Origin of the sequence: Lacihabitans sp. CCS-44, from assembly GCF_024343735.1 — a bacterium.
In the GTDB taxonomy this organism is placed as follows: Bacteria; Bacteroidota; Bacteroidia; order Cytophagales; family Spirosomataceae; genus Leadbetterella.
Genome location: NZ_RJUE01000058.1, coordinates 57,672 through 173,014, shown reverse-complemented (window position 1 = coordinate 173,014; position 115,343 = coordinate 57,672). Strand labels below are relative to the sequence as shown.

Annotated in this window: 101 protein-coding genes (2 of these 101 cut by a window edge); 52 read left to right on the top strand and 49 right to left on the bottom strand. The window is 37.8% G+C overall.

The annotated features are described in order from the left end of the window. The 5 genes from EGI26_RS13255 to EGI26_RS13235 all read right to left on the bottom strand — a co-directional run. Positions 1-2,314, bottom strand: partial view of a sensor histidine kinase gene (locus tag EGI26_RS13255; RefSeq protein WP_255078975.1) — the 5' portion only. Its footprint begins 371 nt before the window's first position; 2,314 of the gene's 2,685 nt are visible here — the first part of the coding sequence; the start codon lies at positions 2,312-2,314; its stop codon lies off the left edge, out of view. A gap of 384 nt (positions 2,315-2,698) precedes the next feature. Continuing rightward, positions 2,699-2,920, bottom strand: a complete 222-nt coding sequence (locus EGI26_RS13250) for a DUF6814 family protein (protein WP_255078973.1) — start codon at positions 2,918-2,920, stop codon at positions 2,699-2,701. Positions 2,921-2,950: 30 nt separating this feature from the next. After that, a complete protein-coding gene (locus tag EGI26_RS13245; RefSeq protein WP_255078972.1) occupies positions 2,951-4,537 on the bottom strand; it encodes an MFS transporter in 1,587 nt (528 codons plus the stop codon). A gap of 41 nt (positions 4,538-4,578) precedes the next feature. Next, on the bottom strand, positions 4,579-5,967 hold the full coding sequence (locus EGI26_RS13240; protein WP_255078970.1) for a porin: 1,389 nt from the start codon (positions 5,965-5,967) through the stop codon (positions 4,579-4,581). Between the two features lie 268 nt (positions 5,968-6,235). Continuing rightward, positions 6,236-6,664 (bottom strand): IS1 family transposase, encoded by a 429-nt coding sequence (locus EGI26_RS13235; RefSeq protein WP_255078969.1) that lies wholly within the window; start codon positions 6,662-6,664, stop codon positions 6,236-6,238. Positions 6,665-6,858: 194 nt separating this feature from the next. On the opposite strand from EGI26_RS13235, the gene EGI26_RS13230 reads away from it, so the two are divergent. The 3 genes from EGI26_RS13230 (at position 6,859) to tnpA (EGI26_RS13220) (ending at position 10,304) form a co-directional block, all read left to right on the top strand. After that, a complete protein-coding gene (locus tag EGI26_RS13230; RefSeq protein WP_255078967.1) occupies positions 6,859-8,628 on the top strand; it encodes an ABC transporter ATP-binding protein in 1,770 nt (589 codons plus the stop codon). After that, positions 8,625-9,572: a GTP-binding protein gene (locus EGI26_RS13225; RefSeq protein ID WP_255078965.1), complete on the top strand. Its 948-nt coding sequence runs from the start codon at positions 8,625-8,627 to the stop codon at positions 9,570-9,572. The genes EGI26_RS13230 and EGI26_RS13225 overlap by 4 nt, the downstream gene beginning before the upstream one ends. 261 nt (positions 9,573-9,833) lie before the next feature. Beyond that, the gene (gene tnpA / locus EGI26_RS13220; protein WP_255078963.1) at positions 9,834-10,304 is read left to right on the top strand and encodes an IS200/IS605 family transposase; all 471 of its coding nucleotides are present in this window, start codon (positions 9,834-9,836) and stop codon (positions 10,302-10,304) included. Positions 10,305-10,308: 4 nt separating this feature from the next. Here tnpA (EGI26_RS13220) and EGI26_RS13215 read toward each other — a convergent pair whose 3' ends face one another. Together EGI26_RS13215 and EGI26_RS13210 are read right to left on the bottom strand one after the other, a co-directional pair. Then, a complete protein-coding gene (locus EGI26_RS13215) occupies positions 10,309-10,890 on the bottom strand; it encodes a DUF1572 domain-containing protein (protein ID WP_255078961.1) in 582 nt (193 codons plus the stop codon). Between the two features lie 82 nt (positions 10,891-10,972). Continuing rightward, positions 10,973-11,428, bottom strand: coding sequence for a GNAT family N-acetyltransferase (locus EGI26_RS13210; protein WP_255078960.1), 456 nt, complete (start codon positions 11,426-11,428; stop codon positions 10,973-10,975). A 121-nt stretch (positions 11,429-11,549) separates the two neighbouring features. Here EGI26_RS13210 and EGI26_RS13205 point away from each other — a divergent pair, with 121 nt between their 5' ends. Together EGI26_RS13205 and EGI26_RS13200 are read left to right on the top strand one after the other, a co-directional pair. Further along, positions 11,550-12,809, top strand: a complete 1,260-nt coding sequence (locus EGI26_RS13205; protein ID WP_255078959.1) for a peptidase U32 family protein — start codon at positions 11,550-11,552, stop codon at positions 12,807-12,809. Further along, positions 12,802-13,026, top strand: coding sequence for a ferredoxin (locus EGI26_RS13200; RefSeq protein ID WP_255038678.1), 225 nt, complete (start codon positions 12,802-12,804; stop codon positions 13,024-13,026). Before EGI26_RS13205 ends, EGI26_RS13200 begins: the two co-directional genes overlap by 8 nt. 228 nt (positions 13,027-13,254) lie before the next feature. Here EGI26_RS13200 and EGI26_RS13195 read toward each other — a convergent pair whose 3' ends face one another. Further along, complete coding sequence (locus EGI26_RS13195; protein WP_255078958.1) at positions 13,255-13,713, bottom strand: DUF1569 domain-containing protein; 459 nt, start codon at positions 13,711-13,713, stop codon at positions 13,255-13,257. Between the two features lie 40 nt (positions 13,714-13,753). Then, positions 13,754-14,239, bottom strand: coding sequence for a peptide deformylase (locus EGI26_RS13190; protein WP_255078957.1), 486 nt, complete (start codon positions 14,237-14,239; stop codon positions 13,754-13,756). A 126-nt stretch (positions 14,240-14,365) separates the two neighbouring features. Between EGI26_RS13190 and EGI26_RS13185 the strand changes: the two genes are divergently transcribed. The 3 genes from EGI26_RS13185 (at position 14,366) to EGI26_RS13175 (ending at position 17,801) form a co-directional block, all read left to right on the top strand. Further along, on the top strand, positions 14,366-15,724 hold the full coding sequence (locus EGI26_RS13185; RefSeq protein WP_255078956.1) for an amidohydrolase family protein: 1,359 nt from the start codon (positions 14,366-14,368) through the stop codon (positions 15,722-15,724). Between the two features lie 9 nt (positions 15,725-15,733). Then, complete coding sequence (locus EGI26_RS13180) at positions 15,734-16,333, top strand: YigZ family protein (RefSeq protein ID WP_255078955.1); 600 nt, start codon at positions 15,734-15,736, stop codon at positions 16,331-16,333. 181 nt (positions 16,334-16,514) lie between these two features. Next, positions 16,515-17,801, top strand: coding sequence for an ATP-binding protein (locus tag EGI26_RS13175; RefSeq protein ID WP_255078954.1), 1,287 nt, complete (start codon positions 16,515-16,517; stop codon positions 17,799-17,801). Positions 17,802-17,834: 33 nt separating this feature from the next. On the opposite strand, the gene EGI26_RS13170 is transcribed toward EGI26_RS13175, so the two are convergent. The 8 genes from EGI26_RS13170 to EGI26_RS13135 form a co-directional block, all read right to left on the bottom strand. After that, positions 17,835-18,905 carry a 4-oxalomesaconate tautomerase gene (locus tag EGI26_RS13170; protein ID WP_255078953.1) on the bottom strand — a complete coding sequence of 357 codons (1,071 nt, stop codon included), beginning with the start codon at positions 18,903-18,905 and terminating at the stop codon, positions 17,835-17,837. 14 nt (positions 18,906-18,919) lie between these two features. Continuing rightward, entirely contained in the window at positions 18,920-19,537 is a 618-nt protein-coding gene (locus EGI26_RS13165; protein ID WP_255078951.1) for a 4-carboxy-4-hydroxy-2-oxoadipate aldolase/oxaloacetate decarboxylase, read from the bottom strand. A 59-nt stretch (positions 19,538-19,596) separates the two neighbouring features. Next, on the bottom strand, positions 19,597-21,255 hold the full coding sequence (locus EGI26_RS13160) for a carboxylesterase/lipase family protein (RefSeq protein WP_255078950.1): 1,659 nt from the start codon (positions 21,253-21,255) through the stop codon (positions 19,597-19,599). Between the two features lie 133 nt (positions 21,256-21,388). Continuing rightward, complete coding sequence (locus EGI26_RS13155; RefSeq protein WP_255078949.1) at positions 21,389-22,105, bottom strand: PIG-L deacetylase family protein; 717 nt, start codon at positions 22,103-22,105, stop codon at positions 21,389-21,391. Between the two features lie 89 nt (positions 22,106-22,194). Next, positions 22,195-23,370, bottom strand: a complete 1,176-nt coding sequence (locus tag EGI26_RS13150; protein WP_255078948.1) for a dipeptidase — start codon at positions 23,368-23,370, stop codon at positions 22,195-22,197. Positions 23,371-23,512: 142 nt separating this feature from the next. Next, positions 23,513-24,463: a VOC family protein gene (locus EGI26_RS13145; RefSeq protein ID WP_255078946.1), complete on the bottom strand. Its 951-nt coding sequence runs from the start codon at positions 24,461-24,463 to the stop codon at positions 23,513-23,515. A 50-nt stretch (positions 24,464-24,513) separates the two neighbouring features. Then, on the bottom strand, positions 24,514-24,855 hold the full coding sequence (locus EGI26_RS13140) for a DHCW motif cupin fold protein (protein WP_255078945.1): 342 nt from the start codon (positions 24,853-24,855) through the stop codon (positions 24,514-24,516). A 39-nt stretch (positions 24,856-24,894) separates the two neighbouring features. Then, positions 24,895-26,334, bottom strand: coding sequence for a subtype B tannase (locus EGI26_RS13135; RefSeq protein WP_255078943.1), 1,440 nt, complete (start codon positions 26,332-26,334; stop codon positions 24,895-24,897). A gap of 182 nt (positions 26,335-26,516) precedes the next feature. Between EGI26_RS13135 and EGI26_RS13130 the strand changes: the two genes are divergently transcribed. Continuing rightward, complete coding sequence (locus EGI26_RS13130; RefSeq protein ID WP_255078942.1) at positions 26,517-27,392, top strand: helix-turn-helix domain-containing protein; 876 nt, start codon at positions 26,517-26,519, stop codon at positions 27,390-27,392. Positions 27,393-27,426: 34 nt separating this feature from the next. On the opposite strand, the gene EGI26_RS13125 is transcribed toward EGI26_RS13130, so the two are convergent. From EGI26_RS13125 to EGI26_RS13085, 9 genes are all read right to left on the bottom strand, one after another. Continuing rightward, entirely contained in the window at positions 27,427-28,296 is an 870-nt protein-coding gene (locus tag EGI26_RS13125; protein ID WP_255078941.1) for a DUF1080 domain-containing protein, read from the bottom strand. Between the two features lie 129 nt (positions 28,297-28,425). Further along, on the bottom strand, positions 28,426-29,784 hold the full coding sequence (locus EGI26_RS13120; protein WP_255078940.1) for a vanadium-dependent haloperoxidase: 1,359 nt from the start codon (positions 29,782-29,784) through the stop codon (positions 28,426-28,428). Between the two features lie 51 nt (positions 29,785-29,835). Then, on the bottom strand, positions 29,836-31,131 hold the full coding sequence (locus EGI26_RS13115) for a hypothetical protein (protein WP_255078938.1): 1,296 nt from the start codon (positions 31,129-31,131) through the stop codon (positions 29,836-29,838). Position 31,132: 1 nt separating this feature from the next. After that, on the bottom strand, positions 31,133-32,596 hold the full coding sequence (locus EGI26_RS13110; RefSeq protein WP_255078937.1) for a RagB/SusD family nutrient uptake outer membrane protein: 1,464 nt from the start codon (positions 32,594-32,596) through the stop codon (positions 31,133-31,135). A 23-nt stretch (positions 32,597-32,619) separates the two neighbouring features. Beyond that, positions 32,620-35,793, bottom strand: a complete 3,174-nt coding sequence (locus EGI26_RS13105) for a SusC/RagA family TonB-linked outer membrane protein (RefSeq protein WP_255078936.1) — start codon at positions 35,791-35,793, stop codon at positions 32,620-32,622. Positions 35,794-35,894: 101 nt separating this feature from the next. After that, positions 35,895-36,962 (bottom strand): hypothetical protein, encoded by a 1,068-nt coding sequence (locus EGI26_RS13100; RefSeq protein ID WP_255078933.1) that lies wholly within the window; start codon positions 36,960-36,962, stop codon positions 35,895-35,897. 49 nt (positions 36,963-37,011) lie between these two features. Beyond that, a complete protein-coding gene (locus EGI26_RS13095) occupies positions 37,012-38,556 on the bottom strand; it encodes a phosphatase PAP2 family protein (RefSeq protein WP_255078932.1) in 1,545 nt (514 codons plus the stop codon). 56 nt (positions 38,557-38,612) lie between these two features. Next, on the bottom strand, positions 38,613-39,518 hold the full coding sequence (locus EGI26_RS13090) for a hypothetical protein (protein WP_255078930.1): 906 nt from the start codon (positions 39,516-39,518) through the stop codon (positions 38,613-38,615). 157 nt (positions 39,519-39,675) lie between these two features. Beyond that, positions 39,676-40,815 carry a DUF3179 domain-containing (seleno)protein gene (locus EGI26_RS13085; RefSeq protein WP_255078929.1) on the bottom strand — a complete coding sequence of 380 codons (1,140 nt, stop codon included), beginning with the start codon at positions 40,813-40,815 and terminating at the stop codon, positions 39,676-39,678. Between the two features lie 232 nt (positions 40,816-41,047). On the opposite strand from EGI26_RS13085, the gene EGI26_RS13080 reads away from it, so the two are divergent. After that, positions 41,048-41,524 (top strand): helix-turn-helix transcriptional regulator, encoded by a 477-nt coding sequence (locus EGI26_RS13080; protein WP_255078928.1) that lies wholly within the window; start codon positions 41,048-41,050, stop codon positions 41,522-41,524. A gap of 4 nt (positions 41,525-41,528) precedes the next feature. Here EGI26_RS13080 and EGI26_RS13075 read toward each other — a convergent pair whose 3' ends face one another. Beyond that, on the bottom strand, positions 41,529-41,936 hold the full coding sequence (locus tag EGI26_RS13075) for a hypothetical protein (RefSeq protein WP_255078927.1): 408 nt from the start codon (positions 41,934-41,936) through the stop codon (positions 41,529-41,531). A gap of 276 nt (positions 41,937-42,212) precedes the next feature. On the opposite strand from EGI26_RS13075, the gene EGI26_RS13070 reads away from it, so the two are divergent. Then, on the top strand, positions 42,213-43,052 hold the full coding sequence (locus tag EGI26_RS13070; RefSeq protein WP_255078926.1) for a sulfite exporter TauE/SafE family protein: 840 nt from the start codon (positions 42,213-42,215) through the stop codon (positions 43,050-43,052). Here the strand turns inward: EGI26_RS13070 and yidD are convergent, their stop codons facing one another. The 7 genes from yidD to EGI26_RS13035 all read right to left on the bottom strand — a co-directional run bounded on the left by yidD (position 43,053) and on the right by EGI26_RS13035 (position 50,627). Beyond that, positions 43,053-43,298 carry a membrane protein insertion efficiency factor YidD gene (gene yidD, locus EGI26_RS13065; RefSeq protein WP_255078925.1) on the bottom strand — a complete coding sequence of 82 codons (246 nt, stop codon included), beginning with the start codon at positions 43,296-43,298 and terminating at the stop codon, positions 43,053-43,055. It lies immediately after the preceding gene. Positions 43,299-43,351: 53 nt separating this feature from the next. Beyond that, positions 43,352-45,034: an AMP-binding protein gene (locus EGI26_RS13060; RefSeq protein WP_255078924.1), complete on the bottom strand. Its 1,683-nt coding sequence runs from the start codon at positions 45,032-45,034 to the stop codon at positions 43,352-43,354. A gap of 241 nt (positions 45,035-45,275) precedes the next feature. Next, complete coding sequence (gene gyrB, locus EGI26_RS13055) at positions 45,276-47,234, bottom strand: DNA topoisomerase (ATP-hydrolyzing) subunit B (RefSeq protein ID WP_255078923.1); 1,959 nt, start codon at positions 47,232-47,234, stop codon at positions 45,276-45,278. 636 nt (positions 47,235-47,870) lie between these two features. Next, positions 47,871-48,071: a hypothetical protein gene (locus EGI26_RS13050; RefSeq protein ID WP_255078922.1), complete on the bottom strand. Its 201-nt coding sequence runs from the start codon at positions 48,069-48,071 to the stop codon at positions 47,871-47,873. 312 nt (positions 48,072-48,383) lie between these two features. After that, positions 48,384-49,247, bottom strand: a complete 864-nt coding sequence (locus EGI26_RS13045; RefSeq protein ID WP_255078921.1) for a ParB/RepB/Spo0J family partition protein — start codon at positions 49,245-49,247, stop codon at positions 48,384-48,386. After that, complete coding sequence (locus EGI26_RS13040) at positions 49,234-50,067, bottom strand: ParA family protein (protein ID WP_255078920.1); 834 nt, start codon at positions 50,065-50,067, stop codon at positions 49,234-49,236. Before EGI26_RS13040 ends, EGI26_RS13045 begins: the two co-directional genes overlap by 14 nt. A 143-nt stretch (positions 50,068-50,210) precedes the next feature. Continuing rightward, positions 50,211-50,627 carry a hypothetical protein gene (locus tag EGI26_RS13035; RefSeq protein WP_255078919.1) on the bottom strand — a complete coding sequence of 139 codons (417 nt, stop codon included), beginning with the start codon at positions 50,625-50,627 and terminating at the stop codon, positions 50,211-50,213. Positions 50,628-50,860: 233 nt separating this feature from the next. Between EGI26_RS13035 and dnaG the strand changes: the two genes are divergently transcribed. Beyond that, positions 50,861-52,786, top strand: a complete 1,926-nt coding sequence (gene dnaG / locus EGI26_RS13030) for a DNA primase (protein WP_255078918.1) — start codon at positions 50,861-50,863, stop codon at positions 52,784-52,786. Positions 52,787-52,879: 93 nt separating this feature from the next. Next, on the top strand, positions 52,880-53,941 hold the full coding sequence (locus EGI26_RS13025; protein WP_255078917.1) for a TerC/Alx family metal homeostasis membrane protein: 1,062 nt from the start codon (positions 52,880-52,882) through the stop codon (positions 53,939-53,941). A gap of 80 nt (positions 53,942-54,021) precedes the next feature. Here EGI26_RS13025 and EGI26_RS13020 read toward each other — a convergent pair whose 3' ends face one another. Next, positions 54,022-54,459, bottom strand: coding sequence for a CBS domain-containing protein (locus EGI26_RS13020; RefSeq protein ID WP_255078915.1), 438 nt, complete (start codon positions 54,457-54,459; stop codon positions 54,022-54,024). A 185-nt stretch (positions 54,460-54,644) separates the two neighbouring features. On the opposite strand from EGI26_RS13020, the gene EGI26_RS13015 reads away from it, so the two are divergent. Beyond that, complete coding sequence (locus tag EGI26_RS13015; protein WP_255078914.1) at positions 54,645-55,973, top strand: vanadium-dependent haloperoxidase; 1,329 nt, start codon at positions 54,645-54,647, stop codon at positions 55,971-55,973. Positions 55,974-56,019: 46 nt separating this feature from the next. After that, a complete protein-coding gene (locus EGI26_RS13010) occupies positions 56,020-57,330 on the top strand; it encodes a vanadium-dependent haloperoxidase (RefSeq protein WP_255078913.1) in 1,311 nt (436 codons plus the stop codon). A gap of 46 nt (positions 57,331-57,376) precedes the next feature. On the opposite strand, the gene EGI26_RS13005 is transcribed toward EGI26_RS13010, so the two are convergent. Further along, complete coding sequence (locus tag EGI26_RS13005; protein ID WP_255078911.1) at positions 57,377-58,087, bottom strand: hemerythrin; 711 nt, start codon at positions 58,085-58,087, stop codon at positions 57,377-57,379. Between the two features lie 227 nt (positions 58,088-58,314). On the opposite strand from EGI26_RS13005, the gene EGI26_RS13000 reads away from it, so the two are divergent. Next, entirely contained in the window at positions 58,315-59,211 is an 897-nt protein-coding gene (locus tag EGI26_RS13000; RefSeq protein ID WP_255078910.1) for a hydroxypyruvate isomerase family protein, read from the top strand. Positions 59,212-59,250: 39 nt separating this feature from the next. Here the strand turns inward: EGI26_RS13000 and EGI26_RS12995 are convergent, their stop codons facing one another. From EGI26_RS12995 to tsaD, 3 genes are all read right to left on the bottom strand, one after another. Then, a complete protein-coding gene (locus EGI26_RS12995) occupies positions 59,251-60,243 on the bottom strand; it encodes an FAD:protein FMN transferase (protein WP_255078909.1) in 993 nt (330 codons plus the stop codon). A gap of 112 nt (positions 60,244-60,355) precedes the next feature. Then, complete coding sequence (locus EGI26_RS12990; protein WP_255078907.1) at positions 60,356-62,554, bottom strand: transglycosylase domain-containing protein; 2,199 nt, start codon at positions 62,552-62,554, stop codon at positions 60,356-60,358. A 249-nt stretch (positions 62,555-62,803) separates the two neighbouring features. Beyond that, on the bottom strand, positions 62,804-63,814 hold the full coding sequence (gene tsaD, locus EGI26_RS12985; RefSeq protein ID WP_255078902.1) for a tRNA (adenosine(37)-N6)-threonylcarbamoyltransferase complex transferase subunit TsaD: 1,011 nt from the start codon (positions 63,812-63,814) through the stop codon (positions 62,804-62,806). 212 nt (positions 63,815-64,026) lie between these two features. On the opposite strand from tsaD, the gene EGI26_RS12980 reads away from it, so the two are divergent. The 7 genes from EGI26_RS12980 to EGI26_RS12950 all read left to right on the top strand — a co-directional run bounded on the left by EGI26_RS12980 (position 64,027) and on the right by EGI26_RS12950 (position 77,080). Continuing rightward, positions 64,027-68,679: a translocation/assembly module TamB domain-containing protein gene (locus EGI26_RS12980; RefSeq protein ID WP_255078901.1), complete on the top strand. Its 4,653-nt coding sequence runs from the start codon at positions 64,027-64,029 to the stop codon at positions 68,677-68,679. After that, on the top strand, positions 68,676-70,142 hold the full coding sequence (gene dnaB / locus EGI26_RS12975; protein WP_255078900.1) for a replicative DNA helicase: 1,467 nt from the start codon (positions 68,676-68,678) through the stop codon (positions 70,140-70,142). Before EGI26_RS12980 ends, dnaB begins: the two co-directional genes overlap by 4 nt. A 175-nt stretch (positions 70,143-70,317) precedes the next feature. After that, positions 70,318-71,211, top strand: a complete 894-nt coding sequence (locus tag EGI26_RS12970; protein ID WP_255078899.1) for a cyclase family protein — start codon at positions 70,318-70,320, stop codon at positions 71,209-71,211. 115 nt (positions 71,212-71,326) lie between these two features. Beyond that, positions 71,327-72,448: an MBL fold metallo-hydrolase gene (locus EGI26_RS12965; protein ID WP_255078898.1), complete on the top strand. Its 1,122-nt coding sequence runs from the start codon at positions 71,327-71,329 to the stop codon at positions 72,446-72,448. Beyond that, positions 72,441-73,007: a TetR/AcrR family transcriptional regulator gene (locus tag EGI26_RS12960; protein WP_255078897.1), complete on the top strand. Its 567-nt coding sequence runs from the start codon at positions 72,441-72,443 to the stop codon at positions 73,005-73,007. The genes EGI26_RS12965 and EGI26_RS12960 overlap by 8 nt, the downstream gene beginning before the upstream one ends. Positions 73,008-73,169: 162 nt before the next feature. After that, a complete protein-coding gene (locus tag EGI26_RS12955) occupies positions 73,170-73,919 on the top strand; it encodes an outer membrane lipoprotein-sorting protein (protein WP_255078896.1) in 750 nt (249 codons plus the stop codon). Between the two features lie 62 nt (positions 73,920-73,981). Further along, complete coding sequence (locus tag EGI26_RS12950) at positions 73,982-77,080, top strand: VPS10 domain-containing protein (protein ID WP_255078894.1); 3,099 nt, start codon at positions 73,982-73,984, stop codon at positions 77,078-77,080. Positions 77,081-77,254: 174 nt separating this feature from the next. On the opposite strand, the gene EGI26_RS12945 is transcribed toward EGI26_RS12950, so the two are convergent. The 4 genes from EGI26_RS12945 to EGI26_RS12930 all read right to left on the bottom strand — a co-directional run bounded on the left by EGI26_RS12945 (position 77,255) and on the right by EGI26_RS12930 (position 79,602). Beyond that, complete coding sequence (locus EGI26_RS12945; protein WP_255078892.1) at positions 77,255-78,193, bottom strand: hydrogen peroxide-inducible genes activator; 939 nt, start codon at positions 78,191-78,193, stop codon at positions 77,255-77,257. A gap of 144 nt (positions 78,194-78,337) precedes the next feature. Next, positions 78,338-78,751: a DUF6157 family protein gene (locus tag EGI26_RS12940; RefSeq protein ID WP_255078891.1), complete on the bottom strand. Its 414-nt coding sequence runs from the start codon at positions 78,749-78,751 to the stop codon at positions 78,338-78,340. A gap of 24 nt (positions 78,752-78,775) precedes the next feature. Next, positions 78,776-79,246: a GyrI-like domain-containing protein gene (locus EGI26_RS12935; RefSeq protein ID WP_409035369.1), complete on the bottom strand. Its 471-nt coding sequence runs from the start codon at positions 79,244-79,246 to the stop codon at positions 78,776-78,778. A gap of 35 nt (positions 79,247-79,281) precedes the next feature. Continuing rightward, positions 79,282-79,602: a DUF2185 domain-containing protein gene (locus tag EGI26_RS12930; protein WP_255078888.1), complete on the bottom strand. Its 321-nt coding sequence runs from the start codon at positions 79,600-79,602 to the stop codon at positions 79,282-79,284. A 233-nt stretch (positions 79,603-79,835) separates the two neighbouring features. On the opposite strand from EGI26_RS12930, the gene EGI26_RS12925 reads away from it, so the two are divergent. From EGI26_RS12925 to EGI26_RS12915, 3 genes are all read left to right on the top strand, one after another. Next, positions 79,836-82,001: a TonB-dependent siderophore receptor gene (locus tag EGI26_RS12925; protein WP_255078886.1), complete on the top strand. Its 2,166-nt coding sequence runs from the start codon at positions 79,836-79,838 to the stop codon at positions 81,999-82,001. 28 nt (positions 82,002-82,029) lie between these two features. Continuing rightward, positions 82,030-82,752: an SDR family NAD(P)-dependent oxidoreductase gene (locus EGI26_RS12920; protein WP_255078880.1), complete on the top strand. Its 723-nt coding sequence runs from the start codon at positions 82,030-82,032 to the stop codon at positions 82,750-82,752. Positions 82,753-82,896: 144 nt separating this feature from the next. Then, a complete protein-coding gene (locus EGI26_RS12915; protein WP_255078875.1) occupies positions 82,897-83,700 on the top strand; it encodes a tetratricopeptide repeat protein in 804 nt (267 codons plus the stop codon). Between the two features lie 62 nt (positions 83,701-83,762). Here EGI26_RS12915 and EGI26_RS12910 read toward each other — a convergent pair whose 3' ends face one another. Next, positions 83,763-86,408 (bottom strand): c-type cytochrome, encoded by a 2,646-nt coding sequence (locus EGI26_RS12910; RefSeq protein ID WP_255078874.1) that lies wholly within the window; start codon positions 86,406-86,408, stop codon positions 83,763-83,765. 199 nt (positions 86,409-86,607) lie between these two features. On the opposite strand from EGI26_RS12910, the gene EGI26_RS12905 reads away from it, so the two are divergent. The 11 genes from EGI26_RS12905 to EGI26_RS12855 all read left to right on the top strand — a co-directional run bounded on the left by EGI26_RS12905 (position 86,608) and on the right by EGI26_RS12855 (position 94,267). Next, complete coding sequence (locus tag EGI26_RS12905) at positions 86,608-87,420, top strand: hypothetical protein (protein ID WP_255078873.1); 813 nt, start codon at positions 86,608-86,610, stop codon at positions 87,418-87,420. Positions 87,421-87,731: 311 nt separating this feature from the next. Next, a complete protein-coding gene (locus EGI26_RS12900; protein ID WP_255078872.1) occupies positions 87,732-88,694 on the top strand; it encodes a S9 family peptidase in 963 nt (320 codons plus the stop codon). Between the two features lie 213 nt (positions 88,695-88,907). Beyond that, positions 88,908-89,651 carry an ankyrin repeat domain-containing protein gene (locus EGI26_RS12895; protein ID WP_255078871.1) on the top strand — a complete coding sequence of 248 codons (744 nt, stop codon included), beginning with the start codon at positions 88,908-88,910 and terminating at the stop codon, positions 89,649-89,651. Between the two features lie 212 nt (positions 89,652-89,863). Continuing rightward, positions 89,864-90,403, top strand: coding sequence for a cupin domain-containing protein (locus tag EGI26_RS12890; protein WP_255078870.1), 540 nt, complete (start codon positions 89,864-89,866; stop codon positions 90,401-90,403). Between the two features lie 168 nt (positions 90,404-90,571). Beyond that, positions 90,572-90,790: a DUF4287 domain-containing protein gene (locus EGI26_RS12885; RefSeq protein ID WP_255078868.1), complete on the top strand. Its 219-nt coding sequence runs from the start codon at positions 90,572-90,574 to the stop codon at positions 90,788-90,790. Between the two features lie 22 nt (positions 90,791-90,812). Beyond that, positions 90,813-91,169, top strand: coding sequence for a VOC family protein (locus tag EGI26_RS12880; protein WP_255078867.1), 357 nt, complete (start codon positions 90,813-90,815; stop codon positions 91,167-91,169). Positions 91,170-91,345: 176 nt separating this feature from the next. Beyond that, positions 91,346-91,882 carry a DUF2975 domain-containing protein gene (locus tag EGI26_RS12875; protein WP_255078866.1) on the top strand — a complete coding sequence of 179 codons (537 nt, stop codon included), beginning with the start codon at positions 91,346-91,348 and terminating at the stop codon, positions 91,880-91,882. Positions 91,883-91,885: 3 nt separating this feature from the next. Beyond that, positions 91,886-92,089: a helix-turn-helix transcriptional regulator gene (locus EGI26_RS12870; protein ID WP_255078865.1), complete on the top strand. Its 204-nt coding sequence runs from the start codon at positions 91,886-91,888 to the stop codon at positions 92,087-92,089. A 60-nt stretch (positions 92,090-92,149) separates the two neighbouring features. After that, on the top strand, positions 92,150-92,644 hold the full coding sequence (locus EGI26_RS12865) for a hypothetical protein (protein WP_255078863.1): 495 nt from the start codon (positions 92,150-92,152) through the stop codon (positions 92,642-92,644). Between the two features lie 53 nt (positions 92,645-92,697). Beyond that, on the top strand, positions 92,698-93,087 hold the full coding sequence (locus tag EGI26_RS12860; RefSeq protein ID WP_255078862.1) for a DUF1398 domain-containing protein: 390 nt from the start codon (positions 92,698-92,700) through the stop codon (positions 93,085-93,087). A gap of 112 nt (positions 93,088-93,199) precedes the next feature. Beyond that, positions 93,200-94,267, top strand: coding sequence for a porin (locus EGI26_RS12855; RefSeq protein WP_255078860.1), 1,068 nt, complete (start codon positions 93,200-93,202; stop codon positions 94,265-94,267). 12 nt (positions 94,268-94,279) lie between these two features. Here the strand turns inward: EGI26_RS12855 and EGI26_RS12850 are convergent, their stop codons facing one another. Both EGI26_RS12850 and EGI26_RS12845 read right to left on the bottom strand, forming a co-directional pair. Then, the gene (locus EGI26_RS12850) at positions 94,280-94,807 is read right to left on the bottom strand and encodes an alpha/beta hydrolase (RefSeq protein WP_255078858.1); all 528 of its coding nucleotides are present in this window, start codon (positions 94,805-94,807) and stop codon (positions 94,280-94,282) included. Positions 94,808-94,909: 102 nt separating this feature from the next. Beyond that, positions 94,910-95,302 carry a DoxX family protein gene (locus tag EGI26_RS12845; protein WP_255078857.1) on the bottom strand — a complete coding sequence of 131 codons (393 nt, stop codon included), beginning with the start codon at positions 95,300-95,302 and terminating at the stop codon, positions 94,910-94,912. 202 nt (positions 95,303-95,504) lie between these two features. On the opposite strand from EGI26_RS12845, the gene EGI26_RS12840 reads away from it, so the two are divergent. Next, positions 95,505-95,846 (top strand): helix-turn-helix domain-containing protein, encoded by a 342-nt coding sequence (locus tag EGI26_RS12840; protein WP_255078856.1) that lies wholly within the window; start codon positions 95,505-95,507, stop codon positions 95,844-95,846. A 252-nt stretch (positions 95,847-96,098) separates the two neighbouring features. Here the strand turns inward: EGI26_RS12840 and EGI26_RS12835 are convergent, their stop codons facing one another. Beyond that, positions 96,099-96,854, bottom strand: coding sequence for an SDR family oxidoreductase (locus tag EGI26_RS12835; protein WP_255078855.1), 756 nt, complete (start codon positions 96,852-96,854; stop codon positions 96,099-96,101). A gap of 95 nt (positions 96,855-96,949) precedes the next feature. Further along, entirely contained in the window at positions 96,950-97,930 is a 981-nt protein-coding gene (locus EGI26_RS12830; RefSeq protein WP_310587959.1) for a helix-turn-helix transcriptional regulator, read from the bottom strand. 199 nt (positions 97,931-98,129) lie between these two features. Between EGI26_RS12830 and EGI26_RS12825 the strand changes: the two genes are divergently transcribed. The 7 genes from EGI26_RS12825 (at position 98,130) to EGI26_RS12795 (ending at position 106,354) form a co-directional block, all read left to right on the top strand. Continuing rightward, positions 98,130-98,969, top strand: a complete 840-nt coding sequence (locus EGI26_RS12825; protein ID WP_255078851.1) for a methylated-DNA--[protein]-cysteine S-methyltransferase — start codon at positions 98,130-98,132, stop codon at positions 98,967-98,969. 84 nt (positions 98,970-99,053) lie between these two features. Then, on the top strand, positions 99,054-99,773 hold the full coding sequence (locus EGI26_RS12820; RefSeq protein WP_255078850.1) for a 2OG-Fe(II) oxygenase: 720 nt from the start codon (positions 99,054-99,056) through the stop codon (positions 99,771-99,773). Between the two features lie 4 nt (positions 99,774-99,777). Beyond that, a complete protein-coding gene (locus EGI26_RS12815; RefSeq protein WP_255078848.1) occupies positions 99,778-100,029 on the top strand; it encodes an Ada metal-binding domain-containing protein in 252 nt (83 codons plus the stop codon). Beyond that, positions 100,010-100,618: an alpha-ketoglutarate-dependent dioxygenase AlkB gene (locus tag EGI26_RS12810; RefSeq protein WP_255078847.1), complete on the top strand. Its 609-nt coding sequence runs from the start codon at positions 100,010-100,012 to the stop codon at positions 100,616-100,618. The genes EGI26_RS12815 and EGI26_RS12810 overlap by 20 nt, the downstream gene beginning before the upstream one ends. Before the next feature lie 160 nt (positions 100,619-100,778). Then, entirely contained in the window at positions 100,779-101,636 is an 858-nt protein-coding gene (locus EGI26_RS12805; RefSeq protein ID WP_255078994.1) for a YitT family protein, read from the top strand. Between the two features lie 55 nt (positions 101,637-101,691). Further along, positions 101,692-102,987, top strand: a complete 1,296-nt coding sequence (locus tag EGI26_RS12800) for a M20/M25/M40 family metallo-hydrolase (RefSeq protein WP_255078845.1) — start codon at positions 101,692-101,694, stop codon at positions 102,985-102,987. A gap of 130 nt (positions 102,988-103,117) precedes the next feature. Further along, the gene (locus EGI26_RS12795) at positions 103,118-106,354 is read left to right on the top strand and encodes a VPS10 domain-containing protein (RefSeq protein WP_255078844.1); all 3,237 of its coding nucleotides are present in this window, start codon (positions 103,118-103,120) and stop codon (positions 106,352-106,354) included. Between the two features lie 464 nt (positions 106,355-106,818). Here the strand turns inward: EGI26_RS12795 and tnpA (EGI26_RS12790) are convergent, their stop codons facing one another. Further along, on the bottom strand, positions 106,819-107,256 hold the full coding sequence (gene tnpA / locus EGI26_RS12790; RefSeq protein ID WP_255078843.1) for an IS200/IS605 family transposase: 438 nt from the start codon (positions 107,254-107,256) through the stop codon (positions 106,819-106,821). 214 nt (positions 107,257-107,470) lie between these two features. Between tnpA (EGI26_RS12790) and EGI26_RS12785 the strand changes: the two genes are divergently transcribed. The 7 genes from EGI26_RS12785 to EGI26_RS12755 form a co-directional block, all read left to right on the top strand. Continuing rightward, positions 107,471-110,740, top strand: a complete 3,270-nt coding sequence (locus EGI26_RS12785; RefSeq protein WP_255078840.1) for a glycosyl hydrolase — start codon at positions 107,471-107,473, stop codon at positions 110,738-110,740. 101 nt (positions 110,741-110,841) lie between these two features. Continuing rightward, positions 110,842-111,396, top strand: a complete 555-nt coding sequence (locus EGI26_RS12780; RefSeq protein WP_255078838.1) for a PepSY domain-containing protein — start codon at positions 110,842-110,844, stop codon at positions 111,394-111,396. Between the two features lie 274 nt (positions 111,397-111,670). After that, on the top strand, positions 111,671-112,114 hold the full coding sequence (locus EGI26_RS12775) for a hypothetical protein (RefSeq protein WP_255078837.1): 444 nt from the start codon (positions 111,671-111,673) through the stop codon (positions 112,112-112,114). 66 nt (positions 112,115-112,180) lie between these two features. Continuing rightward, positions 112,181-112,534 (top strand): YciI family protein, encoded by a 354-nt coding sequence (locus EGI26_RS12770; protein WP_255036283.1) that lies wholly within the window; start codon positions 112,181-112,183, stop codon positions 112,532-112,534. A gap of 30 nt (positions 112,535-112,564) precedes the next feature. Then, positions 112,565-113,794 (top strand): RNA polymerase sigma factor, encoded by a 1,230-nt coding sequence (locus tag EGI26_RS12765; RefSeq protein WP_255078836.1) that lies wholly within the window; start codon positions 112,565-112,567, stop codon positions 113,792-113,794. A gap of 81 nt (positions 113,795-113,875) precedes the next feature. Continuing rightward, positions 113,876-114,409 (top strand): heme-binding beta-barrel domain-containing protein, encoded by a 534-nt coding sequence (locus EGI26_RS12760; RefSeq protein ID WP_255078835.1) that lies wholly within the window; start codon positions 113,876-113,878, stop codon positions 114,407-114,409. A 194-nt stretch (positions 114,410-114,603) separates the two neighbouring features. Further along, a protein-coding gene (locus EGI26_RS12755) for a DUF4173 domain-containing protein (RefSeq protein ID WP_255078834.1) crosses the window boundary here: on the top strand, positions 114,604-115,343 show its 5' portion. Its footprint extends 658 nt past the window's final position; the window shows 740 of its 1,398 coding nt (coding positions 1-740); its start codon is at positions 114,604-114,606; its stop codon lies off the right edge, out of view.

Genomic DNA, 115,343 nt, shown 5'->3' with positions numbered 1-115,343 from the left:
TTTTGAGTTTTACATTTCGCTCCTTGGCCAACTCCTCCATCCTCAAAAAAACATTGTCTATTAGGTTCGGAATGTCTATATTTTTCTTAATCAATTTGTGTTTTCCGGACTCGTATTTTTCTAAATCCAAAACCTGATTTACCAAACGACTCAGCCTATCTGTTTCGTCGATGATGGTGTTTAGAAAAATCTTTTTTTGGTCAAATTCTAAATCTTCGTTGTCGTAAATTATCTCTGAAAGTGCTTTTATAGAAGTTAGGGGTGTTCTTATTTCATGTGTTACTGTGGTCAGAAATTCATTTTTGATGATATCCGATTTTTGTAATTTCTCATTGGTACTTTTAAGTTCTTTTGAGAGTTTCTCAAGCTGTTGTGTCTTATTTTTAAGTTCATGGTTGTCCTCCACAATTTTTTGTGAGCGTTTTAACACCTCCAAAATCTCATCGATGCTTACCACTTCTTCTTTGGTAATGGAAGCCACCAACATGCGTGCGGTGGACGTTCCGATAATGCTGCTGATGGTATTTTCCACATAACTCACCAACTTAGGATCGGCAGTGACGTCTTTCAAATCTATATTGTTTTTTCGAGCGAAATCCTCCAGTTCTTCTTTGGCCTGCATACTGCCTATAAAACTCACCAAAAGCTCAATCAAATGCTCATTTCTGGCCTTACCTTTCCACAAAACCGATTGACCTTCTTTGGTGGAATATTTAAAAACATCGACAAAAAGCAGTGCTTGTTTGGCCTCTGATGGCGTAACTTCAGTACACATAGAAACCACAAAATACATCAAAGAATTGACCGATAAACTCCAAAAAGTGGTGTTCGAAATATCATCGAATCCTTGGATTTTGAAATGGGCAAAAAACTCAAAGAAACCTGCCACAATTGTATTGACATATTGACCGGTCGAATCGGTTAGCAAGGATGGTAATATGAGCGAAAACAACCAAATAGCGAAACCCGATATTAGTCCTACCAATGCTCCAGTTTTTGTTGCTCCTTTCCAGAAAATTCCCCCCAAGATAATAGGCCCAAACTGTCCAATAGCCACAAAGGCAATCAAACCAATGGATACCAATGAGAAATAACTGGCTACGGTTTTGTAATAAAAAAAGCCAAGAAGAACTGTCAAAATAATAGCTCCCCTACGAATCCAAACCGCAAAATTGATGATACGGAAAGTGTATTTTTCTTTAAATCTTTTGTTTTCCAAGAGACTTGGCAACACCAAACTGTTGGTCAGCATGGTACTAATGGCAATAGTTTCTACGATAATCATGCCTGTTGCAGCAGAAAAACCACCGATATAGGCAATGAGTGCAATGATATTGGCCGACACACTCAGAGGCAGCTCAATCACGTAATTGTCAGCTAAAATACTGGGATTACCTGCAAAAACTGAACTACCTGTTAGTGCAATTGGTATTACAAAAATATCGATCAAAAACATATAAAGCGGCAGTAACCAAATGGCCTGCTTGAGGTTGTTCTCGTTTTGATTTTCGACCACTGCCACCTGAAATTGTCTTGGCAAAAACATAAATGAAAAAGCCGAAACCAGAATATGCATGAACCAGTTGCCATAACCCGGTTGTTTCTCAAAATCGAAAGCTTTTTGGATTTCTTTTTGATAATAATGTTTCTCAAAAACATCTGCAAAGCCATCATTCATCCAAAAGGTCACAAAAATACCTACTGCCAAAAATGCTAAAAGCTTGAAAATACTCTCAGCAGCTATGGCGAATATCATACCTTCGTGGGTTTCGTTGGCTTGGACTTTCCTAGTACCAAAGAGTATGGTAAAAACCACCAAAAGCATAGAAATATAGAATGCCGGCTCTTGATAGAAATAATGACCTGCAGTTACACCAGAGAGGGTCTCGAAACTTTTAGAAATGGCCTTGATTTGTAATCCAATGTATGGAACACCCGCCAAGAGCGAAATAATAGTAACCCAAACTCCTAAAGAACGATATTTGCCATATCTGGCAGAAATGAAGTCAGCTACACTTGTAATGCTGTGTACGTGAGATATTCTGATGATTTTTCTGAGAATACTCCAACCTAGCAACATGACCAAGGTAGGACCTATATAAACCGAAAGAAATTCGAGCCCCGTTTGCTTAACTCTACCAACACTTCCATAAAATGTCCACGCCGTGCAATAGACCGAAAGTGATAGTGCATAGACATAGGGATTGTCAATTAGGCTCTTTTTTTTACTTTTGAAACGTTCGGCCACAAAAGCCAAGTAAAATAAGAAACCTAAGTAGAGAATAGAAACTACAGAGATTAAAAATCCATTCATTTTTTTCGGTTCACGAAAAACGCCGCTAACATTATTATTACAAACCAAATAATAAAAACTATTACTATTTTCAAAGGAAAACCGACAATATATTGGTCATTTTGAATAATCGAAATGATCGGAAAATTCAATAAAACTAATAACAGTATAAAAAGTAAAAATAGCTTTTGTTCCTTCGTCTTGTTTCCCATTTGGTATTATATTTTCATGGTTTTTTTAAGAATATATGCCAATGGATTTCACTCTCAATTGGCATATATTGCTATATTTAACCCTAACACGTTCTGAAATTTTCAATTTTAATTTCAAAATCAAACTTTCAAAAAGAATTATATTTTTTAAGAGAAAAAGGATGCCTAAAACACCCCATTCTCTTTTTTATTCTTAGTCTTTTTTATTGTATTCACCTTGCAAACAATAGATGCCAAAATAACCCAAAGCTCCGGCTATCATCGGGCAAAGTACAACCGTATAAATCACGGCTGGTATCACGTTTTCTCCGCCTTTGTTCCAGAGTGTTACTGCCTGATTTACAATCAGATAATACACTGCAAATGCTCCCAAAGCTATCCAAACTATACCTAAAATTTTCTTTAAAATATCCATGTTTTTAATGTTTTTTGATTCAAAAAAATATTAATCGTTTACTTTATTATCGTTTCCATCGAGATATATGGTTCCTATCACAAAACACACCCCGGCGATGATTATCGGATACCAAAGGCCTTCCAAATAGGGCTTATCAACCGGCATGATTTCTAGGCCTGCCTCTTTGGCTTTGTCGTTGATAGACCTGGCGTTAGTTACCAAGAAAGTAGCAATGGCTGGTAATAATCCTCCGAATATACCATTTCCGATATGATAAGGCAATGACATCGACGTATATCTGATTTTTACAGGGAACATTTCTACCAAAAATGCCGCCACAGGACCATAAACCATGGTTACAAAAAGCATCTGCACAAAGACCATCAATACCAAAAACCATTTATCAGAATCGTTGATAGTTACGGTCTTCTTAACATCTACCAATGCTTTTCCGTCTTTCATATCTACCGCACCGTTGTTTAAAGTCACAGTTTTCACTTCCTTATAGGCCGTTCCGTCTTCAAAAGCCTTGGTTACGGTGTAAACTGAGTCCATGCCGCCATTTTTGTTTTTAGCATTTTCTTTTATTTCAGCTACCGATGTGGCTTTATCCACAATTTCAGTTTTCAGTTTGATGTCTACTCTATCATACATGTTAGAATAGATGGTCCGATACGATAAAATAGCCACCAGCATACCAGCCATCATGATCCATTTGCGACCGATTTTGTCAGATAACCAACCAAACAACACAAAGAAAGGCGTACCAAGACAAAGACCCCAGATCAAAACGCTATCTACTTGCTCCTTAGGCACATTCATTACTTTTTCAATGAACGACATGGCATAAAACTGACCGGTATACCAAACCACACCTTGGCCCATTGTTACGCCTAAAAGTGCCAAAAGAACAAACTTGAAATTCAACTTATTTCCAAAAGATTCTTTCAAAGGATTGGTAGATGTTTTACCTTCTGATTTTACTTTGACAAACAGTGGAGACTCGTGCATATTTCTACGAATCAAATAAGAAACTCCAACCATCAACACTGAGGCAAGGAAAGGAATTCTCCAGCCATAATCATCAAATGCTTCTTTAGAAAGTGATGCTTTGGTGATAGCGATAACAATCAAAGATATTATCAAACCCGCCGTTGCAGTTATCTGAATCCATGAGGTCATGTAGCCTCTTTCGTTGTCTGGCGAGTGCTCCGCCACATAAGTAGCAGCACCACCATATTCACCGCCAAGTGCAAGACCTTGTAATAATCTAAGCAACAAAACCAACAATGGAGCGGCCATGCCAATGGTTTCGTAAGACGGAATCAGACCGATAAGGAATGTGGCTCCACCCATTAAAAGCAGTGTAACCATAAAAGTGTATTTTCTACCGATGAGGTCACCCAAACGGCCAAAAAACAAGGCTCCGAACGGTCTAACTATAAATCCTGCTGCGAATGTTGCTAATGTTGAAAGAAAAGAAAGGGTTTCGTTTCCTGGCCCTGAAGGGAAAAATTTTGTGGAAATAATAGTGGCGAGACTTCCAAAAATGTAGAAATCGTACCATTCTATCATTGTTCCTACAGATGATGCCCCGATAATTGAGAACATCGAACTTTTCTTAGTAGATGACATAATGTTAAGTTTTAGAGTTTAAAATATTTAAAGGTTGATAATTATAAATACACTTGTAATTGCATGATGAATTCGCCCATGGACTTTTTGTTGCCCGTAGATGCCTCTATGCCAGGCCTCAAAGAATACTGCGTAGTGATTTTGGCATGGTGACCATCAATAAGCCAGTTGGCTCCAAGGTCCACATTTGAAACAGACGTTGGCAATGCTTCAAAGTTTTTCATGGTGTATGCCGCAAAAGGTTGAACCCTCATTTTAGGTTTTTCTTTGGTTTTAGGCAGAAGCAATCCCGCTTGGGTATAGAAAATTGTTCCAGTTCCAATCATCGGTTGGGCATTTCCAGCTCCAGCCATCAGTTTGTCCGTACCTTTGAAATTTGCATCAGCTACACCTACATTCATTATTCCGAGATTTCTAAGGTAATTAGGCCCGAAATTATAGTTAAATAATCCTGAATACGCAGTGATGGCCATATTTTTCTCCTTTTTGCCTATGGTCATATCCAAAAATGCATCCACCGCCATCAAATTGATGTTGTGCGTGCTCACAGTTCCATTTACTTGACTCTTGGTGCCTTTTGGTTGGCTGTAGAATCCTGCACCAATGTTAAATACTCTTTTTGTTCCCAAGTAAGTTCCGACTTTGAAAGGGAGAAAATTAGATTCTGAATCCAGAAATTGATATTCCACGTATCCTGTTTTTGCAAAAGCACTCTTGCCATTATTATCCACAGCTACGGCTTTGTCGGCTGCGGAAGCATTGCCAGGAGCTAAGTTAGTAGCATAAGGTTTATTCAGGGCAAATCTATACTCCAACTTATTTAGTTTTCCTTTTGCAAAAAAGCCCATCTGACGAGCAAACTGATCGGAGTTTTCGATGGTAGCCCAAGAAAAAATAGGCGAGTCCACAGTTAGGAAATTCAAAGTAGAGGCATAAGTCATTCTCGAAATTCCTAGGAAATAATTCAACCCGGCACCTACTGTTAGACTTGAGTTTTTATTTTCCTTAGTTGGTTGAATAACAGCGTATTCGTTCCAGAAATCATGAAAAAACAATTGTGGTTTTTTGCCGGCTCCATATCCGCCAGTTCCTGTAGAACCAGACGCACCACCATTGAGAAAAGTTTGATTATTTATGCCAAAATGAGCCAAAACCATGTATCTTTTACTTACCTGTGCATAAGCGAGCATTCTGAGTCTTCGCATACCTACATCATAGTTTTTGGTAGCGGCTTCACCACCTACGGTAGTGCCAGGATTCATCTGCGAAGCCCTAAACCATGTCTGATTCCAGGTAATAAACCGCACATACTTGGTTCCTTCCTGATTTACATTAAGTTTAATGCCTCCACCGTAGTCCGAAGACCCTTGCCCAGAGGAGGAAATAACCGTGGTGACCAGCACCGAAAATAAAAGAATTAATTTTTTCATAGATTTTAAATTTATTGGGGTTTTGTTGTACTTTTCGATGACAAAGATTAGCGTTCTATTTCTCAAATCGAAATTTCTATATAGTTAAGCTAAATTGATATAGAAAACAACAAAAGTGGACTTACAGCAGCATTTGAGTGAGAAAGCAAGATTTTAGATTATAATTAAAGAAAAATTCAGAATTATATTTGGCTATTTTAAAAATATACCAAACTTGTAGAGTATTAGGTCAGAAAAGAAATATACCAATTTGGTAGGATACTATAGATTAGTTAAACGTGATTCTGTTCCACTGAATGACCATAAACTTATCCCCAAGCTCAGTTATGAGCATTCCTTTTCCCTCTACATTCTGGGGTCTAGAAATAAACTCTGCTAACTCCTTCTGGTTCAATATTTTGTATGTCGGGGTAGCAAGATTTTGCTTGGGCACCTTTATTTGGTACTTTTTCACCCAATTCATAACCGATACGTGGCTAATACCCAATAGACGCTCAATTTCTCTGTAGCTTACCCCTTCAATGTAGAGCTGAAGGGCCTTCACCACATAGTAGCTATCGATGCTTTTACCCATTTTTTCAACGGTAAAATTGTACAAACAACTTCTGCATTTGTAGCGTTGCTTACCTTTGATCACACCGTTTTTGGAGATGTCATCAGAGTCGCATTTGGGGCAAGGAGGGAAAATACTGGCCATCTATACTTTTTTAGCAAATATATATCTTTTTAGCAAAACTTAAATTATTTGAGGATAAAATATGAAATTTCAACGGAAACTTACTGGGGAGCAATTAGTAAAATGTCATAAATTATCCATTTTAACATGTTCGGAATTTTAATATTTCAAAATGTGTTAGTTATTCTTAATCCGAAAATTTTCTCCAAGCTCTTATGAAACTACTTTTTCAGTACCTATCAAAATATAAATTAGGTGTATTTCTGGCATTTTTACTAGCCGCAATAAATCAAAGTTTTTCGTTAATGGATCCGTTTTTCTTCGGAAAACTCATTGATAAATTCGCTAAAAATCCAGATCAATATACCCAAAATGAATTCCTAAAGGGTGCTGGGTTTATAATTTTGGCTATTATCGGTGTGGCCATGGTGAGTAGAATTGCCAAGACATTGCAAGACTATGTAATGAACAGCGTGATTCAAAAATTCGGAGCCGACGTCTTCATCGATGGCTTGAGACATACACTCAAATTGCCCTTTCAGCAGTTTGAGGATCAACGAAGTGGCGAAACACTTTCGGTTTTACAAAAAGTGAGGTCTGATTCAGAGAAATTCATTACGGTTTTCATCAACGTGGCCTTCACATCGATAGTAGGTATAGTTTTCGTGATTATCTATGCCATCAATCTTAATCCAGCTTTGGTGGCGGTCTATTTCATTGGAGCATTTGCATTGGGCACTTTGACCAATATTTTGAGCAAAAAAATCAAAGAAATTCAGAAGACCATTGTAAAAGAAACCACAGCTCTGGCTGGGACAACTACAGAATCGCTAAGAAATATAGAATTGGTAAAAAGCCTCGGTTTGGCAGACCAAGAAATTAATCGTTTGAAACTAAACACACTCAAGATTCTTAAACTAGAACTCAAGAAGGTGCGTGGTGTACGCTCGATAAACTTTGTACAAGGGACGTTCGTAAACCTCCTCAGACAAGTGATTCTTTTTATATTATTGTTCTTGATATTCAAAAACGAACTTACTGTTGGACAGTTACTTACACTTCAATTTTATTCATTCTTTATTTTCGGGCCTTTACAAGAACTAGGTAACGTAATATTAGCTTATAGAGAAGCCGAAGCCTCTTTAAACAACTTCCAAAAGCTATTGAACACACCCATTGAGAAAAATCCTGAGAATCCGAAACCACTTGGAATTGTAAACAAATTGACTTTCTCTGATGTAAGTTTCAAACATTCTAGTGCCGAAAATCATGCCCTGGAAAATGTAAACTTTGAGGTAAAAAAGGGCGAAACTATTGCATTTGTTGGGCCGTCGGGGTCCGGAAAAACTACCCTGGTAAAACTATTGGTGGGACTGTATAAACCTAATGAAGGCAAGGTTTTTTACAACAATATAGATTCTGACCACCTCAATATTGACGAACTCAGAAATCAAATTGGCTTTGTAACCCAAGACACGCAGTTGTTTTCCGGCACCATTCGCGAAAATTTGCTCTTTGTAAATCCAACTGCCACCGACGAACTGATGCTCGATAAAATGCGTAAAGCAGCTTGTCATAACCTGTTGAAAAGAGCCGAAAATGGGCTTGACACCGTAATAGGCGAAGGTGGAATGAAAATCTCGGGAGGAGAGAAACAACGTCTTTCCATCGCAAGAGCTTTGCTACGTGACCCAAAAATATTTGTTTTCGACGAAGCCACCTCTGCTCTCGATTCGCTAACAGAACAGGAAATAACCACCACAGTAAGAGAAGTAACTGAAAACGGTGATTACATAACGGTGATGATTGCCCACCGATTGAGCACCATTATGCATGCCGACAGAATCTATGTTTTGGAAAAAGGCGAAATTATTGAAGTCGGAAAACACACAGAATTACTGGAAGAAAAAGGCCTATACTATGCCATGTGGCGTCAGCAAATAGGTGAAAGACAAGACATTAGAAAACAACCTGCAATGGCATGAGCAAACCTGTAACCATTCTCACCGGCTTTTTGGGTTCAGGAAAAACGACTTTTTTGAATCAAGTTTTAGAACAAAAACCTGATACCAGATTTGCTATCATTGAAAATGAATTTGGTCAAGCAGGTATTGACGGCGAACTAATCATTAAACCCGACAATGAGATTTTTGAATTGAGCAATGGCTGTCTTTGCTGCTCTCTAAACGAAGGCATTTATGATATTCTGAACGAACTCAGTCAAAAAACCGAACAATTTGACGAGCTCATTATAGAAACCACTGGCATTGCCGATCCTGCAAATGTAGCTAGTCCTTTTTTCTCAAATTCTGAAATCAAGAAGGATTTTCCAGTAAAAAGAATAGTCTGTTTGGTGGATGTAGAACTTATCGAAGACCAGCTCATTGAAACTGAAGAAGCCATAAAACAATTGGCATTTAGCGACATTATTTTATTAAATAAAACCGCCAACGTTTCAGAAATTTATTTGAAAGAACTAAAACACAAACTACTGTCTATCAATCCATTCATAAAGTTTTTCGAAGAAAAAGAGATGCTCTTTCCTGTGAAAGAAATTTTCGAAACAGTCAGGGATGCAGATTTGAAAATAGAAGAAATCGAAAACAAACCTCATTCGCACGAACACAAACATGGTAAAATAAAGTCTTTCACCTTTAGATTTCCCGAGCCTTTCAACGACAAAGAGCTTCAAATGAGACTTTTTGGGTATTTGGTGTTCGAAGCCAAAGGCTTATATAGAATTAAAGGAATTATCAATGCCAAAGACGTAAATCATAGATTGATTCTGCAATCTGTGGGTCAAAGTCTAAATATTTCTGGAGGAAAAGCATGGCAAGAAGACGAAATTAGAGAAAGCAAAATTGTGTTTATAGGGAAGGACTTGGATAAGGCTTTTTTTGACGAATTGTTGCAGGGGTGTTTAGCCTAAAAATGCTGAATGAATTAAAATCCAATATACAACCCAATTCGACTTAAAACATAATTTGACCCCGCTGGGGTCATTTACATTTATTCATCTTCTAACTAACATAATTTGACCCCGCTGGGGTCATTTACATTTATTCATCTTCTAACTAACATAATAAGATAGAAGCATTTTGACCCCAGCGGGGTCAGATTATTAAAAAACCATTTTTTTATAATTTCACAGGATTTTTTATAAATTTGGTCAACTATTAATATAATTCACATGGCAGATACCTATCGAAAAGTCTACCTACACGTCGTTTTCGCTGTCAAAAATAGAAAAGCACTTTTAGACAAATCATGGAGAAATGAGCTTTTTGCATATATGGCAGCAACACTAAATAAGAGAGGTCATTTTTCCTTAGCCGTAAATGGCTACCATGACCACGTTCATCTATTCTTTGACTACAATTGCAAAGAACTCATTTCTGACTTGGTTAGAGAAATCAAGAAATCCTCAAATGAGTTTGTCACTGCAGGCCGCTTTTGTTCGACAAAATTTGAATGGCAAAATGGCTATGGCGTTTTCTCCAATGGCCATAGAGAAAAAGATACAATTATCAAATATATTGTTAATCAGGAGAAACATCATTCTAAAAGAAGCTTCAAAGAAGAATATCTTTCCTTATTGGCATCCTACAATGTAGAGTATAAAAATGAATACGTGTTTGAGTTTTTTGATGAAGCTAAATAAAAATCTAAGGACTTTGTTTAATCCTCTTCCCCAAATACTCATCGGTAAAATGCCCTTTGTTCTTTTCTTTGGAAAATTTTTCGGCATTGTAGGCTGAGCTTGCCCTTTTGGCTATAGACAATGTCTGCCAATTTTCGTCCAAAAGCATTTTACCTATAAAAACTATCTGGCCAACATGGTAGGGATAATGTGCCAACTGTCGGTTGATGGCTTCCATCACGGTATGACCTTGATTTCGAATATATATAACTTTATCTAAATCCTCGTTTGAAATGCTATCCAATGCTTCAAAAAGGCCGCTCCATCCTTTGTTCCAAGCTTCAAATAATTCTATTTTGGTTTTTATTTCACCTTCAAACTCTGCATCTCGATTTCGCCATTCTTTTTCGCCATCTGTAGTCAGGAAATCGGTCCACCGTGAAAGCATATTTCCAGATAAATGCTTGACAATGATGGCAATAGAATTTGACTCCGCATTATACTGCCAATTGATTTGGTCGTCGGCAATCTGGTCAAAAGTCTTTTCTCCAAGCAACTTATAATACTCGAACTGTTTCTTTACAGAATCTAAAAAATCAATCTTCATGCTTTTTATAGTTTATTATGACACCGTAAACATGTTAAACCATTTCTAGGAAAGCTTCCCTTAAACACCTCATTGGATTGGCCTACAAAACTTTCTTCATCCTAAAATTCTTCAAGTGAATACCCTTTCTAATGTTTCTATTGGTCTTAACTACATGATAACCACTTTTCTCGAAAAAACCTCTACCTGACACACTCACGTCTGCGTATAATTCAGATAAATCATTCAATTTTGCTTCATTTTCTAAGTTTTCTAACAACTGCTTCGCAATGCCTTTCCCAAATTCATCTTTTTGAACAAACATCAAATCCACATAATCCATGGGCCCTAAAGAACTAAAACCCACCAATTTGGTATCCTGATGAGCCAATAAAAAATACTCGCCTTTTATCTTGTTCAACCACATCGACTTATTTTCAGTAGATGAAGCCCAAACTTCCTTTTGTTCGTCATTATAGTCTTCATTTGCCAAAACATTCGCCCTAAACAAACTCAAAATATTCTCTAAATCCCCTTCCTCAGCCCTTCTAAATTTCATATATCATGATTTTGTATACATCGCACTTTAAAATAAGTGATAAAACACAAAAATGATTCATTAATTTTGCATTATCGTTTAGATTGGAAATTAATCGCTTATAAATTCTGTTTCAAAACAGATGAATAAAGAAATGCAGAAGAATACGAAGTTTGAGGTGATGGCTCCGGCCGGTTCTTGGGAAGCCATGATGGCCGCCATAAAAGCAGGTGCTGACTCGGTTTATTTTGGTGTGGAGCAGTTGAACATGCGTGCTCGACAAACCAACAATTTTTTGGTGGACGACCTGCCCGAAGTAGCTAGAGTATGTGGTGAAGCTGGGGTAAAAAGTTATATTACGATGAACACCATCATCTACGATCACGACATTTCTTTGATGCGGAGAATCATCGATAAAGCCAAAGAAGCGGGCATAACGGCCGTAATTGCCTCTGACCTTGCGGTGATGAACTATTGTCGCAAAAAAGGCATGGAAGTGCACATTTCTACGCAATCCAACGTAACCAATTTAGAGACTGTTGAACTCTTCTCTGACTATGCCGACGTAATCGTGATGGCTCGTGAACTTACACTCAAACAAGTTGGCGACATGGTGAAAGCCATCAAAAAGAATAATATAACTGGTCCTTCTGGAAATTTGGTACAAATAGAAATTTTTGCCCATGGAGCACTTTGCATGGCGGTTTCGGGCAAATGTTATTTGAGTTTGCACTCGCACAATGCCTCGGCCAATCGTGGAGCGTGTATTCAAAACTGTCGCAGGGAATATACGGTAACCGACGAAGAAGGCATAGAACTAAAGATTGACAATGAATACATTATGTCAGCAAAAGACCTTTGTACGATAGATTTCTTGGACAAAATACTCGAAGCTGGCGTGCAAGTATTGAAAATAGAAGGACGCGGACGTGCGGCTGACTATGTTTATACCACGACACAATGTTACAGAGAAGCTGTAGATGCTTTTGAAGAAGGTACTTATACACAAGAGAAAATAGCGGTTTGGAGAGAGAAACTCAGTTCAGTTTATAACCGTGGATTCTGGGATGGCTACTATTTGGGCCGTAAAATGGGCGAATGGAGCAATGTGCATGGCTCAGTGGCCACTACCAAGAAAATATACATTGGCAAAGGCGTAAAATACTTTGAAAAAATTGGTGTAGGAGAGTTTTTGATGGAAAGCCACGACATCAACATTGGCGATAAATTGATTGTAACAGGTCCGACGACTGGCTTGATAGAAACTACAGTAGAAGAAATCAGATTGGGTTCTGGTGATTCGGTTCAACAAGCTGTAAAAGGAAATACGATTTCGCTACAAATTGGCGAGAAAATTCGTGCTTCTGACAAACTATACAAGATAGTTGCTGCCGATGCCTAAGATGTTTCATTACCGCCAACGCTGCATAGGTTGCAATGCATGCGTAGAAATAGCCTACAACCGTTGGCGGATGTCAAAAAAAGACGGAAAAGCGGTTCTCCTTGGTGGAAAAGACAAAAAAGGCATCTACCAAGTGGAGCTAGATTATGACGAAGTTGACGAAAATAAACGAGCTGCTGAGGCTTGTCCTGTGAAGGTTATTCAGGTTCTGGAGTAGAAGTGTCTGCAAATTATTACACAAGTGTAAGCAGCCAACAACGTCAATCAAATTTACTCAATGGAAATATTTGGCTAAAGCCTAATACTGTATCTTCAAATGAAAAATGGGCTAAAGCCCATTCCAATTGAAATTCCCCCTGAAATCTATTCTTAATTGCATCGGGCTTTAGCCCGATGAGAGAAAATGCATGCATTGATTGCCTTTAGCCAAATTTTTCATCAGAAATCAAACCCCAAACTGCCCCAAATGGTGATCTAAATGCTTGTAAAACATAACGTTCCATTCCTCTTTGCTCAGTTTTCCGAACGAACGAGACTCGCGGCCTTCAAAATACTCAGCACCCAATGCTTGTGTTTGATTCAAATAGTCAATCAGTCTTTTCTTTTCAGTCTCAAACTCTTTTTCTCCCACAATGACAAACTCTGGAGCAGTTCTAAGATTTTGCTTGTAGGGCACATCACCTACAACAGTTGGTTTTACCACAAACTTGAGAAGGAGCCTCATCATAAAATTTGGTTTAGGGAAACGCTCTGGCTCAAATAACATCTCGTAGGTGACACAGCAATGAGCCAACATTTGACTTACCGACATTTTGCCCCAAAGTGCTTGTGTTGATGGGTTTAGGTTGTTTATTCTTGTTACAATTTCGTCTGTGACGTTTTTTTCGAAGATATTCTTTATCATTGAATTATATTTTTTTTCATAAAGTTAAACAAAAAAACTATTATGTTCTCCAACGAAATGACTTGTTATCAATAACCCTCATCGTACATAAAACGCCCTCCAGATGGTCAAATTCGTGTTGAAAAAGCTCTGAAAGGTCATTCTCGAAAACTGTTTTTTGGGTTTCCCAGTTTTGGTCCAAATATTCTACCTCAATGCTTTTATGCCGCAAAACCTTGACAAAAAGATTTGGAAAACACATACAATCATCCCAAACTTCAAACATTTCGTTGCTTTTACTCAAAATCTTTGGATTAATGAACACCATCGGTTTGTCGATATTCATATAAATGAGGCGTTTCATATTACCCAATTGTGGTGCGGCTATTGCCCTTCCAAAATTGTATTTGGCTCTGATATCTTGCATAACCTCATGCAAATCCTGCACCCAAACTTTCACCAGCGGCAACTCTTCAATGTAGATTTCCTCTGACCTTTCATAGAGTATTGGATTTCCTAAAACCAACAAATCACTGACAGTTTTCATTTTTTATTGCTAATTTTAAACTTTCGCAATCTATAAATAAGCGGCAATATGTTTCATCAAAAATTAAAATTTCTATTCGTAATTCTTACCCTATTTGTTTTTCGGGAAGCGATTTCTCAAAATCAAATGAAACTAATTTATAATGCAAAAATAATAGATGTAAAAACTGGAAAAATCAGTAAACACAATTCTATATTGATTGAAAACCAAACGATTAGAAACATAGGCATTTACAAAAAATTAAAAAATCAGGCTACAGAAAGAATAGATGCAAAAGGTAAATATGTGATACCAGGGCTCTGGGATATGCACATACACATAGAGGGGCAAGATTTGGTCGAAGACAACAAGGCACTGTTTCCTGTTTTTATCGCCCACGGAATTACTACTGTTAGAGATGCCGCTAGCGATTTAGGCCTACAAGTTTTGAAATGGCGTGATGAAATAAACGAAGGCAAACTTTTGGGCCCAACTATTTATACTGCAGGACGAAAACTGGAAGGCTTAAATTCGATCTGGAAAGGTGATTTGGAAATAGAAAACGAAACACAATTGGCCCAAATGCTTGATTATCTGGACAGCCTGAAAGTGGATTTTGTAAAAATTACAGAGAATACTTTGAAGGGCGATTTGTTCCTAAAAAGTGTAATCGAAGCAAAAAAAAGAGGTTATTTGGTAACAGGACATGTGCCTTATGACCTAACTATTAACGATTTGGCAAATGAAGGTTTCTCAGCCATAGAACATGCCAGCTATTTATTGAGATTGGGAAATGATGAAATTACCACGAAAAAAGGAATTCTGGATGGAACACTCACCAAAGCTCAAGCGGAAAAAGACTTTTTGCTCAATTTTGACCAAGAAAAAGCCACCAAAGCCTACACAGAATTGGCAAAGAGAAATGTGGCCATTTGCCCAACACTTATTGGAGGAAAACAGTTGGCATACTTAGACGAAAACAACCATAAAAACGATGATTTCCAGAAATATCTGACGAAGCGATTTATGTCAAATTACCAATGGCGGATAGATCGCATGGCCAATGAAACACCCGAACAAAAACAACAAAGAAAGGAGCGTTATCAATTGATAGCTAAACAGTTGCCACATGTCCAAAAAGCAGGAATGTTGATTATTGCTGGCAGTGATTGTGCCGCCCTAAATACCTTCGTTTATCCCGCCGCAAGTTTATTAGAAGAATTAGAATTGTTCCAAAAAAGTGGCATGAAACCTTTGGAAATACTTCAATCCGCAACAATGAATGGAGCAAAGTTTATGGGAAAATTTGACAAAACTGGAAGTATCGATATTGGAAAAGTGGCAGATTTAGTGATTTTAGACGAAAATCCCTTGGAAGACATCAGGGCTGTTACCAAAACCTTTGGAGTTTTTACAAAAGGCCAATTTTTCGACAAGAATGCCTTAAATGAAATGCTGGATTTGGCTGCCAAAAAGAAAATAGAACTAGATAAAAGTAGAGAATAATTTTAAAAAATGACCGACGAATTCAAAACCTTAAAATCTAGTTCAGAAGGGCTTTTCAAAGACAAAGGAAGCAAGTTTTTTGCTTATGCATTTCCAATTCAAACCGAAGATGATGTCCGTTTCTATTTAGAAAGCGTAAAAGCCGAACACCCAAAAGCACGGCACGCATGCTATGCTTACAAAATTGGCATTGACGAAACCAATTTCAGAGCCAACGACGACGGAGAGCCCTCAGGATCAGCAGGGAAACCGATTTTGAATACCATCACCTCATTCGAACTTACAGATACTTTCGTGGTGGTCATTAGATATTTTGGCGGAACACTTCTGGGCGTACCTGGCTTGATAAATGCTTACAAAGAAGCAACAAAGGAGGCTCTTTCGATAGCAGAAATAGAAACCAAAACCATCAATAGCCTAGTAAAAATCAGTTATGATTTTGATCAAACCAATGCCATTATGCAGATGGTCAGGAAACTTGAACTCACTGTAAAAGAACAAACCTACGAAAACCGTTGTGGAATAATCTTAGATGTCCGGAATTCCTATATCGAAAAAATCAGAGAAGAACTCAAGGAATATTGGAGCTTGGAAATAGAAATTTTGTGAGGTAATTTCTTAAGATTCTTATCACCACACTTTCTAATTATACACTTTTTCGTACGAATAAATGTAAACTATGACACTTTTTCATACGAATAAATGTAAATAATTACACTTTTTCGTACGAATAAATGTATTTATTAAAAATAATCTCTAAATTTACAGCATTAAAACACTGTAAATCAACATGAAAAGAGATTTAAACCAAAAACTTATTGAATGGAAAAATTCTCAAGTAAGAAAACCATTGATAATTCAAGGTGCAAGACAAGTAGGAAAGACGTGGCTGATGAAGAATTTTGGAGAACAAAACTTCGAAAAATTTGTGTATCTAAACTTTGAAAGCAGCACAAGACTGAAAGATTTGTTCATTGCAGATTATAATATTGAAAGAATAATAGCTACGATTGAAATAGAAACCAATCAAAAAATTGACTCTAAAAATACGCTTTTGATTTTTGACGAAATACAAGAAGCCGACAAAGGATTAACCGCACTCAAATATTTCTGCGAAAACGCTCCTGAATACTATATAGTGGCCGCAGGCTCGTTATTGGGCGTTTCAATGCAAAAAAAACATTCTTTTCCAGTAGGGAAAGTTGACTTCTTGAGTTTATATCCTATGTCATTTACTGAGTTCCTTGAATCAAATAATGAAAGTAGGCTTGCAGCAGAAATTAAAAATGCGAATTGGGACTTATTGAATAGTTTTCATGATAGACTTGTAGAGCAATTACGCTTATATTATTACATTGGTGGTATGCCAGAGGCCATTTATGCATATATACAAAATAAAAACTTAGAAGTAGTAAGAGAAATTCAAGACAAAATTCTGTTAGGATATGCCAATGATTTTGCGAAATATGCACCAAACAAGATCGTACCAAAAATCAAATTGGTTTGGAATTCAATAATAAGTCAGCTTTCTAAAGAAAATAAAAAATTCATTTATGGACAAATAAAAAAAGGCGGTAGAGCCAAAGAATTTGAATTAGCAATTGCTTGGCTTGTGGATGCGGGTTTAATTTTGAAAATAAACAACCTCAGCAAACCAGAATTACCTCTGAATGCCTACGCCGAATTTGATAATTTCAAACTTTACTTTTTAGACATAGGGCTTTTGAATGCTATGGGAGGATTAGAAAAGCAAATTTTGCTAGAGAAAAATGCTATTCTGACCGAATTTAAGGGAGCATTGACCGAGCAATATGTTTGTCAACAATTGTTCCCAAAAAGTAAACTCTTCTATTGGTCAGCACCGGCTGGAAACGCCGAAATAGATTTTGTGTTCCAAAAAGAAAATCAAGTTATACCACTAGAAGTAAAAGCAGAAGAAAACCTCAAAGCCAAAAGTCTGAAGGTTTTTGTAGATAAATTTGAGAATAAAAATGCCTTGAGAACTTCCATGAGTAAGTTTAGAAAGGAAGATTGGCTTACGAATATTCCACTCTTTGCGGCGGAAAGTATCGCCTGAGTTTCTAAACAAATTGGAGAAAAAAGGCTCGTTTCAATAATACGCTTCTCCTTTGCTTAAAAGCCTGGCCGTGCGAATAAGACCAGATTTTTTGATATTTATTTCCTGCCGTTCTATATCATACTCCAAATTGACAGTAAACTCTCCCGATGGGTGTTCGATAGAAAATTGGTTCTCGTTCCTTTCAAAAACAACGACTCCACTGCATATTGAGTTGGGTACAATACAAGCCGAAGCCAATGTTACGGCCGCCAAAACTCCGATAGCCTCGTGTACTACATGCGGAATAAACATTCTCGAATTCACCACGCCGCCTGCTTTAGGCGGAGAAATCAAACACATTTTAGGTATGGTTTGATTCTTTACATCACCCAGATTCATTTTAAGTCCAGCCTGCAGACGGATAATTTCTATCTTTGACTTTAAAGCTTCGTTGCTTTCCAAAACTTCTTTGCTCTCATCACCAACCAAATCAAAATCAGATGCACGCATGATAACGAGTGGCATTCCGTTGTCAATACATGTTAATGGAATATTGTCGATTACATCTATGGCATTTCCAGTTGGCAACAAAGCACCGCAGGTAGAACCCTCAGAATCCAAATAATTACAAAGTATGGGAGCTGCGGTGCCCATAACTCCGTCCATTTTGGTACTCCCTTCATAAGTTATTATTCTGTTTGGTGTTTGAACTTCGACTTCACAGATTCCACCGGTATTCACAATATTTATCTTAGCTTTTGTAAGGCCATTTTGAGCTGGAAACATTCCCGACTCCAAAGCAAAAGGTAACACTCCTGCCAATATATTCCCGCAAGTTTGATTGGCGGATACCAGCCCTTTTCCTACTACCACTTGAATAAAAAAATAATCCAAATCCGCTTCTGGGAGGATTGATGGGCTGACAATCGCTACCTTGCTGGTGAGAGAATTTGCTCCACCCAAGCCATCAATTTGCCGAGAGTCGCCCAACAATGAGCCCTCCATAATTCTGATTATTATTTCATTTCTTTCAATTTCGTTGGTTGGAAGATCCTTGGCTTGAAAAAACAATCCTTTCGAGCTTCCTCCCCTGATCTGCATGTATGGAACCGACTTTTGCACTTCTTTCTTATATTTTAGTAGCCAAATTTTTCATCCCATCCATAAACCTCAATCGATGGCCGTCCCTTGCGGAGTTCGGCTCTAGTACGCTCCTCTTTTTCTTCACGGGCTATTGCTTTTTCTATGGTTTCTTCTATTCTATAAAACGGAACAACCACCACGCCATCTCTGTCACCCACAATAATATCACCTGGATTTATCAAAACATCGCCTATAATGACAGGTTCGTTCAGTGTACCATCACCATGGTTAGACGTGCCACGAATACACAAACCTCTCGAAAAAACTGGAAAATTCATAGCTTCTATGTCGTCTGCATCCCTTACACAGCCATCAATCACAAGTCCATTGATACCCTTAGTTTTTGCTCCAATACTCATCAAATCACCCCAATAGCCAGCCTCATAAAAACCTGAGCAATTAACCACCAAAACATCACCAGGTTTTGCGTAAGCATATGCACGATGCAATAAAACGTTATCACGTGGCATGGTTTTAACCGTATAGGCTGGGCCACAGACCTTCATAGCTTGGGTGATGGGCTTTATTTCGGAAGGCAAATAACCCGTATTGCCCAGTGCTTCACAAATAGTAGCTGCCGAAAATTGGGATAGTTTTTTAATTAAATCCATTTATAAAAAATCTAATAATAGCCACGAATTCAAAATTAGAATTCGTGGCAATAAAATAATTAAGCCAAAGATTTTCTAGCTTCGCCGTCCGGATTATTGGCCAACACCGAGTTATCATCCAAAATCATGGTTTCACAATTCTGGGTTGTATATGGTTTCCAAGTTGGTAGCCCGCCACCATTAGGATTTGAAGTTTTTATAAAATTCAGAAGCGATTTCGACATCTTCTCTGATAAAGCTCTTGGGCGTTTTCCACCACCAGTGTGGGTAAGCATTAAGTCCGTGTTATAAAACCAAAAACAGATGTCGTCGCAATGGAACGCCCGCATGCGGCCATCAAAAAGTGGCGGCTGCCAGCCGAACCAAGCCAAATAAACCGGAGATTTCTTTTGCGAGATCTTGGCATCTGCTGCAGCCACAGCATTTTTTCTATTAGACAAAATCATCGACCAAATCTCGATTGGGCGGGCCTTAGAAAAATTCTTGGCATAAGCGTCAACAATTTCGGCCGACTTATCGCCAAAACGAGGCTTAATTTTCTCAACAACCTCGGCCAAGGTTATGCTCTCCAGTTTGGAATCTGTTCTGCTTGGACTTTGTTCGTTGAAAGTGGAGCAAATAATCATGGGTATATCTGCCGAAAAATGATTGGAATCTGCAAAAAAGGCCCCACCATTCATATAATCTCCATCCGCAACAGGAGAAAAACCTCCTCTGGCAATATTTAAACGTTTGGCTTCATCCGCCATTTTCACTACTGCCCTATCAGCTATATCTATGTATTCTCTCCAAGGAATCTGCTGCAACTTTTCTATTTCGCCGTTTTTAAGACCAGCCTCTTCCATTACCTTTTGACCAAGCTTTTCGGCATATTCTTTATTGACTCCTGCCAAGGAACTGCCGCTTAAACATACCGCTTTATGAAACAATCCCTTCGCCGAGGGCATATTCATTAAGGTTGTAACTTTGGCTCCACCACCAGACTGGCCCATAATGGTTACATTATTTGGATCCCCACCAAAATTAGCGATATTGTTTTTTACCCATTCCAAAGCCAAAACCATATCCAGATTTCCAACATTCCCCGATGCAGGATGCCCACCCGCGGCTTTCAAATGACTGTAACCCAGAGCACCCAATCGGTGATTTAGAGAACAAAAAACTATATTCCCTAGCCTAGAGATGTTTTCGCCATGGTAGCCATCTTGCTCGATTGCGTTGCCATTTACAAAACCTCCACCATGCAACCAAACCAAAACAGGTCTTTTTTGACTATCCAGAGCGGGTGTCCAGACATTGATTTTGAGACAATCCTCAGAAACATCGTCGTAGTTCCAATGATCTACAAAAGAGGCATAAGTATTGGCGTAACGTTTCTCCATAATCTGCGGGGCGGAGTTTCCCCACCAAAGTGCTGGCCGAATCTCAGACCATGCCACTGGTTTTTGAGGTGGCATAAATCGATTTTTGCCAGAGGTATCGGCACCGTAGGGAACTCCCAAGAATTGATGAACGCCACGGAGTATAAATCCTCTGATTTTTCCATGCTCGGTATTTGCAATGGCTATGTTGTCACCAACGAATAATTGTTGGTCGTCGCCATTTGGCTTTTGTGCTTTTGGAAGTTCGGAAGAATGAGCAAAACTTTCGGTTGAGATTCCGATTCCTGCCCCAACCACTCCTAATGATTGGATAAAATTCCGTCTTGATGATTTCATAGTTTTTATTTTATAAAAGGCTGAACATTAATTAATAATCTAAAGTACAGTTTTTTTTTAAACCTTTATACCACCCAATCCATTGAATTAGTTCATTCAAAATCAAAAACTATACTTTTTCGACCAATAAATATCAAAATATTGAACCAACCACCTTTGGCAAATGACTTTGAAATACTTCTGCAAATTTTACATCTTTATTTCCTGAAATGCGGCGGGCGTGATTGGCTCTTCTTCCGCCGAGTTCGGTATAATATTCCACCAAATATTTTTGAGCTCCCATGCAGTTCATGGCTGCTATTTTCTTGTTGAAAACAGTTGAAATATCTACGAAAGTGTCGGGTTTGAAATCGCAAAGTTCGGGTTGGTGTGGTTCAAATGAATACCACATTGGTGGGTCAATATTTTTGAAAGCACTTGCTACGCCAGCCCCACAACTCAACAATCTTGCTCTTTCGGTGGCTTGATATGCCAACGGATGGTCGGGATTAAAAGGGTCTTTGGCGGTGTGTGTCAGAATAACTGTCGGCTCAAAATCGCCAATGATTTTGGTTAATTGTGCTATTCTTTCGTCAGAAATGAGCATTGGGTAATCGCCCCAATCTAAAAACTGAATAGTTGTTCCGAAAATATTTGCTGCTTGTTGGGCTTGTGCTTTTCTGATGATTTTCACACTTTCTTCTGTGCGATTTGGATCTTCTTTCCAAAGTTCACCTGATTCGCCACGCTCTCCAAAAGAAAGACAGACAACGAGTGTTTCAGCCCCTTGTTCTACACTTTTTGCTATAACGCCTCCACTTCGCCATACAAAATCGGCTGAGTGAGCAGAGATTACTAATAATTTATTCATGCCTTGTAACTATTTATCTGTGAAAATCTGAGTTCAATGAATGGCACGCTGATAACGCAGATGTTCCATCGCTGATTTTAACGGATTTTTTATTTTGTTGAAGCATCAAAAACTTTCAAGAAATTTTTGCTACCAATTTTTATTATTTCTTTTTCTGAAAAACCAGTTTTAAGCATCGCATCAACCACTTCGTAGAAAAATCCTGATTGCTGATTTTGCCAAATGCCGTTGGTTAATTCTCCGAGTCTTGGAGAACTTGTATCGTTTGGTTTGGTGGCACGGGTTATTTTTGTATCCGTACCGATGCACACATTATCAACTCCGATTACATCTACCATTGCTCTGATATTTTGAGCATAATCTGCGGGTGTTTCGGTCAAATGTCGCCAAACGCCAATTACTCCGCCTGCATTTGCTACAATTTTAGCTTGTTCTTTGCTGATAAGTCTTGGTTTCATCATTTGAGCCATTTTTTCGTTTTTGCCCAATTGTGTATCTAAACTTGTGTGGGTTATGACCACAGGTTTTGTACTAATTTTTAGAGCATCATCAATCGCTTTGTTGGAGCAATGGGTGAGGTCAACCAAAATGCCGAGTTTGTTACATTCCTTCAAAACTTCCGTTCCGAATGGACTTAAACCACCAAAAAATGGCTCTTTGGTGTAAATATCGCCCAACGGAACTGCGGCATCATTGTCGTGCAACAAACCTAAAACTCTTAAACCTCTATCATAAGCGGGTTTTAATCTTTCAATTTTACCTTCAAGAAAATGCCCTCCTTCAACCGACTGAATAATTGCAGGCTTCTTCTTTTTAAAAGCAGATTTTAGGTCAGATAAATTCACCGAACGCTTCAAATTGTATGATGCAAGCAAATTATCTGCCGCATCCATTCCAGCCATAAAACGATTATATCCATCACCTTCATTTTGGAGTTTTTGATAATCAACGGCAAAAGTCATGACGATAGCAGCCAAACCCGACTTTTGAAAATCTGCTAACAAATCATATTTTGGCAATGGTTGGTCAGGATAGATTCTTACATCAACATGGTTGTGTGTATCTATGGCCATTGTTTTGGCTACGATTTGAGCTATTTTTGAAGCCCCGAAGCGTCGGTCGCCCTCTCCCCCAAAGGGGGAATTTCCTTCCCAATAACTAAGACTTGAAATTGAGGAATTTATTCCGAAACTTAATTTTGAATTCACCAAAACCCCTGCACCAATGAGTGATGCTATGAATTTCCGTCTGTTTATTTCATTCATTTTTTTATGTTTTATATGTGCAAATCTGAGGTTGAAAATCAGCTTCATCAGCGTTCTAAAAATAGGCCGCAGATAACACAGATACTTCGTAACGCTGATTTAGACAGATTTTTAATCTAAAATCTCATTCATAAATCCAAAATCAAATCAACTCCTCTGGCATTGGATTTCCTCTTGTGTGAAAACTTTCTACTGTTTTTAGTCCCCATGCTTGGCCTTTCATGCGTTCTTCTCTATTCCACACAACAGTTTCATAATCAGGATCGAGAATGAGTCGTGAAGTCGGATTCGCTATTTCTATTCTATTTCCGCCAGGCTCATACAAGTACAAAAAAAACGTTTGCTGAATAGCATGCTTATGTGGTCCCGTTTCAATAAAAACACCATTCTCTAAGGCAATATCAGCTGCAATAAGTACTTCCTCTCGACTATTTGTAACGTAAGTCAGGTGATGAAGTCTGCCATTTAACCCACTATGATCTTCTGTTATAGCCAAGTCGTAGGTTTTATTATTGACCGAAACCCAAACACCTTTTGGACCGTCTTCAAATTCAATTCTTTCCGTGTTTCTGCCACCCAAAACATTAAACTGAAAGTCGGAAAATGCCCGAATATCTTTTGCCAAGAGGTTTAAATGATCTATTCTACGCACATTTGCCCCACGAGCAGGGTATTTGCTATTGGTATTTTTCAAGGCAGATTGCATATCGCCTTCGGCCTTGTACTTATGGGTATCAAAATAAATTTCACAGATATGTCCATCGGGATAACGAAAACGATAGGCTTTTCCATAGCCACATTCGTGGTCTGTCCAGCCGATACCCAAGCCAGTAGCTTGGATGGCTTTCACTCTTGCTTCTAGGGATTCTCGGCTTCTGGCTCTCCACGCAAAATGCCCGATACCACTGTGTTTATTGGCGGTCAGTTTTAGGGAATGGTGCTCGTAATCGTCATAAGCACGAAGATATGCCGAATCGCCATCGGTTTCGGTAACATACATTCCCAAAATATCTGTAAAAAAACGAATACTTTCGTCTAATTTTGGTGTAAGTAGCTCGACATGAGCCAAGTGTGCGAGTTCCCAGGTGATCATAATAGTGATTAGTTTTTTTGAAGAGACAAGGCATGTCTTCGATATAATATTTAATTTTTCAAGAAATCCCCATCTATTATCAAAAGTTTTGCACCATTTTCAGATATTGAAAGATGCGAACTCAAATTATCAGAAACAACAAAAGACATTCCTTGATTTAATACAACAGGGTCATCCCCAGCCAACTCTGTAATGAATGACCCTTCTAAACAATGAACAATATGTCCTTTTGCACACCAATGGTCTGCCAAGAAATCAGGACTATACTCCACAATTCTTATTCTGAGTCCCTCAAATTGAATAGTTTGCCAAATAGATTTGCCTTTTTCTGACGGATATTCTACTTTAATTATTTCATTCCAATTAATTAATTGAAAAGGGATATTGCTCATATTATTCGTTTTTTGTTAATAAAATATAATTAAGATTTGCTATTTGGTAATGATGTCCATCCAATTAAACAATTCTTCCAAGTCATAATCACCACTGTGAGGTTTGTCCCACGGAAGTGCGAAATCTATTATAAAGCCCTTGTTTTGCAAAGTTATAGCTAAAATTATTGGTACGGCAAAGCCCGTATCTCGGTCTTTTGCACCATGTCGAACTCTCCAGTTTTCAGCAGTTTTTGCAGATTTATCGCCAATATAGCTCATCGGATTCATCATTTTTATCTGCTGTGCATCTGCCATTGTTGCGTTCGGGTCTTTTGAATGTACTTTGGCGTATTCTGTAAAATGACGATTTTCGATACTTTTAGTACCAAAAAGGTTGTTTTCAAAAGATTTATTATCCAAAGCATCAAAAGCAGGAGGAGTTTTCATACGTTCCAAATAAATCATGTAGCCATCAAAATCTACTGAAACAACTTTATTAGCTTCAATTTTCAAAAAAGTATGTGCAGATAGATCTGTTCCGGAATTTAATGCCACTTGTGCCGACGCTACGAGATAAGATTTCACCAATTCTTTGAAATTCCCATTTCCTTCGGCATCCAAGGTTAGTTTTTTGCCAGCTTCATCCTTTAGATTTAGACTATTCAAATATTGTAGATAAGCGGCCTTCAAATCATCAGAAACTTTAATTGATTCAGCATCCAAATCGCCCTTTTTACCTCTAAAATTATAGCCATGAATCTTATTAAGCTGCCATTCATAGGCCATATCGGCATTTTCAAGATTGATAATCGGACAATAGGCCGACACCGCAAAAATATCATCGGTGGCATTGGCAGCACCCAGTTCTTTCAGAAATGGCTCATAATCGGCATGATTCCCCGTTGCTCCTAGCAAAGTTGACATTGCTCCACCTGCACTTGTGCCATTCGAAATTATTTTATTGGCATCGCCAGCCATCAGTTTATCATTGAATTTTAGGTATCGCACCGCCGCTTTCAAATCAACAATTCCTGCAGGTGCTTTTCCTATCAACTCCCCCCTTTCGTTTCTATTGGTTCTACCTCGTGCACCAGCCGAAGCCACAATATATCCTTTCGAGAGAGCAGTCAGAACGGTCTTATTGTTATAAGGAAAAGGTCCCTTTTGTTCTGGAACTAAAAAGGTAGCCGGCTGTGCAGGCATATATCCACCCACACGATTTGGAAAAAATATTGGGGCCGTTTCGGCAGAAAAACCGTTGATTTGCTGGTTGTTGAAATATTCTTCGGGAATATACATATTCAGTATATGGTGATTCAAATCTACTGGATTAGCCACATACAAGATCTTTTCATAAGCCCTCACTTTGATAGTTTTACCATTAAATTCCTGGGTTTGAATTTCGTATTTTGAGGCATCAAAAGACAGAGAATTTTGAGCCCGAGCTAATCCAAAGGTGAGCAAGACGCAGAAACTGCACCACAGCGATACTTTCATGTTCAATCAATTTGGTTTAATATCCAGATTACAAATTTCTTTATTTTTATTCAGAACAGTAGGAAACTATTTTTACTTTTATGGATAAAAATCGAACATTGAAAGAAAATCGTAAATTGTCATACTACACTAATCTAAATTAGAATGAAAACATATTCATGATAGAAAAACCTCTAAAAGAAATGAACAAAAAGACAGTATTAAACTTCGATGGGCTTTATGGTGATGACTATGGGCGATACTCGGCTGAATATATTTTCCTAGAGCTCATTTCAACTAGAAGTCAGATATTTAATTGGACCATCAAACCGCACATCCACTTACATCTTTTTCAGATATTTGTTCTTACAAAAGGATCAGTTTTGTTTCAAGAAGCACTCAAAGAACAGCAAATTAATGCTCCCTGCATCTTGTTGATACCGCCCACAAAACTGCATGGTTTGGTATATACACCCGATGTAGAAGGACAAATCCTGACACTCTCAGAAAGCATAATAGAAGAAATTTTTAAAACATCCCAGTCCATCTGGAAAACGTTTGAAGATATAAGGATTTTGAAAGATTTTGAAGATGATTTTTCATTCGAAAACATACTTAGACAGTTAAAAAACATTGAAGATGAGCTTTTTGGAGACCATCCGGAGAGAGGACTCATGCTAAGAGTTATTCTGACGCAGTTTTTTATTTGCCTTCATCGGCTCACTCGGCATGTTGAGGCTCAAAGAAGTGATTCGCTTATGATGAATTATTTCCGAAAATTTCAATCAAGCATTAAAAACTCGGACTACGACAAAAGTATTCCAGCATTTGCCGACGAAATGAATATTACTCCCGTTCATCTCAACCGAATATGCAAAGCCATAGCCGGCAAATCTGCAATAGAGCTTGTACATCAGAATCTAGTCAACGAAGCTCAAAAATACCTTTTGCATACTTCATACTCTGTTTCTGAAATCGCTTATCTGCTCAAATTCGAATATCCCAATTACTTCGCAAAATTATTTAGAAAACATACCGGATTTTCGCCAATGGAATTTAGGCGACAGGATAGAAAATAAATGATACAGCGACCTAAACTAAATTTAAGATGCTTTAATACTTACAAGCACTCCGATCCATTTCTAAGTAATAGCTTTTGTAATTCTTGGCTTTTTTGTCCATACAGCCCTTGAGGTTCAACAATTTAATATCCTTAAAATCAATCGGATGACTTTCGGCTTGGAGAGCTATATAACCTTCCTTTAGCGGTTCTCCGTTTCGCTTTTCCCAAAAAGCCGCGGCTTCTTCGCTAAAACCCCATTGTTTCCAATTGAAATTCTTGGTGGCTCCCTCTCCCACTTTGGTATTTTGGTAACTCAAAACGGTATCGCCTTCTATAATCTGATGTACCATAGAATCGCCCAAAACTATCAATCGAGCCTTTATCCATTTGTCTCCATCGTAAGTTTTCGAGTCAGAATCTATACAGTGTTCCATTCTAAGTTTATTGTTCATGTACACGTGTGTACCTGGTGTGCACAGATTGGCCGTATGCCTTGCCCCACTACCCAGCCCGCCGAGTAGCTGCATTTCGAGCGACACCGGAAAATCTTGGTCATAACTCAAACTTTGAGCCGACTGAGAGTGAAACATCACACCGCTGTTTCTTACATTCCAAGTTGCTCCGCCGGGCGTTTGAGTGCCTGTAAACCTGTAGGTATAATCTAAAATATAATGCGAATAAGGGGTTTTGTAGTATAAATGACCATAGTTATCTCCGAAAGTTGTGTATTCTTTATAGTTTATTCTGAGCATTTTATCTTCGACCAAAAAAGTATTTTTATGGTTGACATTTACGTCATGACCCGAAATCTTAATATCCCAGCCGTCCAGATTTTTACCATTAAAGAGACTTTGCCAGTCCGATTTTTTTTGTGCAAAAACCACAGAAATACTCAAGAAAAAGCAGATAATTATTTTCATTTTTAAAAGAATGGTTGAATACCAAATGTACGGTTTTTTCTGAAATTAGTTAGTAGTCCCTAAACAAAAAAAATGACCTCAAAAGAGGCCATTTTTTGGATGTGACGATATTTACTATACTTAATATTGCTATTTTTTCCAAGAAAGTGCGTTGATGTTTGCTCCAATCTTCTTACCCTCGGCCATTCCAACTTCATTGTCTTGCCGAGTATGAATGCCCCCATAAAGCCTTGATATACCGCACTCTATGGCCGTTTGAGAAATAGAAGTATAACTTCTTTTTTTATACTCTACGTTTCTAAATATATCTTTCGGTCTTCCTACGTGTGTCATGTCATCAAATGCTACATTGTCGCCATAAACACTAATTAGAGCCTCCGCAGCTGATGAGGCTTGCGTTGAATGCCCCGAAGCAAACGCTGGGAAAGGTGGTTCAGGCCAAAATTGTTCAAAAGAACCTTTAATGTTTTTTCTAATGTAAGCCGCTGGACGAACGGAGTGATAAGTATATTTACATTTCCAACAGTTGATAAACGCATCGGCCACAGACATCCCCACTTTTGCAAAAGATTCAGCAGCAGCAAAGAGATTTGGCTTTTTGACTCTCAATATTTGTAAAGCTAAACTATAAGAATGCCCGGGAGGAGCATAAGTCTCCGAGGGATCATCTCCCCACCAATTGGCAATTTCCTTTTGGGTTTGTGTTAATGACAACTGAATATCATAAACTTCTTTAAATTCCTTAAAAAAGGCCGAATTCACATCATCTGAATAGGGAATTATCTGTGGAATCGAAAGCTGAGAGTTTGTTGAGGTAAAAGTTCTGTTTTTCCCCCAATGCGGATGCAGAGGCATAAGAACTGAGGATTGTCCATTTGCTGGTGGAGACCAATTCATCGAAGTTCTCGGAAAAACATACTTTGAGTCGAAATTGGTTAAATAGCCCAAGTGTCCTCCGTCTGTTTTTGACCATTCGTAAATGGCTTTTGCGACACTCAAACCGTATCTTTTCGACCTATTAACAATTGCGGTATCTTTAACAATTAAATTTCTTTCTGCAAAAATCGCATTTTCTAAAGAATCAATTCTGTTATTATCTATTAGTTGTGCATGCTGCCACATTTGTTTAATCATATAAGCCTGACCTGCATTTAACGAAGTTTCCCAATCATATTGTTTGCCGGTTTCGAGCTTTGGAAGCACTCCTAAGCCGTTGAGCTGCGGTGCTACCGATTGGTAAACTATACTGCCATTGACGATGCTCTCATACATAGTAAGGCCGATATAGCCCAGCGACCTTGAAACGTAGGTTGGGGTTTTGAGCTGCTGTACCTTTAGGTGCCTTAGCGTCATTTCCACCCATTTATCAGCAACTATATTCGAAATTTCGAGTTCAACAGGAACTGGATCAGGGTCTTTCTCAGTGTCTTTGCAGCTAGTTACCAAGGCTATAGTCAAAACACCCAACAAGTAAAGTTTCATTTTCATCAATAATAATTAAAATACAATTTAACAATATTCAAAAATGAGGCCAAATTTTTAATTAACTTCCAAAACATAATGCCCCACAAAAGCATGACGTTCAAATGATAAAATCCAAAGATGAAGCTTGGTGTTATCATCAGCATCAAAATATAACAAAGGTCCATCAATACCAATTTTATGACTATCTATCCATTTGTGGTCTTTGTCTAAAAGAAAAGCATAAAAAGCATTGTCTTTGGTTAAGTGTTTTTGTTGGTAATCAATGGTTTCGTAAAAAGAATGATTAGCGATACCCATCGAGGTTTGAAAGCCCTTATTTAAATCTTTTAAACTAAGAGTTGGTATTAAACTTACATCTATACCTCCAATCACAAGTTTTGTCTGCGTAGAATGGTCTTTATTACTTTCAAATGCCAATTCTAACTCAATAGATTTTACCCCTAAAGCATTTACGATTTCTCGTTTTTTAACTTTCTCCAATATTCCTAAACGGCTGAGTTCGGTTTTTCGGGGATCCTTGGTGTTGTAATATCCCGGAATAGAAAAAGTCGAAAATAATGTAGAGTCACTCAATAAATCATCAATTTTTGTAATATTTTGAGGAAAAACAATGTTCTTTCTCTTGCGTTCACGCTCACCGATTACTGGATACATTTCATTGTTGACTGCTTCAAACGCCACTTCACTTTCAGTCTTTATTTTTCGTAAAATCGACAAATCGACCTTCTTTGATTCGGGGTCTATCCAGTTTTCTAACCCTTCTCTGAAAGTTTCATAGCTCAATTTGTTGCGTTTTTCGAAAAGGTCTTTGTACAAATCTTTCGGAAAATCAAACCAGCATTGCCAAAACAGTTTTTCTTGGCCGTCAGCATCTTCGGCATAAACGAGCACTTCCCATAGGTAAGCGTTCAAACAATTCCTTGCCAAATCTACTCTGGTTACTTTGATATTTGTTTTACCCGAGACCTCAAACTGCCCCTTTTTAAACTGTACTTGCTGCCGATTCCATTCTTGATTAATGACACCGATATAGGTCAAATAGTCATCTTTTTTGATAAAATCTGGTGCTGTGGGCATCATTTCTAACAAGGGCAAGTTTTTTAGGGCTATTTTACAAAGTCCTTCTTCATGTGAGTAGAGGTCGAGATCAAATAACTCGGCTTTTCTTTCAGTGAGAATTATACTTTTGAAATATTTTTGTTTGGCTTCTGCATGCCGAGATTCCAAATTCGGGTTGTCGGGGTATTCCGCATCAGACATTTCCTTTGTTTCAATATTAAATACTGTTTGTTTTTCTTTACAAGAAAAATAAACCAAACAAAAAAATACCAAAATACTGATTTTCTTCATTTTAAGGATTAGTTACAATAAGTTTATTGGCTGAAAGTTCACCGCTTGGAATAGGCCAAATATAGTTACTGGCAGTGGGCAATACAAGAGGAGCGGTACCAATAGACCCAATTTTCGCTGGAATAGTCATAGACTTTCGCTGCAAATCACCCAAACGCAGTCCTTCTCCAACAAATTCAATGCGGCGTTCGGTTGCTATGGTTTTTAGAAGAGCGTCTTTGGTGTCAATATCTGTAGCCGAAAATATAAATTTACTATTTGCACGGTTCCTAACTGCTTTCAGCAAATTTTGTGCGGTTTGAATGTCACCCAAATTAGCAGCCGCTTCGGCGTAATTTAAAAGCACTTCAGAATATCTAATTACCGGCACATAGTCTCTAAACGGTGCAGTGGTGATAGCAAATTTCCTCAAAACCTTTTGTTTTGCGGTGTTTGTTCCTATCAATGATGCCCTCGAATCGTCAGGGCTGTTGAGTGCATCGTGACTGGCCACACCAGCTGCCGCCAAAAAAATAATAGGCTGAGCCAGATAATTAAACGCCAAAGCACTCTGAGTTGGGGGTGTTTCGTTGGTGGTGTTGGCAAACGGAATAGAAAAAATAGCCTCTGAACCTACATAGCTTCCACTAAAAATAGTTGCAAAATTGCTTTCAAGTTTGTGATTAGTAGTTCCGGCTGAATATTGATATGGAGCCGAACTTGAAACAATTTTTTCTGATTCAGTCTTCACTTTTGCAAAATTTCCTTGGTGCAAATAAACCCTGGTTTTGAGTGCAATAGCGGTGCTTTTCTTTGCTCTAGAAGCATTTAAAGCCGCAGAAGAATACCCAATGGGTAGTCCGACTTCAGCGGCATCTAAGTCCGACAAGATTAGATTATAAACAGCTTCAACACTACTTCTGGCCAAGTCATTGCTACCAGCCGAGGTAATTGGCTGCACTCTTAACGGTAAACCAGGAGCTGTTTTGTCAAGATTGTAAGGCTTGGCATAGGTTTGTACCAAACTAAAATAACTCAAAGCCCTTACAAATTTTGCTTCAGCAGTATATAATTTGGCCAATGAATCTGATACGACTTTTCCACCATTTAGCTTGGCCATTAATACGTTTGAAGCGTTTATGGCGGCATACCCAGCTGCCCACACATTGTTTATATACTCGCTTGTGGAGGCCACATTTTGGTTCCAAATGGCTGACCCCGTAGCTGCATTTCCATCGTTTTGACCAAACTCATCAGCCCTTTGTTCGTTAAAAACTATAAATCTCCCACCATAAAACGTAGCACTTTGCAGCTGGCCATAAAGATTGTTTACTTGGGCAAGTATTTTTCCTGGGGTACTATACGCGTCGTTTTCAGAAACCGTGGTTTTTGGAACAGTATCTAATATTTTGTCATCGCAGCCCATCATTGACAAAACCGCAACAATAAAAAATAGACTAAATATATTATTGATTATGTTTTTCATTTATTTGATAATTTAAAATTCACTTAAAACGAAACATTAAGCCCAGCTGTAAATACTTGAGCATTAGGCGGTACGTTTTGATCTTTTCCAGAATTTATGGAATTTCCGTTGATAGAAACCTCGGGGTCAGAACCGCGGTATTTGGTAATGGTAAACACGTTGCCGCCTTGCACATATATGTGAGCAGCTGATATTTTATCTTTAAGAAAAGTATCGGCTAAGGGCAGATTATATCCCAAAGAAATGTTTTTGAGTTTTGTATAAGCTCCACTTTCCACCTTAGAAGTACTCGAAAACGAGAAACCAGCAGACACATTATCGCCATAATATAGCTTTTGAATATCTGTAATTTGCCCAGGTGTCGTCCATCTTTCTTTGATAAACTCGGCGTTGTTGAAATATCGTTGGTCGCTGTTGGTGGCTCTGGTGCCATTGTAGAGCTTATTGCCCGCCACAAATGTAAAATTGATATTCAGGTCGAAGTTTTTGTAGCTCAATGCGTTGTTGAATCCACCAAATACCTTTGGAAGCGAAGGTCCTTGAATCACGCCGTCTTTATAATTGTCTATCGCTGGAGCGGCTGCACCATCTGCCACGTAAGTCCATTTAGGCGAGCCCACGTGATTGTATTGTACTTCTTTACCCTCACTATTTACAAATATCATCTGGCCATTTGCAGGATTAACACCATTACATGGAACTGCAAACAATGAACCTACTGAATAGCCTACGCGTGTCATGTTTTGGACACCAAACACCGAAGGCACAAACACATCACTGATTAGGGAGGTCACTTTGTTTTTCAATGTTGAAACGTTCAGACCCATGTTCCATTTAAAATCTCCAAAGTTTGTAATGATGGCATTGATGCCTAACTCAATGCCTTTGTTGTACATACTTCCCACGTTGGCATTGATAAAATTGCCGGGTATTCCAGCCGAAAGCGACTGTGGGGCTTTGAGTATCAGGCCGTCCACTTTGTTGTTGTAATAGTCAAACTCAGCACTAAGCCGCTCATTAAGCATCGTGAAGTTCAGACCGAAATCTGTCTTTTTGCTCGTTTCCCACTTTAAGTCCGGGTTGGAGGCTTGTGAAAACGCCAAAGTTGGCAATCCTCCGTAAGTATTTGAATTATAAGTTCCTATGGCTGAATAATCTCCAATTTCGCTGTTCCCTACTATTCCATAGCTTGCTCTTAGTTTCAGATTATCAATAATTCCAGAGAAATTCTGCATGAAATTTTCTTCTGACAAGTTCCAACCTACAGAGCCTCCACCAAAATTTCCATATTTGTTACCAGCCGCCAGTGCCGAAAGTCCGTCTCTCCTGAAGTTAAAACTCAGCAAATATTTCTTTTTGAAATCATAATTTATATTAGAGAAATAAGACAGAAGGGCGTTTTCAGAAAAAACATTCCCATAAGCTGCAATGTTGCTATATCCTCCCTGAAATGTAGTGTAAGATGGGTCAGAAACATTGGTTTGCTGAGCACCCCAACCGTCTGTTGTGGTTTTGATTATCTCGTTGCCCAATAATATACTAATGTTATGATTCTGTGTATTTTTTGGGCTAAACAACAGTGTATTTACCCAATCTGTGCGGTAAAACTTAGTGGTGTTATTGCGGGCAATTCCGTTTGACGATGCTCCGCCACCATGAACTGGATTAAAAAACGACTTGTTTTCAACATTCAAATTGTTAATTCCGTAGCTCGACCTGAATCTAAGATTTTTAAGGATGTTTATTTCTCCAAACAAATTTCCGATGAAGGTATTGTTCTCAGAAGAATTTAAATCCAAAGCCTGCACCATGGCCAAATTATAAGCGTTTATAGTACCAATTGTGGCCGGCACATTGGCTCCATATCCTACCGAAATACCATTCTGAATACTGTAGGAGCCATCGGCTTTGTAGACGGGCACGTTAGGAGGCAAAACGTAGGTCATACGTGCAAGTGGCTCATTGGTAATGTATTCTGAATTGTATGCCGACGACGACATAGAGTTGCTCGCGATAGCACCTGTGTTGGTTCCAACGTTTTTACCATTGCTATAAGTAACGTTTGCACCTATTTTTATGGATTTCGAAATATTGTGTTCAATATTTAGCCTAGTCGCAATTCTATCAAACGTATTGTTTTTGATATAGCTGTTTTGATTAGAGTAGCCTGTAGAAAAATAATAAGAAGTGGCCTCATTGGCACCTGAAATACTTATGTTGTGGTTATGAGAAATGCCCGGACGAAACGCCACATCGTACCAATTGGTACTGAGGGTACTTCCGTCAGTATTTTTTGTTGGAAAATAACCCGGCACTTTTCCAGCATTTACCAAGGCTTCGTTTTTGATGACCATGTAATCTTCTGCTCCCAACATTTTGGGCAAATTGTACGGTGTACTTCTGCTTATCCAGCTATCATAACTGACTTTTGGTTTACCTTTTCTGCCCTTTTTGGTGGTAATTACCATTACGCCATTAGCAGCTCTAGATCCATAAATAGCTGCAGCCGAAGCGTCTTTCAGTACATCTATGGATTGGATATCGTTTGGATTAATGTCTGAAAGCGGATTGTTGCCTACTAAACCGCCAATAGATCCTACAAAAACAGTAACCCCATCCACCACCACCAAAGGAAATAGACCCGAAGTAATGGTATTTATACCCCTCACACGCATAACAGGCGTACTATTGAGAATACTTGTGGGCTGAATTATATCAATTCCCGGTGCTTGGCCTCCCAAAAGCTGGTCAAAGCTCACCGCAGGCCTGTTGGTCAGTTGCTTTGACGAAATATTGGCCACAGCCCCAGAAAACTCACTTTTGTTTTGTAGCGTATAACCACTCGAAATTACAATTTCGCTTAGCTCACTTACGCTTTCTTTCAGCACTATAGAAATAAAACTTGGAGATTTCAGAATAACTTCCTGCCTTAGATAACCAATAAATCTAACTTCTAAAATCTGCGGAAATACCTGATTATCAGAAGCAATTGCATATTCTCCTTTACTATTGGTTAGTGCGGCTGTCGAAGTTCCTTTAATAGTAACCGTTGCTCCCACCAATGGCACATTTGCTTCGTCGGTTACGTTTCCTTTCAGAACTTGTTGTGCAAAACCAACTTGCGACAGTAAAATAAAAAGAACAAAAAGTAGTCTTTGGCTTATTAGATTAATACTTACAGCTAAATTTATTTTCATGGAAAACTTTTAAAGTTAAAACGGTTTGAATCAAGGACAATAAATTAAAAATCTTGATGAACAATGTCCATCAAGATTTAATAATATTTAAACTTTACGAATTAGAACCTGAATGAATAAGAAGCAGAAATTAGATAATCAGCAAATGCCGCGTCACCTTCTCTAAAGCCTGTTACTGTCCAAGTGTCAATGCGATTCCTAACTACTGCATAAGGCACTGTAACTAAAAATGAACTGTGATGCCCACTCCAAGCTATACCCGGCTCTACTGAAATGATATAACCCGGACGACGTGAGCCAAGGCTTCCTCCGATGGCATCAACTGCTGGAAGTCCTTCTGCACGACCACCCAAACTAACACCTATGTTTTTCTTGGGAAACAATACATAAGTCATTCCCAATCTTGCACCGAATTGATCAGGCACCGAAAAATTCGTGGCTTTGTTAAGTTCTTTTGGGCTAAACATATAAAAACCATTATAGTAAAGCGTGGCTTTTTTGAACAAAGACTGGTATCCTTGAACGTCGATACTTTGTCCCCATCCACTATCTCCCAGCTGCATTGACTGATCGACAGCCTTCACTTGTATATATTCTTTGCCGTTTCTATCTAATCTATGGAACTCATCCAACACATTTGCATCTCCAGTTGGAGCTTTGATTCCCACACCTATCGCAAAATTTCCTTTGTGAATTTTTACAGGATCCAATATCCAATAGGATGCTGAAATACGCATGTCACCCACTCCTTTAGATTGCGTATGAAAACGTGGATTAGAACCCGCAGGCGTGCCGTTGCCATAATGCTCATACAAAGAGGAACGGTCGTTGTATGAAAGAGGAACGTTTACTGTCACATTTAATCTGCTAGATACCGCATAGGTTAGGCCAAAATCAAAGTTATAAGAATCATTGATAACTTCGGTTTTTTGTTCAACTCTGTGTGGTTGTTCTACAGTACCCACAAAATGCTTGTAAGAATGTAACTTACGAAAATTACCAGAAAACTGAAAATCACCCGCTTTCATAAATGCCGACCCGCTTGGATTTCCGTTTGCGGTAGACATCGAACGAACAGCAATGCATCCTTGAGAAAATGTATAATTGCTAATAGAAAGCAATGCCATTATATAGAATAATTTAACACTTAATTTGTAGAATTTTTTCATTTTTTTATTTTAAAGTTTTAGTAATCACTGTATTAAATTTGCTCAAAACTTAAAGTCCCGAGCCGTCTAATTTGCCTCTTGCTATGGCATAGTCGCCAATCTTTTTACCATGAACCAAGCCCATTTCGCAGTCAACACGGTAATGAATTAAACCATACACACGTGAATTGGATGCCTCTTTGGCTTGTGCATCAAACTCAGTGGCATTGGCAGGAAAAAGACTCGAAAGTACTGTTGCCGCAGCTGCAGAAAAAGTAGAATGACCAGAGGTGTAAGATGGGAAATTAGGTAACCCAACAGACGTTTTAAGCCCAAACTGCTGAGGACGAGGAGTGTAGTAATAGAACTTGGCTTCCCAACATGCAATTCCTGCATCCATAAGTGCGGTGCTTACCAAAGCCATGGTACGAGCCATGCGGACTTCACTAAACTTGGCATCATGGCCTTGATTGGCGGCCTCTCTGTTCCAATGACCTGGAGGTGTATAGCTGCCTGCTCCATCTGCCCAATAATTGGCTATCCGAGCTTGCTCTCTTGTTTGATTTTTATTAATTTCTTCTAATTCAGCAAAATCTTTATTCCACTCAGCAGAACCCACCACATAAGGCATGGTTGGTCTGATTTGGGCCATTGTTGCCTTGTCAAAATTCCACGTGGCTACTGCTGCGTAATTGGGCAACATTGGAGGACGAATAGGACTTTCTTGGCTCAACCAAGTGTCTTTTATTCCTCTTCCTTTAGCCGCCTCTATCATGCCTGCCGTCAATGCTTGATTGTTTGCTGTTGACATTCCATCTACTTTGGCTTTAGCCATTACTTTTGCACCCACGGCTTTACCAAGAGCATCACCCGCTGTAATGTCACTAGGTACATTAACTCCAGCCCATACTCTAGCATTTTTTGCTTCAGCAAGTTTGGTATCCAAATATGGTATTTCTCCAGGAAACATGGCAATCAAAATTGTATATGAAGCTCCGGCAACCACGGCATCTTCAGAAGGATAAGAAGCCAAATCAGAAACTGGAAGTAAAGTCTTTACTGATGCATCGATTTTAGAAGGTGATTTCCTTCCAAATTTAGATTTATACGACCAAGCAGTCACCAAAGCGTCGTATTGAGCTACATTTAAGTAGGCCAAAGCACGAGCTGTATATGGAGGATTGGCAAATGGAAACATAGGATCTGCCAATGGATTGGCGGCATCTGGCACTGGATACTTGCCTTCTGCATTTGATGCAGGTGGAACATTGTACTTGGCTGCAAGTTCTCTTGCTATTTCGTTCCATCTATACACAGCCCCAGCTCCCCAATATGCTATTGCATCTTTGTTTGCTGGCGTTAATGCTGGATATATTTTATTTTTTAGAGAATCTAACTCTTTCAAGTATGCTGGGTCAGAAGTTGGTTTTGGAGCAGCTACCGCTACTTCACTGTTGGATGTCAGCACGTATGTCTTCCAATTGCTCGCATTTAAATCCAAATCAGCAGGAATGTAAGCTTCCGCAACTTCCAAATCTAATGTTTTATCACAAGATGTATTCAGGAGAGTAACAAATGCAATTAGTAGTAAGGTCTTTATTTTAAAATTTTTCATCTAATTCTATTTTTTTAATATCTTATATTTTCTCTAAAATTCTGCTATTTCGAGTTTTAGTTTTTTTGTTTTAATAATTTCAAAGAATTGAATTGGTACAAAATACCAAGCGAGTAGCTCATGCTTTGTCCAACATTAAGCCCATTGGTTACATAAGCTATACGAGCATTTGCACCAATATTCTTGGGTTGAAATTTACCATACCATCCAATTGAGGTAGACTGCATATTATTGGTAATAAAAGGCATATCGTTTCTGCGTATATTGTCGCCTCCAACACATGTAAATCTCTCTGCGAAAAGTTCGGTTACGATAGCTTTTTTACTGTATCCTATTGCCGCACGAGCGTCTGTGGCATTCGGAACAGCCACAATATCAGTGTTGTAAACCTTGTTGTAAGCCTGATAACCGTCTTTATCAATCTTTACCGTGCTTCTAAAAATATAACTGGCACTTCCTGTAAAATAAGCACCTGACTTGTGGTAATAACTCGCTACAATACGACCAGTGGCGGTTTTAGTTCCTAATCCAATAGACATCGGCAAAAATTCTGCAACATAGTTACTTGCTGGCACAGATGCACCAAGAGCTCCGTGTAATGCTAATCCATCTTTTTCTACCAATTTGTATTTAATCCAAGCCGAAAAGTCTTGGAATCCTTTTTGACCCATCAAATTTCCAGCACTCGTTTTAGTAGTAATATAAGGAAGCCCTATTATAACATTCAATTTGTCAGAAACGCCTACCGCTAACATAGGCATAACGTTTTGTGTAGTATGCTTTCCCATGTTTAGGTTTTCTCTAAGTAATGTATTTTCCCAATACTCTTTCCATGAGCTATTACCATAAGACACAGCTAAACAAGCAGTATTTTTTGGCATATATATAGCATCATGAGGCATTTGGGCAAGAGCAGAAAAAGAAATAAAAAGAAAAACAACAATTGTAAAGGTTTTTTTCATAAAACTTAAAATGGTATTGGTTAACAAAAAGGTATTTAACTCAGAAAGTTTTGCAATATTACAACGAATATTCAAATATTCAAAAAAATGGAAAAATATATCTCAAAATCAGCAAAATTAACACATATTAGTGTAATTTTTCCGAATTTCTGGATTTTTAATACTTTTGAGTGTCTGGATTAAATGTTTTCCAACTGTGCCAAAGCTCTTGATAGGCATTGATTCTCTTCAACGAAGTAGACTTATCCTTACTGATTCCTTTCATATCATATACAGTTCTCCCAACCACCAAGGAGTCGTTCCTAAGCGTTATTTTTTGAAAAAACGAAGTCCTTTCAAAAGCAACAAAACTCTTTTTATCAGCCGCCAAGGCCAAAACTATAGGCTGGCGTCCTACTTTATCATTTATTATCCTTTCATTTTTCAGACGATTCCAATCAAATGCCTTACTCGCATTTTTTAGTTTTATACCCACCACCCATGACTTATCTTTCCACGAAAGCGAATCCGTTTTGGTCAACTCACTATTTCCGTGTCCAAGTTCATATTTTTTCATTTTTTCGTAGGTTTCATTGTAGTTGGTATCCGCCTGCATAATCTTGGAATGTGGATACAAGGCGAGCCATTTCTGCAAAGACATCTGCTGGGCAGCTAACTCGGGCAATAATGTACCTTTGAGTTTACCTATCAGAGATTCACCATTGGCTTGTCTCCACCAGCTTTTGGTAGTTTGGTCCTCAAACATGGCATTGAAATGATCCATACCGACCAATCTAAAGGCTTCAGGTTTTCCGTTGACGGTCGGTTCAAAAATTCTTCCTGTACGACAAACTGTGCAGTAAGTAACCATAATAGGTTTACCCGCAATGGAGTCTAAAACTTGATGGTGATAACCGATGTATTGAATGGGATAAGCTTTGGCCTCATTCCCCATGGCGATACCAAGTATGAGTTTGTCTTTTTTCACCTTACTTTCTTGACTGTTTTTCATCAATACTTGCCCTGGCTGATAAAACATAGCATCAGCTGCCATTCTGAAATTGAACATATAGCAAACCCCTACTGCAACCAAAAGCATACTCAAAACCATCCAACGATTTGATTTATAAGCCTTCACTAAACCCAACAAAAGAAGTAGCCCAAATGCAACTCTAAAAAACCAACGGTAAGAATACAGAAAGTAGGCAAACTCTATGCTACGCATACGTTGACTGCTTGGCATAGGCATGATAAAATAAACATTGGCTATTTCGAACAAAATAAGACCAATAACACCGACAAGGAATAGTTTTTTCATGGTAAGTATTTGAAAAAAAATAATATTTGGAAGCGTCACTGACACCAACTAATATGATTACATTAACCTATCAATCACATGTTCTATAATTGAAACTCTTTATATAAATGCCTGAGTTATTTAAAACCCTTGCTCTATTTTAATTTTGAATGTAAATTGTTACATTATTTCATGACAAAATTACAATTCAATTGTAGTTTTCCAAAATATTGGAAAAAAAATATTTTAACAAATGACAAAAAGTTACTTTTCTGAAAATTTAAAAAACTTAAGAAAATATCACAAAATCACACTTGAAGAGCTTGCAGAAGCCTTAAATGTAAGCAAAAGTGCCCTTTCAGACTATGAAAATGACAAATTCTCACCTTCATTAATTATATGCAGAAAGATAGCAGACCACTTTAAAACGAGTGTTGATATTTTAGAATTTTCCGAAATTTTGGAAAAAACAGAAAAAAATAACTTTGTATTAAAAAACATTGAGTCTCTTCCAAAGCAAATTTTGGAAGCAAAAGAGTATGCCGAGGTTTTGGAGAAACAAAAAAATGAACTGATGCTGGAGTTGAGATTACAAAAACAAAAGGTAGAATCACTGACTTTGCAGATGCGACTGCAAGAGCAGCTAAAAGCAAGCAAGCTTTCGGAAATAGAACTATTGAGAAGTCAGATTATTTTGCTAGAAGAAAAAATCAAGTTGATTCAGAAATAAACACTTACTCCCCTACTGGATTTTCAAATCCTTTGGAGATTTCTAACTGGGCGTTTTCGAAATAACTTTTTATTTCTTCTGCTATTTCAGCTTTGGGCCGATTGGTCAACAGCGTTAAAATCTCGATTTGAGCAAATAAAAAAGTCTTTAAATAAGCTTGATTTTTGACAATTACAGACTGGTTGTGTATGATAGAAGACTGATTGTGTGTGATAATTCCTTGATTTTTGATAATCGTTTTTTGGTTCTCCACCACTATATCTTGATTGTCCACCACTTGACTCTGGTTTTGCATCAAAACATCGTAGTTCTCCACCATACTCATTAGATGTGACGAAAAATCAGTCATCTTTTTGTTAAGATCAGTCATTTGACCCAACACACTGTCTATTGCATCCGTAGATTTTGCCATAAAATTATCATATCTTTTGATATCCTAAATATCTGTAAAATTCCAGTATTTAATAGATTCCCCACAAAATAAAACAAAACTATTAGTTTTTTTCCAGAATTTCTGATTCCTAGCCTTATATTTGAATATAAAAAACACCTTTAAAGCATTTTTTTGAAAAAGTTACCTGTTTTATATCTGTCCTTCCTATTTATTGTTTTGTGTTCTTGGTTTTATTTTGTTAGCCAAAACAACCTATTCTATTACATCGAAAAACACGTCTGGGCCGTTGTTACCATGATTTTTGGATCTTTTATAGCGGGCTCCAGCCCCGAGGGTAGTGCGGCAGTGGCGTATCCTGTTTTCACATTGCTGCTCGATATTAAACCCGCTGTTGCTCGAAATTTCGCCTTTGCTATTCAAAGTTTGGGAATGACTTCTGCCTCACTACTTATTTTTGGATTAAAACTCAAAGTTGATTGGAATTATATTAAATACGTAACCATCGGCGGCGTATTTGGCCTAGTTTTCGGCACTTATTATGTTGTACCGCTGATTTCACCACCAATGGCCAAGCTCTTTTTTGTGTCTCTTTGGCTAAGTTTTGGCATTGTTCTTTGGCGAGAAAACTCCAAACCAACAAGATTGGTGCATGATTTGATTGAAAATTTCCAAAAATCAGATATGATTAGATTATTGGTTTTTGGATTAATTGGAGGCATAATTTCCTCCATTTTTGGAACGGGCATCAATATTTTTACATTTTGTTTGATGACCATCTATTATGGCATAAACGAAAAAGTGGCAGTGCCTTCGTCTATAATTATTATGAGTATCGAAACTATTCTGGGCTTTTTTATTCATGCAGGTGTAGTGAATGATTTTCAGCCTGAGGCCTTCGAAATGTGGATTGCTTGCATCCCATTTGTGATTATATTTGCTCCACTTGGTTCTTTTGTAGTGTCCAAACTACCCAGAACTGCCATAGCTAACTTCTTGAATATCATCCTGTTTGTTCAGTTTGTGGGTGCTATGTGGGTAATCAAACCGAATGCTTTTCAGTTGGTAGTTAGTGCCATTACCCTCGCAAGTGGCTTGGTTCTATTCCTTTTCTTGTCCAAAAACCCTCGTGCTTAATCAATGTCCATGTTTTCTTTTTACGGGATCCCAGCCATGCCCACCCCATGGGTTACATTTTGCTATTCTTTTAATGCCCAACCAAGTACCTTTAAAAATCCCCCATTCTTTAATGCTGTCTATCATGTATTGCGAACAAGTGGGTTGGTATCGGCATGAATCAGGGAAATAAGGCGAGATACCAAGCTGGTAAATCTTTACAATCAAAATCAAAAACCCTCCAAAAATCTTATTTATTAATTTCATAAAAAAACAGGCTCTTGGCCTGTTTTCAAAACACAATAAATATTTTTTAGGTTCTATTTGTTATCCCTGAGCTCACGTCGCAATATTTTACCTACGTTGGTTTTAGGTAAATCTCCCCTAAACTCCACGTGCTTAGGACATTTATAACCAGTCAAATTCTCTTTACAGAAATCCCGAACTGCGTCTTCGGTAAGATTGGGGTCCTTTTTAACCACAAAAATCTTAACTGCCTCAGTAGATTTGTCATCTGGCACACCTATACAAGCAACCTCCAAGACCCCCGGACACTGCGAAACCACTTCCTCTATTTCATTTGGAAAAACATTAAAGCCCGACACCAATATCATGTCTTTCTTTCTATCTACTATCTTGAAGAATCCATCGGGCTGCATCAGTCCAATATCGCCAGTTTTGAAAAAAGGCCTACTTTTTTCATCATTTATAAACACATTGGCAGTTTCTTCAGCTCTCAAATAATAACCAGCCATTACTTGAGGCCCAAAAGCACAAATCTCACCCACTTCTCCTACTTCCCCCCAATTACCATCTTCTTTCAAGATTCGCATTTCAGTAGAAGGAAATGGCAAACCAATAGTACCAATTTGTTGTGTACCATCTACAGGATTACACGAAAGCACAGGAGCTGTCTCTGAAAGCCCATATCCTTCCGTTACTCTACAACCAGTTGCTTTTTCCCAAGCATCGGCAACTGTTTTTTGCAGAGCCATGCCTCCAGAAATAGTAATTTTTAGGTTAGAAAAATCCAAGGCCAAAAACTCAGGATTATTCAAAAGTGAATTAAAAAGGGTATTCAAGCCTGGAAAAACGAATAATTTGTGTTTTTTAAGGTCTTTCAACAATGCCTTTTGATCTCTCGGATTAGGAATCATGAGGTTGTGAAATCCCAACTTAAAAGTAGAGAAAGCATTAACGGTTAGAGCAAAAATATGGTAAAAAGGCAATGCTCCTAATATCGTTCTTGGAAAATCGAATTTCATCATCGGCCCGAACCAAGCGGCTATGCCTTCTGTATTGGCTACCATGTTGCGGTGACTCAAAACCGCACCTTTAGAAACACCAGTTGTTCCACCTGTATACTGAATAAAAGCCGTATCACTACCGGCTAAACTTGGCCTAGTATAGCTAGCAGCTTCTCCCATCGAAAGGGCATCTCCAAACTTTACAACATCTGAAATAGAGTAATCAGGCACCATCTTTTTGACACTTTTTACTACAAAATTCACGATTTGTTTCTTTGGAAAACCCAATAAATCGCCTAATTCTGTAATTATCACATGCTTAATTTGTGTTTCTTCTATTACTTTTTCAAGATTAAAGGCGAAGTTGGCCACCATCACTATAGCTTTAGCTCCTGAGTCTGTAAACTGATGTTTCATTTCTCTTGGTGTATAAAGCGGATTGGTATTTACCACTACCAAACCTGCCCTCAAAGAACCATAAAGAGCAATAGGATACTGCGAACAGTTGGGCATCTGAATGGCAATCTTATCACCTTTTTGAAGACCTAAACTTTGTAGGTAAGCTGCAAAATCCCTCGACTTTTTATCTACCTGAGCATAGGTCAGGGTTTTGTCCATGAAAGTATAGGCTGGCTGATCGCTAAATCTCTTAAAACCTTCTTCCATGAGTTCTACAAGAGATGAATAGGCGTCTGGATTAAGTTCTGCTGATATACCGCTAGGGTACTTACTCACCCATGGAAAATTATTTGACATATCTGATTTGGTTTTTAAGGTTGTTATTAATGAACGATTAAGTGTTTTACAAATATAATAAAAGGGCTTATTTATAAAAAAAAACACCTATTTATTATTTAAAAAATGCAATTATAGTTTTTGGGTAGAATAAAAAACGCTTAGCAACATTTACATTAATAAAGAAAATCATAAATTGACCATCAAGCAAAAAAAATGGCGAACTGCTAACAGCTCGCCATTTATATAAAATCACTTGATATTATGCATCCACATTGGCATATTTGGCATTACGCTCTATGAAATCTCTACGAGGTGGCACTTCGTCGCCCATCAGCATCGAGAACAATAAGTCAGCTTCTGTAGCAGACTCAATTGTAACTTGCTTCAGGGTTCTGAACTCAGGATTCATGGTGGTTGTCCACAATTGCTCAGGGTTCATTTCTCCCAGACCTTTGTAACGTTGCTGACCAACACTATCTTCTTTTCCTGAACCAGCCAAACGCTTCACTGCAGCTTGTCTTTGCTCTTCCGTCCAGCAATATTCTTCATCTTTACCTTTTTTGATCAAATACAAAGGTGGCTGAGCTATATATAGGTAACCCTTCTCTATCAATTCTTTCATAAAACGGTAGAAAAACGTTAGAATCAACGTACGAATATGACTACCGTCAATATCAGCATCGGTCATGATGATGATTTTGTGATAACGCAATTTGTCCAAATTCAAGGCTCTATCATCGCCGTCCTTGCCCATCTGTACGCCCAAAGCTGTAAAGATGTTTTTTATCTCGTCGTTCTCGTAAATCCTATATTCCTGGGCTTTTTCTACGTTCAATATTTTACCTCTCAATGGCAAAATGGCCTGCACGCTACGGTCTCTGCCTTGTTTGGCAGAACCACCTGCTGAGTCTCCCTCCACTAAGTACACTTCACAAAGAGCTGGATCAGATTCGGCACAGTCGGCTAGTTTTCCTGGCAAACCAGAGCCAATCAAAACGTTTTTACGCTGCACCATTTCACGGGCTTTCTTGGCAGCTATACGAGCCTTGGCAGCCAATACTACTTTGTCAACTATCGTTCTGGCATCTTTCGGATTTTCCTCCAAATAGTTCTCCAACATCGACTGCACACAGTTACTTACCGCGGCCGTCACTTCTGAGTTTCCTAGTTTAGACTTGGTTTGTCCTTCAAACTGCGGCTCCTGAACTTTCACCGAAATTACCGCTGTAAGACCTTCTCTAAAGTCATCACCCGAAATCTCTATTTTTTCTTTTACCAAAATACCCGATTTGTCTGCATAAGCCTTCAAGGTACGCGTAAGAGCCATTCTGAAGCCCGAAACGTGGGTTCCACCTTCAGGAGTGTTGATGTTGTTTACAAACGACGAAACGTTTTCTGTATAAGACGAATTGTAAATCATCGAAACCTCCACAGGCACACCATCTCTCTCGCCTTCCATGTGCATAGGGGCAGGTATCAAACGCTCACGGCTTTGGTCTAGATATTCAACAAACTCTATAAGGCCACCTTCAGAGTGAAAAACCTCGTGTTTTGGAGCATCATTTTCGTCCAAATCACGCATATCGGTCAAGGTCAGGGTAATTCCCTTGTTCAAGAAAGAAAGCTCTCTCAAACGATTAGCTACCGTTTCATACTTATATTCAGTTACCTGAAAAATGGTATCGTCAGGTTTAAAGGTTACCACAGTGCCTCTCAAATCCGTAGTTCCGATTTCTCTAACCGGATATTGTGGCTTACCTATTTTGTATTCTTGCTCATAAAGCTTGCCTTCTCTGTGGACTTCCACTCTTAAGTCGGTAGAAAGTGCGTTAACACAAGACACACCCACACCGTGCAAACCACCGGAAACTTTGTAAGTGTCTTTGTCGAATTTACCACCTGCGTGAAGTACCGTCATAACTACCTCAAGAGCTGATTTTTGTTCTTTATCATGCCATCCCGTAGGAATACCCCTTCCGTTGTCTTTTACAGTGACTGAGTTGTCGGTATTAATAATTGTGTCGATGGTATCGCAATACCCAGCCATGGCTTCATCGATAGAGTTATCGACAACTTCCCAGATTAAGTGGTGGAGACCTTTGAAACCTATATCGCCAATATACATGGCTGGTCTCTTTCTTACTGCTTCTAAACCTTCTAAAACTTGTATATTGTTGGCGGAGTAATCTGCCCTATTCTCTAAATCTTTTTCTGCCATAAACTTTGTTTCAAATAGTATAAATTCCGAATCCTCAGAAATTTTCTTTTAATGATTTTAATGTAGAATTTTAACCCACAAATATAGTAAAAATTGTTGGATTATTTGCCAAAATAAAGGAGGTAAATGTTTGTTCAATAACAAACAAGCTAACTAATAAACTTTAGCCAAAAAGGGAAACGAAAGGGAAACATGGTAAAAATTTTGAAGAAAAAAAAATCGAATTAAATAAAAACCAACCCACCTCCAGTTTTGCTAAAATATCAGCTAATTCTTCGGCGTTTGAAAACTTAATAGCAATGTTGCCTTTTTGAAGAAACCATTTATAAAGATGATAAGTATAAAGCTTATCTTTTCTGTTAGGAGTTTTGCATTATGGAAAGAACCTGTAAATTTCCTTTCTGTGTAAAATCCTTTCAAAAATAATTTCTTGGCCTTGGAGTTGCAATCCAATTCGGTATTCTCCCAGTCTAATCCTTTAATAGTTTTTAAATCCTGATAACTTCTTGAAATTTTTAATATCTTGGATTGAATTCGCAGAAATACATGATTCGATCGTGATTCCTAATTTTCTTAGCGTATTTGCATCATTGATTTTTCGAACATCTTTCTCAAAAGATAAGTCGATTTTAACAATCATTTCTTCTCTAAATTTTCAAGAAATACTTTTAAATCAACAAACTCTCCAGTTCTTCCCGTTTCCATTGCATTTGCCAAGGACAAATCCTCCATTTCGGAAGCTGACATGAACTTAGCTTTCAAACCCAAACGATGAGCCAAAGATTTGAATAACTTCATCTCAGACTTGGTATTTCCCTGAACCACTAGTGTTTCCATTCTAAGGTTATTTTTTTACAAATGTGTTATCTGAATGTCGAAATTTAAGTCTTTACTGAGAAATAACCAAAAATTCTTTACAATTGATTGACTCAACCTAAAAAAATGTTGGAGAAAATACCCTTTTTCACCGTACAATCAAACTTCAAAGGTAGAGTAACCTGATTTATGATTTTAGAAAAAAAGGTAATTACAAACCCTGACAACATAAAATTACTTACAAAACAACCAACAAAAGCGTACTATAATGAGAGAGTTCTAAATAACCAAATAATGAATTAATCTCCTAAGAGCATAAAAATATCTATATTTTCAACTCACTTCCAGTTTTGCTAAAATTTCAGCTAATTCTTCAGCGTTTGAAAACTTAATGGCCACGTTGCCTTTGTTGAGGTCTTGAATTTGAATTTTGATGGGTACGAGGGTTTTGCCTTTGAGGGTAATTTCTTCTATCCTCATGTCTTCTTTATGCAAATCAAGTTCATTTGCACCAGCCTCAAAAGCATTACCTTTTTTTACCAATGACTCTATTTCTCTCGCACTCAGGTCGTTTTCTAATATTCTTTGATAAATATCTATTTGCAAATTGGTGTCTTGAATCGGTATCAGCGGCCGAGCTTGACCCATAGATATAACACCTAATATTAGCCCTGATTGAACCTCCGTTGGCAGGTTGAGTAATCTGAGATAATTAGTAACAGCTGAACGGCTTTTACCTACCCTTTTACCAAGTTCTTCTTGACTTACTTGGCATTCGGTAACCATTCTTTGGTAAGACAAAGCTATCTCTATTGGATTCAGATTTTCTCTTTGAATATTCTCAATCAAAGCCATTTCTATGGATCGGTGGTCGTCCACATCTCTGATGAAGGCAGGCATTTTTTCAAGACCAGCCAATTTAGCGGCCCTAAACCTCCTTTCTCCTGAAATAATCTCAAATTTACCGCCCTCTTTTTCTCTAACTGTGATGGGCTGAATAAGTCCGTGAACACGGATAGAATCGGCCAATTCTTCAATTGATTTGGAATCAAAATGACTCCTTGGCTGCTGTAAACCAACCTCTAATTTATCTATTTCTACCTCACTAACTCCTCTAAAAGCTGCCACTTTTCGCTGAACCACCAAGTCAGAATCTGACAGAAGAGAGTTTAAGCCTTTGTTTCTATTTTGTTCCATCAATTGCTTTTATCTCTGGTAAATTATTACGTTTCAACAATTCCTTGGCCAAATCAATGTAGCTAATTGCCCCTTTATTTTCCAAAAACTTAATATCGAACTCACCATCTTTGTCTCCAGAAAACATCAATAAAGCGGGCACGCCGTAACTTGGAGCTTCAGCAAGTTTGACATTTCGAGGTACAATGGTTTCAAAACATACTTTATCAAAATATTTCCTAACATCGTCTACGACCATTTTCGACAAATTTGTACGGGCATCGTACATGGTCAACACATAGCCTTCCATTACTAAACTTGGATTCAGTCTTTTCTTGATGATATCGATGGTGTTTTGAAGTTTGGCTATTCCTTCCAAAGCAAAATATTCACACTGAACAGGTATCAAAACAGAATCAGAAGCCACGATGGAGTTGATTACCATAAGGCCAAGTGATGGAGAACAGTCTATCAAGATAAAGTCGTAATCTTCTTTTATATCTTGAATTATTTCTTTCAAAATATACTCTCGTGCCACTTGATTGACAATTTCTAACTCAAAACCTGCCAAATCTATGTGGCTCGAAATCAAATGTAAATTAGGAATCTGAGTCTCGATTATACAGTCTTTGATTTTGGAATGCCCCACCAAAGCAGAATAAATATTATTTTTTTGATCTTTGCTATCAATACCTATCCCAGAGCCAGCGTTGGCTTGTGGATCTGTATCTACTATCAAAACTTTATAATCTAATACCGCCAAACTCGCCGAAAGATTGATGGCTGTGGTAGTTTTACCAACACCACCCTTCTGATTTACTATCGAGATTATTTTTCCCATTTATTGTCTGCTGTTAAAGAGGTGCAAAGATAGTTAATTTTAAAAAAACTACACCGACAGCATTTGAATATGTAGATAAGTAAGCGTATTGTGGAAAAGTTTTTGGTACAATACAAAGCCAAAACAAGGCATTTAATTGTAAATCAAATTCTTGTGTTTAATCGTGATTGCTCAGAAGCAAAATACAATGTAAAAATAGAAGCTAAGATGACAAGATTCTTGATTATGTATTGCCCAACCAAACTTGGTGTAAAAAATTGATTCCAAGCAGCGTCAGGAAGAAAGATAGTTGGCAAAAAAGTAGTAATTAAATGAAAAATTGTAAACCAAAAGGCCATTTTAGCCAGTTTTGGCCAAAGCCACATAAGTCCCACCAAACATTCAAATATACCAAACAAAACAATAAATTTATCGGCCTCTACAAACGGCAAAGTTGCATGAGCCAAATCAGTTACTAGGCCTGTAGCAGGCGAAAGACCGATGACTTTTAATAGACCAAACCAAAAATATACGACAAAAAGGGCTACTCTATTCGCAACCAAAACCATTTTGAAATTCATATAGTTGAAATATTTAAAATAAAAAAAGCAATCAGGTGTCCTATTAATTGGACTTAATGTTTAAAAAAAAGAGTTTTTTTTTGCAAAAGTTGATAAAAACTAAAAGATAAAAAATGCCTTTGATCAGTTTATGGTTTAAATTACCTTTTTAGTGTTGTGTTTTTTAACAGTCATATTTAGCTTAAACTCACTTTAAAGTTTTTTGGAAAGAAAAATAAAGATAATTTTACAGAATGATACCTCAGGATACCGTTCAGCAAATTATTCAAGCCGCCGACATTGTAGAAGTGGTCGGCGAGTTTGTGAGCCTCAAAAAAAGAGGGGCGAGTATGATAGCTTGCTGTCCGTTTCATAACGAAAAAACGCCTTCTTTTAACGTTTCACCAGCAAAAGGCATATACAAATGCTTTGGTTGTGGTAAAGGCGGCGACTCCCTAAGGTTTGTAATGGACTTGGAGGGGTTATCTTACCCAGATGCTTTGCGGTGGTTGGCAAAAAAATACAATATTGAGGTCAAAGAACGTGAATTTACCGACCAAGACCTCATCAACCAAAACGAAAAAGAGAGCCTTTTTATAGTGCTAGAGTATGCTCAGCAGTATTTTACCGAAACCATGGCCAACACAGAAGAAGGCCAAAGTGTGGGACAATCTTATTTTATAGAAAGGGGATTCTCAAAAACGGCGATTGAAAAGTTTCAACTCGGCTACGCCTTGGATGCAAGAAACGAGTTTGTCAAAAAAGCCGAAAAGGCGGGATTTAGCAGCGATATTCTCGAAAAAGCGGGTCTGATAAGTGTAAAAGAAGGTGATGTAAAAATAGATAGGTTCAGGGGAAGAGTGATATTTCCGATACACAACGTAGCCGGCAAACCCATAGCTTTTGGTGCCAGAATACTCAAAACCGACCCGAAAGCTCCAAAATACATCAACTCACCCGAGACCGAAATATACCACAAAAGCCAGATAGTTTACGGCATTTATCAAGCCAAAAACGCCATTCGACAAGCTGATAATTGTTATTTGGTGGAAGGTTATACCGACGTGGTTTCGTTGCATCAAGCAGGAATAGAAAACGTAGTGGCTTCTTCAGGCACGTCGTTAACACCTGAACAAGTGCGACTTATAAGGAGGTTTAGCGAAAACATTACGGTGCTCTATGATGGTGACGCCGCAGGCATAAAAGCGTCATTGCGAGGTATTGACATCATTTTGGAGGAAGACATGAACGTAAAGTCTGTGGTTTTTCCAGATGGAGACGACCCCGACAGTTATATTAGAAAAGTAGGCGGTGCGGCGTTTTCAGAATATGTCAAAAGCCACCAAAAGAACTTCATAAACTTCAAAACGGAGCTTTCATTAGCCGATGTGGGTGACGACGCCATAAAGAAAGCCGAGCTAATAGCCGATTTGGTGAGTTCGATAACCAAAATTCCGAATCCAATAAAGAGGTCCGTTTTTTATCAGGAAGTGGCCAAAATGCTGCAAATTGACGAAAATATTCTGATAAATGAGGGCAACAAGATAGTTAAGACTAAAATTGGTGACAACAAACGAACGGAAAAAGGAGATGGAGGAGTCATAAGCCCTGCACCACCGGCTCGAAATCAGGAGTTAGATATCATAAATACCCTCAAAAAACACAATGTACAAGAAGAGGCTTTGGTGAAAGACTTGGTGCTTTACGGGCATTTTGTAATCGAAAAAGACGAAGAAACTGGTCAAGAACACACCTTGGCGGACTATCTTTTGCATGAAACCAACGATCTAATTATAGAAACGCCGTTATTCTCAGAAATCTATCAACTTTATCGAACGGAATATCTTAACGGTAATGTTCCCACGAGCCAAATGTTTTCATCGAACCCCAACCCCCAGATACAAGACGTAGCCATAAGTTGGCTGAGCCCAAAGCACGAACTTAGTGAAAGATGGAACAAATTCGAGATTTTCATTCCCAAATATGAGGAAATGTTAAATGAGTTTTCTTACCGTATGGTATTAAGAATTAGAAAGGAGAAAATTCAGAAAGAAATAGATGTACTAGTAGAAGAAGTGGACACTGCCACCGATGAAGACCTCGAAATCATCATGAACACCATTGGCAAAAAAAGGGGAATTCTTAAACTAATAGCTGAAGAACTTGGTTCTGTAATCTAAACCTCTTTAAGAGTTTTTCCGTCAAAAACTATCCATTTTTGCGTTTTTTTGTGCAAATTGCGACTTAATTCAGTTTATAGTAATAAAAAATACATGTCAAACGAAGTTTTGTTTTTTGGGGCTTTTGCCTTGTTTGTGATATTTGTGATGCTGCTCGACCTCGGAGCTTTTAGCTCCAAAAAGGCGGGAATCGTGAAATTCAAAGAAGCGGCATTTTGGAGTGCTATTTGGGTAGGGCTTTCGGTTGGGTTTTACTTTTTTCTAAGAAACTACGGCTACTTTATCCATGACATCAGCGATGCAAGTCATTTGGATACCATCCAACAGTTATATTACAAAAACCTGAAACTCGGCTCAGACTACGCCGAAAATCTGAAGGTTTTCCAGAACAACATGGCTCTGGAATACATCACAGGTTATTTGGTAGAATACTCACTTTCGGTAGATAATATTTTTGTGTTTATCTTGATTTTCAATTCGTTCGGTGTTAGGAAGAAAAACTACAAAGATGTATTGGTTTGGGGTATTCTTGGATCTATTGTTTTGCGTTTCATATTTATATTTTTAGGTGCCGCCCTCATTCAAAAGTTCGAGTGGATACTTTATATATTTGGAGCGTTTTTGGTTTATACAGGTATAAAAATTCTTTTCTCTAAAGACGAAGAAGAAAATATAGATACCAAAAATCACCCAGCGGTAAAAATAACCTCCAAATTCTTTAATGTTTATGAAAAATTTGTTTCAGATAGATTTTTCTTCAGACATAAATACCGAGCTAACAAGCTTTTTATCACGCCTTTGTTTGTGGTTATAGTGGTTATAGCTTTTACCGATGTCATATTTGCGGTAGATTCAATTCCCGCTATTTTTAGTATTACCAAAGACCCTTACATCGTATTTTTCTCCAACGTTTTCGCCATAATGGGCTTACGTTCGATGTTCTTTTTCTTGGTCAACATCATTGATATGTTTGCTTACCTCAAATACGGCCTAGGTGTTCTATTGACATTTATAGGTGTTAAAATGCTCGCACATCATTGGTTAGAGGGCATTGGGTTCAACAATTTACATTCGTTAATAGTGATAGTATTGATTTTAGCAATAAGTATAGGTGCTTCATTACTTTTCCCACCAAAAGAAGCCTCTGCCGAATAAATGCTCGACAATAACAAAAAAGCACTTGAAAATACCCTCAAGTGCTTTTTTTGTATCAAATCCAGACTAACAACTAACTATCAGCCATTTACAATATAACTCTCCAAGTATTTAATGTGTTCTTTCTGCTCGTCAAGAATAGCACCTACTATATCTCCCACGCTCAAAACGCCCATCACGGTGCCGCCGTCTACTACGGGCAAGTGTCTAAACTTACGAGCATTCATAATTTCCATACAATCTTTCGAGGTCATTTTAGACTCTACGGTGTATACATTTGCTGTCATAACTTCGGATATCAAAGTCGTTTTAGCACTCCTACCTTGCACAATCCCCTTGCGAGCATAATCTCTTTCTGAAAAAATCCCGACAAGTTTTTCGTTTTCCATTACCAACAATGCTCCAATATTGTAATTGCTCATAACCTCCAAAGCTTCAAAAACCGTGGCAGATGGCAGAATCGAAAGAATAGTTTGTATCTTTTTATTGCTTAAAATAGTTTTTACTGACGTAGGCATGATGTTTAGGTTTTTTAGATACACAAAGTAAAAAATAATAATGAAAAATTTAATATTAATATTAAAAAATTAATAAAAGGTACCAAACTTTTTATATTCAGATTGATTTTCAAATAATTATAAAACTTAGAAAAAATTAATTTTGGCAAGATTTTTGAAGGAAATATCTTTAAAAAACTTATTGAATGGACACAAAAATTATCATAAGTTTATTGTTCGCATTTTCTTTTTTTGTTTCGTGCAAAAAAGACTCTGATGCAATAGACCCAGTAGTTTCTAACCCCTCACCTGCAGTCTCCACATTTGATGGAGAGTTAGCTTCTGATTGGTTAAAAATTCACTTGGATTTGATAAAGTCAACTCCTGGCTTTACACCACCGGTAGCAGCTAGGTCACTAGGATATACCTCGTTGGCATTGTATGAAAGCGTGGTAGCAGGCATGCCAGGGCACCATTCACTCAAAGGTCAACTCAATGGATTAGCTATGCTTCCCATTGTAGACACTACAAAAGTTTACAATTGGGGGTTGGTGGCTAGTGTAGCTCAGTATACTTTACTTACTCAATTGTTTATCACGACCAGTGATAAAAATAAAAGCAAGCTTGATTCAGTAAGGGTAGTTTACGAAAATAAATTAAAAACAGGCTCCACAGACGAAGTTATAGATAGATCTGTAAGATATGGGGCTTTATTGGCAACCTCTATTCATGAGTTCTCGAAGACAGATGGTGGAGCAACTGGACACTTGACGAATTTCCCACAAAGTTACGTTGTGCCAACAGGCATTGGATACTGGAAAGCCACAAGTTCACAGTTGATTCCACTTTTGCCAGCCTGGGGCAAAAATCGTCCGCTGGTAAAAGCAAATGAAGAAGATAAGCTAAAAATACCAGTACCATTTTCTTTTGAGAAGAACACTACTTTTTTTTCAGAGGCTAAAAAGGTTTATGATGCTTCAAAAAGTTTAACTTCAGATGAAAAAGCCATAGCTAACTTCTTTGCAGATGGAACTGGAACATTTACTTCTCCTGGTCACCATTTCAATGTTGCAAGAGAAATTTTTCTCAAGAAAAAATCCAAACTTGATGAAGTAGCTCTAGCTTATGTAAAAGTAGGCTTGAGTCTCAATGATGCATTTATCAGTTGTTGGAGAGGAAAATACAATTATTACTTGATGAGGCCGAGTACATATATCAAACAAACAATTGATAAAAACTGGGATCCATTACTGACCAACCCTCCTTTTCCTGAGTACACTTCTGGACATAGCACTGCAGCAGGGGCAACTGTGACTATCCTTGAGAGTATCCTTGGAGCTAATTATAGCTTCGAAGACAACTCCTATGCTGGAACATTACCAAACAGAAAGTATGATAATTTTGCCAAATATGGAGAAGAAACATCCAAATCCAGACTTTATGGTGGAATTCACTACGAATTTTCTTGTTCAAATGGATATGAAAACGGCAAGATTATTGCACAGAATATTTTGAAACTAAAGTTTAAAAACTAGTATAATTCTTAGTAACTTTACTAAAGAGCTATTTAATTTTGAGGTTTTGAGAAGAAATATTTCCAAAATATTATCCCTTTTATTACTTTTTGTCACCTTCCAAAATGGATTTTGTCAAAGTAAAGTACCTCAACTCAGCCATGATGTGGCTACAAAATGGTTTGAACTTCAGTTACAACTGATTCCTAGAACTCCCGGCTTTACACCTCCTGTGGTTTCAAGAGCCTTGGGTTATTCAGGACTAACACTCTACGAATCTTTGGTGCATGGCATGCCACATTACAAATCCTTAACTGGAGAATTACAAGAGCTGAATAAGCTTCCATTGCCAGAAAAAGACCAAACTTATGACTGGGAAATAGTTGCGAACAATGCCCAGTCAGAAATTATTCTGGCACTTTATTCCTCAAATAATAAAGAAAATACTTCAATAATAACAGAGCTGAAAGATGCCATCAATCTAAAACTCAAAAAAGGAGTTAATGAAAAGATTTATAAAGCATCAGTAAAGTATGGCGAAGAAATAGCAAATGCCATTTACAAATACTCAAAAAATGATGGAGGACATAATGCTGAAAAAAATAATTTCCCAAAAGATTTCAAAGCATCACCAGGGTCATGTATGTGGACTCCAATAGGAAACCAGTCCGCTCTTCAGCCCTATTGGGGTTCAAATCGCACATTTATTAAAGGCAATGCTGACTTTGATTTACCAATACCTCCAAAATGTGATATAGGCAACTCCTCACTCATGTTTTCACAAGCTGTGGAAGTTTACAGTGTAGGCAAAAATTTATCCGAAGAACAAAAAGAAATTGCTTTGTTTTGGGCAGATGATGCTGGAAAAACTTTTACACCACCAGGACATGGGGTATCCATTGCTTTACAATTGATAAAAAAAGAGAATTTTAATCTTGAAAAAACGGCTGAAACTCTTTGCAGAATTGGAATAGCAGTAAACGATGCCTTTATCTCTTGTTGGAAATGTAAATTCAAATACAACATACTTCGCCCTACCAGCTTTATACAAACCACCATAGATCCCAATTGGAAATCGCTTTTAGAAAATCCCCCATTTCCCGAGTATACATCCGGCCATGGTACTGTTTCTGGTGCTATTGCGGCAGTATTGTCAGACATGTTTGGATATAACTATCATTTTGTAGACAACTCTCACGAAGCTCGTGGACTAAAGCCTCGCTCATTTGACTCTTTCTTTGAGTTTGCCCAAGAAGCAGCCCTTTCTAGACTCTATGGAGGAATTCACTACAGAATGTCTAATGAGGAAGGGCTGAAAAACGGCAAGCGAATTGGCAAAATTGCCTGCGAACTTAAGCTAAAAATGAAGGATTCTTGAGACAAGAAAAGGTCTTTTCCTGACCCAATGAGACTGTTTCAACAAATCATAAAGCTTGTTTCAATCTTAACTCTATTTCACGAGCCATAGGCACCAAAACATGGTCTTCAATGATGGCATGTTTGCGAAGTTCCATTTCAAATAACTCCACTTGGTTTAAAAACACACGATACGGAAGAGGTGTTTCAACATTGGCCGAATAACTATGAATAATAGAGGACACAGACTTCAGGTCATCCTCTATCGGATCATGGTTATCGTCAAAAGAAGCAATTGAACAGTTATTCAATAATTCATCAACCTCCTTCGAAGACATTTCTCCTTTTGAAGCCATAATCAAACTCTTTATGTAAGGAAAGAAAGTCTTCTCTTCCATTCTGATGTGTTCAATCAATCTATTTTTATAATCGTTAAAAAAAGATGTCAGACTTGCAAGTATTTGATGCGTGTGTCCATATTTATTAAAAATATGCATCATTGTTTGCTCAATTTCTGGCAGTTTTTTCGACAAATAAAACTTGTGAGAAGCCTGCAAATAAGACAATACTTGCTCAATAGAAAATTTATGAAGTTTTTGATATTGAAATTCCTCTTCGTCGTTGTGATACAGCTCCAAAATGAGCTCCATCAATTCTGATTCCATATTAAATCTCGTATAAATATCTTGTGCTGCGGGGTCTATTACCTCTAATCTTTCAGTCACTAGCTGATACATTTTGTTGGTTTCAACAAGATTTTCGAGTGTTTTAGCGTCCATATCAATTATTTTTTTAGTATTCCTTCACAAAGGTTCTATTTCAAAAATAAATTAAAAATGATAAAAATCATAGATAAAACATTTAATTAATTTGTAGAAAGACACAAAGAAGCTTATTTTTAGAAAAAAAAATAGAACGCTTGGCAAAATCCCAATTAGAGATATTTCGACAAACGGATTATAACTGAAAAATGATTATGTGAGCAACATATTCAATCAATCTTAAAATGAAAAACAAAACATCTAGAAGAAAAATGTTGATGTCGCTTGGAACAGCCTCCGCGATATCATTTACTGGAATTTCTGCTGTAAAAGCTGCAAGTTCATCTAATAATTTACCACTCAAAAGCAACATCAAACATTCGGTATGTAGGTGGTGTTATGGATCGATTCCATTTGAAGAGCTTTGCCAAGGGGTAAAGGATATAGGCATGGCTTCTATAGAACTGACTGGTCCAAAAGAATGGCCAATTCTGAAGCAATATGGCTTAACATGTGCCATAGGATGGGGCGATTGGCCTAAAGGCATGGGTCTGAATAACTTTTTTAACAATCCAAAAAATCACGAAGAACTCATAAAACTATATGAGGAACTCATTCCGCAAGCAGCGGCCAACGGAATTAAAAACCTCATCTGTTTTTCTGGAAACAGAAATGGAATGACAGATCTGACAGGTATGATGAACTGTGCCAAAATCATTAGAAAACTCATCCCCGTTTGTGAAAAAAACGGAGTGATATTGTCCATGGAACTTTTGAGTTCGAAAGATAGCCACCCAGATTACATGTGCGACACCATAGAATGGGGAGCGGCATTGTGTGAAATGGTAAACTCTGAGAGTTTCAAGATGTTATATGATATTTTCCACATGCAAAGCATGCATGGTGACCATATTCGTAATGTAAGAAGATATGGTAAATACATCAGTCACTATCATACAGGGGGCATGCCTGGCAGAAAAGAGATAGACAATACCCAAGAAATCTATTATCCGGCAGTAATTAAAGCCATCATTGATTCAGGCTACAAAGGATATTTAGGACAAGAGTTTGTGCCTACTCCAAAAGATAAAGACGGTATGCTGGCATCATTGAAAAGATGTGTAGAAATCTGCGATATTTAATATTTTTGAAAGAGCTTCAGTTATTTGCTGAGGCTCTCTTTATTTATTTTCTAAAATTACGCTTTTCATACCCGCAGTTGCGAATGTACTTATTTGGCTATTTTGTTCATAAATGGCCAGAAAATCAATTTTCTGCTTTTTTGCAAAATACTTAGCCTTTTCTAACCCCATTACTAAAAACGCTGTAGCAAATCCATCTGCCTCTGCACACGTATTGGCTAAAACTGTCATACTTAACACATTATGAGCAACTGGCTTACCTAAATGAGGGTCTATCGCATGGGAGTATTTTTGCCCATCTTTAATAAAGAATTTACGATAACTCCCCGAAGTAGCCAACGATTTATTATCAAGAGAAACTATCGCCTGAAGATTATTTTCGTTATTTGGATTTTCTATTCCTACTTTCCAAGTTTCTCGCTTATTATTTTTACCTTTTGCTCTTACTTCTCCTCCTACTTCTACCAAAAAATTCTCTACTTCATTTTGAACCAAAAACTCTGAGATCAAGTCTACTGTATAGCCTTGAGCAATGGCATTGAAATCAAGCTGAATTTCTGGATACTTTTTTTCGACTTTCCCTTCCTTTATTTTTATGTTTTTGTAGTTTACAAGTTTCTTTAAACTATCCAAAGTCTCCATATTAGGAACAAGCCTATTTTTATTTTTGCCAAATCCCCAAGCCTTCACAAGTGGCCCAACAGACACATCAAAGAAACCCTTGGTTTTTCTTGATATAGCTTCAGAAGTTTGAAATACCTTCATAAAATGTTCATCAACAAGCCCATAAGATTGATTGGCATTTATTTTAGATATTAAAGAAGTATTGACCCATAAGGACATACTCTGGTCAACCAAGTTAAATAAACTATCCACAGATTTAGAAAAATCCACTCCGTTTTTGGTTTCATACACAATTCTGTATGTACTCCCTTGTGCTTTTCCTTGAAGGGTTTTATAATCTTCGCTCTGAAAATAAAATAAAGGAAGCCAGACTAAAAAAATTGTAATTTTAGATGCAAAAGGAAACATAGTATTTGAAAAGTAAATTAGTGAGGCATTTATCGAATCTTCAAATAGCAAAACCTACAGAGACTGAATGAATCTATCCTAAAACCAACAGAAGTTCAAAGCCCAAATATCTCTAGAGCAACTCGTCGTCGTCTGCCGGTTTCAAGGCTGGCTGAGTTCCAAGATCTCCCTGTGGCACAGGAAATCCTTCATTCGGGCTCAGCACACAGTCTCCAGCTATCCTGATACCATCAGGCACTAAAAATTTGGTCTTCTTATACTCTATATCTTTGTCGGCATATACCTTTTGCATAAATAAACCCCATGCTGGCATGGCTATACGTGCCCCTTGTCCTAGTTCGATACTTTGAAAGTGAATGGCTCTATCTTCACCGCCGACCCAAACTCCACCTATCAGGTCTTGGGTCATACCCATAAACCACCCATCAGAGAAATTAGAAGTTGTCCCAGTTTTGGCAGCAACTTCATTACCATCTAACACGCCAAACCTTCCTAATCCTACGGCAGTACCTCCACCAGCAGTGGCTCCACGCATTAAATGTATCATTTTATAAGCCGTTTCTTTGCTTAATACTTCTTTTTGATCTGGAAGATATTCCTTTACCACCTGTCCGTTTTTGTCTTCAATCCTCACCAAAACCATGGGCTCTGTATATTTTCCTTGGTTTGCAAATACAGCGTAGCCAGCCAAAAGTTCAAATAAAGAAACCTCTCCTACTCCTAAACAAAGCGAAGGTGAATTGGGCAACTCACTTTTGATACCCAATTGATGGGCATACTCTATAACTTTAGACGGTTTAAATTCTTTGATTAGCCTAGCACTGACAGAATTTATTGATTGCCCAAGTGCTTGTCTTAAAGTAAGTGATGCATATGAATATTTGCCATCAGAATTTTTGGGTGTATAAGATCTTGAAAGTCCATCTTCTGCTCCAAACGTAATAGGTTCATCCACTACTTTTTCGCATGTAGAAAAACCATTATCAATAGCTGTTACATAAACAAAAGGCTTAAACGTAGAACCTGGTTGCCTTCGACTTTGATTCACGTTATCGAACTTAAAATGTTTAAAATTTATACCCCCAACCCAGGCTTTAATATTGCCATTCCGAGGATCCATGGCCAGCATACCTATGTTGAGAAAACGCTTGTAATGTTTTATAGAATCTATGTGTGACATTACAGTGTCCCGTTCGCCATTCCAAGTAAAGACCCTCATGGGAACTTTCTCACGCATCCGAGCAAGAATAGCTTTGTCGTCATTGCCATAGGTTTCCTTTAAAAATCTATAGATTTCGGTACGCTTGGCATTGTTTTCTATAAAATTGGGAATCTCTACATACTGGCTTGAGTTTTCACTTTTCCGCTGTACCCAAGGATTTTTGTACTTGTAAACATTGTTAAACTTTGTTTGCTGGTCTCTCATGTGGGTTTTCATAGCCTCCTCAGCATAATTTTGCATACGAGAGTCTATGGTTGTGTATATTTTAAATCCTTTGGTGTACAAATCTGATTCTTCGTAGCCTAGCTTCTTGAGGTCTTTTTTCACAATGTCTTTCAGATATTCTCTAAAATACTGAGCTACTCCATAATTGTGACTTTCAGGAGCGTAATTGAGTACAATAGGTATCTCTGTCATTGACTCACCCTCCTCTGGTGTAAGTTTATTAAACTTCACCATTTGAGAAATTACCACATCTCTTCTTGATTTCGAATTTTTTGGAAAAAACTTAGGGTTATACTTCGAAGGATTTTGAATCATGCCCACCAAAAGAGCGGACTCTTCTGGTTCTAAATCTTTGGGAAGCTTCTTAAAATAAGTTTTGGACGCTGATTTTAAACCATAAGCATTGCTACTAAACTCTATGGTGTTGAGATACATGGTCATTATCTCACTCTTGGTATAAATCCTTTCGAGTTTTATGGCAGTTACCCATTCTTTGGCCTTAATAGTTAAAGTTCTCAACACCGGTACTTTATAAAGAAGCCCTTCGTAGGATTCATCTTGTCTAAGTTTAAACAGATTTTTGGCCAATTGTTGAGAAATTGTGCTACCACCTCCTTTTTTGTTGAAAGTAATTAATCCACCAAAAACCCTTAGCATACTGCGAGCGTCTATACCAGAATGCTTGGTAAATCTAACATCTTCTGTGGCTATGAGTGCATTAATAAAACTTTCAGGAATTTCCTCAAAAGTCATATTACTTCGATTTTCATATAAAAAAAACTTACCTAAAATCTTGTTGTCTGAAGAGATAATCTCCGAGGCCACATCGCTTTTGGGGTTATCCAAGTCGTCTACCGATGGCATTTTACCAAAAAGCCAAAAAAGATTAAAATTAAGTGCAATTATAAAAAAAAGGAATCCCCCCAGTCCTAAATAAAAAAATCTATATGACAGTTTTATCAGAAAGCTGTATTTACCAGAAGCCAAATTTTTGAGAATTGGAAGATTCATATTTTAAAGGCAAGATTGATTTTAGAACTCAAAATTAATATTTTAAATGATTGAACGCATCAGTTAACATTTAATTACCAAAAAAATGCAGAAAATGCTAAGTCAAATCTGAAACCTCGGCATGGGACTTACCTGCTGATGTGAGAATTCCTTCTCTAAATATTTAAAATGTGCTGCCATGGCTATCATGCCAGCATTGTCAGTACAATACTGAAAATCAGGAATATACAAAGACCACCTCTGCTTATCTGCTTCTACTTGAAGAGCATTTCTCAGGCCCTTATTGGCTGATACACCCCCTGCGATAGCTATTTCTTTTATTTTCAATTCTTTAGCGGCTTTTCTGATTTTGCGTATCAAAGTAGTGATTAATGTTTGTTGATAAGAGGCACAAATGTCGTTCAATCTTTCAGTTACAAAATCCTGCCCGTGTTTTTGAATAAAATACAGCAAGGAAGTTTTCACTCCGCTGAAGGAAAAACTATAGCTGGGCATCTCAGATATTGGAAATTCAAATGCTTCTGGATTGCCCAGAGCCGCATACTGATCTATTTTGGGGCCGCCAGGGTATCCTAAACCCAACATTTTGGCTGCTTTATCAAAAGCTTCACCAACAGCATCATCCGCTGTTTCGCCAAGCACTTCCATATCCAAAGGGCTCTTTACCAACACTATCTGCGTATGCCCACCGCTGACTGTCAAGCATAGAAACGGGAAATTAGGCCTAGGTTCATCTATAAAATGTGCCAACACATGGGCTTGCATGTGGTTGATTTCTATCAGCGGAATGTCTAATCCGAGGGCGAAGGCTTTGGCGAAGGAAGTCCCAACCAGTAATGAACCCAAAAGACCAGGCCCGCGGGTAAATGCAATCGCTGAAAGTTCGTTTTTTTGAATTTCAGCTTCCACAATTGCGGCATTTACCACCCTCACAATATCCTGTTGATGAGCCCTTGAGGCCAATTCGGGTACAACGCCGCCATGTTGCTCATGAATGATTTGTGAAGCCACAATGTTAGACAACATTTTGCCGTTGTAAATAACCGCAGCCGAAGTTTCATCACAAGAAGACTCTATCGCTAAAATGACTATATTTTGAGTATTTAGAGGCATTTAGTTTTTATTATCATTATTTTTAAGAAATTTTGTGGGTTAATTCTAACAGCAAAGATACGCAGAAGAGCATAAGAAGCCAAAGAGCACAGTTTGATAGTCGGGTAGATTTGGGGATTTGGTAAAGAATTCTCAACAAATATCTCCTAGTGGGTTATTTTATCTTGACATTAAGCATTTTAGGCTTTAATATTTTTATAAAACAAAGGAATTTGAAACGCATATTCAACATACTAATAAATATTACAGGAATAGTAGTCTTGTTGATAGTATCGTTGTCGATATTGGCGTATTACTCCTTACAACTACCTGAAGTACAGACAAATATCACCCAAAAGGCCACAGAGTGGCTTAGTGAAAAAGTTGGTGGAAATGTAACCATCTCGCAAGCCAGAATTTCTTGGCTTGATGAAATAACTTTTGAGGACATTAACATAAAAGACCTTGAAGGCAGAGACATGATTTTTGTCAGAGAACTCTATGTAAACTGTAAAACCAACTTCACTTTTGATCTTGCAAATAATCTTAAGATTGGATTCGACAAAAACTATATTCCTTCCATCACTTTCAACACCGGCAAAATATTTAAATTCGATAATAATCTTGACTATGTATTGCTCAAAAATCCTGAAGTAAAACTTGTAAAAGACAAAACAGGAAAGCTCAATATTGACTATTGGATAGCCGCCATCGAAAAAATCGGAAAAGATTCAACAAAAAAATCTGTTCCAAATCAAAACAAACCATTCACGATAGACAACGCCTATATAACCAACGGAAACGTAAGCCTCAGTGATGCCAGAAGAGATCGTTTCCCTGACAAAACCTTTGATTATTACAACTTTAGGTTCGATAAAATAAATGCCAATATTGAAAACGTACTTATTTTGGGTGATACAGTCGCATTTAAAACCACGAACCTTTCAGCTGTAGATTACAGAAGCGACTTGAAAATTAAAGATATCAAAACTGATTTTCTTTATTGCAAGACCGCTATGCTGCTAGACAATCTCTCAGCGTATATCAATGAATCATATGTGGGTAACAAGCTTCATTTCTTATACGAAAGACCATCTGCTTTCAATGATTTTTTTAGAAAGGTAAAAATGAATGCAAATCTTAAAAATAGCATTCTAGATAGCCAAGATTTAGGCAGGTTTGCTTCTGATATGTACAATTACAAAGAACGTTACATTCTTTCTGCCAAAATGGATGGATTGTATGTTGATTTAAATTTCAAAGAATTTGACTTGAAGTTTGGAACTAGCTCCAACCTAAAAGGAGACGTAAACTTTAAGGGATTTCCTAATCTAAAAAAAACCAATACAACTTTGTCTTTAAAGCCTTCAACGATGCTGGCTAAAGATGTAAGTCAATATAGTAAAAACCCTGATTTTCAGAAATACATAAAGAAGATTGAAAAACTTGATTTTTCTGGGACTTTTGCCGGTGTTTATGATAATTTCAAGACCAAGTCAGAGCTGAATGCACTGGGATTGGGCAAAATCAATGGCGAAATGGAAGTCCAGATTGCCGCTGACGCCACTTACAAAGGCGACCTAAATATTCAGCAACTGGATTTGGGAAAGCTTTTTGATGAACCTTCATTAGAAAAACTCTCTTTTCAAGGAAAAATTGACGGAACAGGTTTTGAAGTAAAAAGTGCTTTATTACAGCTTGACGGTCAAGTTTCAGAAATTGGCTACAATGGTTATACCTACAAAAATATTATAGTTGATGGCAACCTTGGTCAGTCTATTTTTGATGGGTATATAGACATCAAAGATCCCAATATTACCGCTCAAGTGGAAGGTAGAGCCGACCTAAATAAAGAGCTTAATACTTTTAAAATAAAAGGATTGCTCGAAAACGCTAACCTTAAGCCTCTCGGAATTTCTAAAGAAAACCTGAAGATAAAATCAACCATAAACTTCGATTTTATAGGCAATAAATTGGACGACTGGATCGGTAGAGCAAGATTTTCAAATACGGTTTTAGAGAACGAGAATCACTCATTGGCAGTAGATTCATTATATTTTAATTCTGGCATTTACGAAAACCAAAGACGTTTTTCGATGGTATCAGAATTTTTCAATATTGAGTTAAATGGCAACTTTGTGCCCAGCAAAATAATATCTGATGTAGGTGTTTTAGTAAAGGAATATCAACTTTATTTTGATGAAACTGAAGAAAACAGGATGGCTTATTACAAAGCCAAAAATATTGCAAAAAATGCCCCCGCCAACTTCTATGATGCCAACTATCGGCTTTATTTTAAAGACAGTAGACGTTTTTTTGGCTTCTTTGACCCCAATATTTATGTATCAGCAGGTTCGATTTTAAAAGGAAAATTTTTATCAAGAGTTACCTCTGAGTTTTCGTTAGAAGGAGAACTTGACAGTGTAAGTTATAAAGGAAACGAATTTTATAAGTCAACAATAGACTTTAACACTTCAAAATATGCCCAATCCCCAGAGGTTCTGACATCGTTAATTTTGTTTTCGAAAAATCAGAAAATCAGCAATGGAATTCTTACAGAAAACCTTTATGCAAATGCATTTTGGGACCAAGCTAACACTATTAACTTTGATGCATCAATTGACCAGCAAAACAGTAACAGCAACATCGGGCTTTTTGGGTCAGTAAAGTTTACGCCCAAAGGGTTTGACATACGATTTAATCCAAAAAACAGTAAAGTGTTCTTAATTGATAAAAAATGGACGTTTTCAGAGAACAACCTTATCAATGTTTTGGAGAATAAGATAGTTTTTAACGACCTAAAACTCTCGAATAATAATCAAATAGTTAGGTTCAACGGCATAGTTTCAAACGATCCAAAGCAGGAATCCATTTTGACAGTTCAGGATTTTGATTTACTTACCCTTAAACCTTTTACAAACGTAGAAACCAAAGGAATTGCTAATGGTGAACTTCGATTGCGTGATTATTATAAAAACCCACTTTTTACGAGTAACCTTCACATAGAAAACCTTGAATATCGCAACAGCTTAATTGGTACAGTAACTACTGAAGCCAACTGGGATAACTTGGCGAATAAGTTAAAGATTAACGGAAGTGTATTCAGACAATTTGAAGAAATATTCAGAATGAACGGCTACTATGATCCAGAAATAAAAAACAATTCGCTTAATCTAAAAGCCAAAGTCAGGAATCTAAATTTACAGATGTTTGAGGGGATGTTGACAGGAGTAATGACCAACATGACAGGCCTTGCAGAAGGTGATGTAGAGATTTTCGGAACTCCTTTAGATCCAATTTTCAAAGGGCAAATAAATATAAATAAAGGCTCATTGAAAGTAATATCTTCAGGAACGACAATCTATTTTGATGATAAAGTATTGCTCAACGAAGAAGGTTTTGTGGCTGCACCTGAGGGCATCACAGTGCGAGACGCACCCATTGGAGGCAACTCAGCTACTATACAAGGTGGTGTTTTTAATGGTGGCTCTGGCAAATTCATGGTAGGCCTCAATGCCTCCATAAAAGGTAGCAATGGCTTTAAGGTATTGAATTTGAAATCTTTCGAGAGTGATGTATTCTACGGAACAGCCTTTGCGGGTGGAGATTTGCAGATGACTGGAGACTTTGAAAACATTGTAGTGACAGGTAATTTAAACAGCAAAAAAGGCACGAAGATTACGATTCCAATGGACAGTGGGAAGAAAATTGACCTCAAACAAGAGGGAATTCCATTCTTAAAAAAAGCTGAAAAGATTGACTCTACATTAATCTTGAAAACCAAAAAACCTAAAATTAAAACAGGAGGAGTAAAAATAGCTTTTAATCTAAGCTTTACCCAAGATGCTGAATGCGAAATCATATTTGACCGAACCAACAATGACGTGCTCAATGTATTTGGCGAGGGCCGATTAAGCATATTGTATGATACCCGTGGCGATTTTACTATCAGCGGCCCTTATGTGGTCAGAAGTGGCAAATACAATTTCAGTTTTCAAAACCTAGCCTCGCTCCGCAAATTTAATATTGTGGATGGTAGCCGAATCACATGGTCAGGAGACCCTTATGATGCCAACTTAGATCTTCGGGCCAATTATACCGCCAACATTCCGATTCCGTCTTCCATATCTGATGACTTAGCAAATACTTCGGCAAGGTTTCCAGTAAATGTAACCGTGATATTGTCCGATAGACTTCTGACGCCTACCATCAAATATGATATAAATTTTGACCTGAAGCAAATCCCGATAATCGGACAATCTGACCTTTTAGGTTTTGAGCAAAAACTCCGAAACGATGAACAATTATTGAGTCGAAACGTATCTAGTATATTGGTTTTCAATGAGATATTCCCTGACAATATTGCGGCTGCCATGGCACAAGAGTTTTTAATAGATAATGTGAGCAATTTGCTGTCAAACCAAATTGGAAACCTTGCAAACAAACTCAATCCAAACTTAGAGTTGGGAGTTCAATTTGGTGATTTTAGAGAGAATATTTTGAACAACATGCAGCTCAATTTTAGTTACAGATTCCTGAATAACCGTATAAAACTTAGCGGAAAAAGTTCATTTATCAATAGCCTTGAAAACAACATAAACGCCACCACCACTGGCCAGCTTTCGGTAGGTGGTGAGTTAGAGTATAACCTTTCGCAAGACGGTGAGTATAAATTTAGACTGTATTCCAGAAGTGTTCCCACGAATTATTATACTTTCTCCTCTACTGGCAATGTAATCGTATCGGGCGGAAACTTTATTATTTCTCGAAACTTCAATTCTTTACTCAACAATAAAAAACCTAAAACTTTCCCTTTGGGTGTGGGTAAAAAAGAAGAGGTGTCTATGCTAAAATTAGACTCAACAGGTAGTAATTTCATAAAATGAAACAACAAAGAAGAAGATTTCCTGAAAAACCAAAACGAAACCCTGAGCAAATCTTTGATTTTCAGCAGTCTTCGCACATAATTGAATTAGAAGCTGCTGTGCTGGGTGGAGTCATAAAAGAAAAAGATGCCCTCACTACAGTGATAGATGTCCTTAAACCCGACAGCTTTATTTCAGAAAAACACGAAGCCATCTACCAAGCTATTTTGTTGCTTTTTGGAAAATCTGAGCCTGTGGATTTGCTAACTGTAACGAATCAACTTCGGCTTTCTGGGGAGCTGGAATTTATTGGCGGAGCGGCATATTTGGCTCGTATCAGTGCCAAGTCAATTTCTAGCCACATTGAGCACGATGCTCGCATAATTGTACAATATGCCATCAGACGCAACATAGTAAAAATAATGGGTGATGTAGTGACAAAAGCCTATGAAGACACCACCGACGTGTTTAATTTGCTCGATAGTACCGAACAAAATCTAAGAGAAATACAAGAAGGAAACCTCAACAAAAACATACCCGACCTTCAGATGGTGGTTCAGAAAACCATCCAAGAGCTCAAAAATAAAGCCGAACAGGATGGTGGATCTGCCAGTGTTCCATCTGGTTTTCCTTCATTAGACAGAGTAACAGGCGGGTGGCACAATACCGAACTTATCATCATTGCGGCGAGGCCTGGTATGGGTAAAACGGCATTTGTGGTATCAGCACTCCGAAACGCCGCCATAGATTTTAAATTGCCCGTGGCTTTGTTTTCACTTGAAATGAGCAGCCAGCAAGTAATGCTCCGATTGATATCTGCTGAAGCTGAAATAGACTCACAAAAACTTAGAAAAGGGGATTTGGAAACGGAAGACTGGCATGCTTTGCACTCTCGACTTAACAATTTGGCCACCGCACCTATTTACATTGACGACACTCCTGCCCTATCGGTACTAGAGCTGCGTACGAAAGCCAGAAGACTTAAGGCTTTTCATAATATTCGCTTACTAATAGTTGACTATCTGCAACTTATGACTGCTGGCAATGGCAAGGGTGGTATGAACCGTGAACAAGAGATTGCGGCAATTTCTCGATCGCTCAAAACAATTGCCAAAGAACTAAACATACCCGTTATAGCACTCTCTCAGCTAAGCCGATCGGTAGAAACACGTGCAGGAGATAAACGTCCTCAGCTATCCGACTTGAGAGAATCTGGCTCGATTGAGCAAGATGCCGATGTCGTAATGTTTTTGTATCGTCCTGAATACTACCAAATTACAGAAACCGAAACTGGTGAAAGCACAAAGGGCATGGCCGAGGTTATCATAGCCAAAAACCGAAGTGGCTCAGTAGACAGTGTAAACCTCCGCTTTGTGGGCAAGTACACCCGTTTTACAGAATTCGATGGCTTCACGGTGTCACAAGACAAATACGAGGAAATAAGTGGCACCAAAATATTGGGAAGCAAGGCCAACGATTTGTAAGGAATTTAGAAAGTCTTATATTGAATAAAATTGCGAGAAACTGCGAGATTCTTCGAGAATCTCGCAGTTTTTGCTTCCTGAGTTGACATAAATGCCTAAAGTAAAATACACTTTTTGTTTCGCCAAAAATAGTTTTCTAACCTAATTGGATTAATCCCTAATTTCACAAATAAATATGGACAAAAGAGTAAAGTTTAATTTTGAGATATATTTCACCAACGGAGGAAGTCTGAAAGGGCAAGATTTTAGGCTAGATATTGCTACAGATACTATTTCAGATAAAGAATTGGCAGATTATTTAGTAGCAGATATGCGGCTTTTGATGGTTGGTTGGGTTGAAATTCTGAATAAAATCGTTTTTGCTGAGCCACACAAAAGAAAACCTATTGGCACAAAAACAGCAAATTCATTGTTAATAGACCTCAGTCATACCATAGAACATGGTTTAGTAACTTACAAAGGCCTTCCCGCTCCTATTGTTTGCGATTATTTGAGTAGAGAAGATTCCAAAAAGTTTTACGAAGAAGGTACAGAGTTTCAGATTGGCAAAATAGAAATGGTGACCAACACAGGTACCTATCTTGACTGTCCATTTCATAGATTCCCAGACGGCAAAGACCTCTCAGAAGTGGGTTTAGAGGCGTTTACTGATTTAGAAGGAATCAAAATTTCAGTTTCATTTAGCGAAACATTGGCCGTAACAAAACAACACCTCGAAGGATTTGAAATAAGAAATCGTGCAGTATTAATTCACACCGATTGGTCAAACCATTGGAATACTGAAAAATATTACGAAAATCACCCTTATTTAACACAAGAAGCCGCCGAATATTTGAGAGATTGCCAAGTAAAATTGGTAGGTATAGACTCTCACAATATAGACAACACCCAAACCAACACCCGCCCAGTTCATTCGACACTTCTAGGTGCCGAAATATTGATTGTTGAACATCTTTGTAATCTCTATTTACTGCCACAAGATGGGTTTACGTTTAGTGCGATTCCACCCAAGTTCAAAGGTGTAGGTACTTTTCCAGTAAGAGCTCTGGCAAAGCTTCAACAAGCTTAATTTTCAAATATTTTAATCCAAAATACCAGTTATCATATCAAAAAACCATTCATAAAAAATAAAACTGCAAGTGTCCTAGCAATTCCCTACTTTTACTGACTGATTAGTCAGTTATATGAAAAGAAGAACAGTAATTTTAATATTTATTATAGGAGCAGTAATGAGCTTAAATGCCTTTTTTAGAATGGCCATTTTTGGAAGAATGCCATCTGGAGCAAGATTAAAACGTATAAAAAAATCACCCAATTACAGAGATGGAGCCTTTCAAAATCAGAGCTTTACGCCTGATTTAACAGAAGGTGCAACGTATTATACTGTAATGAAAGAATTTGCTTTGGGAGACAAAAAAGGTCAAAAACCTGAAACCAAGATTCCGTCCCACAAAACCGATTTATTGCACTTAGACCTAAAAGAAAACGTCTTGATATGGTTTGGGCATTCGTCATATTTTATACAAATCGACGGAAAAAAAATACTCATGGACCCAGTCTTGAGTGGTAATGCCTCGCCTCTGTCTTTTACCACCAAAGCATTTGAAGGCACAGACAGATATTCGGTAGATGATTTCCCAGAAATCGATTATTTGTTTATTTCGCACGACCACTACGACCACCTTGATTACAAAACAATCGTAAAGTTAAAGTCAAAAGTTAAGGCCGTGATAACGGGCTTAGGCACTGGCGAACACCTCGAATACTGGGGATATGATCCCAAAATCATTATAGAAAAAGACTGGAATGAAACCATAGATCTTGGTGGCGGTTTTTTGGTAAATACCACACCAGCACGTCATTTTTCAGGAAGAATGATAAAGAGAAACCAAGCTTTGTGGACATCTTTTGCACTAAAAACACCGAGTCAAAACTTGTTTTTGGGCGGAGACAGTGGATATGATAAACATTTTGCTGAAATTGGAGAGAAATTCGGACCATTTGATTTGGCAATTCTTGAAAACGGACAATACAACAAAAGCTGGAAACACATACACCTGATGCCTCACGAAATACTCCAAGCGGCAAAGGACTTAAAAGCCAAGCGTCTGTTTCCAGTACATTCGTCTAAGTTTGCACTGGCCAATCATCGTTGGGATGAGCCATTAAACAAAATTATAGAAAACAACAAAGCCGAAAATCTAAACATCATTACGCCAATGATAGGCGAAAAAGTGAATTTAAATGACCTCAATCAAAAGTTTACTGAATGGTGGAAAAGTGTAAAAATAAACTATCATGGATAAAAAAACGAGCGTGTTGGAGGCCGCCCTACGGCTTTTTGTGGAATTTGGATTCCATAACACGCCCACCAGTAAAATCGCCAAAGAAGCTGGAATTTCGAGCGGTACTTTATTCTATTTTTTCCCTACCAAAGATGATTTGGTTGTAGCTCTCTATCTAGACATTAAAGGCAAGTTAGGCTGTGAAATCACAGAGAGTATTTCTCTGGAGAATTCATTCAAAGAAATTTTAAAAAAATACTATATAGCTACGCTCAATTGGGCTACCGAACACAAATCCGAATTTAAGTTTATGGAGCAGTTTAATTCTTCTCCATATCTTAAAAAAATTGCAGAAGAGGAGGTTCAAAAATATGTAAAACCTTTGAAAGGACTTTTACAAAATGCTATTGATGAGGGCGTTTTGAAAAATATGAATTTAGAAATAATCTTTACCCTCATAAGTGGCCACACTTTCAGCATTAACCAATATTTGCTCTCAAACGAACTTTCTGAGAATAAAAGAAATGAGGTAATAAACGAAACTTTTGAATTAATATGGCATATGATAGCTGTAGTATAATTCAATAATACAACTTCTCCTTTTCGATTTAGAAAAATCGCCCTAATGTTCTTAAATTTTAATAAGTCCCATTATCATTAAAATAAAACCATTCATACACTTTTATGGTTTGAAATAAAATCTCTTTCTCTACTTTTACCCAATCAATTAATCTCTATATAAATGAAAAAAACAATCAAACTTTTATTTGCGTCAGCTTTAACTTTCGCAGCTACATTCGCACAGGCACAAACTGCCGATGACATCATCAACAAGTATTTTGAGGTTACTGGTGGTAAAGCCAAATGGGCTGAAGTGAAATCAGTAAAAATGACAGCAAAAGGCAAACAAGGTGGCATGGAATTTCCAATAACTAGCCTTCAAAAAGCTCCAAATTTGATGAAGCAAACCATCAATTTCCAAGGTAAAGACATTACTATTTCGGCATTTGATGGCAAAGAAATGTGGAAAACAAGTTTTATGACTATGAAAGCCGAAAAAGGTGAAGCCGAAGACAGCGAAAACGCTGCAAAATCTTTAGATTTTCCTGATCCATTTCTCGACTATAAAACTAAAGGTTACAGTGTGGCTTTAGATGGTGAAGAAAAAGTAGAAGGCACGGATTGCTACAAAATAAAACTGACTAAAAAGCCAGTCAAAGTGGATGGTAAAGAAGAGGAAGACTTCAGTTATTATTTCTTCGACAAAGAAAACGGTGTACTTATAATGAACCGTAGTGTGGGCAAAAAAGGCCAAATGAAGGACGTAGCAGTAGAGACATTGATGAGTGACTATCAAGAAGTTAATGGCCTATTTTTTCCATTTACAGTGAGCCAAAAAATAAATGGCCAAGTAGCTTTTACTATGGCAATGGAAAAACTTGAAATGAACGTACCTATCGATAACAAAGAGTTTGCGTTTCCAATAGATTAATTTTTATTACAAACTTAGCCTCATTTAAAACCTTAAATGAGGCTTTTTTTATATATTTTACTATGAAAAAAATTATATTATTAAGTTCATTTTTGGGCTTAAATATGGGGGTTTTAGCCCAAGAAGCTTTGCCTATAAAAGGCGACGAAATATTCGGTTCTATGCGGGCCAGACACATTGGCCCAGCATTGATGAGTGGCCGTATTACTGATATTGAAGGTCACCCAACCAATAACAAAGTATTGTATGTAGGTGCAGCAGGTGGAGGAGTTTGGAAAACTGGAGATGGCGGAGTTACCTTTAATCCTATCTTCGAAAAACACACGCAATCTATTGGAGCAGTAACTGTTGATCCTAAAAATCCCGACCAAGTAGTATGGGTGGGTACAGGCGAAATATGGACACGTAACTCCGTAACAATCGGTGATGGCATTTACAAAACTACCGACGGTGGTCAAAACTGGACCAACATGGGACTTCCAAATTCAGAAAGAATAAGCTCAATTAAAGTAAATCCGAACAATACTAACGAGGTTTTTGTGGGTGTTTTGGGTGCTTTGTGGAGCGACAGCCAAGACCGTGGCGTTTACAAAACCACCGATGGAGGCAAAACTTGGGAAAAAATATTTTATCTGAACCCCACCACAGGCTGCTCTGACTTGGTAATGGACCCTAAAAATCCAAGTATTATGTATGCTTCCTTCTGGGAATTTCGCAGAACGGCCTACTCGTTTAGTTCTGGTGGAGAAAACAGTGCATTGTATAAAACAAATGACGGCGGCAAAACTTGGAACAAAATCCACAACGGTTTCCCTGCTGGAAAATTGGGTAGGATTGCAATAGCAGCGGCACCTTCAAATTCAAACATTCTGTATTCTGTCCTAGAGTCTGAAAAAGACACAGACAAAGGCCTTTATAGATCTGACGATGCTGGTGCAAGCTGGAAGAAAACCAATGGAGATTTTGGTTTGGTGGTTCGCCCATTCTATTTTTCCAGAATTGTGGTTGACCCTAAAAATCCAGATATCGTACTCAAAGCTGGCTTGAATGGCTCTTTAAGTAGAGATGGCGGAAAAACTTTCAAAGACATCGGTGGCGGAATTCATGCTGACGTACATGATTTTTGGTTTGACTTACACGACTCCAACCGTATGTATTTGTGTGATGACGGTGGGTTTTATCGTTCTTATGATGGTGGATCTGTATGGGATATGTCGAAAGGACTTCCTATTTCGCAGTTTTATCAAGTAGCAATTGATAACCAAACACCTTATAAAGTTTATGGTGGCCTGCAAGACAACGGCTCATGGATAGGACCATCATCAAAACCGGGTGGTATAGAAAATCGCGACTGGATTTCGGTAGGTGCAGGAGATGGATTCCGAACTTTCCCACATCCAAAAGACCCTAACACTGTATATTCTGAAATGCAAGGAGCCGAAAATATTTGGAGAATAAATCTCGAAAAAAAATCAGCAAAAACCATCAAACCTTTTCCAGAAGCCAACGACCCAAAGTTTAGATTTAACTGGAATACGCCGATTACAACGAGTCTACACAATGCAGACAGATTATATGTGGGAAGTCAATTTCTACACAAATCTGAAGATAGAGGTGAAACTTGGGTGAAAATATCTCCAGATTTGAGTACAAACGACCCCGCTAAGCAGCAACAAGAAAACTCAGGTGGTTTGAGCATGGACAATTCGGGTGCTGAAAACCACTGTACAATTTTTGCTATTAACGAGTCACCTTTAGACCAAAATATCATCTGGGTAGGAACCGATGACGGCAATGTGCAACTAACACAAGACGGCGGTACAACTTGGACAAATGTAACGGCCAATATCCCGAATCTTCCAAAAAACACTTGGGCATATTTTATAGAGCCAAGTAGTTTTGACAAAAACACTGCCTATGCGGTATTTACGGGTTACACCAGTGGCGATTTCAAACCTTATGTATACAAAACCACAGATGCTGGAAAATCCTGGAAATCAATTGTATCTCCAGATTTAAAATCTTTTGTAAGAAATATAAAGGAAGATTATAAAAACCCCAACTTACTGTTTTTAGGAACGGAAGGAGGTTTGTATGTAACCATCGATGGTGGTCAAAACTGGTCGCAGTTTAAAAACAACATGCCTCCAGTGGCAGTGCATTGGATTGCCCTCCACCCTACCGAAGATGCTTTGATAATGGCTACTCATGGTCGTGGAGTAATCATAGTAGATGACATCTCGCCCTTGCGTCAGCTCACAAAAGAAATCATTGGGAAAGATTTGCACTTCTTTACTACCAAACCAACCAAAATGGCCGAGTCTGGTGCATTTGGAGGCTATGCACGTATGGGAGAATTTGTAGGTGAGAACCCAAGTTCGATGGCTCAGATTGTATATTTCTTAAAAAGCCGACATACTTTTGGCAAGATGTCTTTGGAGATTTTCGACCAAAACGATAAGAAAATAGCTGACCTTTCACCCGGCAAATCTAAAGGAATCAACTACGTAGATTGGAACTATAGCCTAAAACCGCCTAAAGTTGCAAAAGGTAAAACCTTGGTGTTCGGAGGTTTTCAAGGCCCCACAGTTTTGCCAGGAACTTATAAAGTGAAGATAACCAAAGGGGCTAAGACCTACGAAAGCAGCCTAAATTTGATTACAAATCCAAAATCGATTCATACGGCTGACGACCGAAAAGTACAGTTTGAAACAGCCATGAAGCTCTTCAATATGAGCGAAGAACTGGGGTATGTGGTAGACCAAATAGACAATTACAAAATCAAAATTGATTCTATTTCAGCCAAATTAAGCTCTCCAAAATTGAAGAAGCAGTTTCCTGTAGCAGATATTGCCAACAAAATGCAAGGTCTAAAAGAAACTTTGGTGGTTTTGAAAGGCGACAATTACGTAGGAGCAGCTGAGCCACAGTTAAGAGAAAAAATCTCTGGATTATACGGCGAAGTATTGAGCTACACAGGTCGCCCTACCAACGCACAGTTGTCTAGCATGAAAGTATTGGAAGATAAACTCAGTGATGCAAAAAGCCAAATGGATGGTTTCAAAACAAGCCTAGATAAAATTGCTCCAGCAATGGTAAAAGCCAAAATATCCGAATTGAAAGTTAGAAGTTTTGAAGAGTTCAAAGCAGCAGAGAACTAAGAATATTTTGTTTTTTTGATAAAATTCACCCTAATTGAGCAATCGATTGGGGTGTTTTTTTTACTATCGATCAATGTTATTCCTCAATACAAAATCATTTGAGATACCATTCTTTTCAATTGCACTAAATTCTAGAATAGAAAAATCTTAAATCAAAGTTATTAAAATCAAAAATTAATTTATAATCAAAATAGTTTGAGGTTTTTCGGTTAGAATATCAACAGGGAGACTCTGTGTTATAGAATTTTTAAACGCTTCCACAACAGCGTAGCGAGGATAATGCTTATCAACAACCAAGCTAATTTCACGAATTGGCTTTTCGCCCTCAAAACGCCTAATTTTACACATTTGATCTTCGTTCAGGTCTAATATTGCAAGTTCAGGAAGCAACGTAATCCCTTTATATTTATCTACCAGCTTCACTATAGTTTCAAGGCTTCCAGTCTTGAAGTTCAGTTGACTTACAATATTTTGTTTTTGTTTCAGTTCACAAAAATTCTCTATCTGGCTTCTTAAGCAATGTCCTTCCTCTAGCAGCCAAAGACTACTTAGATCTATTTCATTACTGAGTATATATTTTTTTTCAAAAAGCTCATTTTCAGGAGAAACATAAGCCATGAGTTCTTCATAAAAAAGCGGAATTTCTCTAAGTTTTGTGCTACCAAGTGGTGTGGCCAAAATTCCCAAATCGAGCTTTCCATTTTCTATACCTTCCAGTATTTTTTCGGTGGTTAGCTCTTCTATCTGCAACTGTAAAAGTGGATATTGCTCATGAAAATTTTTGAGAAATAAAGGCAGCAAATAAGGAGATATTGTGGGAATTACGCCCAATTTAATTTCTCCTTGCAAACCATCAAACTCATTTACAACAAGATTATAAATCTGGTTAAAATCCTTAAGAGCTATTTTTGCTTGATCAAGTATAAGCTGACCTACGGGCGTAATGATAACAGGAGACTGGCTTCGGTCAAAAACTTTTACATTAAGATGCTCTTCTAATTTTTTTATCTGCATGCTCAAAGCTGGCTGCGAGATATTGCATGCTTCAGCAGCCTCTACAAAGTTGAGGTGTTTTTCAACTGCCAGAATATACTGTAACTGTGTGATGGTCATGTATTATAATTTTTGCTTATTTACAAATAAAGTAAATATGTTTTAATTATAAGAATATGAACTATTTATAAGACACATTTTTTGATTTAACTTATGCTATAAAAAAGTATTTCAGCTACTAAATTGATATAAATAAAGTAAATCTTACCTTTTAGACTTCATAGCTTTGTACTTCTTTAGATTTGGGTCGTTTCTTAGGTTTTCATACTCTTCGGTTCCGGCTGCTATTAGTGCTATTTTCCCTTCCGAATTGCTATGCAAACCCCAAGCGTAGCGTTTGGTCAGCGGTGAAGCCCTAAAACAAGCTTGACCTTTAGAGAAAAACTCTTTGCGAGCCTCCAGCACTTCTTCCTCCAATAATTCTTTTCTCTCTGCAAAAACACGGAAAAGCACATCATCTGATGTGAATTTGTATGGGTTTTTGTTGATCATTTCAAACTGCAGATTGGCCACAGATTTTGCATCGTTTTTCAATGGCGGTACTTCGGCTTGGGCGATTGGGCAATCTTCCGCCATTTCAATAAAAGTATCGAAATAATTGGTTGTATGCTCTTCCATATTTTGTACTTTTTAACAAAAACTCTATTTTACGGCTATAAAAATATCAACTTCAGCATTGCTTGGATCAGAAGCTTTTTCGCTATACACTTCAAAATCAATCGTGTAGGCTCTGTTCAGATCAGTGTTCCATATTTTCATCCACTCCCCAAAAACTACCCCCTCGTTGATATTTCCTTTTGCTGTAAATTTTTGATAATTTTCAACTTCTATAGTTTTACTAACCATACCTTCGGGCAATTCTTCCATTTCGTTTACTGCACAACCCAAAATGGTGGTATAGGGCATAGTATAATCTTTCTCATAGTCAGTATAGAGGCAGTATATAGTATTATCTACTTTGTTGTGTATTTTTTCGAGAATACTTTCATTCATAAATTTTGCCCAAAGTTCTGGAATATCTCTAGCTGCTTCTCCATTGTTGTTACTCGTTCTAACAGAAATTCCTATAATGTTTATCTTTTGCATATTTCTTTTTTCTACAATTTTAAACAACCCAAATGACAGCCCTATGTCAGCAGACTTCCTATTTATTCCACAATGGGTTGAAACCTATTAGTTCCTTCCACGCGTTCCCACTCTGAGCCAATTGGCTTTTTGAGCATCGGTATAATGGCTCGATCATAGTTAGCAATAGTATTTACATCATATATTGATATATTCTCTAGATTTTCAACATATTCGTCATCTTCTGTACCCGAGTAAAATCTCCACCCAGTGTCAAACTCATCCTCAGGGTCTTCGCGGTACATAAAGCCCACTTTCAAGCCATCCACAGTGATTTTATTTGTAGCCACACAGGTTCCACCCGTAGGTATTAAATCTTGAAATTCCTCTATTTTTGATTGCATAAAATTTATTTTTGGAAGGTAAAGATATTGAAAATGTTTTCGGAATTCTATAACAAAATACTGGAATTTGGAACACATGCTTAACAGACAAGAAATTTGCACCCATTTTTATTATACACCTATCTTTTAAAATAGAGAATTAATTTAAATTCTGAAACTGATTAACAAAATCTTCAAATCAACTACCATAGTATTTAATTTACATTATTTTTGTCATTATTCATCAATATTGAATGCGGTCTCTTTTAGTAATAACCTTTCTCTTGATTTCTTCTCCAATTTTTGGACAGTTGGACACCCTTCGAAATTTAGAAGAAGTGATAGTATCTGCCAATAAATTTGAGCTGAAAAAGAAAGAATCTCCTAACCAAATTGAGCTCATTTCTGCCAAACAAATTGCTTTTCAAAACTCCCCAAATACAGCCAATCTTTTGGAACAAACCGGAAATGTTTTTGTACAAAAAAGTCAAGCCGGTGGTGGAAGCCCCGTCTTGAGAGGTTTTGAGGCGAGTAGGGTGTTGATCGTTATGGATGGCGTAAGAATGAACAACGCCATTTTTAGAGCTGGGCATTTGCAAAATGTGCTGCGGATAGACCAAAGTATGCTCGAAAGGGCCGAGGTTATTTTTGGACCAAGTTCGGTTATCTATGGCTCGGATGCTTTGGGCGGGGTGGTACATTTTAGAACTAAGAATCCTGAGTTAAATTCTAAAAGTTTTCGTTCTTATCTACGGTACGCTACTGCCATTGGAGAGAAAACAAGCCATATAGATTTCAATATTGGCAAAAAGCGTTTTGCATTTTTGACGAGTTTTACTTTCTCAGATTTTGGAAATGTGGTTCAAGGCTCCAACCGTTCGACTGATTATCCAGACTTTGGGAAACGTTTTTTTTATGCTGAAAGACAAGGAAATGCCGATGTTTCTGTGAAAAATGAAAACGTAGATAAACAAGTAGGAAGTGCCTATAGTCAGTATGATTTTTTGCAAAAAATTAGTTTCCAACAGACCGAGAATATCAAGCATACTGTAAATTTTCAGTATTCAAATTCCTCCAATGTGCCTCGCTATGACAGACTTACTGAAGTCAGGAATGATTTACCGAGATTTTCGGAGTGGTTTTATGGGCCAGAGAAACGCCTTTTTGCTGCTTATCACTTGGACTTGAAAAATACTTTTTTATATGACAAAGCCATGGTTTCGCTTGCTTTTCAGGATATTAAGGAAAGTCGGATTTCGAGGAATTTTAATAATATTACAAGAAAAAGTCAGTTTGAAAACGTTAATTTATTTTCTTTAAATGCTGATTTTCAGAAAAATATAGATGAGCATACAATAACTTACGGCTTTGAGACTGTTGGAAATGATGTGAAATCTACCGCACATTTTACGAATATCAATACCAATGAAGAACGAAAGGCCGACACGAGATATCCCGACGGCAAAAACACCATGAATACTTGGGCGGTTTATGTAGCCGACCAAACCAAAATAGGTGAAACATTTATAGCTCATGCAGGATTGCGATATGCTTTCACAGATTTGTCCGCCGAGTTTATTGAAAAGGCCTTCTTCCCTTTTCCTTTTAACCAAATACAGCAAAAAAACAGCTCTCTTACAGGAAATTTGGGTTTGGTTTATACGCCTTTTGCAAGGACGAAATTGGGCTTAATTGCTTCCTCAGGATTTCGTTCCCCCAATATCGACGATTTAGCAAAAGTCTTTGATTCGGTGGCAGGCAGTTTGATAGTACCCAATCCAGATATAAAGTCAGAATATAGTTACAACGGAGAAGTGTCTGTACATCAGGAATTTAGTGAGAAAATAAGGCTCGAAGCGGTGTATTTTGTAACCTCCATGAAGAATGCCATAGTGATTGATGCGTTTACCTTAAACGGTGAGAACTCGGTAATGTATAACGGTCAAAATAGCAAAGTTTTGGCTGCTCAGAATAAAGCCAAGGCACTGATTCATGGCTGGAATCTTAATCTAAAAGCCGATTTGTCCAAAGAATTCACCTTGGCGAGTTCGCTAAACTCTACCAAAGGAAACATCAAAGACGCCGCAAATACGCCAATGGATCATATACCCCCTTTGTATGGCCGTACAGCTTTGAAGTATCAAAAGAAATCGGTTCAGCTTGAAGTTTTTAGTATTTATAATGGCTGGAAAAAACTTGCAGAATACAGTCCAAGTGGCGAAGATAACCTAATATATGCCACCAAAGACGGCATGCCTTCTTGGTGGACTTTGAATTTAAGGTCTGATTATCAAGTCAATAAAAATTTCTCTGTGCAATTGGCCTGTGAGAACATTCTAGATAAAAATTATAGAAACTTCGCATCAGGGATTTCGTCACCTGGTCGTAATTTTATGATTACCGTTCGAGGTGGGATTTGAGTCTGTTAAATTATTAGCTTCAAACAAAATGTCAAAAAAAGTAATCATCATCGGTGCAAGTTCGGGAATAGGGAAGGCTCTTGCTATAAAATATGCCAAAGAAGGATTTGAGGTAGGAATTACAGCTAGAAGAACAAATTTGCTTTATAAAATCGCGGAAGAATTGCCCTCTGCCAAATTCTTTATAGAAGAAATGGATGTGGAAAGGATAGAAAGTGCCAGAAATATTTTGGCTGGTTTGGTCGATAAAATGGATGGTATGGATATTCTCATCATTAATGCAGGTATAGGTATTCCGAAAGCGACATTTGAAGATGAACTCAAAACCATCGATGTTAACGCTCGTGGATTTATGGGTTTGGCTCAATGGGCATACTATTATTTTAAATCAAAAGGTAGTGGAAAAATTGTCGGAATCTCCTCAGTGGCGGGTGAAAGAGGTGGCCCAACTTCGCCAGAATACCATGCTACCAAAGCATTTGCTTCTACTTATATGGAGGGACTGCGGATTCGCTCTAAAAAGAGAAATCACGGTGTAAAAGTAATAGATGTGCGGCCAGGTTATGTGGAAACCGAAATGACTGATGGTCAAAAGGGGATGTTTTGGGTTGCAAAAGCCGACAAGGTGGCCAATCAAATTTTTGATGCAGTAACCGCCAACAAACCAGTGGTTTATGTTACGAAGAGATTTAGAATAATAGGTTTCTTGATGCGTAATCTGCCTGAATGGCTATTGGTAAGAATGATGTAGATGACCAAATTCTTTTGCTTAAAGGTTTTTTTCGTTAATTTCAAAGTGAAGTGAATTCCAAAAATCTTTGTGCTATTTTGAATAAACCAATACGAACATCTTTTTAAATATAGCCTTGTTTTCTGGTTAATAAAATCTCAAATCATGAAATATATCCAATTCTTATTCATCTTGTTTTTATGCCCTGCTTTAAATGTTAAAGCTCAAAACAGCTCTGTAGCAGATAAATATATTAAGACAGCGGAAGAATTTAAGAAGAATCTTCAAGCTGATAGTGCCTTGGTTTATTATGAAAAAGCGTCTATTGAATATCAAAAACTCCAAAACACTGAAAAATGGCTAGATGCTTACAATCAAATAGGTACGATACTTACTCGTCAGGATAAATATGACAAAGCTAAATTTTATTTAGACCAAGCTTTGAGTAAGGGGCTTAACACTTTGGGAAATAATCATCTATTGGTTGCTGGAACATATATTACATTGGGAGTGATTTATGCGGCCGAGAAAAAGTACGAGGAGTCATTGGTATTTCATAACAAGGCGTTGGCTATTCGGCTGAAGAATTTGGGAGAAGTTCATGCTGAAGTGGCTACCAGCCATGGAAACATCGGCAATGTTTATTTCAGAGCCAAAAACTTTGATGAATCTATTGAGGCACATTCGAAAGCAATGAAAATCAGAGAGCAGATTTTTGGCAAAACAAGTGTTGAAATTATTGAGAGTTATGCCAATCTTGGAAATGCATTTCGAGAGAAAAAAGAATTTTCCGTGGCATTGGAATACTATCACAAAGCCCTTGAAAACAAAATAAAACAACGAGGTGAGGGTCACAAAGATTTGATTAGATATTATAAAAACCTTAGCGATGTTTATTATTTGATGGGAAATAAGGAACAAGGCGATCAGTATAAAACCAAAGCTGACGAAGTCTCGAAAAACTTGTAGTAAAAATTTATATTCTTTATTTGAAAACAGCCAGACGAAATACATTCGTCTGGCTTTAAAAATCATTTTTTCTGATTGGCTAAGAATGTAATCAACGAAGCCAACTCTTCATACGACAAAGCATTGGCTAAGCCAGCTGGCATCATAGAGGTTTCTAGTTCTTTGCGAGAAATTATATCTGATTTTTTGATTTTGCTCACATTTCCACCGATATCTCTCAGTGTCAATTGCGTCGAAGTTTCTTCAGTCACAAAACCCATGTAACTCATATCACCTTTGGCCTCAATCAAAACAGACGCAAAACCCTGAGAAATTGAAGCGTTTGGTTTAAGAATCGATTCTGCTATTTGTTCGCGGTTCATGATGGATCCTATTTGCCCCATAAATGGTCCTTTGATAGATTCTGAAGTACTTAAACTGTGACAAGCTATACAGCCTTGTTTGGTAAACAAAGTCTTGCCCAATTCGGCTTTTCCTGGAATCTTGGCCATGGCCAGCATCACGTCTTCTATCGACGCCTCACCTACTTGTCCTTTTTTATTGCGTATTTTTTGTAAATCTACTTTTACTTCTTCTTTGGCTGCAATAGTCTCTCCAGTGCCCAATTCCGCTATTCCCATACGGTTTTTGTCATTTAACTCCACAAAAAAAGTCTTATCAGCAGCTTTCTTCCATTCTTGTAGCAATATCGCCTTAATAGCAGGAGAAGATTCCCACACGATATCTTTATAGTAGGGTCCATGCGTATCAGGTCGGGTGCTCCACCACCACGAGCTGTCATAAGGAGCTTCTTTTTTATACAGGCGTGAAAGTGTAGTCAATATCTCTCTTTTGGTTTTGGCATCTTTTGCTACTTTATACTTGGCAATCAATCCACTTACGGCTTTTGGGTGATGCATATATCGCAAAGCCCAAAGTGCTAGGGTTGAATTTTTGGTACCTACCGCTGCTACGCAAGCTTCTACTGCATTAAGGCTAACCAAGGCTCTTACTGCTAAGTGCGAAGGCACAATAGAAGAGTTTGGTGTAGCATGAGGGCCTTCCTTGCCTTTTTCGGGTGCAATAAATGTGGTTGGTATTTTTACATCGAGAAGAGCTTTGGCTGCTTCTAACTTTCCCAATCGACCTAAACCTATGGTGGCCGCCATTTGTACACGAGGAGAAGGGTCTTTTAAACTTTTCAAAAACAAATTTAAAGGGACTTGATTAGCAAAAGCTTTGCGGTCTGCCAAGGCTTTCAGGGCAATTTCTCTGATGGAATCTTCAGCTGCGAGTTTTACTAAATTTGGAATTCCACTAGCTCCAGCGGCTTGAGCATAGGTAAATAAACCCGCAACACGAATATCCAAAGCAAGGCTTTTGTCTGTGGCAATGGCCCAACTGACTTCGGCAGCATCCACATCTGAGCGTGATAAAAGTTCTTGTTGAGCAGCTAATCTTGCTGTTCCACTTCCTGATTTTAGAAGCTTAGCTATTTGGGCTAAATCCGCTTTTTTTAGGTTGGGGAAAGCCTCATACTTCCAGTCTTTGGGCACTACTCTTACCACATATCCTTTGTTTGGATTGCCCGAATATCCCGCTCCATCCCATGCTGAAAGGTACATTTGTCCAGTGGCATCCACATCGACATCGGTAATCTGACTGAGTTTTATAAACTCTTCTTCTGTTTGTGTAAAAGTGGCACCATCCGGCTTGATTCGATGAACAAAAAGTTGGTTTCTGCCCCAGTCGGCCATCATGGGTACTTTGTTGTATTTTTCAGGCCAATTTGCATCGTCTATGAATATTGAACCAGTACCAGAGCCACCACCTAAATCCACCAAAGCTGGAATTATCTCTTCTGTAAAGTTTTTGAAGAGCGTCGGATAACCGTATTCTCCCGATTGTATGTGATGGCTAAAACGGATGTTCCAGCCTCCGCCATCGTTGGTATTGTCACGGGTGAAAATATTCATGAAAGGGTCTATCGCTGTATCGTAAATATTACGTGTGCCATGGGTGAAAATTTCGAGTTCTGTGCCATCGGGGCGAACTCTCACTATACCGCCACCTAACATGGTGAGTTTTTTGCCAGACCTGTCTATGGCATCGGTAAAGCCAAAGTCACCAACAGATATATAAATCCAGCCATCAATACCCATACGGATTCCATTGGTGGAGTGGTCAGTACCTCTACTTTGCAAAAACTTTGGTGAGCATATATTTTGAACCAAAGGCTGAGGTAGCCCGTCAGCTACGCCATCGTTGTTGATGTCCTCAAATACCACCAAGTCCATGCCCGAGGCTTTGCCAGTTTCTTTACTGAAAGTCGTATGCAAAACATACACTTTGTCGCCGAGGCTGATAATTCCTCTCGGATTGTCCACCATCGCAAATATGGTGTGACTGTCCATTTTTCCATTGTGATCGTCGTCTATCAATTTCACAATGCGGCCTTTGCCTGGGGTTTTTCCCAAAGAACCAATCATGTCCACACCTACAAATACTTCTCCTGATGGAGCCACCGCCAGACATGACGGACTCGGTACAATACTTGGGCCGGCATAATAGTTGGCGAGTAACTCGAGCGGGCAACTGAATCCTTTTAGCAAAGAATCGTTGCTGATTTTTAGTGATTGGTTTTTTCGTAAATCGGTAGGTTTATAAAATAGGGCATTACCTATAAAAATGATAAAAGCCGTGAGTAGGCTTATGTTTACTTTTAACATGTCTGGGTTGATTATAAATGATGAGCAAATCTAGAGATTTTGATTAATATTTGGAAGTGTTGCTCGTCAATTAATCAATGCCTATTGGATATTAAAGCTGTACCAAGTATTTTTATTTGATATTGGAAATCAAATATTCTCGGATTTGTTAATTTATCAGTTTCTGCGTTTTTTCTACCCTCTCAAAAAAACCATTTTTATGAAAACCTTCAAATACATTTCAAGATTAGTTTTAGTTGTATTGCTGAGCATAATATTGGTCTTTCTAGTTGCTTTGGTTTTTAGATTATTAAGAGTAGAAAAAGAAACTAAAACAATCAAAAGTGTACATTTTGATGTGATTTATAATGGAATTCTTCAGGCCGAAGCTAAAGATATTTCAACTGCATTGGAGCACAATTATGAGAGAATAAGGCTAGACTTAGCAGATCCCGAACACCGCAAAATTTCGGTTTTTATCCATCCCAATCAAGATGAATTTAACAAGGCTACTGGTTTGGTCAACAGCAAAGCCAACGGCACAAGCCGTGGTCCTTTGGTTTTTCATTTGAAATATGAGACATGGTTTAATGCCATTTTTCCTCCAGAAATGGAAAAAGTGGCCGTTCACGAATTTACCCATTGTGTACAATTGAATCTGCTTATTCAAGATGCTCTATCACGAATTAAGTCGGCGGATTCTACTGATTTTGATAAAAATTTTGAAATAAAATTTGCAAAAGATTACCCACAGTGGTTTTGGGAAGCTCTTTGCGACTACGAAGCTGGTATGGTAAATTCTGCGAGTGTAAAGTATGGAATGAAAGGAAAGCCCACTTTAAAAGAGCTAAACAGCAGTCCACAAATCTATAATGTGGGTTATACAATTATAGCATATTTTGTGAGTAAATATGGTAAAGAAAAACTTCCCGATTTTATGAAGTCTTATGGGAATTTTGAACAAACCTTAGGCATTACTGAAAAGGAATTTGAATCAGGTTGGTATACATTTGTAAACGAAAAGTATCCATGAATATGAGTTCTCATTAAAAGCATATTTGACTTCGAAAAAATAGGTTTTTTCGCTATTTTCTGGATTATAAAAGACAAAAATACCCCCTCAATAATTTATTATTAACCTAGTTTTGAGAACGCTCTTGGGCTTTCTTTTTGATTTTAAAAAGGTCTTATTTTCATATTAACCTTATGTATACAAGAGATTTAAAGCTAACTGTTTTCAATTAACAGAATTTGTTTAGTAAATTTAATTGCCCAAAGGCAGCTCTCTCAAAATTCAGGTTTTGCGGGTCTTTTGAATTTTATTCAACCTTAAAAATAAAAATTATGAAATTGTTTTTCGCATGCCTTTTGAGTTTTTTGAGCTATCTTTCCATTGCCCAATCTGGCAATAGCGAGGTAGCATTCCTAAAAAAAGATAGTATCGTTTCCCGTCTCGATGCTTACACCCAAGTTTTTTATTATCACAAAGCAGAAGCTGTTCAAGCCAGACCATTGGTTATTCAGTTACATTCTTGGAGTTTTCCTGCCGATTCTCTACGGACTATTGGCTTGAGTACCATTGCAAAAAACAAAGACTATAATTATGTATTTCCCAACTTCAGGGGAGTCAACAACCACCCCAAAGCTTGCTGTAGTGATTATGTGATATCTGACATCGATGAGGCGATAGATTGGGCCTTGAAAAATATGAATGTAGACAAAAAAAATATTTACATCATTGGCTATAGTGGTGGAGGTTATGCCACATTGGCCATGTATATGAAGTCACGGCATTATATAAAAGCTTTTTCAGCTTGGGCTTCCATTTCAGACTTAGCAGCTTGGTATGGCGAGTCTTTAGAACGAAAAAACAAGTATGTACAAGAAATAATCTCCTGTATAGGTTCCTCTGGCAGTTTTGAAACATCTAAAGCCAAGGATCGCTCACCGTTGTTTTGGAAAACACCCACCAAAAGAAGAAAGAATAGTAGCTTACACATTTTTGCTGGCATACACGATGGCCACCTTAGCAATGTAGTTCCTATTACCCAATCTATAGTTTTTTACAATAAAATTCTGCTCGACTATAAAGAAAAAAACCAATCAAACTATGTGAGCAAAGCAGACGAAAAAACAATGGTCGATAGCCAAACATTTCCAATTACTACAACTGAAAAATTAATAGATAGACCTATATATTACCAGAAATCCTCTAAAAATACTCTTCTAACTATTTTTGAAGGGGGCCATGAGATGCTCAGCAAAGCGGCTATTGAGTACATAGAACAAGCTATTGGAAAGAAATAGTAATACAAATCTAATAGCGTTTTTGAACAAATAAGCATACAACTATCCTCTTAAATTATCTTAATAATTAATTTTTATGCGAAATAGGTATGTTTTTTTAATTACCCCGCATAAATGCTATTTGATGAATGGGGAGGTTATTAATCGCAAACTTATATTTTTAATTTTTCTAACTTTTTATTCGGTTTAAACAAACAAATCTTGGATTGTAAAATGGATTATTTAGAAAAAATAATTACATATTTTGAGATTCATTCAGTGGATGGAATTAGAGAATGCTTTGAAAATGGGCTGAGTCCAAATATCAATGTAAAAGGTAAACCTCTGATATATGAACTTATCAATATGTACAGTAGAGGGCCAAGGCTTAAAAAGTGTATAAAAGCTTTTGTAGACTTTGGATTGGATTTTGAAGACAAAATTTTACTCGCTGTTCTTTTAGACGACAGCAAAATGTTGGATATTTTTTTGGAAGAGAACAAAAGTGTTTTAACCAAGAAATATAGCTTGGATTGTACTTTTACGCCACTATTCGAAGTTTCACTGCTACACATTTGTGCCGAATATAACCACTTAGATTGTGCCAAAATACTTATAAAACATGGAGCAGACCTCAATGCTAAAGCAGGAACTGACGAAAACGGTTTTGGTGGACATACACCTATTTTTCATACAGTAAACCAACACGAAAATAAATGTTTGGATGTCATAAAATATTTTGTGTTTCTCGGGGCCGACTTAAACCTTACCGTAAAAGGCTTAATTTGGGGGAAGGGCTATGATTGGGAAACATTTGTACCTGCCGTGAACCCTATCAGTTATGCCATGATGGGTTTACTGAGGCAGTTTCAAAGAACAGAAGAACAAATTTATGAGGTAGTTTCTATTTTGGTAAAAGCCAATTATGACCTGGATTATTATCCCAAAAACATTCCGAATAAATATTTGAATAGTTAATTTTTGTCAAAAAAAACTCAAGCTTTTTGGTAAGTATTAGATTCGGTTACTTGAAATTTTCATAAATAAATCGCAAATTGGTTTAAAGTTCTGTTTTAAAGGCAATTAAGTCTTGTTGTTGCTAAGTTAAAAATTCAAAAACAAGGTTTATATTTTCATTTTAAAAAGCCCTCACAGCAAAAGCATTACAACAATTTAATCATTCCAAAACTATGAAAACTAATCAAAAAACGCTAGACATGCGTCCCTTGGGTATGACTTTTACAGTTTTGAAAACTGGAGCAGAAACCAACGGGCAGTCCTTGGATTTGCATTGGGATTTGTTGCCGGGTTGCAACATGAAAGACCCTTTGGTACATACCCACCCGAATGCCATCGAAACTTATGAAATTCTGGAAGGAGAGATGGAGTTTTTCGTGAAAAACAAATGGATTACTGCGAAAAAAGGCGATAAACTGACAGTTCCGATGGGTGTGGCTCATACTTTTAGAAATCCAACTGACAAAATAGTTAAAGTGTATAATACGCATCAACCAGCTCTGAAAATGCAGGAATACTTTGAGGACGTGGTGAAAGTGCTCGACAAAGTTACCAATCAGAGAACCAAGGAATTTAAGATGGATTTTAATGCAAAACTTTACTTGGGTGCTTTGATGAGCCAATACCGAAACGATATAATTGCCGTAAATCCACCTGATTTTGCAGTTCGTATTCTGGGTTTAATAGGCAAACTTATAGGTATAAAATACTGATTTCGTGGACATTAAATATTTTTATTTTTTTAAGCTTGGCCGAAGTTAAGTATATGGATTAGGAATTTTCTATTTGTGAATAATTTCCTTTTTTGTTTCTGAAAACGTTGTAAAAACAAACAGTCAGTTCATATATTTGTTTTGAAAATAGTATACTCTTAAAACTTTATGTCGTTTCAAGCATACATAGACAACATCAAAACCAAAACGGGAAAATCGCCTGAAGATTTCAAGAAACTGGCTGAAGAAAAAGGCTTTTTGGTAGGCGGAGCAATTCCGAAAAATATAAAAGCAACCGAAATTACGAATTGGCTCAAAGAGGAGTTTGAGCTCGGACACGGTCATGCCATGGCCATCTTTGCTACTTTTAAGGGTAAAACAGAATAAAAACCTTAGTCCAAATAAGAATATGCTTACTGCCATCAGTCCAAAATTGCCCATGCGAAACAAAGCCGCCACAAGGGAATTTTACATCGATAAATTAGGCTTCAGTTTTTTCGGAAACGCAGATTATGATGGCTATCTGATGATCGTAAAAGACCATATTGAGATCCATTTCTTCGAGTTCAAAGAGCTTAATCCGCTCGAAAACTATGGACAGGTTTATATCCGCACCAAAAACATAGAAGATTGGTACAAACTGGCCATAGACAAAAAATTAATGTTGCCCACAGCTGGACATTTGGAAACAAAACCTTGGGGAATGAAAGAATTTTCATTGCTCGACCCAGACCACAATTTGCTCACATTTGGGCAAGATATATAATTCATTCCCTACCTTTTCTTTTCGATTTTTCTTCCTTTTCGATTTGACTCAATAATTGAATCAGACGAATATTTTTATTTTCGAAAATAGAAAATATTTATTTATTTTAAATGTTTATTTATTGTTTATCAATAAATATTTATTACGTTTGTGCATCATATTAAAATAAAACAAAAATGTCAAACACTAATAAGTATGTATTTTACGGCCTAAGAGTTGTAGCTTGGATTATCTTCGTCGGTCTCTGCATTGAGGCTGGAGCATTGTTGGTCAATTTTGTATTTAGTATTTACAAACCAGAAATTGTTTCCAGACTTTATGAAAAACTAGATTTAAGCAAATTGTTTGCTTATTCAGAATATGCCTATTATGGCATGTACAGCTTCATTTTGGCAATTGCAATGTTAAAGGCCTACCTATTCTACGTGGTCATCGAGCTTGTGAGCAAGCTTAGTTTGTCGAAACCATTCAGCGATTACGTGGCTGACAAAATTTCTAAGATTAGTTACTACACATTTTCAATCGGCCTTCTTAGCCATATAGGTCGAGAGTCGGCAAGACATTTGGAGCATCGGAGCTTAGAATTAAACGCATTGAACAGGTTTTGGGCTGACAGTGAGGCTTTTATTTTGATGGCGGCCGTAATTTATGTTATCGCTCAGATTTTTAAAAGAGGAATAGAAATACAAAACGAAAATGATTTAACAATATAAATTATGCCCATAATAGTGAATCTCGATGTGATGATGGCCAAACGGAAGATGTCGTTGAATGAGCTTTCCGAAAAAGTAGATTTAACGCTCTCTAATCTCTCTATTCTAAAAACTGGAAAGGCCAAAGCCGTTCGATTTAGCACTTTAGAGTCTATTTGTAAAGCTCTGAACTGCCAACCAGGCGATATTTTGGAGTTTGTGGATTGATTTTCTTTTTATATCTTTCAAGAAATATCTTGACCAAACCTAACGAAAATTAGAAAGATTATGAGCGTGAAAACCAGTTTTTTGAATTCCAAATCGGTAATAAAGTACTTGTTTCTATTTTTGATGATAGGTATATATTCCTGTGACAGCGAAAAAACATCGGATCTGGTAGGAGTTTGGGAAATAGACCAATTGAAAATCAGTATGAAAACCTACCAAAACTCAGACAGCACCCAAGTAGTGGAAGTAAGCGGCAAAAATTGGGAAGAAAAAATGAAAGTTAGAAACATACAAACCTATTACAACGCCGACGGCACCTATCATTCTTTGCATAAAAACCTACAAGACAGCACAATATATGACCCAGCAGGAACTTGGAAAATAGTGGGCGATAGTTTGATAATTCAGGATACTATTCCCAAAAGGATAACTTATAAATTCAAATTCAAGGTGGACAAGACGGTGGTGGAATATTGGGGAACTCAGGATTTTGACCAAGACGGTAAAGCGGATGATGAATACTATAGTAAACAACTGAAAATAAAACAATTATAATCTAAAACAAGTCTTGTAGTTTTCTGAATATACTGGATTAGACCCTTAAAAATATGTTTACATTAGAACAAATAAAAGCGGCCCATGCAAAAGTAAAAACAGGAGCCGATTTTCCGAAATACATCCAAAACCTCATAAAATTGGGGGTGGAACATTACAACGCTTTCGTGATAACGGGCTATACCGACTATTATGCTGCGGATGGTCAGAAAGTAACGAATCCGTCAAAGTACGAAGAACTCAGCATTGCCGACCAAAGCGATGCCGAGCAATTTAAGTCCGATTTGAAAGCTCATCAAAATGGTAAAACCGACTATCTCATTTTTTGTAAAGATTGTGCCAAATCGGGCATTGAAGGTTGGACGGTTTCCCTTTCCAAAATGACCTGTACTTATTTTGACAAGTCAGGAAACGAAATTTTGACGGAGCAGATTCCAAGCTGAAAAGGAGCCAGAAATTTTGGATTATTGTAATTGGTCCATTTTGAAAACAATTGTAAAGCAAATCGAGAAGAAATTATCTAAATTAAAATAGATTCTATTCATAAGATATAACATGAGAATCTACCTATGCTTACTGCTTTCATTTTTTTTAAGTAAAGTCTTTGCCCAAAATGATAGCACCAAAACGCTTACATTCAGCGGGTATGGTGAACTGTATTACAGTCAAGATTTCACTAAAGTTGTAGATGAAGAAAAACCAAACTTCATCTACAACCATAAAAAATTGGGAGTTATTCAAATGAATTTGGCCTTTGTGAAAGCGAGCTACACTGAACAAAAACTTCGTGGAAATTTGGCCATCATGGCCGGAAATTATGCCCGATATAATCTGAGCGGCGAGCCTCCTTGGGCAAGGATTATTTATGAAGCCAATGTGGGTTTGAAGCTTACCGAAAAGAAAAATTTGTGGCTCGATGCCGGAGTGATGCCTTCTCACATAGGATTTGAGAGTGCCGTTGGAGTAGATTGTTGGACTTTGACCAGAAGCCTACTAGCCGAAAATTCTCCTTACTTTGAAACTGGCCTAAAACTTTCCTCCACCTCTAAAAATGAAAAATGGAATGCGGCTTTTTTGGTTTTAAATGGTTGGCAAAAAATTGAAATGCCATCAGGAATCAATAAACCGTCTTATGGTCTTCAAATAAATTTCAAGCCCGGTTCAAATGTAACTTTGAATTACAGCAATTTTCTCGGGTCAGATAAGCCCGATTCATTGTCCACAATTAGAGTATTTCATAATTTGTATGCTCAAATTCAAGCTACTGAAAAGCTTGGATTCTTACTTGGTTTTGACGTGGGTTCTGAACAAATCAAATCTTCAAAAGGAAAAATTTGGTATTCGCCTGTGATTATCTCACGTTTTCAAATAAACGAAAATAACACACTTGCAGCCAGACTTGAATATTACAAAGATCCTAAAGGAATTATTGTTTCTACGAACACCAAAAACGGATTTCAAACTTTTGGATATTCTCTTAACTATGATTTTAGGCTCTCAGAAAAGATGATTTTCAGAATTGAGGCCAAAAAATATCAGGCGAAAGATGCTATATTTTATGAAAAAGGAACTCCTTCAAAGCAAAATTTCTCAATAACTACGGCTTTGACTTTAAAGTTATAAATCATGTTTTTTTTACTCAAATCGCCTCAAAAGTTCGAGGCCAAAAGACCATTCGCCATAACCACCAGCCACATTGATATGTCCGGCTTCGCCGATTTCAATAAACTCACTCCCCCAAGCTTCAGCAAAAAACCTGGCTCGAGCTTCCGATACCCAAATGTCATTTGTGCTGGCTACTACTAGGCTTTTGAAAGGCAATTTTTCAGTTGGAATTGGCGTAAATCCCGTCATCGGAAAAGTGTAAACAGGGTTTTCAATATCACTTGGAGCCACCAAAAGTGCACCTTTTATAGCCTTTGGGAATCTTTTTGCCCATTGAGCCACTGCTACACAACCCAAACTATGGGCAATCAAAGCAACTTCAGATGGTTCATAGCCTGTAAGAGCATTTTCGATATTCAGAATCCAGCCTTCACAATCGGGCTCGTCCCAGCTTTTTTGATTAATTCTGATGAAATTATCTCCTGAATTCTCAAAATGAGTTTGCCAGTGGTTTTCATCGGAGTTGCCTAAGCCCGGGATTATGAAATAGGTTGTCATATGAAAGATAGGTTATTTCTCGATTAACAACCATTTTTATTGAAATGGTTCTTTATACAATGCATTTTCAAACCAAAAGAAAATTAATTCAAACTTCAGATTTTAAAACTTGGCTCTTCCCCAAGCCACAAAACCAGCCATGAGTGCAAACACGATATTCGCTCCGATTAATGACAATTCGCCTCTCAAAATGTGAAAAACTGAGGCACAAATCATCAATAAAACAATTGCCCAAGCTGTTATTACCGTAAGTTTAGGCTTGATTTTAAACAACGTAGGAGCTATGACTCCAATTCCGCCCAATAAATCAATCACGCCTGTAAATTTCACCAATCTCTCAGAAATTTGACTTACCCACGGCCACATGATTGCCAATTTTTCTATTGGCTGAAATAGCTTCATACTTGCCCCCCAAACCAAACTGGCCGCTAATAAACCTTGTGCAAACCAAAGTGTAATGTTAAGAACCTTTGATGACTTTTGTGTTTTTTTCATATTAAAATTTTGTTTTTTGAAGTGATACATTAGAATAGATAAATTTGAAAAGTTGCAACTCCGAGAATTTTACATGCCCTTCTATCTTTCAACATTCTTTATAAATAATCTTACAAAAGTATTTATCTTTACTAACCAAACGATAGTACTTCCACTTTGGATAGCACTATCCAATCGGGAAGTATCGTAAAAAAATCAGATTATGCTAACAAACGGAGCTTGCCCCAAAACTGCACTCTCAATAAAAGACGCTCTCGAAGCCTTGGAAGGTCGCTGGAAATTATTGATTTTGTTTGCCTTATCTGCAGGAGCAAAGCGATTTAAGCAGATTTCAAAAGAAGTGACAGGAATTACGGATAAGACATTATCGAAAGAACTGAAAAACTTGGAAGCAAATCAGCTCATCAAGCGGCAAGTACATGATACTTTTCCACCGACGGTTGAGTATTCAATAACCGAACACGGAATGTCGCTCGAAAAAGTGATGGACGAGCTGCATTTTTGGGGACTACAACACCGCGATAAGATTATGCGAGAAGAATAGATTTCTTAGTAAAGTGTTTGGCACGCAGATAAAACGGATGTGCCAACGCTGATTTTCACGGATATTTTGAAATATCCGTGAAAATTTGGCTTGAATCAATATTTCTTAAGTAGCTGCATAAGATTAGTTTATATTAAAAACTGAGGCTTTTAACGTATAAACGACTTATAAACAACAACTTGCAACAACTAATTAACTAATAACCGCACGGGCGACCCCGCAATTCCCAGCAACTACTTATCGTTTCAGATTTCAAAGAAAAAATCCGCCCGAAACTTCAATTTTTTGCCCGTTTATCCACTTAGAATCTTCGGTGCAAAGAAAAGCCACGACACTGCCAATATCGTCAGCACTACCAACTCGGCCCAAAGCAGTTTGGCTTGCCAAAAAGCCCTTCATTTGTGGGTTGTTTCTGATGGCTGCGTCATTAAAATCAGTCTCAATTGGACCAGGAGCAACGATATTTGAGCGAATACCACGATTTCCGTATTCTTTTGCTACAACTTTTGTAAATGTTTCAACTGCCGATTTCAACGATGAATAAATCGAGTAACCCGGAATGGTAACTCGTGTAGTTCCTGACGAAATAAATACAATGCCGCCTCCGTCATTCATCATCGACAATGCTTTTTGAGTCAAGAAATAAACGCCTTTGAAGTGAATATTCACGAAATTATCGAAGACTTCTTCTGTCATATCGGCTATCGGAATTGTAGCCCCGATACCTGCATTATTAATAAGAAAATCGAAAGTGGAAGTTTGCCATTTACTTTGTAAAACTGCCGAAACTTGCTCTAAAAACGTACCGAAAGATTTAATATCAGCTACATCAAATTTTAAAGCAACGGCTTTTTGCCCATTGGCTTCGATTGCTGCCACAACATCTTCAGCGTCTGTCTGATTTGAATGGTAAGTAAGAATAATGTCAATATTTTTCTTGGCAAGAGAGATAGCCATGTCTTTTCCGAGTCCACGGCTACCGCCAGTTACAAGTGCAATTTTGTTCATCTTTTTGATTGTTTAAATTTGATGGTGCAAAATTGCAGTAAATAACGGATCAGATGTTTGCAAATAAGAAATCATTATTTGCAAAATTCAAATATTCATAATCTAAACTGAGCAGGTGAAATGGAAGTTTGTCTTTTGAAAAAATTCGAAAAATGAGCCACTTCTTCAAAACCCAACGAATAGGCAATTTCGGAGATATTCCAATCGGTTTGTCGGAGTAAAATCTTGGCTTCTTGAGTTGTTCTGCTCGTGATGATTTCAGTCGTAGTTTTGCCAACATTTTCTTTCAAAACTTTATTTAAGTGATTGACATGAACAGCCAAACGGTTGGCATAATCTTTAGCAGTTCGCAAATTGAGCTTTTGTTGAGGCGACTCTATCGGAAATTGTCTTTCGAGCAATTCCAAAAACAAAGAAGAGACCCTTGAAGCGGCGTTGTGGGTTGAATACAAAGCCGTTACGGGCTGCAATTTCTGTCCATAATGGATGAGTTCTAGAACGTAATTGCGTAGCAAATCATATTTATAAACATAGTCAGAAGCTATTTCTCGGTGCATTTTCTCGAAAATATCCATTATTTCTGCTACATTATCCTCTGAAAGCTGAAAAATAGGAAAACCATCTGAACGAAAAATCGGTAGTTCGTCAATCGCCATTCCTGTTTTGTTTTTGTGAATAAACTCAGGTGTGAACACACAAAAATACCCACTTTGGTTGATATCTTGTGGCACATAATGATAAGGAATCAAGGGAGTGGCAAAAAGTAAAGCATTGTGCTCAATATCAATCACTTTATCGGCATATTCGGCACGATTTTTACCGACAATAAGGCTGATTTTATAATATGCCCGGCGGTCGTAAAGCATCAGGTTTTTCTCTCGAAGCTTTCTTATAAAATCATCAATCGCAAAAACATTGAAGTGTCCGATTTCTTTTTTGAAGCCTTCTGGCAGCGGCACATTGATTCCCTCATAAAATTCTTCGACCGAAATAGTATTCATATCTGTTGTAAAAATCAAATATATAAAGTTTTCCACATAAAATCCAAAAATCATTTCGATAGATTTACTACCCATATACTATTTTTGTTATATCGAATAACAAAGGCCTCAAAATGACTTTAGACTGAAAAAAACTAGGCTATTTGTAAACAAACTCTTACACACATCAGCATGTACTTAACTCCAAAAAAAGTTCATACCCACAAATCTTAGCAAGAATCGGATTTTCTGATTGTGAAAGTATTCAGACATTTGTAACATCAAAATTGACAAAATGGAAACGCAAGACAAACTGAACTACGATAGAATTGCCGAAGCTATAGATTTTATCAAAACAAATTTTAAAGCTCAACCCAACCTTGACGAAGTGGCCGAAAAAGTACACCTGAGTCCTTTTCATTTTCAAAGACTTTTTAGTGAGTGGGCTGGCACAAGTCCGAAGAAGTTTTTGCAATACATTACGGTTGAACACGCCAAAAAACTGTTAAAAGAAAGCCAGACATCAATCTTTGACACAGCTCACGAAACCGGCCTTTCTGGCACAAGCCGGCTGCACGATTTGTTTATCAATATCGAAGGAATGAGCCCAGCAGAATATAAAAATGGTGGAAAAAACCTCGAAATAAATTTTAGCTTTGCCGAAAGCCCTTTTGGAAATATTCTGGTGGCCTCCACCACAAAGGGTATCTGTCACATGGCATTTTATGATGATGAACAAACGGCTTTAGCAACGCTCCAAAGTCATTTTCCACAAGCTATTTTCAATAGAAAACTAGATATTTTGCAACAAAATGCCCTTTTTATCTTTCAAAATGATTGGAGCAAACTCAAACAAGTAAAACTTCATTTGAAGGGCACGGATTTTCAGTTAAAAGTTTGGGAAACACTCTTGAAAATACCAATGGGGCAATTGACCACCTACGGCTCAGTAGCACAGCAAATAGAGAAACCCAATGCCTCCAGAGCGGTTGGAACGGCTATCGGGAGCAATCCTGTGGCGTTTTTAATTCCTTGCCACCGCATCATTCAATCTTCGGGCAATTTGGGTGGATACATGTGGGGAACCACCCGAAAAACGGCTATCATTGGCTGGGAAAGTGCGAAAATGGCATAACTCAATAGAATAATGCCCTAAAACCTTTTGAAAAAACCAAGTAACCTTTGTGTCTTAGCGGCTTTGCGAGAAATTAATATACACATGAGAAACCCAGAATTGACCACAAAATTAGAAAGCATTGATTGGTCAGCATTTTCAGAATCGATGCACGAAAAAGGATATGCGATTATCCCAAACATGCTGACGGCTACCCAATGCGAAGAGCTCAAAAATGCTTACGAAAACCCTGACCTCTATCGCAAAACCGTGGTGATGGAACGCTACAGATTTGGACTAGGAGAATACAAATATTTCAAATACCCACTTCCTAGCATTATTTCAGATATTCGTACCTTGATTTACCCAAAACTTGCCCCAATAGCAAATCTGTGGTTTAAAGTTCTGAAAATTGACATAGAATTCTCGACAACACATAAAGAAATGCTAGAAAAATGCCATGAAAACAATCAGTTTAAACCGACGGTTTTGATACTAAAATACGGAAAAGGTGGACATAACACTTTACACCAAGATTTGTATGGAGATGTCTTTTTTCCCATTCAAACGGTTATGTTTCTAAACCAGCCTGATGAGGATTATACGGGCGGCGAGTTTGTACTTACACAACAGACCCCAAGAGCCCAATCTAAGGCCATTGTTTTGAAACCAAACAAAGGCGATATGTTGGTTTTTACGACAAATTTCAGGCCTATAAAAGGCTCAAAGGGCTATTATAGAGTAAACATGAAACACGGCGTAAGCGAAGTGCAAAGTGGAGAACGCCATACTTTGGGTATAATTTTTCATGATGCACTGACCTGAGAAAATGATTAAACATTCCGACATAAACTCCTTAGATTTACACAATCAAATCAGACAAAAGCAAATTTGTTTGGGCGGAAATTTAAACCTAAAAATCTATGGAACCCTCGGCTGCAAATCTGGCAAAAGAATGAAAAAACAGAATAGAGTGTTCTTTGGATCGGAAGAAGAAGCACTAGAAAGGAATTTCAGACCCTGCGGTCATTGTTTAAAAGAAAAATATAAAATCTGGAAAAATGGACTTGTTCGATTATAAACCCGATGCTACGAAAAACTGGTTGCCTTATGAGGGCACCGTAAATTATTTTGGAAAATTACTAAATCATGAATCAGCCGATTACTATCTCAAGGCTTTGTTGGAAAACATTGAATGGCGAAACGACGAAGCCGTGATTTTTGGCAAGAAGATAATCACCAAACGCAAAGTGGCTTGGTACGGCGAAAAACCATTTGAATATACCTACTCCAACACCACCAAGCACGCACTTTTGTGGACCAAGGAGCTTTTAGAGCTGAAAGAATTAATAGAAAAAGAAACAGGAGAAACCTTCAATTCTTGCCTCCTAAACCTTTATCATTCAGGCGATGAAGGTATGGCTTGGCACAGCGATGGCGAAAAAGACCTGAAAAAAAATGGGGCCATAGGCTCGCTCAGTTTCGGAGCGGAACGTAAATTTGCATTCAAACACAAACAGTCTAAAGAGAAAATAGACCTTATACTCGAACACGGCAGTTTGCTAGTCATGAAAGACACCACCCAAACACACTGGCTACATCGCCTTCCACCTACAAAGTTGGTTTCTAAGCCAAGAGTAAACCTTACGTTTAGAACCATTGTGGAGTAATCAAAGGAATTTTTCAAATCCCAAATTTTGCCTTTTTTAAGAAAATCGGTCATTGGAGTGTAAGAAAAAAAAGGTCGTGACGTTGGTCTAATGTGCTTTCATGGAATTTTTATTCCCTCAAAACCATTATTTTATTAAACCAACGCCTAGTGCATCAACCATGACACCTTCAAAAAGACTAATGAAAGATACCATTTTAATAACCATCGGCATTTTTTCGGCAGCCTTTGGTTTCAAGGGCTTTTTACTTACCAATCACTTCATTGACGGTGGAGCTACCGGCATATCTCTATTGATTTCGGCCTTGACCAAAATACCCCTTTCTTACCTCATAGTGAGCATCAATTTGCCATTTATTCTGATGGGTTACAAAATAGTTGGTCGTCAATTTGCCATAAAAACAGCATTGGCTATATCGGGTTTGGCATTGGTATTGGCCACAGTAACATTTCCAAACATTACCAATGACAATCTACTGGTGGCTATTTTTGGCGGTTTTTTCTTGGGAGCGGGCATTGGTTTTGCTATCAGAGGAGGAGCCGTAATAGACGGTACCGAGGTTTTGGCCATTTATTTGAGCCGTAAATTTGGAACCACCATAGGCGACATTATCATTGTCATCAACGTAATGATTTTTGGTGCTGCAGCTTATTTTTTAGGAATGGAAATCGCCCTTTATTCCATGATAACCTACTTGGCGGCATCTAAAACCCTCGATTTTATAGTAGAAGGCCTCGAAGAATACATTGGCGTAACGGTGGTTTCGGATAAAAACGAAGAAATAAGACAGATGATTATAGATAAAATGGGTAGAGGCGTAACGGTTTACAGCGGCAAAAGTGGCTATGGTAAAAGAGGTGAAATGAAAGAAACCGACATCCTTTACACGGTTATAACTCGGCTCGAACTGAACAAACTAAACTCTGAAATAGAGAAAATAGAACCCAGTGCTTTTGTAGTAATGAACAGCGTAAAAGACACCAAAGGCGGTATGATTAAAAAACGCCCTTTGCATTGAAAAAGATAAATTTCTTATCTTTGAAATAACATTTTATCAAGCACCAAATTTACCCATGAAAAAACTTTCTCTTTTTGCACTATTCATTGTGCTATATTTTCAAACAAAAGCCCAAGATGAGAAAAATGTCTCGGTGCAAGCTGCTTACAAAAACCAAATAGAAGCCATTGGTAAAGATAAAAAAGTACAAAAAGCCTTTGAAGTAATACAAAGCTTGGAACCACAAACCATGAGAGACCTTGTGGAATTGACGGAAATTCCTGCCCCTCCTTTTATGGAACAAAAAAGAGGGGAAAGGTTTATGCAAATGGTAAAAGCCGCCGGTGCAGATTCTATTTGGAAAGATGAAGTTGGCAATGTTTTGGCACTAAGAAAAGGTAAAACAAGAGGTAGAACCGTAGTTTTAGAAGCCCATTTAGATACTGTTTTTCCACTTGAAACTGATGTTAAAGTAAAAAAACATGGAGATACACTCTATGCACCCGGTATTGGAGATGACACACGCGGGTTAGCCATGGTATTAGCAGTTATGAAGTCCATGAATACAGCTCAAATCAACACTTCTTCGGATGTGCTATTTGCAGGCGTTGTGGGTGAAGAAGGCTTGGGCGATTTACGAGGTGTAAAGCACCTTTTCAAAAACGGAAACCGTAAAATTGACGCTTATATTGCCATTGATGGCGGTGATTTAGGAAGAATTAACAACATGGCTTTGGGTTCCTTGCGTTATAAAGTTACTTTCAAAGGCCCAGGAGGACACTCTTGGGGTGCTTTTGGTGTGGCCAATCCCCATCATGCCATTGGTAAATCCATCGACTATATTGATACAGCAGCAGGTGCTTATGTGGCCAATGGACCTAAAACAACCTACAATGTGGGTCGAATAGGTGGCGGTACTTCCGTAAACTCCATTCCTTTCGAATCTTGGATGGAAATAGATATGCGTTCGGTAAGCCCTGAGAAGCTATTGGGCATAGAAAGGATTTTGAAAGAACAAATGCAAAAAGCACTCGAAGACTATAACAAAACCGTAAAGAAAGGAGATAAGTTGACCTTGGTTTTAGACAAAATTGGTGAAAGGCCCTCGGGTGAATTGGGTGAAAACCTTCCATTGATTCTGAAAGCCATTGCAGCAACATCCTATTTCAATGCTCAACCAACGCTTACCAGAGGCTCAACAGACTCTAATATTCCTATTTCGTTGGGCATACCAGCCGTAACAATAGGCAGAGGTGGCAAATCAGACAACGCCCATGCCCTAGACGAATGGTATTTAAATGACGAAACTGGGCCATTGGCCATCAAACTTGCACTTTTAATTCTGGTTGCTGAAGCAGGTTTGGCGAATTGACCTCCATTTGATTTTTTGAAGATACTTTACCCTGCTTCGACCTCCTCTAAACTTCAATTTGTCGAATCAAGAAAGAATTTCAATAAAAAAATACTATTTTTATTTTCTTAAAAACCTTCAATCAAAAACTATGAAAAAAATTTCCTTTTTGATTCTCCTTCTAACCATGAGCAGTGGCATTTTCGCCCAAAAGAAAAAAGCAAAAACTACTGAACCGGTTGCAGTTGAATCACCCAAACAAGATTATAAAAAACTTTACGATGGCCTGCAATGGCGAAATATTGGGCCATTTCGTGGCGGACGATCGTTAGCCGTCTCTGGTCACAAAGATCAGCCAATGACCTACTACTATGGAGCAGTAGGTGGTGGCGTTTGGAAAACTACCGATGGAGGTCAAAACTGGGCTTATACTGGCGATAGTACCTTTAAATCTAGCTCTGTCGGAGCCATTGCCGTGGCACCTTCAGACCCCAACGTGGTATATGTAGGCATGGGCGAGGCCGATATGCGTAGCAATATCAGCTACGGCGACGGCATGTACAAATCTACCGATGCAGGCAAAAGCTGGAAACACATTGGTTTGCCAAAAGCAGATGCCATAGCCACTATCGAAGTGCATCCAACTGATCAAAACCTGGTTTACGTAGCTGCGGTGGGCAATCCATTTGCACCTAACAAAGAGCGTGGAGTTTTTAGAAGCAAAGACGGCGGCAAAACTTGGGAACATATTTTGGCTAAAAACGATAGTACTGGAGCCTACCATGTACGTATTGACCCCAACAATCCTCGCATAATCTACGCCACACTTTGGCAAGCTTATCGCAATGGCCACAGCATGAGCAGTGGTGGCAAAGGCTGCGGATTGTACAAATCGGTTGATGGCGGCGATACTTGGGTTTCATTAAATGAAAAACCGGGTATGCCGAAAGGTCTTTTAGGAAAAATCGGGGTGGCAGTTTCTCCAGCTAATTCAAACCGACTGTATGCACTAATCGAAAATGCAAAAGGTGGACTTTTCACTTCTAACGACGCCGGTGAGACCTGGAGATTGGTAAATGATGACAAAAACCTTTGGCAACGTCCATGGTATTATATGAATCTTCAGGCTGACCCAAAAAATGTGGATGGCGTAATCATTTTGAATGTTAATGCCTTTAAATCAACCGATGGCGGCAAAACCATTAGAAATATCAGAGTTCACCATGGCGATAACCACGACGTTTGGATAAATCCCAACAATCCCGAAAACTTCATTATAGCCGACGATGGTGGAGCGGAAGTAACTTATAATGATGGTATTACGTTTTCTGATGTGGATATTCCAACTTCTCAGTTTTACCATGTTCACCTCGACAATGACTTTCCTTATAACATTTACGGTTCACAACAAGATAACTCTACGGTCAGAATCGCCAGTCGCACAAACGGCAATTCCATCGGCATAAGAGATTGGTATTCAGTAGCAGGTGGTGAGTCTGGATACATAGCCATTGACCCTAAAAACTCCAAAATAACCTATGGAGGTTCTTATGACGGATATTTGACAAAGCAAAACGCCGAAAACGGTCAGGAGCAAAACATCATGGTTTATCCCGAAAACAACATGGGACATACTTCTGCTGAAAAGAAATTCCGTTTTCAATGGACTTATCCTATCATTTTCTCACCACATGATAATACCCGATTATATTGCACCTCGCAGTATGTTCACGTTACCCACGACGAAGGCCATTCATGGGAAATTATCAGTCCGGATTTGACCAGAAACGACCCGAAAACTACTGGAGCTACAGGTGGACCTATTACATTGGACCAAACAGGAGCTGAGATTTACGCAACAATTTTTACTTTGGCAGAATCAAAACTTGAAAAAGGAAACATTTGGGCGGGTTCTGACGATGGATATTTACACGTAACACGAGATAACGGTAAAAACTGGACAAATATCACTTTACCAACCTCACAGTTAGGGGATTTGGCCTTGATGTCGATGATTCATACCTCAGATTTTGAGAAAGGTAAAGCCTACTTGGCGGCAACAAGATACATGTTTGGCGACAGAACACCGTATTTGTTCAAGACTTCAGATTATGGTAAAACTTGGACAAGCATCAGCAAAGGAATTCCGGCTGATGAATATACACGAGTAGTTCGCGAGGACCCAAATAAACCAGGACTACTCTATGCGGGCACCGAAAGAGGCATTTATGTATCTTTTGACGATGGTTCATCATGGAATCCATTGAACCTCAATATGCCGATTTCACCCATCAGAGATTTGCAAATTCACGAAAGGGAGAAGGATTTGGTAGTGGCTACGCACGGTTTATCGTTCTGGATTCTAGACGACATCACGCCTTTGCACGAAATAAAGGACGGCTTAGCAATGGCCGACCAACACCTTTTCAAACCACGTCATGCTTATCGAATGGAAGGAGGCGACGGAGGCCGCAGAGGCACACCTTTGGACGAAGGTAAAAATGCCGCCAATGGAGTTTTGGTGAATTATTACCTAAAAGAAACGCCAAAAGAAGAATTAAAGCTGCAGTTTTTAACGATGAGTAATGATACCATCATTACGTTTTCGAGCAAAAAAGACCTCAAAGGCGAGCCATTTAAGGTTTCGAAAGATTTTTACGAAAACCCTGATGCACCAAAACCAAACAGTGTAAGCACCACTGCGGGACTTAGTAGATTTGTGTGGAACATGCGATACGCAGACGCCACCGAAATACAAGGCGAAAAAGCACCAATGTGGGCAGGAAATACCACGGGACCAAAAGTAGTGCCTGGGCAATATAAAATAAGGATGATTTTGGGAGATAAATTGGTGAAAGAAGAAATTGCCGAAATCAAAAAAGACCCAAGGGTAGATGCCACCGAGGCCGACTTTAAAGCTCAGTTTGATTTGTTGATGAAAATTCACAAAAAATTGGATGAGTCGCACCGCAACATCAACGATATCAGAGAGATACGCAAGGCAGTTACCGAATATATGAAGGCGGTAAAAGATACGGTTATTATTTCAAATTTCCAGAAAATAACCAAGCCGATGCTGAAAAATTTGGACGATTTGGAGCAGAGTTTATTGCAAAACAAAGCCAAAGCCGTGCAGGATTTGTTGGCCTACCCTATCCGCTTAAACGACAAAATAGCGGGAATAGCGGGTGTAGTGAGCAGTGCCGATACAAAACCAACCAAGGCCTCTCACAATGTGTTCAACGACATCAGCAGCAAAATAGACAAGACCTCCGAAAAACTCAAAAAGATTGTCGACGAAGACGTACCAGCCTTCAACAACATGGTAAAACAAAACCAATTACCCGCCATTAATTTGAAGCAGAAAAAGGTGGGGACGGCGTTGTAAATATTTGATTTTGAATTATTTTAGATGAAATAAATGACCCTGAAACTTGGATTCAGGGTCATTTTTATTTTTGTGATCTCAATAATTTGGCTAAAGCCTAAATTTTGATTGATAATTTATTTCTGGGAATGGGCTAAAGCCGCATTCCTATTCATAATCAACCTTTTAAAATAAATTCATTTTGGAATGGGCTAAAGCCACATTCCTATTCATTGAATCCTCTAAATAAATTTTGAATCATGGATATTGTTGAATTGCCTCCAGATTTATCTAGAGGATAATTTAAATGATGAAATCCATTTTAGGCTTTAGCCAAAATCTTAAAAAAGGTTAAAGCCGCATTCCTATTCAATCATTCTTTGAATAAAATTATCATGATTTTGAATTATTGCAATTGTTGAATTGCCTCCAGATTTATCTGGAGGATAAAATATGATTATCATTATTTGGCTTTAGCCAAAATCTTAGCCATCAAATTTTTGAAATCTAAATTTCTCTACAAACTCTTCATACTCCTTTTGAAATGATTTTTTAGAATGATGCTCTTCTTGATTTTTGATGTAATCTCTTACCCTATCAATCATGGATTCAGACACAGAGACAGCAAAATATTCATCCTGCCATTCAAATTTTTCCTTAGTCAAGCTCATTTTATTTATCCAAAATGAAGATTCTCCTTTAATCAACTGCATTACTTTTTGAATACTTTGATCCACACCCAAAGACACCAAACAATGACAATGGTCAGAATATCCATTCACAAAATCTATAAAAATACCCTTTTCACGAGCATTTTCGCGGATATGATTCCAAACAGTCAATCTCAACTCTTTAGTATTGAGAAATGGGATTCTATTTTTAGTACCCCAAACAAAATGGATATAAACTTTTACAAACGGCATTGTGTAAATTATTTAAGATCTAATTGATGATTTAGTAAAATATTATTCGAATATATGAAAACGAATCTAATTTTCTCCTCAGCTTTAAAAATCTAGTTCATGGAAATAATTTCACAATTCCACAAATAAAAACCAATTCCCACCCACCCCTTTGCCCCAAACAGAAAATTCTTTACCTTTAATATTCATTTACAAACCATTCTAAACCTCTCTTATGAAAAAACACTTAGCCCTATTATTAATTTTTGCAACCCTTTGCACTTTTGGCCAAAAGAAAAAGACGGCTGCTGTGACTGAAAAACCCAAAGAAGTTGTTGTCACCGAAAAAGGACCTGATCTTTCTGGCTTCAAGTTTCGGTCGGTTGGCCCATCTTTTATGAGTGGACGTATCATTGATTTGGCCCATAATCCAAACAAAAGCTCTGAATATTATGTAGCTGTGGCCTCAGGAGGGGTTTTTAAAACTACCAATGGCGGTACAACATTTCAGCCCATTTTTGAAAACTATGGGGCTTTTTCGGTAGGTTGTGTCACGCTCGACCCGCAAAATCACAATGTGGTGTGGGTAGGTACCGGCGAAGCCAACAACCAACGTAGCGTGGGCTATGGGGACGGCATCTACAAGTCGGAAGATGGTGGCAAAAGTTTCATAAACATGGGATTGAAAGACTCGCAGCACATTGGCGAAATCATCATAGATCCCAAAAACTCAGATATCATTTATGCAGCAGCTTATGGCCCACTGTGGAATAGTGGCGGCGAAAGGGGCGTTTACAAATCTACCGACGGCGGCAAAACTTGGGCAAATGTATTGAAAATCAGTGAGCACACCGGAGTAGCCGATATCGTGATGGATCCCAAAAACTCATCTGTTTTGTTCGCCTCTGCTCACCAGCGTCAACGCAAAGGTTATGGCTATGTATCAGGAGGCCCAGAAAGTGCTGTTTATAAAAGTACAGACAGCGGTGCCACTTGGAAGAAAATCAACAATGGTTTCCCAGGAGGCGACATCGGACGTATTGCTATAGCCATTTCGCCGATAAATACCGATGTACTTTATGCTCATTTGGAGGCTACAACGGGCAACAATGGCTCTTACAAAAGCACTGACCGCGGTGCGAGTTGGGTAAAAATGAGCTCTTATGCTTCTTCTGGTCTATATTATGGCAAAATCTACCCTGATCCCGTTCAGTTTGACAGAATATTTGTAGGCGATGTGTATTCTAAATATTCAAACGACGGTGGTAAAACTTGGGTGAATCTCAACCACCAAAATATCCATGTCGATAACCACATCATTACCATAGACCCAAAAGACAACCAACATATTTTTATGGGCGGCGACGGCGGTTTGTATGAATCCTTCAATTTGGGACAAAACTGGCATTTTAAGCAGAATTTATCCATCACACAGTTTTATAGAGTGGCTCTTGACAATGCATTCCCGTTTTATAATATTTATGGCGGCACACAAGACAACAGCAGTTTTGCTGGCCCGAGTCGAACCAACAATCAGGCTGGAATCACCAACAATGACTGGTACCTTACAGTAGGAGGCGATGGATTTGAGTCAGCAGTGGACTGGAGCAATCCTGATATAGTGTATGCTCAATGGCAGCACGGCGGACTGATACGCTTCGACAAAAAAACAGGCGAACAAATAGACATCAAACCCGTGCCTTTGGAGGGTGAGCCAGCACTTCGGTGGAACTGGGACTCCCCATTGTTGGTATCCAAATATGATGCAAAAAGACTTTATTTTGGTGCGAACAAAATTTATAGGTCAGACGACAGAGGAAACTCTTGGAAGTTAATTTCGGGAGATTTGAGCCGACAAATAGACCGCAACAAATTGCCGTATATGGACAAAGTTTGGAGCATGGATGCCGTACAAAAAAACACCAGTACGTCTATCTATGGCCAATCTACATTTATATCAGAAAGTCCATTGGATGAAAATATACTGTATGTTGGGACAGATGATGGTTTGGTGCAAGTAACCACTGATGGAGGTAAAACGTGGACAAAAATAGATAACATTCCGGGCATACCTGCCATGAGTTATGTGCCACAAGTTATCTGCTCGCAACACAATAAAAACACAGCTTATGTGGTATTTAACCACCACCGTTATGGTGATTTTAAACCCTATTTGGCCAAAACCACAGATGGTGGAAAAACTTGGACTAGCATCAGTGGTAACTTGCCAGAACGCGGATCAGTTTATACCATTGCTGAAGACCATGTAGACGGCAACTTGCTTTTTGCTGGAACTGAATTTGGCCTTTTTGCAAGCCTAAATGGTGGTAAAACTTGGACGCAGATGAAAAACAATTTGCCAGTGATAGCCATCAAAGATTTGGAAATACAAAGAAGAGAAAACGACTTGGTATTGGCCACATTTGGTAGAGGTTTCTATGTTCTTGACAACTATGCAGCCATGCGTACCATTTCAAAAACAGAAGGAAAAGAAGCCATGATATTTCCAATAAAATCAGAATGGGCTTTCAACCAAAAAGACCCTCTTGGCGGCAGAGGAACGGGTACACAAGGCGACAGTTATTATACTGCTGAAAATCCACCAATAGGTGCTAGCATCCGATATTTTGTAAAGGAAACGCCAAAATCTTTGAAAGATAAACGGAAAGAAAGCGAAAAAGCCTTGATAGCCAAAGGGGAGTTAAAAGGCTATCCAAGTTTGGACTCTATCGTGGCCGAAGAAAACGAAATTTTGGGTGCTTATTACCTCACTATCACCGATGACAAACAAAACACAGTCCGAAGATATCAGGTAAAACCAAAAAAGGGAATGAATGATTTTTTGTGGAATTTCAGTACTTCTAATGGTTTCTCCATAAACACTGAAAATAACGCAGGAGCCAACGATGGCTTTCCTGTCATTCCTGGAAAATATGCAGCTCAATTGAGTTATTTTGACGGAAATACTGTAAAAACTTTGACTGATGCTGAGCCATTTGAGGTAAAAAGCTTGGGCTGGGCAACTTTGCCTGTTCAGGATTATAAAGCTTTACAAAGCTTCGCAATTGACGTAAAAGACTTTGCAAGAGTGGTTTATGGCACCAGCGAGCATGTGTCTTTTTTGAAAGACAAACACAAAGCACTGAAGGCAGCTATGCTGGCCAATCCAAATTCGAAATTCGAAAGCATGGCCACTTTGACCCAGATGGAGCGTGAATTCCAGAAGATAAACTTGGAATTAAACGGCAACGAAGCCTTGGAAAAACACCAGTTTGAAGTATTACCAGGTATTTCTGACCGATTAAGAACGATTGTATTTGGCATGTATGGTCATTCTACTGAGCCAACTACCACCCAAAAACAAGGCTTGGCTTATGCTAAAAAACTTTTCGGACAAACCTATAAAAGTGTGTCTGAACTCGATAAAAACATGAATGAGCTTCAGAAAAGCCTAGAAAATAGCAAAATACCTTATATTCAAGGATCTTTGCCTAAGTGGGATTAATTAAAATTGGATTTTTATAAAACGGAGTTTTGTGATTAAAGCTCCGTTTTATATTTGAAAAAAGATTATTTGCATAATTTACCAAAACATAGTAATACTTCATGTCGAATCAAGACATCTCCAAACAAACCCGTTTTTATCGAAAAATACACAAATGGCTGGCTGTGCCGATGTTTTTAGTGATGTTTTTAATTGGAGTTACAGGACTTCTTTTAGGCTGGAAAAAACAAACTGCACTTCTACCCAAAACACAAAAAGGAACCACCGAGGTCAGTACCGAATGGCTAAAAATTGATAGTCTTGTAACCGTGGCAAAAGCATACTCGAGAAACATGTTGAAGAAAGCGGACGAAATAGACAGAATAGATATCCGTCCGCAAAAAGGAATAGCCAAAATTGTATTTGCACAACATTTTACAGAACTCCAACTCGATTGCAAAACCGCCGAGATACTTTCCATAAGTACGAGAAAATCAGACTTTATTGAAAAAATACACGATGGTTCTATTGTAGATTATTTCATAAAAACCTCTAGTGACCAATTCAAACTTTTCTATACTTCGGCTGCATCATTGAGCCTTATTTTGTTGTCATTCAGCGGTTTTTGGCTTTGGTATAACCCGATTAGGATTAAGAGGAGGAAACAAATTAGTTGACCGAAATTCTATATTTTGATTTCTTCAATTATCAAAACGCAAAAGAGTCTCTATAATTTTATCAAACTTTTAAAAACATAAAAAGTAAATTATACCACAAAGTTTCACGAAGAAGGCAAGAAGTTTCACAAAGGTTTTTATCCCCAAAATAGCATTTTCTTTGTGTCTTTTGTGTATCCTTCGTGAAACTTTGTGGAATAACAAAGAATCAATATTGTATTATCAAACAAAAAAAAGCGTCTCATTTCCAAGCAATTACCATATTTTTTTAAAAATGAAAAATCTCAAATTCCTTATTCTTCTCCCAATTTTGACTTCATGTAGTTTACTCTTTCCGAGTAAACCACTTCATGAATTACCAATAGGGGAATGGAAATTTGAACAAGCCTATTTTCTAGAAAAAAGGAATAAAATTAAAATAGATTATCTTGAAACCTCCATCGTTAATTTCAAAAGCAACCGAACTTTTGAATTAAAAAACCGAAATAATGAAATTATAGACCAAGGAAAGTGGAGAATTACCAATTTTGGATTTAGTGTCGATTATAAAGATTCCACCGGTTTGAAATCAACATCAGACTCAAAAAAAGTAATGGCCATTTTCTCTAATCAAAATCTCGATATATTGGGTGAAGTAACCTTCTCTAAAAAAGGTCTCAAAATAGAGGATCAAGACGGTAAATATCAGAAAATCTATATTTTGAAAAAGAAAGAATAAAATTTTCAGATTTCTTGTCCTATTTCATACTTTCGGATTGTCTTCTAGGCATAAAACAAAAAAAATATGGACGAATATGTATTGATTATGAGGCATGAAAATGCTACCGGACAAGTTTCACCAGAGCAAATGCAAGCTTGGATGCAACAAACCATGGATTGGCTTGGTGGAATAGCCGCCCAAGGAAAACTATTAGAAACTGGCAACGGCCTTTCGTTTGACGACGCCCGAGTGGTGGGTCATGGCGGAGTAGTAACCAACGGCCCTTTTGGCGAAATAAAAGAAACCATCGGCGGCTACGTGATAGTAAAGGCCGAGTCTGTTGAAGAAGCAGTAGAATTTGCCAAAGGAAGTCCAGTATTACAAGGGCCTGGTAATACTCTGGAAGTTAGAAAAGTGGCTAAACATGATTTTAAGTAAGTACTTGAAGAAATTCAGCGTCAGCATTTTATGAATACCGAAAAGCTTATACCACACTTGTTCAGAACAGAATCGAGAAAAATTTCGGCTGTTTTGAACAAGCATTTCGGTATAGATTACATGGAAATAGCTGAAGATATTGTTTCTGACACATTTTTAAGTGCTTTAGAAACATGGCCTTACAAAGGAATTCCTGATAACCCCAAAGCTTGGCTTTACGCAGTAGCCAAAAACAAAACCAAAAATCACATCGCCAGAACAAGCAATTTTGAGAACAATATCACACTAGAAATCTTTCAAAATTCAGAAATTTCTACCGAAATAGATTTGTCCGAAAGGAATATTTCGGATAGTCAATTGCAAATGCTATTTGCTGTTTGTCATCCAAGTATTTCGAGGGAATCGCAGATTGCACTTGCCCTAAAAACGCTCTGCGGATTTGGAATACACGAAATTGCTACAGCGTTTCTTAGCAACAAAGAAACCATCAATAAACGACTTTTTAGGGCAAAAGAAAAGCTAAAGTCTGAAAAAATAAAGATAGAGTTTCCAGAAGAAAGCAAGATTACAGAAAGGCTAGACACGGTTTTGTTGACACTTTATTTGCTTTTCAATGAAGGTTATTATTCTGAAAATCAGGATAATATAATCCGAAAAGAGTTATGTTCTGAAGCCATGATGTTGCTGGAATTACTCCTTGAAAACTATGCAGACAAAATCCCAAAAATACATGCCCTTTATGCCTTAATGTGCTTTCACAGTTCAAGGCTGAATGCCCGAAAAGACGAAAATGGTCAATTGATTTTATACCAAAATCAAGACGAAAACAACTGGGACAGATCGCTAATAGACAAGGGCATTGTTCATCTGCATCTGGCCACCAAAGGCGAAACCGCCTCAAAATATCACATAGAAGCTAGTTTGGCCTATTGGATGACCCATAAACAAGACACCAAAGAAAAATGGGAACATGTACTCAAACTCTACAATTTGCTATTATTTCAGGAATATTCACCGATTGCCGCTCTCAATCGCACCTTTGCATTGTCAAAAGTTTATGGAAATGAGGTAGCAAAAGTGGAAGCAGAAAAACTAAAACTTGAAACTAATCCATTCTATTTCAGTCTTTTGGCAGAGTTTAATAAAGAAAAAAACAAAGAAATAGCCATTGAATACTTAAAAAAAGCCAAAGAAATAAGCACCTCGAAAGCTCAGAAAGAGCTTATTTCAAGCAAGATAGCGGATCTATTAAAAGCATAATACTTGAAGTGTCTTCTTCGGTAAATGATTTTTTGGAACAAAAAGAAATTACTGTAATTTAGATTTTCAAACAACAGACCTATGAAAAAAACAATTCTTCTATTATTCTTTCTCCCAATATTTTCGAATGCTCAAATTTCTAAAAAAGACAGTATTTGGTTACCCATGAAGACTTTTTTGGGAGAGTGGGAAGGCGAAGGTGAGGGAGAATCTGGCAAGGGAAAGTATAAAAGAACTTATGAACTCGTATTAAACAGCAATTACATTGAAGTAAAAAACGAGTCTTCTTATCCGCCAAGTAAGAATTTCCCAATGGGCGAAGTACACCAAGACCAAGGATTTATAAGCTACGATAAAGGCCAAAAAAAATTCAAATTACGTCAGTTTCATATTGAAGGATTTGTCAATAAATACACAATGGAAAGTATTTCCTCGGACAAAAAGCATATCATTTTTATCAGTGAAGAAATAGAAAATATCCCAAACGGATATAGGGCTAGAGAAACATACCATTTCAAAAATGAGAATGAATTTGAAGAAATTTTCGAAATCGCCGAGCCAAACAAAGATTTTGAAGTTTATTCAAAAGCTATATTAAAAAAAGTAAAACACTGATTTTCAAAATATTAATGCACTTAATATTAAAATTCTAAATTCTATTTAGAAAAAAAGATAGATTTATTTTGGAAAAGAGATTTAATTTATTTCACTTTGCAATACAAAGTACTTTTAATCCTAAACCCGAAAGGGTTTTATTTAACTAAATTTACTTTGCAACTAAAAGTACTTTTTAATTAAATTAAGTATCAATGAAAAATCTAAAAACTATCTCGTTTTTCTTCTGTCTAATTACTTACTATTTCATATTTTGGCAAGAAAACATTGGACTAAATCTCTTCCTTTTCGACGTTCTATTGTTAGGGTTTAGTTATCCACAAATGCCCAAAAACAAGAAAACCACCATATTACTGACTACCGCATTTCTCTCATCCATTTCGGTGCTATTAATCAATACCGATGTGAGCATTCTCTTAAATATCTTAATAATGGGCGTCGTTATAGGATATAGTTTATTACCCGAAATAAATTCTGCAGTGAGTGCAGGTTTGGTGTTTTTTATTAATATAATATTGAATATAAGGCATTTAACTGCTCCTATTTCGAATATATTCGAAGGAATAGCACCAAAATCTGAGATACTCCACCGAATCATAAAAATCATAAAAATCAGTATTCTTCCTTTGGTTTTATTTATTGTATTCCTGTTATTGTTCCAAAATGCCAACCCAATTTTTCTTGAAAAAACCTTGTTTTTACAAAATGCTTTAGAAACATTTTTCAAAGAATTCCCCACATTTTCAGTTCCAAGAACAGTTTTTACTGTATTTGGCTATATAGTTTTGGCAGGCGTGTTCTTCAATCGAAATCTCCGATTTGGACAAAATTATTTCACAGACAAAAACATATCTATAAAAGCACCAGCCGAGGAAATCAAAAACGAAATGTTTCAGACAGCCACAATCAGCCTCTTGATACTAAATGCTCTCCT

Excerpts from the sequence above, each read along its gene's own strand:
- EGI26_RS13250 (WP_255078973.1), bottom strand. The coding sequence starts at position 2,920 with ATGGATATTTTAAAGAAAATTTTAGGTATAGTTTGGATAGCTTTGGGA.
- EGI26_RS13245 (WP_255078972.1), bottom strand. The coding sequence starts at position 4,537 with ATGTCATCTACTAAGAAAAGTTCGATGTTCTCAATTATCGGGGCATCA.
- EGI26_RS13240 (WP_255078970.1), bottom strand. The coding sequence starts at position 5,967 with ATGAAAAAATTAATTCTTTTATTTTCGGTGCTGGTCACCACGGTTATT.
- EGI26_RS13235 (WP_255078969.1), bottom strand. The coding sequence starts at position 6,664 with ATGGCCAGTATTTTCCCTCCTTGCCCCAAATGCGACTCTGATGACATC.
- EGI26_RS13230 (WP_255078967.1), top strand. The coding sequence starts at position 6,859 with ATGAAACTACTTTTTCAGTACCTATCAAAATATAAATTAGGTGTATTT.
- EGI26_RS13225 (WP_255078965.1), top strand. The coding sequence starts at position 8,625 with ATGAGCAAACCTGTAACCATTCTCACCGGCTTTTTGGGTTCAGGAAAA.
- tnpA (WP_255078963.1), top strand. The coding sequence starts at position 9,834 with ATGGCAGATACCTATCGAAAAGTCTACCTACACGTCGTTTTCGCTGTC.
- EGI26_RS13215 (WP_255078961.1), bottom strand. The coding sequence starts at position 10,890 with ATGAAGATTGATTTTTTAGATTCTGTAAAGAAACAGTTCGAGTATTAT.
- EGI26_RS13210 (WP_255078960.1), bottom strand. The coding sequence starts at position 11,428 with ATGAAATTTAGAAGGGCTGAGGAAGGGGATTTAGAGAATATTTTGAGT.
- EGI26_RS13205 (WP_255078959.1), top strand. The coding sequence starts at position 11,550 with ATGAATAAAGAAATGCAGAAGAATACGAAGTTTGAGGTGATGGCTCCG.
- EGI26_RS13200 (WP_255038678.1), top strand. The coding sequence starts at position 12,802 with ATGCCTAAGATGTTTCATTACCGCCAACGCTGCATAGGTTGCAATGCA.
- EGI26_RS13195 (WP_255078958.1), bottom strand. The coding sequence starts at position 13,713 with ATGATAAAGAATATCTTCGAAAAAAACGTCACAGACGAAATTGTAACA.
- EGI26_RS13190 (WP_255078957.1), bottom strand. The coding sequence starts at position 14,239 with ATGAAAACTGTCAGTGATTTGTTGGTTTTAGGAAATCCAATACTCTAT.
- EGI26_RS13185 (WP_255078956.1), top strand. The coding sequence starts at position 14,366 with ATGAAACTAATTTATAATGCAAAAATAATAGATGTAAAAACTGGAAAA.
- EGI26_RS13180 (WP_255078955.1), top strand. The coding sequence starts at position 15,734 with ATGACCGACGAATTCAAAACCTTAAAATCTAGTTCAGAAGGGCTTTTC.
- EGI26_RS13175 (WP_255078954.1), top strand. The coding sequence starts at position 16,515 with ATGAAAAGAGATTTAAACCAAAAACTTATTGAATGGAAAAATTCTCAA.
- EGI26_RS13165 (WP_255078951.1), bottom strand. The coding sequence starts at position 19,537 with ATGGATTTAATTAAAAAACTATCCCAATTTTCGGCAGCTACTATTTGT.
- EGI26_RS13160 (WP_255078950.1), bottom strand. The coding sequence starts at position 21,255 with ATGAAATCATCAAGACGGAATTTTATCCAATCATTAGGAGTGGTTGGG.
- EGI26_RS13155 (WP_255078949.1), bottom strand. The coding sequence starts at position 22,105 with ATGAATAAATTATTAGTAATCTCTGCTCACTCAGCCGATTTTGTATGG.
- EGI26_RS13150 (WP_255078948.1), bottom strand. The coding sequence starts at position 23,370 with ATGAATGAAATAAACAGACGGAAATTCATAGCATCACTCATTGGTGCA.
- EGI26_RS13145 (WP_255078946.1), bottom strand. The coding sequence starts at position 24,463 with ATGATCACCTGGGAACTCGCACACTTGGCTCATGTCGAGCTACTTACA.
- EGI26_RS13140 (WP_255078945.1), bottom strand. The coding sequence starts at position 24,855 with ATGAGCAATATCCCTTTTCAATTAATTAATTGGAATGAAATAATTAAA.
- EGI26_RS13135 (WP_255078943.1), bottom strand. The coding sequence starts at position 26,334 with ATGAAAGTATCGCTGTGGTGCAGTTTCTGCGTCTTGCTCACCTTTGGA.
- EGI26_RS13130 (WP_255078942.1), top strand. The coding sequence starts at position 26,517 with ATGAACAAAAAGACAGTATTAAACTTCGATGGGCTTTATGGTGATGAC.
- EGI26_RS13125 (WP_255078941.1), bottom strand. The coding sequence starts at position 28,296 with ATGAAAATAATTATCTGCTTTTTCTTGAGTATTTCTGTGGTTTTTGCA.
- EGI26_RS13120 (WP_255078940.1), bottom strand. The coding sequence starts at position 29,784 with ATGAAAATGAAACTTTACTTGTTGGGTGTTTTGACTATAGCCTTGGTA.
- EGI26_RS13115 (WP_255078938.1), bottom strand. The coding sequence starts at position 31,131 with ATGAAGAAAATCAGTATTTTGGTATTTTTTTGTTTGGTTTATTTTTCT.
- EGI26_RS13110 (WP_255078937.1), bottom strand. The coding sequence starts at position 32,596 with ATGAAAAACATAATCAATAATATATTTAGTCTATTTTTTATTGTTGCG.
- EGI26_RS13105 (WP_255078936.1), bottom strand. The coding sequence starts at position 35,793 with ATGAAAATAAATTTAGCTGTAAGTATTAATCTAATAAGCCAAAGACTA.
- EGI26_RS13100 (WP_255078933.1), bottom strand. The coding sequence starts at position 36,962 with ATGAAAAAATTCTACAAATTAAGTGTTAAATTATTCTATATAATGGCA.
- EGI26_RS13095 (WP_255078932.1), bottom strand. The coding sequence starts at position 38,556 with ATGAAAAATTTTAAAATAAAGACCTTACTACTAATTGCATTTGTTACT.
- EGI26_RS13090 (WP_255078930.1), bottom strand. The coding sequence starts at position 39,518 with ATGAAAAAAACCTTTACAATTGTTGTTTTTCTTTTTATTTCTTTTTCT.
- EGI26_RS13085 (WP_255078929.1), bottom strand. The coding sequence starts at position 40,815 with ATGAAAAAACTATTCCTTGTCGGTGTTATTGGTCTTATTTTGTTCGAA.
- EGI26_RS13080 (WP_255078928.1), top strand. The coding sequence starts at position 41,048 with ATGACAAAAAGTTACTTTTCTGAAAATTTAAAAAACTTAAGAAAATAT.
- EGI26_RS13075 (WP_255078927.1), bottom strand. The coding sequence starts at position 41,936 with ATGGCAAAATCTACGGATGCAATAGACAGTGTGTTGGGTCAAATGACT.
- EGI26_RS13070 (WP_255078926.1), top strand. The coding sequence starts at position 42,213 with ATGATTTTTGGATCTTTTATAGCGGGCTCCAGCCCCGAGGGTAGTGCG.
- yidD (WP_255078925.1), bottom strand. The coding sequence starts at position 43,298 with ATGAAATTAATAAATAAGATTTTTGGAGGGTTTTTGATTTTGATTGTA.
- EGI26_RS13060 (WP_255078924.1), bottom strand. The coding sequence starts at position 45,034 with ATGTCAAATAATTTTCCATGGGTGAGTAAGTACCCTAGCGGTATATCA.
- gyrB (WP_255078923.1), bottom strand. The coding sequence starts at position 47,234 with ATGGCAGAAAAAGATTTAGAGAATAGGGCAGATTACTCCGCCAACAAT.
- EGI26_RS13050 (WP_255078922.1), bottom strand. The coding sequence starts at position 48,071 with ATGGAAACACTAGTGGTTCAGGGAAATACCAAGTCTGAGATGAAGTTA.
- EGI26_RS13045 (WP_255078921.1), bottom strand. The coding sequence starts at position 49,247 with ATGGAACAAAATAGAAACAAAGGCTTAAACTCTCTTCTGTCAGATTCT.
- EGI26_RS13040 (WP_255078920.1), bottom strand. The coding sequence starts at position 50,067 with ATGGGAAAAATAATCTCGATAGTAAATCAGAAGGGTGGTGTTGGTAAA.
- EGI26_RS13035 (WP_255078919.1), bottom strand. The coding sequence starts at position 50,627 with ATGAATTTCAAAATGGTTTTGGTTGCGAATAGAGTAGCCCTTTTTGTC.
- dnaG (WP_255078918.1), top strand. The coding sequence starts at position 50,861 with ATGATACCTCAGGATACCGTTCAGCAAATTATTCAAGCCGCCGACATT.
- EGI26_RS13025 (WP_255078917.1), top strand. The coding sequence starts at position 52,880 with ATGTCAAACGAAGTTTTGTTTTTTGGGGCTTTTGCCTTGTTTGTGATA.
- EGI26_RS13020 (WP_255078915.1), bottom strand. The coding sequence starts at position 54,459 with ATGCCTACGTCAGTAAAAACTATTTTAAGCAATAAAAAGATACAAACT.
- EGI26_RS13015 (WP_255078914.1), top strand. The coding sequence starts at position 54,645 with ATGGACACAAAAATTATCATAAGTTTATTGTTCGCATTTTCTTTTTTT.
- EGI26_RS13005 (WP_255078911.1), bottom strand. The coding sequence starts at position 58,087 with ATGGACGCTAAAACACTCGAAAATCTTGTTGAAACCAACAAAATGTAT.
- EGI26_RS13000 (WP_255078910.1), top strand. The coding sequence starts at position 58,315 with ATGAAAAACAAAACATCTAGAAGAAAAATGTTGATGTCGCTTGGAACA.
- EGI26_RS12995 (WP_255078909.1), bottom strand. The coding sequence starts at position 60,243 with ATGTTTCCTTTTGCATCTAAAATTACAATTTTTTTAGTCTGGCTTCCT.
- EGI26_RS12990 (WP_255078907.1), bottom strand. The coding sequence starts at position 62,554 with ATGCCATCGGTAGACGACTTGGATAACCCCAAAAGCGATGTGGCCTCG.
- tsaD (WP_255078902.1), bottom strand. The coding sequence starts at position 63,814 with ATGCCTCTAAATACTCAAAATATAGTCATTTTAGCGATAGAGTCTTCT.
- dnaB (WP_255078900.1), top strand. The coding sequence starts at position 68,676 with ATGAAACAACAAAGAAGAAGATTTCCTGAAAAACCAAAACGAAACCCT.
- EGI26_RS12970 (WP_255078899.1), top strand. The coding sequence starts at position 70,318 with ATGGACAAAAGAGTAAAGTTTAATTTTGAGATATATTTCACCAACGGA.
- EGI26_RS12965 (WP_255078898.1), top strand. The coding sequence starts at position 71,327 with ATGAAAAGAAGAACAGTAATTTTAATATTTATTATAGGAGCAGTAATG.
- EGI26_RS12960 (WP_255078897.1), top strand. The coding sequence starts at position 72,441 with ATGGATAAAAAAACGAGCGTGTTGGAGGCCGCCCTACGGCTTTTTGTG.
- EGI26_RS12955 (WP_255078896.1), top strand. The coding sequence starts at position 73,170 with ATGAAAAAAACAATCAAACTTTTATTTGCGTCAGCTTTAACTTTCGCA.
- EGI26_RS12950 (WP_255078894.1), top strand. The coding sequence starts at position 73,982 with ATGAAAAAAATTATATTATTAAGTTCATTTTTGGGCTTAAATATGGGG.
- EGI26_RS12945 (WP_255078892.1), bottom strand. The coding sequence starts at position 78,193 with ATGACCATCACACAGTTACAGTATATTCTGGCAGTTGAAAAACACCTC.
- EGI26_RS12940 (WP_255078891.1), bottom strand. The coding sequence starts at position 78,751 with ATGGAAGAGCATACAACCAATTATTTCGATACTTTTATTGAAATGGCG.
- EGI26_RS12930 (WP_255078888.1), bottom strand. The coding sequence starts at position 79,602 with ATGCAATCAAAAATAGAGGAATTTCAAGATTTAATACCTACGGGTGGA.
- EGI26_RS12925 (WP_255078886.1), top strand. The coding sequence starts at position 79,836 with ATGCGGTCTCTTTTAGTAATAACCTTTCTCTTGATTTCTTCTCCAATT.
- EGI26_RS12920 (WP_255078880.1), top strand. The coding sequence starts at position 82,030 with ATGTCAAAAAAAGTAATCATCATCGGTGCAAGTTCGGGAATAGGGAAG.
- EGI26_RS12915 (WP_255078875.1), top strand. The coding sequence starts at position 82,897 with ATGAAATATATCCAATTCTTATTCATCTTGTTTTTATGCCCTGCTTTA.
- EGI26_RS12910 (WP_255078874.1), bottom strand. The coding sequence starts at position 86,408 with ATGTTAAAAGTAAACATAAGCCTACTCACGGCTTTTATCATTTTTATA.
- EGI26_RS12905 (WP_255078873.1), top strand. The coding sequence starts at position 86,608 with ATGAAAACCTTCAAATACATTTCAAGATTAGTTTTAGTTGTATTGCTG.
- EGI26_RS12900 (WP_255078872.1), top strand. The coding sequence starts at position 87,732 with ATGAAATTGTTTTTCGCATGCCTTTTGAGTTTTTTGAGCTATCTTTCC.
- EGI26_RS12895 (WP_255078871.1), top strand. The coding sequence starts at position 88,908 with ATGGATTATTTAGAAAAAATAATTACATATTTTGAGATTCATTCAGTG.
- EGI26_RS12890 (WP_255078870.1), top strand. The coding sequence starts at position 89,864 with ATGAAAACTAATCAAAAAACGCTAGACATGCGTCCCTTGGGTATGACT.
- EGI26_RS12885 (WP_255078868.1), top strand. The coding sequence starts at position 90,572 with ATGTCGTTTCAAGCATACATAGACAACATCAAAACCAAAACGGGAAAA.
- EGI26_RS12880 (WP_255078867.1), top strand. The coding sequence starts at position 90,813 with ATGCTTACTGCCATCAGTCCAAAATTGCCCATGCGAAACAAAGCCGCC.
- EGI26_RS12875 (WP_255078866.1), top strand. The coding sequence starts at position 91,346 with ATGTCAAACACTAATAAGTATGTATTTTACGGCCTAAGAGTTGTAGCT.
- EGI26_RS12870 (WP_255078865.1), top strand. The coding sequence starts at position 91,886 with ATGCCCATAATAGTGAATCTCGATGTGATGATGGCCAAACGGAAGATG.
- EGI26_RS12865 (WP_255078863.1), top strand. The coding sequence starts at position 92,150 with ATGAGCGTGAAAACCAGTTTTTTGAATTCCAAATCGGTAATAAAGTAC.
- EGI26_RS12860 (WP_255078862.1), top strand. The coding sequence starts at position 92,698 with ATGTTTACATTAGAACAAATAAAAGCGGCCCATGCAAAAGTAAAAACA.
- EGI26_RS12855 (WP_255078860.1), top strand. The coding sequence starts at position 93,200 with ATGAGAATCTACCTATGCTTACTGCTTTCATTTTTTTTAAGTAAAGTC.
- EGI26_RS12850 (WP_255078858.1), bottom strand. The coding sequence starts at position 94,807 with ATGACAACCTATTTCATAATCCCGGGCTTAGGCAACTCCGATGAAAAC.
- EGI26_RS12845 (WP_255078857.1), bottom strand. The coding sequence starts at position 95,302 with ATGAAAAAAACACAAAAGTCATCAAAGGTTCTTAACATTACACTTTGG.
- EGI26_RS12840 (WP_255078856.1), top strand. The coding sequence starts at position 95,505 with ATGCTAACAAACGGAGCTTGCCCCAAAACTGCACTCTCAATAAAAGAC.
- EGI26_RS12835 (WP_255078855.1), bottom strand. The coding sequence starts at position 96,854 with ATGAACAAAATTGCACTTGTAACTGGCGGTAGCCGTGGACTCGGAAAA.
- EGI26_RS12830 (WP_310587959.1), bottom strand. The coding sequence starts at position 97,930 with ATGGGTAGTAAATCTATCGAAATGATTTTTGGATTTTATGTGGAAAAC.
- EGI26_RS12825 (WP_255078851.1), top strand. The coding sequence starts at position 98,130 with ATGGAAACGCAAGACAAACTGAACTACGATAGAATTGCCGAAGCTATA.
- EGI26_RS12820 (WP_255078850.1), top strand. The coding sequence starts at position 99,054 with ATGAGAAACCCAGAATTGACCACAAAATTAGAAAGCATTGATTGGTCA.
- EGI26_RS12815 (WP_255078848.1), top strand. The coding sequence starts at position 99,778 with ATGATTAAACATTCCGACATAAACTCCTTAGATTTACACAATCAAATC.
- EGI26_RS12810 (WP_255078847.1), top strand. The coding sequence starts at position 100,010 with ATGGACTTGTTCGATTATAAACCCGATGCTACGAAAAACTGGTTGCCT.
- EGI26_RS12805 (WP_255078994.1), top strand. The coding sequence starts at position 100,779 with ATGACACCTTCAAAAAGACTAATGAAAGATACCATTTTAATAACCATC.
- EGI26_RS12800 (WP_255078845.1), top strand. The coding sequence starts at position 101,692 with ATGAAAAAACTTTCTCTTTTTGCACTATTCATTGTGCTATATTTTCAA.
- EGI26_RS12795 (WP_255078844.1), top strand. The coding sequence starts at position 103,118 with ATGAAAAAAATTTCCTTTTTGATTCTCCTTCTAACCATGAGCAGTGGC.
- tnpA (WP_255078843.1), bottom strand. The coding sequence starts at position 107,256 with ATGCCGTTTGTAAAAGTTTATATCCATTTTGTTTGGGGTACTAAAAAT.
- EGI26_RS12785 (WP_255078840.1), top strand. The coding sequence starts at position 107,471 with ATGAAAAAACACTTAGCCCTATTATTAATTTTTGCAACCCTTTGCACT.
- EGI26_RS12780 (WP_255078838.1), top strand. The coding sequence starts at position 110,842 with ATGTCGAATCAAGACATCTCCAAACAAACCCGTTTTTATCGAAAAATA.
- EGI26_RS12775 (WP_255078837.1), top strand. The coding sequence starts at position 111,671 with ATGAAAAATCTCAAATTCCTTATTCTTCTCCCAATTTTGACTTCATGT.
- EGI26_RS12770 (WP_255036283.1), top strand. The coding sequence starts at position 112,181 with ATGGACGAATATGTATTGATTATGAGGCATGAAAATGCTACCGGACAA.
- EGI26_RS12765 (WP_255078836.1), top strand. The coding sequence starts at position 112,565 with ATGAATACCGAAAAGCTTATACCACACTTGTTCAGAACAGAATCGAGA.
- EGI26_RS12760 (WP_255078835.1), top strand. The coding sequence starts at position 113,876 with ATGAAAAAAACAATTCTTCTATTATTCTTTCTCCCAATATTTTCGAAT.